Genomic DNA, 115,343 nt, shown 5'->3' on the forward strand with positions numbered 1-115,343 from the left:
TAGGACGCGGTCAATAATTGACTCGTTTCGTCAAAGTAACTTTTTCTCTTATTGGTACTTCTAAGCGACAAAACTTTTTTCAAGATAAACACATCCTATAAATCTAAAATAACAACCTTAAAGGGCTTGTTTGGTGCCTTAAAATGGCTAAATTGGGGTGTTTTAAGTTTCTGTTTTTATTGGTTTTTAATTTAGTGTTTTCTTGAGATCGCAATGATAGTCTTAGCTTAATTTCTTTAGGGGGCTAAATGGACACCAATAACAGCACTTATCATCACCACAGTTTTGCTCAGCAAGACTTATCAGAGCTTACATTTACAGCCTGCACGTTTATCCGTTGTGATTTCAGACGTTCGAACTTACGTGATGCAACGTTTATTAACTGTAAGTTTATCGAGCAAGGCGATATTGAGGGATGCCACTTTGATATTGCCGACTTACGAGATGCAAGCTTCCAGAATTGCCAGTTGGCGATGGCGAATTTTAGTAACGCGAATTGCTATGGTATTGAGCTACGTGAATGTGACTTGAAAGGGGCGAACTTTACTCGTGCTAACTTTGCCAATCAGGTAAGCAATAGAATGTATTTTTGCTCTGCGTATATTACGGGCTGTAACCTGTCTTACGCCAACTTGGAGCAAGCTTGTTTAGAGAAGTGCGATCTGTTTGAGAACCGTTGGATAGGTACTTACCTTGGCGGCGCGTCACTGAAAGAGTCTGATCTTAGCCGAGGTGTGTTCTCGGAGGAAGTATGGGGGCAATTCAGTATGCAAGGTGCTAATTTATGTCATGCTGAATTAGAAGGGTTGGACCCAAGAAAAGTGGATACAACAGGAATCAAAATTGTTGCGTGGCAGCAAGAGCAACTGCTTGAAACCATGGGTATTGTCGTGATGCCGGAGTAACTTGTTCGTTTTCTGATTGATTAAATAACGTCAATAACCAAAACGAAGCCCAAAGCCAACAACTTTGGGCTTTTGTATATCGGGCCTATGAAGCTGAACTGAGTTATCGGGGTCAGGTTTTGCTAGCGAAAAACTGACCCGAGTGATTACAATTATTCAGTTAAAGCCTGTAGCGCTTGTGCATCAGCGTAAGAGAAGATGTTGTTTGTATATGACCCGGTATGGCTTTCCTTCGGCGCCAACTTTGCTGCATCAGGAAGGTAAGCTCTGTTTAATACCATAACACCTGACAGCTCGTCCTTCTGGTGTGACAGACCTATGGCGTGGCCAACTTCATGAGCAATTATCTTATTAGTCTGTCCTTGAAATAGACCTGAGTTATAAGTGGAGCTTATATTAATAACGTGTTTGTTTAAACTTGTATCCCAAAGTGAATTAGCCCAACCGCGTGCTATGGCTTTCTTTTGAATAACAAGATTAGCATCATTGATATTATTAACTTCTACGGCAGTGGAATCATAGCCAAGAGCCTGCAATGAGTCGGAAACAGCTTTAATAGAGTTAATAACGGTAGTTCTTTCCGGCATTACTGGTACTGAGTTATTGATATCTGGGCTCACAAAATATGTGAAGTGTGCATTGGGACCCATTGATTGAGTAAAGAAACGAGCATTCAGCTCGGATAATGGAGATTTTATATACACTACAGGTTTAATCGTTCTCAGAGGTAAATTGTGATATGACATAACATTCTGACTTTCTAAGAAAATCAGCCGATATCCTTTGTCAAGTTGGTGTGTTCTGTCAGGGTTTGGAGTGAAAATATTCCCACCATATCCCCACTCGAGATCATAAGCCACATTATTTGTCTTATGGCTGTATGGGCATGTAAATCTGCTGGTAAGCACTTTGTCATCGCTTATTGAGAAGTCGTTTGCGGAGAGTTTTGTTTGTCCATCGTATACACCTTCAAGTTGACACTTGATGAAGTCATCAGAGTTCTTGTTCTCAAGTTTTGCTGTTCCGGCAACAAACGCTCTAGTGTATAGCTTTAGTTCCGGGGTGTACTGGTGGTAGAAGAAGTCGCTGTAATCATCAGGAGTGATATTAACGGTGCCCTGACCATAGCTATCAACACTATTCTTAAAAAGCCCAACGCCATGGAATATATTCTGGATCTCTATCTCAAAGTTATTATCCCCCTGCATTTTTGCTGTTACTTTCGGTGCGTCACCATAGTTATCTCCATAGCCATCAAAGACATTAATATTGATATGATTGTTCCCATTAGGATTGTTAGCACTCTTACTTGCATTCACCAGGTATGTATACATACTTGGTGTGACTTGAGCGTTAGCATAAGAGGGAATACTGGCAGATATAACGGTTATGAACAAAATTGTTTTTTTCATGTTACCTTTCCTTGTTGTTTTATATGAAATTACTATCATAACTTCAATCCAGTCAACCTTTATATTTGGAATGTATGATTGCACTAGTAAGTGGTCTCAAGCGCTCCTGTTTGATGACGATATGGTGTATGACTTCATCAGTAATCAGTCCAACCTTTCCAAGGGGGAAGACAGCTTTTATCTAGATTCAATTAACCAATTAAAACTCTCGCCATTCGATTCATTCACTCAAACACGTTACGAATCGCTGATTAAAACAGTGCTGAAACTCTGTTGCGAGAACTTGTTGGAAAGTATTGAGAAAGAGATATTAGGATAAGGTTGAACATGAAAGTTTCCTTAAATGTGAGTGGCTTTGAAACCGAAGCGGCATTCCCTGATAAAGATATTGAACAGATTCATAAACCACTGGTAGGAAAATTTACGCGACTTTTTGAGTAGAAAAAAGAACGTACGATTATCTTTTTTGTGCCCCTCCTGGCAGTGGTAAATCGACGTTAGCCGCGTTTTGGGAGCACTTGTCCCATCAACAAACCAACGTTGAGCCACTTCAGGTATTGCCATTTGACGGTTTTCATTACCCCAATGAGATATTGGACTCAAACTACATCGTTCGTGATGAAGAGAAAATTAAACTCCGTACCATTAAAGGCTCTCACGAAACGTTCAATCTAACCTCGTTGATCGATAAGTTGAAACAGCTGAAAGTAAAAAAAACTACGTGGCCGTATTACGATAGAAATCTTCATGATCCTGTAGGTGATGCAATCTCGGTAGACAAGGACATTGTCGTGATTGAGGGCAACTGGTTGTTACTGAACGAGCCAGTTTGGAATGGATTGCATGAGTTGGCTGATTTCACCATCTTCATAGACACCGACGCTAAGTTCCTCGAAGAGCGCTTAGTAAACCGCAAGGTGCGAGGAGGTACCACATTAGAAGAGGCGGTCGAGTTCTATCAAAATTCAGACTCAAAAAACGTCGATAAAGTGTTAGACCATTCTATTCCTGCTGACCTAACACTCTTCATGAGTCAAGACGGTTCGTTTCAAATCAATTAAACAATTTAGAAGGTCATAATGGAGATTGTTCTCGACAGCCATACTCATACATTGGCAAGTGGCCATGCCTATAGCACCATTATCGAAAATGCACTGGCATCGAAAAATAAGGGGCTAAAACTCCTTTTTACAACGGATCATGCTCCTGAAATGCCGGGATCCCCCCCCACTACTGGTTTTTCAATAACCAAAGGATTTTGCCCCGCTTTCTGCACGATGTAGGTATCTTGCGTGGTGTGGAAGCCAACACACTGAACACTGCTGGAGAGTTGGATCTTCCTCCCTCTTCTTACCAACACTTAGACTGGGTGATTGCGAGCTTACATGAGCCAGTTTCAAGCCATCGACAGAACAAGAACATACACAGGCGTTAATCAACGTCATTAGGAGTGGCAAAGTTGATGTACTAGGGCACTTAGGGAACCCAAACTACAAGTTCGATATGGAAGCGGTTCTGCTGCGCGCAAAGGAGCACAATGTTGTAATTGAAGTGAACAATACGTCACTGACAGGCAAGAGCCGAAAAGGAAGCGATGTGCGATGCTCAAAAATTGTCGAGATCGGCAAGCGAGTTGGCGTTTACTTTTCTACAGGTTCTGATGCGCATTTCTGTGAAGAGATTGCTCATTTGGGTCTTGTAAAAGCATTACTTGAAAAGCACGGTGTGGAAGAAGATAAAATAATCACGACTTCAGCATCCCGCTTTTTGAACTTTTTATTATTGCGCGGTAAGAGTCGAATCGAAGAATTTGCACACTTATATTAAGTGTGTTGCTGAGTTAATGATTACTGGTATCAAAAAGCCCAAAGCTAATAACGTTGGGCTTTTCCGTATTTGGTCGCATGCATTTTATAATGAAGTTTAGAAAAGAGAATGCTGGCGAATATAGAGCTGATTAATGCATACCTGAACGCATTTTATCGGCAAGCGCAAAGAAGACAAACAGCACAAAACATACTAGAGCAACACCTAGTGATACTAAGATCGTTGTTGCGTCTTTTGAAACCAGTGGTACGACGATAGAAGCTAACGCTACCAAGATAATAAAGATATGAACGATCCGACCGGGGATTGGATTTTTATGACAGAATGAAGCCCATAGGTAACGCATTTTTAACACCAGTATAATATTAGTGGGTTTATTCTATTTCCCTAGTGAGTGTTTTGTAAATATATTTTTCACTACAGGTGACTGTAAATATGATCTAGGCCTTTGTGTTATAAAACTGATTAAATAACATAAAGTTATCGCTTGTTGATAGAATAGTTACCATCTATATGATAATTCATAATATTCCGTATTCTTTATGATGATAAGTCAAAAATTGTTCGATTTTTGGTTTCTTGACTGAAGGTCTCATTTATTGAGTGTTCTATTAAGGGACCGTTTGCTTATCATTATTTGTCTCGTCAATGTCTACATAATTAGAATCATTTTTAGTCTATGATGGGGTTTATGTTATTTATCAAAGAGATTTTTTGATTTGAGATCGCGGCAATCTCGTTCGCAATTCTGTTTGATATACTCATCATTCGTTCGAAAAAAATGACGGAGATGATATGTCGAAAACCGCGAAGATCATTAATGAAGATAAGCTGGTAAAAAAAGCAGTTGAGGTCGGTTTTAAGATGGCAAAACTACAAGGTTTTGATTTGCCACATTCATCTCAACCGATAAAGGTTAAAGCGGTGTATTTGTTCCTTGTAGAGGTAAATCAGATCACACCGTTACCTGATGATAAGCTTGATGGTGCCAATATTAAAAAACGTTTGGCGCTATGGATTCACAAAGCACTGCCTGATAATGACCCATTGAAGTAAGGGCGCCTTCGCCTTTATCGTCTTCAATGAGAATTCCTATGTGTTTCTAATTGAAAAAGCCTAGCGATCCCTCGCTAGGCTTTGTTGTTTTTGTATCCTTTTTTTATCAATGATAAATTGCTGTTTCTTCTCGTTTACACAGCTTGTACCGGTTCTGTTGGTTTGTGGTTTTCGCCTTTATTTGAGCCATCGTTTGTAATGTGATCGTATTTTTCGGTTAAGTGATCTTGAATCTGTTGGTGATACGCACCGTTCAGTTTATAGAAGCGGAAGTAGATGATTAACGCAATGGCAAAGAAGAAAGCAGGTAGGCCGACCATGATGCATTGCATGCCAAATACGGTTTCAGGGCTTTGCACTACGTTAGGCACATAGTCGACGGCAGTGAGCGAGATGCCGATGAAGAAAGCGGCAAATGCAGAGCCTGCTTTTACGACCAAAGTTTGCACAGAGTAGGCGATGCTTTCACAACGAGCACCTAGCTTAAACTCACCGTAATCGACTGTGTCTGCCACCATGATTACGTTGAGTACCCAAAACAGGGCAGTACCGATTTGTAGGAATACACCCGCCGTTGAAATCAACAGAATGCTTTGTTTGTCGTACATGCCCACATAGATAAGAACAGCACTACCTAAAATAGGGAAAGTGGACGCACAAGCCCATAGAGTACGGCGTGAGAACATTTTTGCGAGTTTAGGAAACAATACCAGTGTGATGAGGTTCGCGATGCCTGCATAAGCCATGTAGTAAGGGAATAACTCTTCGTTGCCTACAACATAGGTGAAATAGTAAACCGCGAAGGCTGTGATGATGTTGGTCGCCAAGTTGTAAGACAGTGCCATGCAGAGAACGCTGGTCAATTGGTCATTTTTGTAGATAAGTGACAGTAGCTTTTTCAGTGATACTTTTTCTTCAGGCTGTGTGGTGTCGAGGTTCGCGGTTGAATAGCGTTCTTTGACATTACGCAGTGTGATAAACGTCGAGACTAAGAAACAGGCAATCAACAGTAGCGTAAATATTTGAAACCCAAACCCTTTGTCGTCACCACCTACATAGTTGACGAAGGGCATTGCAATGGCAGCGGTTACTATCCACGCGAGGCTGGCAAAGAAGCGAGGATATGGGACTAACTCTTCGCGTTCGCGTTTATCCAAGGTGAGTGTTGGGACTAACGACCAAAAAGGAATATCCATTAGTGTGTAAGTCATGCCCCACAAAATATAGGTGACAGCGGCGTAGGCGATGAGCCAAGGACCTTCGATGTAATGCGCACTAAACACCATGAGTAGAACGATAGAGTTGGCGAGCGTGCCAATTAAAATCCAAGGTTTGAATTTGCCCCAACGGGTGCGCGTATTGTTGACCAACCAGCCCATAATTGGGTCGTTGACCGCATCCCAAATACGGGCGACGAGGAAGATGGTGCCGACGGTAGCGGCAGAAATACCGACTACATCCGTGTAGTAAAACATTAGGTACATATAGACGATGGTGATTGCGAAGTCTTTACCAAACGCCCCAAAGCCATAACTTAGCTTGGTATTCATAGAGATACTCATTGCCACTCCTTACGCCTCCTCTGTGAGAAGGCGCTAATATTCACGTTATTGTATTTTTTTATTAGTATGAAATTACTTGTTAACCCACTCTGGTAACCAACCCTCATGAGCCGCAATCAAGTCGTCAACCAGCGCGTATATCTCTTCTATTCCAAGTACAGCGGCTGTATGTGGGTCCAGCATTGCAGCATGATAAATACGGTCGCGGTTTTCAGTGAGGATGGCTTCCGTTAATAGAGTTTGAACATTGATGTTGGTCTGCATTAATGCGGCCAAGTGGTTAGGTAGGCGACCAGCTTTGATCGGTTGCACACCATTCGCATCAACTAAACAAGCGACCTCAACACAGCAGCCTTGCGGTAAGTTGTCGATCAAGGCTTCATTTTTCACATTGCCGTAAATGACGCTCGGAGTGCCTGTCCAGATAGAATTCATGATGGTGCTGGCGTATTCATGAGACTCATCAACGGTGATCTTGTCAGCTGTTTTGAATTCTTGAAGGTCACGTTTCCAATCGGCAATTTGCTCGACACAGCGCTTCGGGTACTCATCAAGTGGCACTTTATAACGTTCAATTAAATCTGGGCGATTCGGCTTGATAAAGTAGGGGGTGTATTCCGAAAAATGTTCAGAAGACTCAGTCACAAAGTAGCCCAATTTTTTGAACATCTCGTAGCGAACCAAATTTGTGCAGCGACCATTGTGATAAATACCCGGTTTAGGCGCTTGGCCACTCTCAAAAGCTTCAAGTAGATCCGGATAAATATCGATGTACTCACCACTTTCTGTTTTCTTCTCAAGAGTGAGGTAGTAAGCCATGTGGTTGATGCCAGCGCAGGTATAGCGAAGGTCTGAATAGTCTAAGTCCAGGTCGCGCGCTAATTCTTCTGCTGTGCCTTGTACTGAGTGGCATAAACCGACTTGTTTGATGTGCGGGTATTTCTCGTACATTGCCCACGTGTTCATCGCCATAGGGTTGACGTAGTTGAGCATAGTGGCGTTCGGACAAACTTCGGTCATATCTTCACACACGCTCCAAAGGTGCGGGACCGTGCGTAGCGAGCGCATAATACCGCCTGGGCCTAGTGTGTCTGCGATGGTTTGTTCCAGGCCATGGCGTTTACACACCTCGAAATCCGTGACTGTACAAGGTTCATAACCGCCGATTTGGAAAGCGATGACAACGAAGTCTGCATCTTGTAGTGCCTCTTTTTGATTTAAGTGACATGAAATAGAGCCAGTAGCATCTGATGACTCCATCAACTTACTGACGACAAGGTGAGACTCTTCTAAACGGGTCTCATCAATATCCATCAAGGCGACATGAGCGTTTTGTAGTGCAGAACGATGGAAAACGTCACCAAGAATGTTCTTAACAAAAATGGTTGATCCTGCACCGATGAATGTGATTTTAGGGCTTTGCATAGTGGAATCCTTTATCTCTCTGAGTTCTTTGTTGATACAGACAAATTACACCTAGAACCCACATCGATTCGTCTCAGATAATCAAATAGCTCTCCCGTTTTCTAATATTTTTAAATCATTGAATGGAAATCTTAGGAAATGGGATAACTTGCTGGCTTTTAAGGAGAAGGGTTGTGCAATGAAACGAGTTTTGCACTTAAGATGCTGACTCTAATCACATTGTGCTGATCTTATGAAATGGGGTATTTCGGCACCATGATCGCCTTCAGAGTTTTATTATCGAGGAACTGCTAAAAGTCATTTATACGATTTCCTAAGGAACGAGATATGCCGCAATCAACCCCTGATACGCTGAGAATTATCACTTTAGATAAGTACTCATCCGAGACCGTGTCGGTAAGCCCGCTTTCTCTCTATTCTTCCTATGAGAAAATCGATATCGAACTCAGAGCTCCTCACTCCATGCCCGGCTATCATTGGCATGGTCAAATTGAGGTGAATATTCCTTTTGGGGATGATGTGGAATACATCATTAACGGCAGCCCAATCGTGGTTAAGAGCGGATCGATTGGCTTGTTTTGGGCATCGGTACCTCATCGACTCACCAATCCCGGCCAAAGCCATAATATGGGGATCATCAACATACCGATTCATCATTTTATGTCGTGGACTCTCAGTCGAGATTTAGTCAATCAGATAACTCACGGTAGTGTGTTGCAATCGAATTCTTGTTCGTTAGTGAGTGAATTTGAAATTGCCCGTTGGGTACAAGAGATAAAGCATTCGTCAGAAAGCCGCCAGCAGTTGGCCATCGATGAAATTGGATTGATGCTTAAGCGAATCTGCCTTGATGGTTGGCAACAACTGCTCGTAAATCGACAGGACAAATCGACCTCAAAAGGGGTGTCGAAACACTCTCAATTCTATGTAAGCCAAATGTTGGAATACATCGCCACGCATCACAACCAGCCATTAACCGTGAAAGATATCGCAGAACATATTGGATTACATGCCAACTATGCAATGAACGTATTTCAACGAACGATGCAGATGACCATCAAGCAGTACATTACTGCGATGCGCATCAATCATGCTCGCGCTTTACTGAGTGATACTGACAGAACCATTCTCGATATCTCACTCACGGTGGGCTTCAATTCGAGTAGCCGATTCTATGAAACCTTCCAAACGTACATTGGCGTCACGCCGACGCAATATCGAAAAATAGCGAGGGAAGATCATCGGTGGAGCAGTCATGGAGCCAGCCCCGTCTACGACCTTGAGAAAGGCGCGTGTGATGGAAAAAGGCCGCTAACGGTCACCGATAATTTATAGGAAAAGTGGTAAGTGTTTATTCCGTTGTGTAAAGATGGCTAATACCCTGAACTTGGGGCTAAGGGGCTAATAAAGCAGAAATAGCCCTTGATATCCCCCAAGCTTAACTTCTTTCACATACTCACCAACCTTGCCATTCATATCTATGGGCCTCATTGGCTTGTTTAATGGAATATTGAGTTTAGGCGCTGAATAAAAGTCTGGATTTTTACCGTAGAAATCGGTGCGGAAGAGTACGCGACCATGCTCAAACTCTCTTGCGAGCACCATCTCTTGTGGGCCTCCCTCTACGATGTTTGTTTCCGAACGATAAAGAAAATAGGTATAGGTTGGTAACAGCTGAACCTTACCGTTTGGAAGATCAGCATGCACAACTTGATGCTTGGTTGAATCGCCGACAATGGTGTAGTCACTGGGTGTTGAGTGTGTGGTCGAAAGCATTAACGGAATGGGTTCTAATTTATTCGGAATCCGGTTGGCTGGAAAGCCTAGGTCGACCTTGAGCAGTTGTGTCGGTCGGTAAGCCATGTTTTTCGGCACACCACTCTTCCAAAAATTCTCTTCGGTAGTATTGCCGCTGCCATACACATAACTGCTATTCCACTGGTTAAAATAACTATGTTGTGGCTGGTAACTGAGGTAATAAATAGCGAGGGTTGAATACTTATCTTGTTGCCAGTTATCTTGGCTATTACCTAGGTATTGAACGCGCCCATAGCGAGTAGTGGCTTGGAATATAACGTTTGAATCAGTGTTAGCTAACGCTGAGTTATCCCAAAACTTAGACAATCCGGCATAACCACTAAAGCCTGTAGAGGGGAATAAGTAGTGCTCCCTAAAGTACAGGTTTCCTGAGTCAGTTAAGTGTGACTGCCCGTTTCGGCCATAAAGGTTGGCCGTTCCAATATTAAGGCCAATTGAAAGAGTATCGTCGTTAGCTGATAACTGTTTGAGAAAGGCTGCGAAGTGCGTCTTGTATTGCTTGTCCGCTTCATTAGACCCTACGACAAGACCAAGCTCTTGAATGGTTCCTCCTGAATGAACCTCAAATTGATTGCTGCCAAGGAGTTTGTTGGTATCGTCGTTGTAGGCGCCATTGAGCCCTTGTTGCCCCCAATGTTTGTAATAGTAGTTTCGCATCAACATCAGTAGATCTGGGTTAGCAAGGTTGGTCAATGACCATGATGAGTTTTGGTTCCACATTCGGCCGAAAGGAATGACGCGAGACTCCCAACGAAATCGAGCCGTAGCCAATTTGTTGTTCCTATTTTCATATTCAGAAGGTGATAAATAGTTGTCTTGGTCGAGATCGGCTGATTGGTCAAAACCACGGATCTTGCGCCAATGCTTGGTTTCGTTTGGTGGTTGTGAATCTGTCTTTGAAGTCTGCAGATCTTTGAGTACGATTCTCGGGAAATGGTCATTCAATTGAACTTGATTTAAGCGAGGGCGGATATCATTTTGGTTCCCTTGCCAGCGTACCCTAACAACGTATAAACGCCCGCCATCTTGAATAAACGTAGAACCAAAATACTGACCCCCACCATAACTCTGACCACTTCCATCGTGAGTGCTTGCTCTTACCCAGTTAGATGGGACTCGCCAGTTTACGGCTTGGTTTCGGGTCATGTTGTTCGTGTTATCTTCCGTTATAACGACGTTAGACCATACCGTGACTTTGCCCTCAATGTTTATCGATGATGGATACTCAATCTGAAACTCTCCGCCCTGTGCAAAGTGTGAAAATTCAAATGCTAAGTGATTGAATTTCTCAGAGTGATAAACGTAGAGAGCGCCACCTTTGTCGAAATGTTCAAACACATCGGCATCCCAAGGTGGTGGTTGATAAAGAGCAAAGCCCGCGTGCTTTTCATCAGCGGTATAGCCGATAATCATAGGTTTGCGATTTAAAGTGGTATTGGAACCGTGACTCGTATCAGGCTCTGCCAGAATCGTGTCTTCTGAAAAATGTAGGAAAAAATCTTCGTAATCAATGCTATTTCGCTCTGCGGCATTTCTAATTTCGTTTTCTAATTTTCCTGAATTCAGATCCAATTTTTGGTTGTACATATAACCCATCGCGCTGACGCTTTCGTTATCATTTTTATCGGCGTAAGCCCCAAACACTAAGTCACTATTGTTGACCTCCCAATCGATCACCTCTCTGGCTGATAAGGGGGAGCCATGTAAGTTGAACCCATTCTCATGTTGGCTTGGTAGCACAATGGTATAGCTTGCCAAGCTGGTGTTTGAAGACACAAGGCATGTGAAGGGAAGGGCCAATAGTAGTCGAGTACGGTGTTTTTTCATCAAGCTTCCTAGTCACAATGGGAGCGATTAAATATCAGCCAAATTAAGCATCTCACGCTATGTCAGTGTAGCAAAGTACGGTATTGGGGTTCGGTGTACATCGGGAGGTTAGCTCGAATAGATATCAGCATATAGCTTCTAACTTGACAGTTTGGAGGTTACTAACAACTATTAAGTTGATGATTTTAAATCCGTAATCCATTGGTTCACCTAAGGTGAATGACTAAGGAAGTAGGTGCGGGTGTTTTATGATGTTCAATATGACTGAACTCGATAAATAAGGAGGGGATGCCCCTTATGATGTCTTTACTGTTTTTGTTATTACTTGTAGCGATGATATGTGCTTTTTTTGGTACAAAGACCGCTGCGTATGGCTTTTTCGCTAGCTCAGTGATCCTTGGTTTGTATTGGTTCAATCATCATGCGACTGATCCACTCTCAATCTTATTGTAAGGAGCTAGCATGAATCGAAATCAGTTAACTCTCTTGAATACGCTTGGCCTGCTAGGTATGACAGCCGTTTTGTTGATCGGCTTTATTCTTCAGTTTGTCCTCAATGAACTTCCTTGCCCATTGTGTTTACTGCAACGAATTGGCTTTGTGATGGTCGCGTTCGGCTTCATGCTGAATGTGGTTTATGGGCCTCAACAGCGTCACTATGGGGTTGTGTTAATTGGCGCTTTGTATGGTGTCGCCACATCGTTAAGACAAGTTTCCCTACACGTGATTCCGGGCACTCCTAGTTACGGTAGCCCTATTTTTGGGATGCATTATTACACTTGGGCCTTCGTGTTGTTCGCTGCAACCATATTGGGTGTTGCCGTGATCTTGATACTAACCAATAAGGCCGAGTCCCATGAACCCTACAAAATGAGCAATTTTGGACGGATTGTGTGTTTACTAGCAATCGTGGTGGTGGCATTGAATGCTATTGCTACATTTGTCGAATGTGGTCCTTATCAGTGCCCTGATAACCCGGTGAGCTATTGGTTACTTAATTAAGGGGCTAGTGGCTCGCTAAGAGAAGATGGGTAAAGTATTAGATCTGATACCCCAAAAGAAAAGCCACAGCATATGCTGTGGCTTTGTGATTAGAGTTGTGGAGTCTTTTTCGTTAGCTAGAGTGGTGTAAGCCGTTCCAAACAATGTCGCGGTATCGCGGTTGGTTGGTGTCACCTTCAGTGCTAAATAGCATGATGGTTGCGTCTTGGTTTAAACCTAGCTCATCACGTACTGCTTGGTCTGCGCCTTCACGACATAACGTGTAAAGTAAACCAAGTGTGATAGCACCAGATTCGCCACTGATCACTTGCTCATCACCACTAAGTGGGTTGCCAAGGATACGCATACCCGTTGCTGAAACATTGTCGTCAACCGAAACAAAGTGATTGCTGCAATCGCGCAGTACAGGCCACGTTACTGGGTTTGGTTCACCGCAAGCAAGGCCTGCCATGATGGAGTTCATCTCGCCCGTTACATTAACCATTTCGCCTTTCTTGCCAGAGCGGAAAATGCAATCTGCCGCCGCTGGTTCAGCAATGATGGTTTCAAAGGTGTCAGCTCCCAGTTTATCTGCAAGGTAACCCAACACACCACCTGCCATTGCGCCTACACCGGCTTGCAGAAGAACGTGAGTTGGAGCGCCGAACTCCAATGCTTGAGCTTGCTCAATCGCTTCATCTGCCATTGTCATGTAGCCTTGAGAAATCCACGTTGGGATCTCTTCATAACCATCCCATGCCGTGTCTTGAACTAGCATCCAACCGTTGTCTTGAGCGGTTTGGTTCGCCATGCGTACCGTGTCGTCGTAGTTTACTTCTGTCACGATACATTCAGCGCCTAGGCCTTGAATACGGTTAACGCTTGCTTGAGATGAACCTTTTGGCATGTAAACCACGGCTTTTTGGCCCATTTCACGAGCTGCCCAAGCGACACCTGTACCATGGTTGCCTGCGGTTGCTGTAGTAAAAACAAGTGGTTTTTCTAGTTTTGAAGCGACCGTTTTAAGGTTGATCTCAGAGATATCAATGCCAAGGTGTTTTGCCAATTGGCGACCCAGAGCGTAAGAACCGCCGAGTACCTTGAATGCATTCAAACCGAAGCGTTTTGATTCGTCTTTAACGAGGATCGCCTTAACACCAAGCTGTTTAGCTAGATGTGGAAGAGACACGAGTGGAGTGGGTTGGTAGCCTTCGATCTGGCGGTGAAACTCACGCGCTTGTTGCGCTTGAGAAGCGGTAAACAGTTCGCAGACTTGACCAGTGTAGAATGAATTTTTTGATAGTTTTAACATAGGGCACACTTAGATACAGGCAGAGGAATTAAAGGCCATCAACGATGCTTAATGACCTTGTTTTTTCGTTATAGCTTCACGTTATTGGATTAAGCTATACGTCTTCAATTAAAGCGGTTCGTGATTACTTGATGTAAGCGATCGCTTCTACTTCAACTAATGCGTCTTTTGGTAGACGAGCCGCTTCAACACAAGAGCGTGCAGGTGCGTTCTCTGTACCAAATACTTCCGTGTACACCTCGTTAAATGCAACGAAGTTTTCCATATCAGATAAGAAACATGTGGTTTTAATAACGGTATCCAGTGAACCACCACTTTGTTCCAAAACTGCTTTTAGATTTTCTAGTGACATACGAGCTTGCTCTTTGATGCCACCTTCAACAAACGCCATTGTTTTTGCATCAAGCGGTAATTGACCTGAAGTGAAGATTAGGTCTTTGAATGCCATACCTTGAGAGTAAGGGCCGATTGCTGCTGGTGCTAGATCTGTATGGATTTTTGTTTTCATTTCGTTTCTCTTTATAGGATTTCTATGCTCTAAACTCGCGGATGTATTTGTAAATAGCGTGGCGAGTAATACCAAGACGCTCAGATACGAATGCTGTCGCCTCTTTTAATTCGAAAATACCGTTCTCAAGCAATAGCTTGGTAATGGCTTTGTTTCGACCTTTTAAGTTGACTGACTCATCGTTGTCGACTTCAAAAATAGCGTGCTCAAGCGCTTGCTCAATCACTTCTGTTGTTGAAGCTCCAAAGTTCTCATGCACACCCACAGGGGCATGAGCCATGTCTGGCATTAAAGTTTTTATGATCTCAGGAAACGGGTGAGACAAGTTCATATTGATACAGAACAGCCCAATCGGTTTGCCATTTTCCCCAGCTAGCACACAGGTCGTAGATTTAAGCAGTGACCCATCTTTGCTGGTGGTGAAGTAACTCTTTGGCGTGACCTCACCAGTGCTCTCAAACACACTCAGCATTTTCAGCCCTAGATCGGTGATAGGTGACCCTACTTCTCGACCCGTGTGGTGGCCGTTCACTATCTTCACTACCGACTTTTCAAAGCTCTCAAATGAATGAATCACAACCTCACAGTGCGGACCAATAAAGTCGGCAATGGTTTCGGCTAAGCGAAAGTTCAGTGCGAGATGCTCTCTATCATTGTCGGTGAATTCAACGTTAAACGATTTATATGATGATGCGTTCATTTTAGACCACTGTTGTTAACTTTAATTGCCTTTCATTATCTTTGGTTAATCGATGTATTTCAAGTTGCCAATTAACTTTATGTAACTATAAGACTATGTATCCGCTTCCTACACAAGTCTAAAGTTACAAATAAGTACCTAAAATTGATCGTAATCAACAATATTTCCAGTTTTAGATGCTTTCTGGTCACTATAGTTAACCCTAAGATCTTGGTCACATTATTTAACTTAAATGTCAGTAAGATGCTCACCGTAACGTAAACAAAATTGAACTATAGGGTTGGTTACTGGTTGTGAAGAGCAGCAGAAGTGCCTACCTAAATACAATAATTAGAGGTTCCAATGACTAACTACCTAAACCGCGGCTTCGAACAAGCTGAGTTTGAACACAGAACATCACGCGCTCAAAAAGTCATGCATGAGATGAATCTGGATGCGATGATTTTCACAACCGAACCAAACGTTCGCTACTTCACTGGCTTCCACACTCAGTTTTGGCACAGCCCAACTCGTCCATGGTTTGTCATCGTTCCTGCAGAAGGAAAGCCGATTGCGATTGTTCCTGAAATAGGAGCAAGTGGTATGGCGGGAACATGGGTCGATAACATTATTACTTGGCCTTCTCCTCGTCCTGAAGATGATGGCATTAGCTTAGTAGCTAGCGCATTGAACTCTCTGCCTTGTCGTCATGGCCGAGTAGGCGCAACGCTGGGCATTGAATCTCACCTACGTATGCCTGTGAACAATTACTTGAAATTAACCACCATGGTTAAGAAAGACTTTGTTGATGTGTCTTTAGCAATGCATGAACTTCGTCAGATCAAGTCACAAGCTGAAATCGAGAAAACACGTGAAATCTGCCGCATTACCAATGTTGGGTTTAGCAAGATCCCTCAATACGCAAAAGCCGGCATGACCGAGCGTGAAATCTGTAAACAGTTCCGTATCGATATGTTGTTAGAAGGTGCGGACGAATGCCCTTACATCATCGCAGGCTCAGGGCCAGATGGTTATGACAGCATCATCATGGGCCCAACTGATCGCATCATTGAGCCAGGAGATGTGTTGATCATCGATACCGGTGCTGTACGTGATGGTTATTTCTCTGATTTCGACCGTAACTGGGCATTTGGTCATGCAAGTGAGCAAACCAAAGCGGCATACCGCGCTACTTACGAAGCGACCACGAAAGGCTTTGAGGCTGCGAAACCGGGCGCAACCACGACTGACATCTACAACGCGATGTGGGGAGTATTAGAAGCCAATGGTGCATTGGGCAACGACGTTGGTCGTCTTGGTCATGGTTTAGGTATGGAGCTGACAGAGCGCCCGTCTAATACGGCTACCGACAACACAGTACTTAAGCCGGGTATGGTGATGACATTAGAACCGGGCATGGTTTACGCACCGGGTAAGTCAATGGTTCACGAAGAGAATATAGTGATTACTGAAGACGGCGCTGAATGGTTAAGCAAACGCGCAGAGCCAGAACTGATCATTATTTAGCTCAAAACTTAACACCTTACAAATTTAACACCCTACAAAAGCTGGCTCTGGACTCCAGAGTCAGCACATAAAAATTATAAAAAAACTGGGCGGTGATGCATCGCTCTTATTCAATAAGAAACAAGATTACGGAAGATAAAAATGAACACAACAAACAGAGACACATTTTTAGGATGGACTGCCGCCATTGCCGTTGCCTGTATCTGGGGCGTAACAGGGGTGGTCTCTAAGCCGCTTTCTATGGCTGTTGATCCGATGACATTGGTATTTTTCCGCTACGTTACCGCGGTAATTGGCCTATCAATCATTTTCTTTTTTACATCACGTAGCAAAAACTTAAGTGCAGACTTAGGGTCTTCATTAAAGATCGATACCAAAGATATTGGACGTATTGCGCTTTGTGGCATCGTGGGACAAGGGGTTTTCTCACTTTTTAATTTCCTTTCTCTTTCTCATATTGGTGCGACTGAAAACGGTGTTATCCAAGGTATGCAGCCGTTCGCGACAGTCTTCTTCGGTATGATGTTTATGAACTTCCGTATGAACAAGGTTCAGTGGGGCGCTTTCATCGCATCTGCAGTTTGTATTTACGCAATGAGTGTCGGGCCAACAAACACCATTGAAGGCGGTACTCCGCTGCTGGGTTATGTTTACGTGACATGCTCGATGCTGGCTTTAGCGTGGACGGCACATTTACGTGCTAGCTTAGCGGACAAATACGGCTCAGTGGTTTCCATGCTGTACCAATACATTTCGGTTGCTGTGATGGGCATTATCGTTGTGTTGACCATGGGCTTGGACTTGTCTCAGATTTACATTATTTTCTCTAGCCCGCTGTTGATTGCACTGCTTATTTTCTTAGGTACAGGCATTTCTGGTGGTAGCTACTTGATTCAATTGTATTCTTTCAAGCGTATCGGTGTAGAAAAGGCAACGATGGCATTAAACCTCATGCCTTTGGTTGGGTACTTAGTGGCAGTTGTGACACTTGGTGAACAGATGGCCATGGGGAAAACTATCGTTGTTTCATTGATTGTGGTAGCACTTTACGTGTTCACTAAGTTTGAAACGAAGCAAGAAGCGACAGTTGAAGAAAAAGAATTAGAAGAACAAAAAGCATAAAATTAACTAGAACAATGAAGGTGAGCGAGATCTCACCTTCCGCTTTGGAGAAATCTATGACACTTGAACAAACCGTCACAGAATGGCGTCGCCATCTACATCAGTACCCTGAGTTTGGTACTGAAGAGTTCAAAACCTCTGAATTTGTTGCGAATAAACTCGAAGAGTTCGGCATTGAAGTTCACCGTGGTATTGGTGGAACCGGTGTTCTGGGAATTTTAAAAAATGGTACAAGCGATCGCTCGATTGGGTTGCGTGCTGACATGGATGCCCTGCGTATTCATGAAGAGAATACGTTTTGTCATGCTTCTAAACATGATGGCACGATGCATGCTTGTGGTCATGACGGGCATACAGCTATGTTGTTGGGTGCCGCGCAAGAGCTAGCAAACAGCAAGCAATTTGATGGCACCGTTTACTTCATTTTCCAACCCGATGAAGAGCGTGGTACAGGCGCCAAAGCGATGATCGAAGACGGCCTGTTTACTCGTTGGAATATGGATGCGATTTACGCAATGCATAACCTACCGGGTATTCCTGAAGGTAAGTTTGTGACTCGCCCCAATTCATTAATGGCGAGTGAAAGTAGCTTTGAAATTGTTATCAAGGCTACGGGGGGTCATGCCGCTATGCCACACATGGGAACCGACCCGATTGTAGTTGGAGCTCAGGTTGTGACCGCCTTACAAACCATCGTTTCGCGTAATTTGAGCGCCATTGATGAGACGGCGGTTATCTCGGTGACTAATTTTGTTACCAATGGCACCGTGAATGTGATTCCTTCGCAAGTGACTATTTCTGGTGACACTCGCAGCTTTACCGATCAAGCATTGCATAAAATTGAGAAAGCGATTGAGCGTGTTGTCGCTGGCCAGTGTATGTCGGCAGGTGTTGATTATCAATACCACTTCAACAACAGCTTCTTATCAACGATTAACACGCCTGAAGAGACGGCTCATGCAGTGAAAGCAGCACAAGCAGTTGTTGGTGAAGATAATGTAAATGGAGCATGTGAACGCTTCACCATCAGTGAGGATTTCTCGTTCATGTTACGCGAAGTAAAAGGGTGTTATGTGCTAGTTGGGAATGGTGTTGGTGAATGTGGAGGCACTGCGCTTCATAATCCACACTACGATTTCAACGATAACATTTTGGAGCATGGTGTTGGGTTCTGGAAGACTTTGGTAGAACAACAATTGTCACAGTAAGTTGATGAAAAAAAGAGCGAGAGGCAAGCTTCTCGCTCTTTTTGTATGCGTTGTATTCTCAAATCCCGCTAACGCTTTGGGCTAGCGACTGATCTGCTTAATGATTTACTTGCTCAACAATCTCTCGCGTTAGGCGGGCAATCTCATCCCACTCTCCGTTTTCAACGAGCTTTTTGTCCACCATCCACGTACCACCGCAGGCTAATACTTGAGGCACGGCTAAGTAGCTATCGATGTTTGATGGCGTGATACCGCCTGTAGGCATGAGTCTAATGTCGCCATAGGGTCCGACTAACGACTTCACCATACTGATACCGCCAGAAGCTTCTGCTGGGAAGAACTTCAAGGTTGTTAAGCCCATCTCTAATGCCGCTTCAACTCTGCTTGGATTGTTCACACCCGGAATTATATCGATACCGATCTCTTGGCATGCTTTAACTGTGTTTGGATTGAACCCCGGTGATACCACAAACGTTGCGCCCGCTTCTTTTGCTGCAAGTGCTTGCTCACGGTTCAAGATGGTGCCCGCGCCGATCAGCATTTGTGGCTGTGCTTGGCGAAGCAGTCGGATAGCTTCAACAGCGGCGTCTGAACGGAACGTAATCTCAGCAGCTGGAAGCCCATTCTCAGCCAATACTTTTCCTAGAGGAATAATATCCTCTGCGTTATCAATGGCGATAACAGGGATAACTTTAAGTGCTTTTAGCTGTTCGTTAATTGTAGACATGTGTACTTCTTAATATCAGTTTGAAAGAGTGTCGGTGATGGATTTTGGGATGATTGCGCCATGATGTTGAATCACCAATCTGGCTAATGCATTACCTTGGTGGCAGGCTATCTTCAATAGAACCTCCAGCGAGATAGCAAGATAAGAAACCACCGTTAAAAGAGTCGCCAGCTGAGGTGCTATCAACCACAGTCTCAACAGGTGTCGTTGTGATTTTTACTGGCACATCTTCGAGGTTTTCACTGATCAAGCAGCCTTCAGCACCAAGCTTTACAACAACGGTTTTGACACCGAGTGCATGCAGTCTTTTTATGGTGTCTTGCGGCGTTTGATCGCTCCACAACAGTTGTTCATCATCGAACGTGACTAGGGCTATATCGGTCGTTTTATAGCCCAATAGATAGCACTCTTTTTACTGTGGCTTTTGAACCTGACTTGAAGAGGTTTAAGCGGTTGCAGATGCTAGGGGGGTCATCTGCAACGCCTAATATTTGGGATGTGTGGCTGCTATTTACCCACGAAACCGTTGTACAACATGTAAAGGTGCGCTGCACTCCAAGAGAAGTTATTCGCGCCCTGAACCTCACCCGTTTCTGGGTTGTAGTTTTCCTGAATCGGGGTAGCTTCTGTTAAGCCTTGCGCATTTTTGAATAGCTTGTCGACCATTTGACGCGCTTCCACACCGTATCCATAGTTGTCCATACCGCGTACACCAAAGTAGAACTGATCCAGCCACACGCGACCACGCCAGTAAATGTCAGGGCCGTAAGCGGGGTTGTCCATTGATGCCGTACCTAGCGGAATCTTAGGTGAGTTAAACTTGCTGGTATTTAGCATGTTCTCTACGACTTTATCCGCATGTTCTTGCGTCGCTGCGTTGTTGAATAGTGGTGACCAACCTTCAGGCCCCATACCGCGCTTCACCAGTACAGGACCTGCACATTGGTTAGGGAGTCCATTTGGTACCACTTCGATATCGTAGTAGAAGCCTGTTGACTTATCGTACATACAACGGTTGATGTACTCTTTGGTGTCGGATGCTTTTTCTGCAAACTCAGCGGCTTTGTCGGCTTTACCCAATACGTCGGCAATTTGTGATAGGTATAGGTTGTCTGAGTACCAGTAAGAGGCTTGGTCTACCGACTCTTGCATCAATGAATAACCTGATAAGTTGTTTGAATCGTCCGTGTTCTCGTTGAACTTCACTTCCCAATCTTTCTTCGCCTGAGCCAGTTTGTTCATGTTCCCAACCGAGTCATCAAGGTAAGTCACCACTGAACCGTCTGTACCCATAGCCATGTCATACGTATTGTCGAAACCATTAGTGTCATGAGCGTAGCGACCCATTTGGTCTATCACTTCTGCTTCTTTTTGCGTTGGTTGCTCTGCCATGCTTTGTAGGTTGTCGATGGTGTCGATAAAACCGAACACGCCTGCGTTATCACGCCCCGACTCCCAACCCGCTGCGACTTTCGCTGGGATACTCATCGCTGTGTAATCACCAGAAGTCAGCAATTCATTGTACTTCTCTATGCTAGTTTCTTTGATCCACTGGTCGCCATTAACTTCGTCTTTGTATTGGAACTTCATATCGTCAACAGACGCATCTGATCCCCAAGAACCGTCATTCACGTCACCTGCGAAAACCGTGTGGATTGGGTCTTTTGCCGCGCCATATTCTGGTATTCCGTTCTTGTTGGTATCACGAGCACGTAACCACCAATCGTGGAACGCCACTAGCTTCGGATACATTTCTTCCAGCCATCTTTGCGCTTCTTCTGGACGATTATGTTCGTCTTTCAGAGCGGTATACACTTCCCATACCGCCCATGCTGCCAGTGATGGTTTGGTATTTCGTTCATTCCAGTTCAGGCCATCGGTCGCTTGAGGGAATACTTTTTTGTATTCCGCTGACATGCCTTCCCAGCGTTCTGCTGGTAGGTTGTATGTCACAACATCAAGCAGGTAACCTTCATCCCAAGGGCGTACTGGATCATCAGATTGCACTTGGTATTGGAATACAGTACGAATGTTTTCCATCGCTACATCTGGGTTGAAGTGTGACATTGCGTAAGCTTGCTTCCACGTATCCCACGGCCATGTCATGTTGCCCGAGAAGTAAGGGGCCGTAACGGAAGGTGTAACGGTGTCGTGATCAATTGCACCCGCAGCACCACGCCAGTTCGCGTTTAATGTTTCCATTGCTTTTACTGCAACAAACTCATGTTCTTTTGAAGCCGCATCGTTGGTGAGACCGTTTTCTAGGTATTCTTCCCAACGCATGGCTGAATCGTGCATGTAACCTTTTGGATCGGCCATCACCTTATTCAGTTTTCCAAACTCAGACGCTTGCTCTTTGGTGTTTTGAACGTGAGTGTAAGCCGTGTATAACGTGATCTCTTCGCCATCGCCTAGAGAGGCCGTTTGCACGAAACCTTTCTTGTCATCATTGATGGTAGAAGTTTCTGGTTTGATAGAACGTGTCACTTCGAACTTTGAATCGCCAGATGTCAACAATGACCATGAATCACGAACTGCGCCAAAAGAGACTTCTACACCACTGTCTGTCGCTGTAATTTCACGGGAGTAAGTGGGGTAAGCTTCTTCAACACTACGAACTGTGCTGTCTTCATTCTTGTATGCCGTGCCATCATCAGCACGATAGTTTTGCATCAACTCACCATCCCATTCACCTTGAATATCAAGCGTATTTGGGTTTTTGATGGTGGTTCTTACAAGAGAAGTACGATTAGTCACAAAACGCATTTCTAGCTCGGCTTCAATACCGTTCTCGCCAGTATACTTTTGGATCAACGCGCCAGGTTGTGAGTATGCGTCTGTCAGTTTAAGTGGCATAAGCTTACCATCGACAGTCAGAGCCAAACGGTCAAAACGTGCAGCCATGAATGACACGTATTCTTCGGTCAGCAGTGCTGTACCACCAAGAGTGATTTCACCGCCTTTGGTGTCTAATGTGTGGCCGTGCCATGAACCGTTATCGAACATTGGAATGTAGCGCAGGTGACCGCCGTGTAAATCACGTAATGCCACTGGTACCCCAGCACGATCGATGGTGTTGTGGAATTCGGCCGCTTTAAGTGGAGCATCTATATTCGAGCTATTATCACTACTGTTGCATCCGCTTAGCGTTAGAGCAACTCCGACAGCAATCGCACATAGAGACGTTTTAAACTGCATGTTATATCCTTAATTTATTGATTTTTGAACCTGATCAGGCGAAAAAAGGTCGAGACATGCCCTGCCGAGTTTCGTGATGAAGATTTAGCCTTATTTATTTCACTTATTGGTATCAGAAAAGATCGCTTATTTACGTCTGTTCTTTATTTATTCAACTTGTTTAAATAACAAGTAATTAATTATTTTTCGTTTGCCATCGATATGGATTTTAATAATTCACCATCAATATTTGGAATCGTATCAGAAAGAAATATCTGATTGCCTGGTGTGTAGGTCATCAATACATTTCTGAGTCGTTCGCTACCTTCACCATTCTTGTTTTGTACATCAAACTCAATCAGTTTGTTGTATACTTCGTTCGCCAGTTTCTCTTCTTGTTCTTCAGTAATAGCAATGCTTCCCATACAGATAGGGGGGCGCACATCATGGCTGAAAACTTCATTTCGAAAACGTTTAGCGAATAAAGTATCAAGCTTAGAACCTTCTTCAAAAATAAAACGACCTTGATCTTTGAATCGGTATTGGTCATTACCTTTTAATTCAACATAATCCATCATTTCTAATGCGCGAAAATATATGGCGACTGACGTATGGCTCAGTCGGTATTTACTGGCAATATCTTGTGGTGACCATTCTTTTCGTCGTAATAGATACAAAAAGTCAAACAAATATGGGTACTGGTTAAATATTTCACTGTTGATATCGGTGATGAATTGTTCGTTATCTTGCTGTAACTGTTTGCCTCGCATAGATAATTCTACCAAGTCAGTATCTAAATGAGTGGCATACGAAAGTATTTTGTCTAGCCCCAAAGACGTATTGTGCAGTTGCCTTTTAATAGTTGATAGAGGAATTGCCATCCCAGCAGAGAGGTCGGAATAACAAATCCCTTTCTCTTTGATTTTTTCTCGTAAAGCAGCAAGTAAATACGTTGCGGAATTATTCATCTAACAATGCCTGTTTTATTTTTGTCAGCATCCCTGATAATAAATTCAAGAGAATCCTACTCTTGTGATTCTGGTTCCAAACATTTCCAACATTTACTATGAGTTAAATAACTACCAAGCTTGAGATTTTTACTTGTTGCTATCTGTACAAGTTTTACTCAATATTATTAGTTTTTATCTCTTTGTCAGTATGCGATGAGTATAATTGTTTTGATGCATAAAATTAAGTTAACGATGGTTTTTAGTAAAAGTTTTCTTTAGAGAGGTTAATTTATTAGGTGGGAAGTATCAAAAAGCTGTACTTAGGAATTTAGTCTAGCTTGATATCACAAAATATTCGCGAGTGACTGGTATTTCATTGAGTTGGTGACCAGTGAAAACCTTGTTATAAGGAGTGAGGAGGTTAGTTAAATAGAGAGTGGAATTATTGAAGCGTAATCATATTATATAATTATGTTCTAAATTTTTATGTATTTATTCTGTTTATTGTTAGACCTGAAAACTATTTGATGCCTCACCATTCTCTTTCTTTCTTTCTTTCTTTCTTTCTTTCTTTCTTTCTTAGTTAGGTAGGGGGAAGGGCGATATTACATACAATTAGCTAATAAAAAAGCACGCCCAATAGGACGTGCTTCGAGTGTTTGAACTTTGTTAGTAGCGAGCTACATAGCTAAGTTTTCATTTCTTAATTTGGTGAGCACTTTTAGACGCTTTGTATACTCTTTTTGGAACTCGTCTGGGTCAGCACCTTCAGATACTTGAGCGTACACTCGCATCTTGTTGCCGCCGTAGATCTTAGCAAGATCATCGTTGCTGTAACCGCGTTTCCACAGTTCATCAGTAATCGCCGCTAGGATCTTCGACAGTTCACCATTACCGGTAGCGCCTTTGTTGAATGCCTCAATCATGTAGCCGCCATCGTCGTACATTTTCGCGTTCTTGGTTGCGAAATCCACAACCATCGCGGTAGAGAACATATCATCAGTTGCGATACCTACGTGGTCAACGCCTACCAATTTCACGTAGTAATCGATCATATCAGCAGCTTGCACTGGAGAAATATCTTCAGGCCAAACGCCATCCATCATCCATTCAGTGAAGGTTGGGGCAACGTAACCACCAGATTTAGCCGCGCGTATCGCTTCATCGTCAGGAATAGCACGGTAGCAACCTTTTGGCGTTGCATCTGGCTCACTCTTATAAAGTCCAGCAGGCACAGAGTGCGTGTAGACAAATGGGGTCCCAGGATACTTCTCTTCCATGTAATCCATCGCGTCATTTGCTGTCTTTGAGCCCGTGTGGCTGAGATCGAGAATGACCTGATACTCGACCATCGAATCAATAACAGACTCTCCCCAAGGTGTTAAGCCTATATCTCTACCGTTAAATGCTGCTAATTGCCCTGAACCTGTTCTGAAAATGTCGTTGTACGCCAAGATCATGCTTTTTAAGCCCATATCTTTTAGAATCGCCATTTTTGTCACATCTTCTTCCAAAATAGTGGCGGTTTGGCTGTTCCAAAGTACGGCGGTTTTGCCTTCGGTGTGCGCTTTTTCAATGTCATTATTGGAATGCGCGATGATGAAATTATCAGGTTGTTTTGCCATCGCAGAGCGGTGTTTATGATGGTGAAACAAGAAGTCATCAAAGTTGTGATCAGCAGCGGTAATGGTGTATTCATGCCCTGTAATACCTGCATCACGAGCATCTTGGAAGTAATCCAACAGTTGTTGCTCGTCCTGCCAACCTGCACCATAAGGGCTCGCGAGCATACCAATGACAATGGTGTCTTGAACAAATGTTTTAGCCTTGTCTGATGCAGGCCAGATCTTACTCTCAACACTTGCCTGTGCAACACCAACACTCATTGCAATGCTTGCTGCTACTAACGTTATCTTTTTAAACATGAAAACCTCTCAATTACGGGCTTAAGTCCATTTATATTTATGCCTAGATTTAATAGTAGACCCTGACGGTATCGTCGAGTTATTTAAATTGATAACCCTGTCATACTTTGTAATCAAAGCGTTACGTCCTGAATTGTGATTTCGCCTTAATGCTAAAAACTTAAAGCGCCTCTTGTTAACTTGAGGTAATAGTAGCTAAGCTAGAAAAGTAAAATGTGCATTTTGCGCCACTGAACTTAGACTGGTATTGATGAAAAAATTGATGCTGATATTGGGTTGAATTGTGGATTTGACCTGTTTTGAACAAGACAAAGGAATTGTGAACTGATGCTTGAGTTACCATTGATTGCGAAGAGTGTTGTGAGTCATTTTCAGCAGTGCGTGCGAGAAGATCAGTCATTAGTTCCATATCATGCCGCGATAGAAGCGCTCGCAGTTCAAGTGAGCATGCCATTCTCAATGGATACTTCAGCTGCTCAATATGTCTCGTTTAATGTGTTTACGCAGTTCTTAGAGGGGGTGAGGAATATATTACCATCTGAGGTGTTTGTTTCTTCGTTATTAGGCAGTGCTCAACGTGCCGCTCTCGAACTCGATTTTTCTAACCTTTTAGCTCAAGATTTTCTGTCTCTTTTTCCGTTTGAACAATGGTCAGTCGAATCGTCTTCACAGTCATTAAATCTTTCATTTTTAGTATCTAATAGCTCGCTCAATGGTATTGAAGCCGAGCTGTTTTTGATCGTTTATAGCCACACTTATTTCAAAACTCAGCAGACTGATATTGATAAGCCAATTCGCTACGACTTAGTTTCAGTGTCGGCTAGTGCGTTAAGTGAGCTGAGAATACAAACGGAAACACCACAGTACTTAGGTCAAACTGAGGCGTGCATTTCGTATAACCCCATTGGTCGAGATTGCTCAATCAAAGCGGTATCAACGGCTACTACTTCTACCATCAAGGTGACACAAGCATTACTTCCTTATATCGGTCGAGTAGATGTAGATTTGGTCTCGTTTGGTCAGATAAATCGAATGGGTAAGCGTACAATCCAAAGAGCGCTTAGTGAAGAGGGGACGACCTTTCGAACCATTAAAGAGGCTCTGTCTTTTGAATTCGCCAAGCGCGTGATGACTGAGCAAGATTATTCGATCTCAGATATTGCGCTTCACTTGGGATACGCAGATGCCTCACAATTTATAAGAGCGTTTAAGCGAGCAAATGGGATTACACCTTATCAATGGAAGAAAGGCCATGTTGAGTGATAAACATGGCCTTTCTTAGATTGCTTCTGAACTAGTCGCTTTGTTGCTCAGTATTCAAATGCCGAATCAACTTGGCTGGCGTGCCACCGTATAAGCAGTCTGGTGGTACATCACTGTTAACCACTGAGTTCGCCGCGATAACAGAGCGAGCACCAATCTTTACGCCTTGGTTGATGACCGAGTTTCCACCAATCCACACATCGTCTTCGACTGTGATAGGTAGGCAGAAAGTTTCCCACTTACGGCGGCTGAGATAATCCAGTGAGTGAGAGGCCGTGTAAAATTGGGCACTTGGCCCCACCAATACATTGTTACCGATCTTGATGTTCGCACCATCTAGCATTACTACGTTCATGTTGATAAAGGTGTTGTCACCAATTTCGATGGTTTTGCCAAACTCACAATGAAAAGGGGGACGGACAACGCTGCTTCCTACTTTACCAAACAGATTAGCCTGAAGATTTGGTAGCTGAGTATCGTCTGAACATTGATTCAAGTCTGATAGCGCCTTGCTGGCGTGAGTGCGCATGTGGTCTATCTCATGGTCTGCGCCATCAAAAATCTCGCCGGACAGCATTTTCTCGAGTTCTGTTTTCGTTTTCATCGCTTGCACCTCACTAGTCAACATGGGTACTAGAATACGGATAATTGGACATAAAAAAAGAGAAAAGCCTAAGCCTTTCTCTTCCTGTTTTTATTCAAGCTAGCCATTAATTTCGCGTTGTCCACGAATGCATAGATGAACAATAGTAATAATTATTGTGTGATGACTAGCTAAATGGGCAACTCACTTATTTGTCTACTCATTAGATCGACTCGAAACTCTTTACCCATGAGCTCGTACACATTGAATTGAACCATATTCCAATGTTCTTCAAAGTTGTATTCAAAAATACTGTCGCCTGTTTCTAGGCTTTGGGTGAGTGTCCACTCGTGATGACTTAGAATGAGTAACTTTGATTGCGATCTATTGAAGAGGTCGTTAATGCCGATAATTCGTCATGAAACGTTTTTAACCTATCTCTACAAGCTGTCCAGTCTGCAAATTCGACGACAGACCAATCTTCTTGAGGCTCACCACATACGTCGTTGTATGAAGCGCAGCCCGAGGTAATCAGTAATAAGATGACACTTGAAAGTTTTGGTACTAGATTCACGTTCTTGTCCGGTTGTTTGGTTTGCAACCAGAGTAAGTCACTTCGCCGTCAGGTTATAATCACATCTGTAGGGTTAGATCCTCATATTGTCGGGCATGAATGCACAGCGATTCTATTAGTTTGCTTCGAATAGGCCCACTTTGCGATTGGTTCATGGACCAAATAGCTAATGGAAATCTAAGCTTTGTATTCAGTTCTTCAACGTTGAGTTCAATGAGTTTTTCGAGTTCTAATTCGTTTTCGACAATGTGTGCGGGTACAACAGCCCAACCTTCACCTAACGTCAATAGTGCGATGAAAATACTAATATTTTCTATTTTTTGGATATTGGGAGAAACGATGATTTTCCTAGATATATCGTTGTAGTCTTCAAGCAGTATCTGACGATGTACACCTAGATCTCGTGCGTTTAGCTTTTGTTTTGAATTAGGGAAAAAAGATGGGCTTGCGACCACCTTGAATGGCATGCTCATTAGATGTACATAGTCTGTGGAGCTTGCGCCTTGGGTATTGTTATCTAGCAGAACAATGCCCAAATCAGTCTCTCCCGTTTGTAGATAATCCCTTGTTTGATCAGTACTTCGATGAAGCCAGTGCACATTTACATAAGGATATTCTTTTCTTATATCCATCATTACGGATGCAATCATTTCTGATGGAACCAATCCGCTATGGTAAATCGTAATGTTACTCTCAACGCCTGACTCAATAGTCATGCATAGATTTTCGAATGCTATCGAGCTGTCATTAAGGCTTTTGGCGTGCCGAAACAGTGCATGACCATGCTCAGTTAACACTGGGAATTTTCCATTGCGGTCGAACAAAGTCATGTTCGTTTCGATTTCTAGATTACTAATGACCTGACCAAGCGTTGTTCTGTGCTTGTTTAAGTGCCTAGCAGCTGCACTAAACGAACCTGTCTCGACAACGGCAACAAATGTCCGTACCTGCTCGTAACTAATATTCATGTGATGATCAAACCCTGCAGAAATGATTTCTATGTGACACTAGTCTTTGACACCTTGCTCGTCATTATTTTTAAGTGAAAAGAGTGATAGATGATGTGAAAAGGGTCGGTATCAATTGGGTGCCAATGCTTATATTCTCGACTTTTTTATTCCATTTAATAGAACAAAAAAAAGCTCTCAAAAAATTGAGAGCCTTAAATGCATTATCTGCCTAAATACATTATCTGCCTAAATACAAGGTTAGGCAGCTTAAGTTATGTTTCGTAAATTAGATTTGCTCAACGAAACCCATTAGGTGCTGTTTCACTTCGTCTGAAGCAAAAGCGCTGTCTACAGAGTATTTGTAGATCTCTGCGTAGTCTTCTTGTGTTAGACCGAACGTTTCACACACACGCTTCACTTCGTTGGTCATGGTTGTGTTCGACACAGTACGGTTGTCTGTGTTGATAGTCACAACGATGCCGTCTTTCTTGAATTCAGCAATTGGGTGGTCGCTGAATTTGTGAATACACTTAGTTTGCACGTTACTTGTTGGGCAAGTCTCAAGCGCAACTTGTTTCTCTTTAACGATGTTGTACGCGTCTTCGTTACCTTGGATGTGAACACCGTGGCCGATACGCTCAGCGTCAAGCAGTGTCACTGCATCGTAAACGTTCTGACCGTGCCATTGTTCACCAGCATGAACTGTAATGCGGTAGCCTTTTTCAAGTGCGTATTGCGTGTACTCAGGGAATTCAGCGCAGAAGCCCGGCTTTTCACCACCCGCAATATCAAACGCAACCACGCCTTTACCTAGGTAAGGTTGGCCTGCGTCGATCACGTCTTTGATAGAATCTTTCGGGAACATACGAAGTACAGACATAATGTAGTTGCCCTTGATGTCGTATTTCTCTTCTGCGCGCTTCATGCCTTTTACTGCACTTGCAATGATCGTATCAAGAGACAAGCCCTTGTTTACGTGCAGGATTGGTGCGAAACGAACTTCTAGGTACTTAACGTTTTCTAGTGCAGCGTCTTCGTAAAGCTCGAAAGAGATACGCTCAATCGCTTCTTCAGTCTGCATTACTTGTAGTGGCAGGCTGAAACAAGCCAGATACTCATCTAGGTTTTTACAATCTTCTGGCACCGTTAGAGATTGAACAACCGCGTCGCGATCTTCAGGTAGTTCGATATTGTACTGTTTTGCTAGGTCAATAATCGTATCTGGGCGAACACTTCCGTCTAGGTGGCAGTGTAAATCAATCTTTGGTAATGCTAGAAAATCCATGAGTATTCCTTAATTCTATTATTATTTGAGCGTGTTAACTCACATGCGCTAAATCTACCAAGACCATGATATGATTTAAAGTGACAATTAATCATCATTAACCTGAATTTAGGGAATATCATGGTAGATGTTAAAAGCTTACTTAAATGCGACATGAATTTGCTACTTTGCCTACATGTTCTTATTGAAGAACGAAGTGTGAGTAAAACAGCAGAGCGACTCTTTTTGAGCCAGTCAGCGGTAAGTAAACAGCTCACTAAGCTGAGAGCTTTGTTTGATGATCCGCTATTTGAGCGTGAATCCAAAGGGCTATTTCCCACACCCAAAGCACTCGCGTTAGCGCCTAAGATCCATCAAATCCTACTGCAAATCGAAAAGCTGACCGTTCCCGAAGTTTTCGACCCTAAAGACAGTGGGCGTACCTTCACTATAGACCTTGTCGAAACCGCCTACACGGCGATTTATCCGCACTTTATGCCGACTGCGCTCGCGGATGCGCCTCACATTACCGTTAACAGTTCAACGTGGAGCAGCGACAGCTTCAAGCGATTATTAAAGCGTGAAGTGGATTTTGGTATCGGTATTTTTGAGCTAGATGAGCGCGCTTCTACCCACGTGCAGTGTATTCCTGATGCACTTGACTACGTCGAGCTGTGCTTGGATTACTCGGTGTGTTTGATGCGTAATGACCATCCTGCGTTGCAAGAGGAGTGGAATCTCGACACCTTTTTGAAATATCGACATATACAGTTGGTGACAGGAGGTGCGGGTGACTGGCTATTGATGGAGGTGCTCAATTCTAAGCAACTGGAGATCAACAAGGCGGCTAACGTTTCAGATATCACCAGTGCCATCAAGCTGTGCAAGCAGAGCGACTTGTTAATGTGTTATCCATACAACTCGGTACGCGATTACATTGATAGCGGAGAGTTGGTGATGAAGCCTGTTCCGGTCGATTTGGTACCGGGAGGTTTGTTCCTATTGTGGCATAAATACTTCGATTCAGAACCGAGCCACAAATGGTTGCGCGATCTGATCGTCAATAAGACCCAAGACACTCAGATGTGAATTATTAACTGAAGTATTCAAAGAAGTGAAAGATTTTTCGCTTTTTTTTCGTCTTTTTAGAATGGGCATCGTCTTAGTAGAGCACTTAATTCCAGTTAATAGTGAGAGACTAAAATGAATCCAATGCTCACGTCATTGATTCCGCAACAAATTATTGAAGATACGTGTGAGTGGGCACTCATGCACGGCGTCGCGTTTCGACAAGCTGACAATACCGCGAGACATTGCCCGTTCAGTTTGGCTCCAATGACCATGGAGCGTAAGGTTTATGAACACTTGTTGAAGGTAACCCCGCTGATTACCAAGTTAATCAGCAACGTTTCGGAAGACCACGGTTTTCTGCAATCATCTTTGAGTGATGTAGCTAAGGCTGATCCGTTTTTTGGTCGCTTGATGGAGTTGCATCAACAAGCCCATGGCGAGGTGTCTCATCGACTTTATCCTGCTCGCCAACCGTTGTTATTAATGCGTACTGACTTCATGGACGATCGCCAACACGGTGCGAAAGTGATCGAGTTTAATGGCATTGCTGCAGGTATGGCACCTTTTGGTCAGCGCGCAACAGAATTCCACTCATTCATGCAAAACCAATGGCCAAACGTTTATAACGATTGGTTAGAAGACCCATCTGCAACGCCGGCTGAAAACCAAGGTTTAACCCAGTTGGCTTATGGTATCGCTAATGCTGCAAGGCAAGTGAAAACCGACTTTAAAGAGCAAGATAAACCGGTTTTCTTGATGGTGGTGCAGAAGAACGAAGACAACGTATATGACCAACATTTGCTTGAAGTTGATCTGCAAAAACAGGGCATTCGCACGGTTCGTCGTACCTTTGAACAATTGAGCTGTCAGCTTTCATCGGGTGATAATCAACGCTTGATATTGAAAGATGTCGGCGCGGTTGATGTGGTGTACCTAAGAGCGGGCTATCAGTATTCAGATTACTGGGCTCCCGAGCTAGATGAGTCGGTTTGTTGCCACACGCTAAGTCAGACTCGCTTGTTTATGGAGCAACACCATGTCGCAATGAACGCGACGATAAGCCAGCAATTAGCGACCAGTAAAACCATGCAAATGTTATTGACCGTGATGCCTGCAGCAGAATACGCACGTTGGGGTTTAACGCTAGAAGAAGCCGAACTGGTCAAGAGTGTTCTGGCTGATATGAAGCCTATCACCAGTGAATCGATTGAATGGTTTAACACACAAGCTGATAAGCAAGAGTGGGTGTTAAAAAACCAAGGTGAGGGCGGTGGCCATTGTGTTTTTGGTGATGATATCAGCGAACAACTGAGCCTGCTTAAACCAGAAGAGTACGACGCGTGGGCATTGATGCAGCGCTTGTACCCGCATGAGCGTGACGTGCCGACCATTGCTGTGCGTGACACTCAACAAACGCTAGTGACAGATTTAGTCAGCGAAGCTGGCCTATTCACCGCTTACTATCAAGGCAAACCAGTTACCGAATTGGACGGTTACGCGGGCTACTTGATCCGCAGTAAACCCGCCAGCGAAAATGAAGGCGGGATCCACAGCGGTAAAGGGATTTTGGATTCTTTAACACTGATTGAATCCTAATTTCACTAAGCATTAATCTAGTGGTTTTGATAATTTAAATCCCGCATCTAATAATTGGATCCGGGATTTTTTGTTTATAGGACGACAAAAAGATCTCATTGACACGGGTAGAGTGATCGTTCTACTCTGTGGGTAGAGCAATCATTCTACCTGTTGTTATACCTATAACTGTTACTTACTACGATTGGTATTCAGTATTAAGAGAGCACTATGTTGAGAGAACAGATTGCAGCAAGCCTTGAAGTGGCGTTTAGCCAGCAAGGTTTTGCGGAGCCGAGCGTTGCACAGCTGAAAACCGCGTGCAACGTGAGCCTGAGAACCTTGTATAAACATTTTCCTTCAAAAGAAGCGATGATTGTCGGGGCGTTAGAACATCGTCATCAGCGCTACTTGAGTCTGCTGTTGGAAGATTCCCCTCGCTCGGGCTATCAAGCGATTACTCATATCTTCAACAAGCTTCAACAGTGGATGGAAGAGTACGCGCCGCACGGTTGTTTATCTATGAACGCACTGGCTGCTTTTCCTGACAACGAACTAATTAACCAAGCCGTAATCGAGCATAAGAAAGAAGTTCAGGCGTTAATGGCTAAGCAAAGCCAAAGAGAAGACCTCGCTTCAGAGCTCTTTTTACTTCATGAAGGCGTATCAAGCGCGTGGCCAGTATTGGGCGAAGAAGCAGTGACATCGGCACAGAATATGGTGACAAAATTACTCAAGGAAACAGTATGAATTTTGAAGTGCCAAAAACAATGAAAGGCGCAGAGATGTTAGGGCACGGCGGGGCAGAAATGCTTGGTTACCGTGAAGATATCGCTGTTCCTCAAATTGAACCTAATGAAGTGTTAATCAAGGTGATGGCCGCAGGCGTGAACAACACCGACATCAACACGCGAATCGGTTGGTATGCAAAAAGTGATGACTCAGACGATGCTAGTTGGTCTGGCGAAGCGTTGAAATTCCCTCGCATCCAAGGTGCCGATGTGTGCGGTTTCATCGTAGCCGTTGGTAACGAAGTCTCGGCTGATCGTATTGGCGAGCGTGTTCTGATTGAGCCTTGTTTGACCGAGGTTTATGGACAAGATTTACCACAGCCATGGTATTTTGGATCTGAGTGCGATGGCGGTTTTTCTGAATACACCAAAGTAGCAGCAAAGCACGCTTACGCGGTGAACAGCACCATGTCGGATGTTGAGCTAGCGTCTTTCCCATGCTCTTACTCGACGGCAGAGAATATGCTGACTCGCGCCAACGTGGCTGAAGGTGATCGCGTGCTTATCTCTGGCGCATCAGGCGGTGTGGGCTCTGCGGCTATTCAGCTAGCAAAAGCTCGCGGCGCGTATGTTATTGCCATCACTAGCCCAAGCAAGAACCAACAGTTACTTGAACTTGGCGCTGATGAAGTGATTGCTCGTGATGCGGATTTGGTTAAAGCGCTAGGCGAAAGTAGCGTCAATGTGGTTATCGATTTGGTGGCAGGTGACAAGTGGCCTGAGTTCCTTGAAGTGCTGAAACCACATGGTCGCTATGCTGTATCTGGCGCAATTGGTGGTGCGATGGTTGAGCTTGATGTCCGAACTTTGTATCTCAAAGATCTCAGCTTTTTTGGTTGCACGGTTTTAGAGCCACAGGTATTCCAAAATCTAGTCGACCGTATTGAGAAGCAGCAGATTGGCGCCATCGTCGCAGAGTCTTACCCGCTGGCCGATATTCATAAAGCGCAAGATGAATTCTTAAAGAAAAAACACGTTGGTAAGATCGTGTTGGAAGTCGCTCAGAGCTAACTTTAGACAGTGTCTCGCATCTAATCTATGTAAGAGCGAGCCAGTATCATGTGCTCGCTTTTTTGTTTCTGGCGAATACAGGAGGCCTAGTCTCGCAGGCTGTTGAGTAACAGATCCTATACAGCTGAAAAGTTAATGATTCATTTGTCACTGTGTGGTTTATTAATTAACTGTGCGATAATCACCGCCGTTATATATCCCTATCTATGTTGTATTCATCTAGGAGCCGTATTGATGTTTAAAAGGGTATTGCAGGCACTATTCTCGCCTTTTGTTGATTCAAAAAACAAACCCTCTGCAGAGCCTGTCCAAAAAGAGCAACAACAAACCGTTGCTACTGATTCTGTTCGGTCTTCAATCTTTGTTCCGCCTTCTTCAGCTCAACCATCATCATTAATCGTCGATAATACGCTTAGCCTTCACGATGGTGAGTTCCTTGATTATTTGTTTGGAGAGTCTCGTCTTCGAACGGAGTCAGACCCATTTAGTGATTTTGTCGCTTGTCAGATCGAACGTTTGATTCGCTCTCCAAAAGCTTTGCTTAATGAACTGCCAGTGATGCCAGCCTCGGTGACCACGTTAATGGCAGAATTACAGAGTGATGAGTTTGATGTCGATGCTTTGTTAAGAGTGATTGAGCGCGAGCCGAGTATGGCAGCCGATGTGATTAAACTGGCTAACAGTGCTTTCTATAAGCGTGGTGAAAAACAGGTTACTGACCTAAAAACAGCATTCCTAAATATGGGTTCTCAAGGGCTTGTTGAAGGAGTAGTGAATAGCTACATGAAGAACTTCACGCCGGGGAACAATATTTACTGGCGTCACTTCGGTGAGAAAATTTGGAATCACAGTGTTCAGACGGCGTCGTTTTCTAAGGAGTTGATGAAAGACTCTTCATCTCAAGAAGATCAAGCAGCGGCGTACTTTGTTGGGTTGATTCGAAATTTAGGCAAGATGATCATTTTCCAGGTGATGGTAGAAGCCTTCAAGCATGTAGATCCTTCTGTTCCGCCTAACTCGTTGGCATTGAAGCGCCTGATGAACAGCTACTCTATTCGCCTGACTTACACTATTGCTAAGTACTGGGAGCTGCCAGAATCTGTGTTGACCGCAATTGGCTACCAAGAGTCGAGCCGATACGAATGCACACCACTTGGTCAAGCTGTGTTTGAAGCTAACTACTTGAGTGAGTTGTACTATTTACTGGAACAACAAACGATTGAAGTCGAGCAATTTAAGCGCAGATGCAAAGATATACTGATGTCTCCGGCTGCATACAAAGTGGCTAACCGGATTTATAAAGAGTCTGAATTGGCGCTAGTAGGATAATAACGGCTGGCGTTGGCTAGGTTGATTCTGAAGTCGTCATAAAGCTGTATTTTCTAAATGGTCTTACTAAGCAGTAAGACCATTTTGTTTCAATTATCGATTAAGGGATCTTAGCCAGTTCTTGCTTTAATTTATCGATTTTACGCAGTTCTTTTTCGACCTTACCCTCATACTTTCGGATTTTATCCGCTCTTTCATCTCTTTTTGCTTCTTTTAAGTCGGCTTGGTATTCAGCCAAATCTTGTTCATTGGATTCAATCTTCTCACGGAGATCATCCTTCAAGCCTTCATTGGTGCAGTTTTCTTTCGCGGCTTTTAACGCCGTGGTTAATCGCTCCACTTTGTACTGATTATCGTACTGCTCCGCTTTCTTTATTTGATATTCGATCTCACAGAATTTCTTTTCACAACCAGTTAGTGCGTCGCATTGGGTGCCCGCCATGCTGTTAAAAGAGAATGCGCAAAGAAACAGTAATGAGCCTGTTAGGTGTCGAGTCATGGTTTACCTTCTTATTGGATCTATTTAGTCTGTACTTATATTTGTTGAGTCTCACTTCGAGAGTACATTAGCACCCCATTTCTTTGCTATTGGCAGGGGAGTGTTAAAGATAAGTCGCTGTGCTTAATGACTTATTTTGAACACGACTAGATTTACAAATGGCTAATCCACAACTTATCGAGCTCACACCAACCGAAACCATTCACTTGCGCGCCGTGTATCTTTTCAGAAACCTCTAAGTTGAACGCTTCTTGCTTGAGCTCAACCACAACCCCAGAGTCATGCAACCAATGCCGAAGCGCCAACAGTTCATTCATCGCTAACTCAACGTTGGGCTGGTTTGTTACTGAGGCTAAGCCGTGTTCGATTTTCTCTAGCATCTCAGCAGGCAAAGTTAATTCCTCAAACGGGAAGCGAGTGAAAAAGCTTAACCACGAAGTGAAGGTGTCGTTCTCATCAATAATGCTGCACAACGCGACGTCTTTGGTAGTTAGGTAGTTAGCTAGGTAGGTCCCATATTCCACGCTGGTTTTGTGGTCGCCAGACATTGACAACTGATCGAAAAGGGCTTGGCATTCAGAGGTGTCTTCAACGGTGAACTCACGAACGGTTGAAGACAACATCGGGTTTTGAATCTTAAAGAAGGTTGAGCCGAAATCCGGTTGGAAAGAATGGTCATCGCCACGCACGGTGGTCGTCTTTTCGGGCAGTTTCACGCACACCTGATTTTGAGCGCAGGCTTTGCTTTGTGCCCATTCAGGATAAACCCACAATTCGACCCGATTGAGAATGGGCGTGCTGTGTGAATAGGCGTTATTACGGCTCAATCTCAACATATTGCTTGAGAAGATGTTTAATGAGAACGCGCCAGATCCAATCAGCCTATCAGTTGGTGATGAGGGATCAAATACGGAGGCTTCAGCTCTGGCAAGTAGGCGTGGTAAGTGCCAATCAGGTTGATTCAGTTTCACGACAACCACATTACCTGCCGCGATAGAGACCTCATCAATATGCTGATAACAGCGACGCCATATTTTGCTTTGGCAGAGAGAGTTAAGGTTGCGTGCTATGTCTTGAGGTTCAAGCGTTCGACCGTTATGAAAGCGAACATCATTGCGAATCTGAAAGTGCCACTGTGTAGCACCTAGATTAGGCTGCCAATGATAAGCCAAATCTCCGCTGAGTTTACCGTGCTTAACGGAGGTTAGGCGTTGGCAAATATGCATCACTAAGAAACGTTCGGTTCGTCTAAGTACTCGTTGAGGGTGAAGAGCCTCGAGCTCTCGGTGAAACGGGATATACGCGATATTTTGCGCCGACGGATTGGTGCTGCTTAGAAAGGCTTGCAACTCAGCGCCAGCATTACGGCCGTTGAAGTTTAAGGTGCTAAATACCTGTTCTATGTTGCCTGCGTCAGCTTGGGTTTGTGCGTATTGGTAACACGCCTCAATGGGCTCAACCAGACACGTCAGCAGTGCTTTCTTACTTCGGCCTGAACTGGCTTGCCACTCAATCCAGCCTTGCGCTGTCATCGCTTTGAGTAAGGTCTGAACATGACGTTCACTCACGTGCAGCAGTGTGGCCAGTTGGTTGACCTGACAATGTGATACTCCAGGCCCAAAAGCCTGAAATATCTTTTCATACAGTTCAAGCTTACGCTTAAGGTTGCCCAATTTGCTTTTCCTAACGACGAGGTTGAGTTAAATGTGGATAGCCAGAGTCAATGAGTGCGTTTTCCATCGTGTCGAGAACTCGAGAGGTTATCTCTGAGCTTAGGATATTCGATTCAGTTTTGCCTTGAAGCACTAAACCTGAAAAATGGTCGATTTCAAATTCGAACCCATTGCCCGTCACTCGTTTGTTGATGGTCGACTTCTGCCCTTGATGTTCAATCTCAATAAAGGCCGGATTCCACCATTTTTCGTGAATGGTGATCTTGGTATCTGGCCCACTCAAATGTGCTGACCGGGGAAGATTTTGCACGGTTGATGCCGATATCTTACCGTTCATATCACCAGAGAAGGTAAAGCACGCGTCGGTATCAACATTCGCCCCCTCATAAAGACACGACATCTCTACCTGAGGTTTTGAAGGGGTCACACCCAGTGTTCGACACAGATCGTAGAAGAACCAAAGCCCATAGACCCCAACATCGAGTGTTGCTCCGCCTGACAAATCCGGATTGAAGATAAACAAATCGGACTCATAGTCGTGATGGTTACCAAAGCTGGCTTCGATTGAATCTATCTGAATGTTGTTATAGACCAAGAATGATTGGAGCTCACGATACGCGGGAAACACCACGGTTTTCATCGCTTCTAACAGCATCACGCCATTTTGCTTGGCGAGGGCTTTCATCTCAAGCCAGTCAGCAAGGTTGGTGAAAGCCGGCTTCTCAACCAATACATGCTTTTTATTCTTTAGAAACAGTTCGGCGAGTGGCTGGTGGTATGGGTGAACCGTAGCGATGTAAACCGCTTCAACATTTGGGTCATTCGCCATTTCTTCATAAGAACCATAAGCCTTGTCGCACCCAAACTTGTTGGCGAATGTGGCTGCGCGTGAGTGATCTCTTGCGGCAACGGCATACAGTTCACCATGCAGACAGTGCTCTGTGACTGCAGTCGCGAATCGATTGGCGATATTGCCTAGCCCTGCGATACCCCATTTAATTTTGCGTTGCGTGTCGCTCATCAGTTGCTCCAAATCGTTGTTTTGTCTCAGTGTACTCAGAGACGTCACATACAAATAGAGAACAGATTTCTCAACCTGTTCTCTATTTATTTTATTCTAGTTGAAGCTCAGGATTAGCTCTGTATGGAGCGTTTCCAATCGGCTAGGGCTTGAATGTGTTTTGGTCCGATGCCACAACAGCCACCGACGATATTCGCGCCTAATGCGTGCCAACGTTTAGCGTAAGTTAAGTAACCTTGACCATCCAGCTCACGCATCTCCTGAAACATATCATTCGCTTCATGTTCGTTGCTGATAGGCGCAAAATTGTTGGCGTAGACACCAATTTCTAAATCACGGCCTAGCTCATCGATCACTTTCTTAGCATCGATAATGGCTTGATCCATCACTTCAGGCACTGAGCAGTTAAACATAATGCCTGTTGCGTTTGATTGGCAGGCAAGTTTGATGGCGTCTGTTACGCTCTCGCCAGAACGAATGTTGGCAAAATCGCCCTTGTTGTCTTCCAAGCTAAAGGCGTAATAACACGGTTTGCTTGATTGCTTGAGTACCGCATGAATGGATTCGAATTCTTGCAGGCTACAGATGGTTTCTGCTATCCAAAGGTCGATGTTTGGATCTTGTGCATCGTAAAGCGTTTGGATGATCGGCGCTGCTTCTTCGACCTTAAACAAGTCTGGTCGGTAGCTGCCAAATGGCGGTGGAATCGCGCCCGCGACTTTCACTGTGTGGGTAGCATTGTCAGCAACTGCTTTAGCTAGTTCGCCAGACAGTGCGGCCAGTTCAAAACCTTGTTGTTCAAAGAGCTCTTCACCCAAATGAAAAGGCACACAGGCGTAGCTATTGGTGATCAAGATTTCAGCACCTGCATCGACAAAGTTTTGATGCGCTTGGCTAACAAATTCGGGTGCTTCAATCAGCGCTTGAGCACTCCAAAGCGGTTGAGAAAATGGCGCGCCAATTTCTTTGAGTTCTCGGCCCATGCCGCCATCAAGTATGGTTAGTGTTTTCATATTCAATACTATCTAAACAATTGCTGAAGTTCTGCCGTCACCATATCAGACAACCTTGTTAGACAGAAGCCATCAAGCCAGGTTCAACTATCGATGAGGGAGTTTCGTTATAGGTGGTCTAGCGGGCTAGTCGTGCCGCTAAAGTGTTGCCCAATAACGTGAGTGTATATCTGAGTTGTCTTAACATCACTGTGCCCCAGTAACTCTTGAACCGTTCTGATATCGGAGCCTGACTTTAGAAGTTGCGTAGCAAAACTGTGCCTGAAAGTATGACAACTAATTCGCTTGTGGCGCAATTTGTTAGAGTTAGTCGCCTTCTTCAGCGTTTTTCGGAGTGCCGAATCATGTAGGTGGTGTCGGCATACTATCCCCGACTCTGGGTGTTGAGTGACGGATTTTGATGGGAATAGGTACATCCAAGCAAGTTGTCGATAGGCACTCGGGTATTTTTTGCCTAATCGTTGAGGCAAAGATGGCCCAAACCCATTCAAGTTATCTTTAGCAAGCAGAACTGCAACTTGTGCAATTTTGTCTTGTATAGCTTCAGTGAGTGAAAAACTTAAAATTGTCACTCGGTCTTTATTTCCTTTCCCATCGTGAACAGTGAGAGACCCTTGTTTTAGGTCTATATCTTGTACTCGAAGCCTCAGGCATTCCGATACTCTCAAACCTGAACCATACAACAAGCGAAAAAACAGTTGATATTTAGGATCTATTTCATTGATCACCGAGATAGCTTCCGAATGATTGAGTACGCTAGGAATTTTTCGAGACCGAGTCGCATAGCTAAACCCTAAGTCTCCTAGAGGTTGCTTAATAAATTGATTGTATAAATAGGCTAGAGCATTGAGCGCTACCTTCTGAGTATTGATGGCGACTTTTTGATGATTAGCTAAATGAGAAAGAAAGGAGACAACTTCAGCGGCATGCATCTGTTCAGGGTGTTTCATTTTATGAAAATGAATGTAGTACTTAATCCAATAACAGTAGGCTTTGATTGTCCTGCGACTATAGCCCCGCATCGTCATATGTTCGCAAATTGCCTGCATGAATTGACTCGCCATATATCCCCCTCACAAAATCTGTACATACAGACAGTTTATTGCTTGTTGAATAATTAATGACTTAAAAAAGAGTGGTTTTTAACTCTGATTGAGCACGAATTTAACGAGAGTTTGATTTTAAGTTATTGATTAATATATAGATTGGTGAGTGGTTAAGAATGAAAACGAGCGTTATATAGGCGGCAATGTGTGCTTGCACGTTTTCACACTTAATGTTTAAACCCACTTTTATATTAAATGCATAGCATTCAGTTGGTTATGAGCGACCTTTTTGATATGTTAAGCGGATGGATTCGTGATTGCACGATATTAAAATGTTAGGTGATAGAGCAACCCGAAAACACTCTCTAAATGGAGTCTCAAATGTATAAAGGATCTTGTCTTTGTGGTGCTGTAAAATTTGAAGTTTCAGGTGCTCTTGAAACAACGGATGCTTGCCATTGTAATCAGTGTCGAAAATGGACAGGACACTTTTTGGCTAGTGCTGAGGTGCCGCGTGATTCATTATCAATTTATGGTTCTGAAAACCTATCTTGGCACCACTCATCTGAAAAAGTTAGACGAGGATTTTGTTCGAAGTGTGGTTCATCTTTGTTCTTTGATCCCCTTGATACAGACAAACACCATTGGACAGGCATATCTCTGGGGGCATTTGATACGCCAACAGGGACAAGTCTTGGGCAACATATCTTTGTTGCTGAGAAGGGGGATTACTATGAAATCACCGATGGTCTTCCTCAAAATGAGCACTGAAAAAGTCACCTAACAAAGGCATCAAGGTGACACGTTACACTCGGCGGTTTTGGTATGGAGTTCAGTGCGCCTGGTAAGTTCTGTGTTGGTGCACCTTATGCCCGGCGTTAGGGTAAGCTCAGACATTTCAGAAATGGAGGCAGTAATTTGGTAGCTGGAACTAAAGGGTATGAAGAAGTCATAGAGTTGTTTGCAGAACTGAGCTTTACGTTACGCTTTGACGAAGTAAACAAAGACTTCCTGTTTTATCTACCCCCAACTCCGTCAAGAGTTTTGGACGCTGGATGTGGTGTTGGACAAAATGCAGCAGCACTCTCCAAGTTGGGTTATGACGTGGTCGGGGTTGAGCCGATGCGTCAGTTTCTTGATAAAGCTATTTCGAATTATAAGCACCTAGATGTTAGTTGGGTTCATGATAGTTTGCCAAATTTAACAAGTATCAATGAAGACGATGGCTTGTTCAGCTTTATTCTAGTCGCTGGTGTTTGGCATCATTTAAATCGTGAGGAACGCCGAGAGTGCATAAGAAGGTTCTCATCATTAATGTTAAAAGGTGGAATTTGCGCAATCTCGTTAAGAAATGGCCCCGCAGGCGCAGGGAAGTGCGTTTTCCCAACGAGTTGTTCTGAGTTAATTAACTATGCTGACGAGCTAGGTTTTAAAGTAGTGTTTCAGTCCGAAAATCAAGCTAGTGTGTTACCACATAAAGAAAGTGTTACTTGGGCTAGAGTGGCACTGCAGAAAATAGCTTAACCTAACAAGTTAATTAAGTGGACTTATCAACGCTCGGCACTCGCGGCTTGGAGTCTGATAGGCTCGGTAAAGTCAGTGGTTACAGCCACTTATTAAGGCGTTATAGGGCTAATAGCTAATTCACAATAATATTGGAGGATTGATGAGTTTACTTGTAGTTAATACTTTCTCGTCAGCTTACGAGTCATGGACAACGAGACATGCAACTCAGCAAGAGAGTATCGAGCATTACAAACGTGAAGGCAGTTTTCTGTCATTCGTTAACGATAAGCTTATAGCGGTAATACGTGAACATTTTTCTGCTGCTGAGTATATGGCACAAAGAGGAGCGGACAATGGGCTCGAAAACCACATTGATCGGTTTTTAGATCAAGATACAAATTATAAGTCGTGGAGATCGCATATGCCCTCTAAGACTCCTCTCTCAATTACAAAGTTTCAACAAAACTATCCTCAATATAACCAATCAGATGTCGACGCAGACATAAATAGTATTGGTAGAACTTTAAGTGATGGGCAATTTTTGTTTCATGGTGGTCTTTGGTTTAGTAGTAGCGAGAATGAAGTTACATTGAGAAAACCATTCTCGACTAGCTTTTGTCCACAAGTAGCTCTGAGAAATGCTGAGTGGGGAGGCAAAGCTTATGATCAAGGTCAAATAGATTTGTTAGTTCTTCGAGTCTCAAATCCGAAGACAAATGTATTTGCATATAAGCGGAAAGGGACAAGGATGGGTAATGAAAAAGAAGTCCTATTTGCTAGTGGGGCGACAGTCAAGTTACGAAACAGAACCTTAGTCCGGGATGATTATGTAGTGGGAAAATATAACCACCCTAATAAGAATGTACCTATTTACGTGATTGAGGTTGATATATCATAGTCAAAAGCCCTATAACAAGATGCTCAAGCAGACAGCTAACGTGTGGCATTTTTGGTTTGGTCTAGTTTAGTGTTTACGGTGGCTTTGCTTGAGTGTCGTGGTGTTAGCTGCTACTTAGCAGAGCGTTATAAAGCACGCATAGAAAGGATTTTACGTGAACATTAGAACCGGAAAATTTTCGGATGTAGCGGGTATCACTGATATTTTTAATTTCTATATTGAACATACAAATGCACGTTTTGAAGAATCCCCATTTTCGTTAGAAAATCGACAACAATGGTTTTCACAGTTCTCACGAGATAGTAAGTATCAACTCTATGTGGCTACTGAAAATGAAGTTCTACTTGGTTTTGCGTGTTCCCAGCAGTACAGAGCGATGACCGCATTTGAAGAAACAGCGGAAGTAACTGTCTATTTGGCGCAAGCAGCCAAGGGTAAAGGTTTAGGTTCAAAGCTGTATTCTCAACTGTTTTCATCTATTCACACGTACGGTATCCATCGAGTATTGTCAGGTATTGCGTTACCAAATGACGCCTCAATCGCTCTACATAAACGTTTCGGGTTTAGAGAGGTTGGTGTTTTTAATGAGTACGCAAAGAAAAATGGTCAGTACATTAGCTCCATGTGGCTAGAAAAGTCGTTAAACGCAGAGTCCGCTTTATAGCAAGCAATTTAAGCAGACTGTCAACGCTTGGCATTTTCAACTCGTTTTAGCTTCAGTGATTACGGTGTTAAGTTTGAGTATATCGGTAGCGTTGTCAGCTACTTAATTGGGCGTTATATTTGAGGTATAAAAATGTACGTACGATTTGTCGTTGATCAGTTCGATGAGGATTCAAATCAGAGAACAGGCATATTTCAGGCAATCAGTTGTATGAAGAAACAAGAAGTATTCTACGACTATGAACTTGAACATATCGCCGAGGTGATGGGGTGGTTCGATGAAAACCTTGAATCTCCTCTAGACTACTTAAACAAACAGAAGTCTAAGAAATCTGATGTGTATATCAGTTGGTTTCTTGAGTCTTCCTCTGAACACATATCTAAAGTACGTGAGTTTGTTTTCTTAGTTGAAAGTAAGGGGGTCGTAGTTGATCAACTAAGAACAGAAACCCCTGGTAAAATAGTTTACGCCGATAAATATCAGGTGTTTGCTAAGCCATTCAGGCGCTTCTAAGCAAACATAACAATAAATTTAGAGTGATTCACAACGCTTGGCGCTCTCACTTCAAGTAAGTTTAGTGTTTATGACACAATGTTTTAGGTAAGGTAGTAGCGTTGTTCACACCTTAACTTGGCGTCATATGTACGGAGTGTTTTATGAATATATGGATATTTAGCTCGGGGTTATTAGCCCTGTTTACTACGTTAGTACATGTATTTGCCGGTCAAATAGACCCGGTTAGACCTTTTCTTAAATCGAAGCTCGATGATATACCGAAAGCGACACTTCTAGCTTGTTGGCATCTTGTCTCGGTCACTTTGTTTGTTAGCTCATTAATGCTTTTATACGTCGGTTGGTATGGTATTGATTCACTTTATTTCCTAATCCAGTTGCTAGGTTTTTTGTATATTCTGTATGCATCGGTGTTTGTGGCTGTTGGGCTGTATTTTTTTGGAGCGAAGGTTTTTGTAAAGCTTCCTCAATGGATATTGCTCCTTCCAATCGGCTTTCTAGCAAACTATGGCGCAATGTATGTATAACAAATACTATGGCGCCAATAACTAACTTTTGGCGCTGTTTCCATCCCATATAGTCTTATCTATCATCAACCATCCCAGAACGCTAAATACTAAGTCACCACAACCTGTAGAGGAAAGTGCATTGAAGTTAACGAATAAACTCGTACGTTACCCGCACGTTGATGTTGATCGTGCGTTTGAAAAAGAAGCTGAGTTATTACAGCAGATACAGGCGGGTGAGATTGGACAAGCCTTAATGCTGTGGCAAGCAAAAACGCCGACACTCGTTTTGCCCGCAGGTAAAAAGTGGCCTGTGACGTTAGAGTCTAGAAAGCAACTTGCGGCACAAGGCTGGCAGCTCACCTCGCGTAAAACAGGTGGCGCTCCCGTTCCCCAACTACCGGGGATCATTAACTTATCGCACATTTACCATTGGCCTCGCGATGAAGCCTACAATATCCAAAAAGCGTATCGACATCTGTGCAATGTATTAACCCTGTTTTTCAAAGAATTGGGCATCGATGTGGATGTACACGCCACCCCTGGCTCTTATTGTGATGGTGACTACAACCTCAATATCAATAAACAAAAAATAGTGGGTACTGCGCAACGTGTATTGCTTAAACAAGGGGGCGGCCAAATCGTACTTTCGCAAGCTTGTATCTTGTTAGATGTCGACTTAGAAAACATCGTTGCGCCAGTGAATTTTTATAATCAAGTTTGCGGGAATCCAACCGTGGTCGATGCGCAGGTTCATACTCCCTTGTCCGCGCATTTGACGAGCCTTCCCAACGTAGATTCACTCTTTCAGAGGTTAAGCCAAGCTTTCATCAAGTATGCGTAATGTCTTCCTTTCGCTAACGCACAGCTCGCTTTTGGTTTAGGAAGGCCAACTTCTCGCTTATCCTTTCTCTCTATAGATCGCTGGCTTGATATCCAACAGTGGTGTGTTGTTCAAGCAGTCCAAGCCTCTCACGCTTACGGTGCCATTCTTGATTTTTTCAATCGGTAGCACGGCTGCACCGATTGGGTTTGGTCTGTGCGGTGAACGCAGTGCAAAGGTGCCTTTGGTCGGCGTCTCTTCATCCCAGCTTTGTATCAACTCGTCTCGTTTTGCGCCTTCTAACCAATACAATATCAAGACGTGGTCGCCACTGTTTAGGCCTAGAAAACCTTGCTGATAAACGTCATCTAAGATGATTTCACAGAGCGGGCCGTTGTCCGGTTGGATGTTATTCGGACACTCCGACACTGAGTGATACGGCGTAGCAATTCGGCCAATAAATTTCAGTTCTGCAGCCATATTCAGCTCCTATTAGTCTCTTTATTAATCTATTTATTTGTCACCGCTTTTCATGGTCACTAAGGTGTAGCTGAAGATCGTAATCAAGATCACCACACCGCCGACAATACTGGTCATTGGTGGGATCTCAGTGAAGAAGATAAACGCCCAAACAGGCGCCAACACAGTTTCCAACATCAGAGTCATTGATACTTCTGGCGCGGTAATGTGGCGCGTTGCGACCATAGATAACACTCTGCCAACAGGTGCCGTAAACAAGCCCATCATGCCCATGATTAACCACGTTTCAACGCTGTAGCTTGATGGTGTTGCAAAGAAAAACATCACAACCGCTAGCAACAAGCCACCTAGGCCCACACTCGCCAATCGGCTGACGTCTTGATATTTACGCAGCAAGGTAAACATCATAGATAAACAGATCACTGCGAATACCGCCAACGCATCGCCCATCCAATTACCTGAAGAAAACGAACCCGAAACGACAATCGTAATACCAATCATCACTGCCACAATCGCAATTAAGGTCGATTGGCTAGTGGTTTCTTTCAAGATCAACCAACTGAAAATAGCGGCCACAGCAGGGGCAGCACTGAGGATCACAAAGGTATTGGCAATCGAGGTCATCTTAATGCTGAACACCAAGCCCGAGGCACTGCCGAGCATAAGAATACCCGCCGCCAATAATGGCCAACCGCTTTGTACGACTGCTTTTCGGATTCCACGTTTGTCGTTGAACTTAAGCAAAATCGGCATCGAGATTGCGCTGAATAAGCCGAACAGAAAGGCAGTATCGAATCCACTGACACCGGCATAACGAATGAAGATTGGGTCAATACTCATTAACACGGCACCTGCGATCGCGAGGGCAAAGCCGAGGGTTCGTGTGCTTCTTGCTTCAGTTTTAGGGAGGTTCATTGTCGTCATTTCTCTATCCAATTATCTGTTACCAATAAATCATACTGGTGAGTATGATTTTAAAAATTGGTTGAGTCAACACAAATCATACTTTAAAGTATGATCTCTGTTTTGGGGTGGATGAAGTAATGAGCAAGATTGAGCAGAACAAAGAGAAGAAACGACTCGCGATTTTAAAAGCGGCGAAGGAGATATTCCTCGCGGAAGGCTACGTGCAAACCAGCATGGACAGAGTCGCTAGTGAAGCGAAAATGACGAAGCAAACGCTTTATCGATACTTCTCTTCTAAAGATGTGTTGTTTGAAGCGACGTTAAGACAAATGGGTAGCCAGACAGACGATAAGTTGGTGATGCATTTGCAACACGCCGATACTCGACAAGCGCTATTGGGCTTCGCGAAAGACTTCGTTTTGTTTCACCTTTCGAGCGAGCATATTGCGACCTTTAAGCTGTTGATAGCAGAAGGCAGTAAGTCTCCAGAATTAGTTAGCCGTTTTATGGACGTTGGCCCAGATGATACAGATCGCGTGCTTGCTCAGTTTTTCAATGAGCGATTTGATATTGAAGAACCACAAACCAAAATTAAGCTTTGGCTTGGTATGGTGATGAGTGTCAGAGAGGGTGTGTTGATGGGAATGCCTGCACCCACAGAACAAGAGATTGCAGCTCACGTTGAAGCGAGTACTGACTTGTTGTTAGCGGCTTTGGCTTAGGTAGGGCTGTGAATCTGAAAAAGTAAGATATACGTTAGGCGCTGCTGGACTTTGATTATTCCATAATATGGAGCTGCAACGCCTGTCGTTTGGTCTGTTTACGTTTACTGTTTACGAATTAAATCGAGCGCTTACCAAGCAAAGGTCTTAATGACATTTTGCTTGGTGATTGGGTTGTGAGCTATGTCTTGATTGATCTTATCAAGAAACGGCTTACGAGCCTGAGGCAACATGCCACGCATTGGTGAAATGTTATTGCCGTGGTCGCCCCAGTAGTAGCAATCGAAATCTTCTAGGTTTTCGAGCAAGTATTTTTCTTCTTCCAGAATCTGCAATGGCGTTGGTAAAACAAACTCGCCACGGTTTACTTCTTTTTCTAACACCGATCCCGGTTGAACGGCTAAAGCCATCGGTGCAATCGCATCTGGCTGCATGATGTTCAGCAAGCTGGTGGTATTAATCGCATGCTCTACAGAACGTTCTTTGCCGCCAAGGCCAAAGATAAATGAAGCTAGCACTTTGATGTCTGCTTCACGGGCTAGGTTCATGCCCTCAATTGCGTGCTCACGCGTCATGCGCTTTTGGATGCGTTCAAGCACAATTGGGTCACCTGACTCCAAGCCTGAATAGGCCATGCTTAAACCTGCCGACTTAATCTCTTTTAATTCAGACAAGCTCTTACGACGGAAGTCATTGAATCCTGAATACAGAGAAATGTTCTTGATCTCTGGGAAGGTGATCTTGATGTAATCCAGAATCGAAATCAGCATATCGGTTCTAATCGCCATCACATTACCATCGACCAAAAAGATAGATTCAACATGCGGGTAGATTTTTCTCGCTGCATCAATATCTTCAAAGATGTCTTTGATGTCTCTTACTTTGAAACGCTTATCATCAAACATCGTGCAGAAGGTACATTGGTTATTACTGCACCCCAATGTTGTCTGGATGAGTACGCTCTCTGCTTCCATCCAAGGACGATAAACTTTACCTTCAAAACGCATAAGTGCTCCTCGGCCGTAGCCTGTGTTGTTTCGACGAGGGCAAGTTTAGCAATCTGCATCTTGGGTGATAATTGGGCAAAGCGGGGAATCAGTATTAAAGAAATTTTAATAATCGAAAGAGCGCGCAGTTCTTTGTCTAGATGGATAGAACTGCGGCTTGGATTGTGTGTGGGGGGAGTGTTAGTGGTCGTTTTTTACTAATGAATGATCAGTGCGCAACGCACAGCTTTTCTTCGAGTAATTGATCAAGCACGGTCACCAGCTTGTGGTTCTTGGTGTTGTCTAAAGCGTCGGCGTGCGGGTCTTTGAACAACCCAGAATCATTATCAAAATATCGACCGGAAGCGTTGGCAAACTCATCACTGAGCGCAGCACGACAAAGAATATCGGCTCCAATCGCAAGGTCGTTACCATCAACGCCATAAGCATCTTTCACCAATTTACTGCCAAGGAAAGAGGCGGGGTTTACAGGGATAATTGCAGTGCCTTTGTCTAAAATAGTATTGGCTAATTCGATGGACCACATCGTTAGCGCCAGCTTACTTTGCGCGTAAACCGGACCATCAAGTTCTCCCGCATTCGGGCTAATCAATGCATCTAAATCTACGGGGGCTTGGGCTGCTGAAGATAGGTTGACGATACGACCTGTCGCATCAAAAAGAGGAAGCAGCTTTTGTGTCAGTAGATACGGCGCAATGGTGTTTACGACAAAACGCACATCAAGATTGTCTGGAGTGGTGATGTCCGACACCTTATACACACCTGCGTTGTTAATGAGTATATCGAGTCGTTTGTGATCGCTTTTGATTTGGGTTGCGAGCGCCTCAACTTCAGAGAGCGTCGATAGGTCTGCGATGTAGCTTTCGATGATTGCATTCTTAGACAGGCGAGACAGAGCGGTCACGACTTTATTGACCTTAGCTGGGTTGCGGCCATGAATCAGAACATGGTGCCCTTGCTGCGTCAGTGCTTTTGCGGTCTCTAAACCGATGCCATCCGTGGCCCCTGTGATCAGAATTATTTTTTGCATGTTCCGTCCTTCAAAAAATAGTTTGAACAACTTTATAACAAAGATTAATGACACATAGTTGCATTTGGCTCACAAGCTGAAGACTCAAATGTGAGTCTATGGGGTAAATAATGACCATTTTAACACTTGGTGGGTAACCGTTGGCGTTTAACCATTAAGTAAGACTATGGGTCAGTTTGTGGCTGACCCAATTTAAGAGAAGTGACCGAGTTATTTGATGTCTTGAACGTTCATAACCAGAGTTTCCCAGTTACGTTGGTTTTCCATATCGTGCTCTAGCCCTTGCTCGTCGGCAATTTGGAAGCGCTTAACCGCTGGGGTTTTGCTCGTAGCTTGATACAACCAGTAGGCCTCTGCTTTGAGTGCTTCGTCGATCGGTTTATCGATAGATTCGTACACCGCTTGCTTACATGCATTGATCGATTCGGCAGGGAATTGAGCTATTCGTTTGGCAAGAGTATCAACATATTCACCAATTTCATCCGGCTCTAGTGCCTTGTTGATGGTGCCGTATGCTTCGGCTTCGTCAGCATCAAAGTCTCGTGCACTTAGGACGATCTCGAGTGCGCGACCTAAGCCGACTTGGCGTGCCATACGTGATGCGCCGCCACCACAAGGAAGGATGCCCATACCCACTTCCATTTGCATGAATTTGTATTTACCACGAGCCGCGAATCGCATGTCACACGCCAGTGCAAATTCGTGGCCTCCACCTCTAGCGAAGCCTTCAAGCTTGGCAATGGTGGCCTGTGGCAGTTTGCTGATTCTTTCGAGCACCACTTGTAGGTCGAGCAACTTCGCTTCTTCACGAGAAACGGCTTCTGTCGACATGTCTTTTAATAGATTGGTGTCGTAGTGACAGACCCAAACTTCAGGGTTTGCTGACTGAAATACCACGACTTTGATGTCACGATCGCGCTCTAGTCTCATTGCTAAACCATTGAGGTCGGCAAGCATCTCTTGCCCTTGAACATTCACAGTACCGAAGTCAAAAGTGACGGTAAGAATCCCATCCTCGGCTTGAGCTTTAAACGTTGTATAACCTTGATATGCCATTTCCATATTCCTTCTGAGAGATTTCATTTCAGCCTATTCAGTGTGAATGCGACCTAAATTCAGGCTAGCGAGGAATGTTCGAACCAACAATTAACCATTAAACGAAACACTATTAACGAATTATTAAGAGTGTTGGCGGGTTTTATAATTTCAATCTATTCAGTGTCTTATATGGATATTTTAACGTTGAAGGTGTCTTGCTAATTCGATTGTCAACGAAATCTAAAAACTCATTCCTTGTCTGGCGCTCTTATCCTTTTCATTTAGCTTCGTATACTGCTCAACTAGGTAATTAGCCCCAAGGCACAGACAAGAGTGAACCGACTTATGCAGATGAGATCCGCGACTTTGAGAACCATTATTGAGAAAACGCTGCCACTGACGCTGGGTGTGTTTGCGATCATGATGGTGCAATTGGTCGATTCGATCTTTATTGGTCAGCTAGGGGTTAATGAGTTGGCGGTTCACGGTATCACCTTGCCATTCCAAGCGGCGTTTACCGGGGTTCAAGTGGGCATCGGTGTGGCGGCAACGTCCATTATTTCTCAAGCGGTAGGGGCAAAGGAGCAACGTAAATCTACTTCAATTGCCACGTTGTCGGTCGGGTTTGGTGTCTTGGTGATTGCTCTGATCTGCTTAGGCCTGATTGTTTTTAGCGATTCTGTTTTCGCGTCGTTTGTGAATGATGTCTCTGACGTCCAATACCAATCCATGCTGTCGATTTTTAATGTGTACTGGCCGTTGTGGCTGTTCAGTGCATTGATGGTTGCAGTGCTTTATCTGGCCACCTGCGTTTATCGAGCCAATGGCGATACCAAAACAACCGGCAGCATGTTCTTGGCTGCCAGCGTGATTAACCTAATTCTCGACCCTATTCTGATCTTTGGATTGGATATGGGCATCGCAGGGGCGGCGATCGCATCGAGCATTGGCTACGCTTTCGGCGCAATCTACATGTTAATTAAGTCTCGCGGCAAAGGTTGGTTTGGCTTCAATGGCGCGTGCCGTAACCAAATCAAAGGCTACAGTTTTGAGTTATTCAAGACGGTAATGCCAACCACTGCGAATCAGATCTTACCTGCGGTCAGCGCATTCTTCTCAATGCTTTTGATTGCGAGAATCGGAACCGATGAGATGGCTTTTTGGAGCTTACTCGCCCGTGTTGAAAGTTTTATGTTGGTGTTTTCTCTTGCTCTGACCATGTCTATTCCACCTATGATTGGGCGTTACCTAGGGGCGCAGCAGCGATGCAAAATCCCTGAGCTATTGAATACAACAGCGAAGTTCTTATTGGTTTTCCACACTGCGATGGCAGCATTGCTGGTACTGTTTAGTGGCTGGATTATTCCTGTTATCTCGGAAGAACAAAGCATACGCAGCTGGTTTGAAGTGACCTTGTTATTTATACCGTTCAGCTATGGGCCGCTTGGGCTTTGCATGTTGGTTGCGTCGGTCTTTAATGCCTTGGGTGTGCCTCGTAAAGCTTTGAATGTCTCTTTCCTACGCTTGTTTGTTTTCTACATTCCAGCGTTATGGCTCGGCTCTATAACCGGAGAGATGATCAACGCGGTTATTGCGGCGACAGTCGCCAATGTTTTAGCGGGCGCTTTTGCATGGTTTAAGCTTAATGCCTATATTAAAACTCACATTATTCCCCGTGCCGCTGCGGCCAATAAGCAGCGTGTACTCAGCGCAGGCTAGCCATTATTGATGAACATTGAACATCTAAAATTGTTTGTGCGACTCGCGTCTACGCACAATATAAGTCAAGCAGGACAAGAGCTTGGGTTGTCACCTCCGGTAGCCAGTATTCATATCGGAAAGCTCGAAGAGAGCCTAGGTGCCCGTCTTGTGCATCGCACCACGAGAAAGGTTTCCCTGACCGAAGAAGGCATGGCATTTCTTCCTCACGCCAAGCAAATCCTTTTGAGTGTCGAAGCGGGTGTGGCCTCTGTCGGAACCGGTAATGAATTACCAAAAGGGGTGTTGCGAATATCTGCACCTTCTTCGTTTGGTCGCATGCATGTTATGCCTGCTTTGAAAGGGTTTTTGGCTAAGTATCCAGATCTGTCGGTGGACATTTCACTCAGTGACTCAATCGTCGATCTGGTCGATGGCGGATTTGATGTGGCGATTCGTAATGCGGAGCTACAAAACTCAAGCCTGATCGCTCGTAAGCTCTCGACTGATAAGCGTATTCTGTGTGCATCACCAGAATATCTGGCAGCTCATGGCTATCCGAAAACACCAGAAGACCTCAAGCAACATCAATGTATCAATCAAACCGGCTTAGAAGGTTGGACGTTCGATACGCCAGAAGGCGATGTCACCATCAAGAAAAAAGGTGCGATCCGTGTCGATCACGGTGAAGCGGTAAGGGATGTATGTGTCGATGGCTTGGGCATTGCCATGTGTGCGACTTGGATTGCTTATAAGCAGCTCGCGGAAGGCTCGCTGGTTGAGGTGTTGCCAGATTACCCTTTAAAGGATGAGGCGGCTATCTGGGCGGTATACCCGAGTGCCCAGTTGCTTGCGCCTAAGGTTCGCGTATTTATCGACTACTTTGTTCAATATTATGGTTCACCTTCTTATTGGGATTGCGAAGTAAACGGTCAAACTCAGTAAGTGATCAGTTTTAGTAAGCTATCGGTTTCATTAAGCTATCAGCTTCAGTAAGAGAGCAAACGCAGTAGCGTTCAAGAAGCACTTATTGAGAACAAATAAGAAAGCCCCGACCAAAAGGTAGGGGCTTGTTTTATGTTCTTTATCGAACGTTTTTTCTAGCTTACTGCTGTTGTTTTATCTATCTGGCGTTTCGGGCGTTTAATGCGCGTGTACCGCTGAATCTTGGTATAGCTCGGCATCAACTTCTTCGCCTTTGTTTGGACGTGGCACAATCTCAAAAGAGGTGTCAGCTTCTGTCAGTGAAGACAGCAGTTTGTTAAGCGATGTCTTGTCGCCTTTCACACCTGCTTGTCCGTCTTCTAACAGTTTCCCTAGGCTTGTTTTCTTAAGCACGATATCAGACACGTCAGACTTATTGATGATCAGTGTTGTATCCGCATCTTGCAGCTCGTTCACTTGAATGTTGTTCAGGTTACCGTTAGACATCTCAACGTAGTAGAACTCTTGCACGTCTGGTAGCTGAATATTCAACGTAAATGGTGTTTCTTGTGCTTTTAGCGAATCCACTTTAACTGCTAAGTAATCCAACAAGTTCTCAATGGTCATGTTCGCTAACACATCCGGAGATGCAGTCTTTGGTGCGCCCGGTTGTGTGCCAATACGAAGCTCTTGAGCGCCGGTTAGGTAGATGTTTCTCCAACCTGCACCTTCTGATTGATAACCCAACTGCTCGTAAGTATCAGCCAATAAGCCGCGTGCAACTTTGTTCTCTGGCTCAGCTTGAATCACCTTATTCAGTGCTGTTGCAACGAATCGGTATTCACCTTCTTGGAAGTCTTGCTGCGCTTTCTCAATCACAGCATCGCTGCCGCCCATGTACTCAACAAACTTCACCGATTCTGGCTCGATTGGTAATGGGTTTAGGTTAGCCGGGTTCATGTCGAAGTAACCAAGGTACATGTTGTACACAGCGCGAGCGTTGTGAGAGTAGGTACCGTGGTAACCATTGGTGTGCCAAGACTGTTGAATGCTATCTGGCATTACCTTGTAAATCTCGTCACCGATGTCTTGTAGAACCACACCGTTATTGGCTAAACGAAGCGTTTGGTTATGAGTAAAACCGTAAGCATCACGCTGCATTTTTAGGTAATCAGAAATCTCTTGTTCACCCCAGATTGGGGCTGAGTGAGACGCAAACAACACCTCTGTTTCTTCGCCCCAAGTGACTAACATTTCGTTGATCTTCTTAGACCATTTCAAACCATCACGTACTTTTGCGCCACGCAGCGTGTACAGGTTGTGCATACCTTGGTAGGTCAGTTCGCCAGTCCAGAGTGCTTTCATGCTGGGAATGTACGTCACCATTTCTGATGCCGCTTCGGTACCTGAAGCATCCATGAATTGCATTTCTAGGCCGTCGATAACCAGAGTTTCAATCTCTTCGTTATGGTTCAGCTCGTAGTCCGGCAGGACGTAAGTAATACTACCGGTTGATAGACCTTTAGACAGTGCCGCATCCACAATACCGTGTTCGTGTCGGTTCAGGGTAGCGCCATATTGATAGGCGGTACGACGAGACATTGCATTACCCGCCAATACGTTTTCGTCGACGATTTCTTTAGTGATGTTTTTCGAACCGTACACTTTTACATCTGGATACGCGTCTTTGATTGCTCTTGCGCCACCAAAGTGATCAGCGTGCGAGTGAGAGTAAATCATGGCAACGACTGGCAGTTCACCGCCGTCAGGCACATTGTTCTTGAAGAATTCGAGTGATTTGGCGGCTGATTCTTTGGTAAGAAGAACGTCGTAGGCGATCCAACCGTTGTCACTGCGAATGAAAGAGATAGACGCTAAATCCGCGCCTCGAACTTGGTAAACTTTACCCGGAACAACTTCATATAAACCTTCCGCCGCTTGGTTCAATACCGCTTGGCGCCACAGTGAAGGGTTTACTGAATCTGGTGCTTGGTCTGCATTCGTCACACTTGGGTCGATGAAGTTAAAGCTATTGCGAATGATGTCGCCCGTCTCTTGATCAAAGCTAGCAACAAGACCTTTATTGTTATTGTCGAAAGCGCGAGTGTCGGCAAAGTTCAGTGTTTTTGCGAACTCTTGGTTTGCTTTGGTGGTCATCTCGGTTGCGCTTTTGCCACCTTGATCGCCAATTTCGCTGAAGTGTGCGTGATCATGGTTAGCTGCAATCGCAGGGAATGCCAGCGAGATAGCTAGGAACAGTGATGCATTTTTGAACGTGCGAGAAGTTGTCATAAGAGCCTCTTCATTTCAGAATTTTGTTTCGTTGAGGCGATTATAGGAATAAGACATATAGCAAAAAATAAAGTAAGCTTTATTTAATACATCACGATTGGCTATGTATTGAATCATGCAATGGTTGGGCGACGAAGACGAATCCTGACCTATGATTGATTAAGACCACATTGACAGGGAGAGTAACGGTGAGCGACGTGGAAAAGTTGGATTTAAATCTATTGAGCGTGTTCTTAGAAGTGTATCGATTAAAGTCGATCACGCTTGCATCAGAATCGCTTGGTATGACTCAGCCCGGGGTTAGTGGAGCCTTGAAGCGACTCCAATCTCAGCTTGATACTGACCTGTTTATTCGTGAAGGGCGAGGGATCATTCCAACCAATGCTGCGGTGCAACTAGCAAGCCGAGTGGAACCTGCACTCGAGGGAATCACCAGCGCTGTCAGTACCTTGAAGCAATTCGATAATCAGCAGCATCATGTATTCCGACTTCTGGTTAATGAGATAGGTTTAACCAAGCTTCAGCCCCTTGTCGAGCAAGATGAAACGCTGGGAAATATCTCAATCGAATTCAATATGGTGCCGAATAACGAAGAAGAACTTCTGCAGAGTTTGAGCATGCAGCAAGCGGATCTCGCCATCGATATTCACTACCCGCAGGTCAATGGTTATATGAACCAGCAAGTGCTTGAGGATAAGTTGGTATTGATTGCTCGTAAAGGGCACCCAAGAATTGATGGCGTCGTGACCGAAGAGCAGTATTACGATGAAAAGCACATCACTTTTAGAATGCGTCGTTCTCGTCTTTATACGGCTGATTATTTCGCCAAGAAGGCCATCAAACAAAGAAAAGTGAGCTCAGAGTGTGACTCATTGATGATGATGTGTGTGTTGGTGTCAGGTTCTGATTGTGTCGGCAGTACTTCTCGTAGTTTTGCTAATCAATTTGCCGAGCGATTCCAGCTTCAAGTTCTTGATCAGCCGTTTGAGGTGTTGCCTGTGCAGCAATACATGATTTGGCATAAGAGAACGGAACCGACCCCTGCTCATCAGTGGTTGAGAAACAAGATCCAGCAATACATGGCCGTTTAATGGTTTCTATTGGTTAACCGCCAGCTGACTAGCTCTCCAACGTTATTCAAACATGTATTGCTGAGATTCTAAGTGCTCATTGGCATCTGATTAGCGAGCTACTCTTGCCGCTCGTTTCTGTTTTGCGCTCTCTATCATCCTAGAAGGTGTCATACCGGTCACTAACATGGTGCCGGTAATAACAAGAACCGAACCGAAAATGGTGTTAAGGCCAATCGCTTCGTCTAAGAACAGGTTGCCCCACAAGATGCCAAAAACAGGAATCAAGAAGGTGACAGACAGAGCCGAAGGCGCCCCCAATTCTGAAACGAGATTGAAGTAAAGCAGGTAAGCAAGGCCAGTACAAACGGCGCCTAATAAGAGAACTGATGTGGTGATGGTGAGATCTGGAGCCTCTCTCATTGGGATAAAGAAGACAAACGGCAACACGATTAATACCGCAGCCCACATGCTGCCATGAGCGTTATTGAATGCCTCAACTTTAGGTGCTTGTTTGGTATAGTTTGACGCTATTCCGTAGCTAAAGGCCGCCATCACCGCTGCAAAAATAGGAAGTATGGCTTCGCGGCCAATGTTCATCGCGTCCCAACCAACTAACACACCAACTCCCGTCACCCCAATACCTAGCCCTAATAGAACTCTTGCATCGAGTGTTGTTTTTGTCCATATCGCACCAATGATTGCCGCCCATATTGGCGCGGTAGAGTTCAAGATAGCGAGTGTCGAGGCGTTCAGTGTCTGCGCGGCATAAGCGAAAAACAAAAAGGGAAGTGCGGTATTAAACAAGCCAAGAATGAAAAAGTGTTTCGCATGGGCATTAAAAGAAAGCTTCCTTTTCAGATAAAAAGAAACCAAGAGTAGAGTGACGGCAGCGCACAGAACTCGCGCTTCAATCAGCACCGCAGGGCCCAGCGGATTAGCGGCAATTCTCATGAACAGAAACGAACCGCCCCATATCGCAGCGAGAGTTATTAGTTTTATAAAGTTCACGGCTTATATCTCAGAATGTGTAAAACACCGACTATGTAGGAAAGATAACTATTACACAAACATAGATACCAATACTGTGCGGTTATGGACATAAGATTGCGTCCATTAAATAGGAACAGTTTCAATGAATTTCGTTCTGTTTATTGTTCCTTATTTGATGAGTAATCTAGCGTTAGACATCAAACTTAGGTGAACAAAATGAAGATTGAACACATCGCTATTTGGACGAAACAACTCGACGTGTTGAAGCAGTTTTATGAAAACTATTTCGGTGCGACATCCAACGTAAAATATCACAACCCAACCAAAGGGTTTTCTTCATACTTCCTCTCTTTCGAAACAGGGAGCCGTTTAGAGATCATGGAAATGGACTCGGTGCCTGAATCGAAAGATGACATCTATGATCAATTTACGGGCTTCATTCATATGGCGATTTCATTAGGCTCGGAACAAGCGGTCGATGCACTCACTCAACGCTTGGTCGAAGACGGCTATGAGCGCTTAGATGGCCCAAGAAGAACAGGCGATGGCTATTATGAGAGCTGTGTACTCGATCCAGATGGTAATCGTTTGGAACTTACCGTTTAATGTAGAGACTTAATTGAGTTACTCATCTACTAACGGAACTGAGGTATGACAATGATGAAGCTTGCTGTGACTTTCCTTTTTAGTCTTGGGCTGATGGGATGTGCTACCTCAGAACCGGTGTATGAGCAGGAGGCGGACTCGAAGCCTGAACCATCCCAACCCATAGGTTACCTTGGCTTCAAAGCCCATCAAGAGTGGGCCATTCAATTTAACGATTGCACGGTCTACGATTTAACAGGCGCACAACCCTACCAGTGGTTTGATCGCATTTCAGCCGCTGTCAGCTGTTACACGTTTAAGCCAAACGATGCTATCGAACCTTTATCAGTCTATACCGACGCAGATTTTGCCAGCAATAAGCTAACGCCGATTAACCGCTTTCAAGAGCTGCAGGTATCAGAGTCAGGCTGGGGCAATTTTCCTGCCGTCTATGAGACCAACGGCACCAATTGGCTGAAAGTGAAAGAGGGTTGGATTCACCTCACACTTGCCGATCAGACACTCGTCCAGTTCTACCCAGGAACTCAAGACCAATCTGGCAAATCACAACACGACCAGTATTTTGAGCAGCATTGATGTTGGGGTGCCATTCGTTCTTATTATGATAAGAGGTTTGTACAGCTTTATTTGGAAGCTGAGGCGTTGAGTGTTGTGACTATTTTTAGAATTGATTCGAATTCACCTTCAGCGAAACATTGGCGTCTATCTTGGCTATAGGTGAAGTTGTATAAGTAGTTGAATATGGCACGCCAATGCTGCGACATCTGGTAAGAGATGCTCTTTTGATATTGGGTTGGAAGCCATTGAGTTAGCTGGTTCAAGTAGTCTTGGTGCCATTCAGTGCCGTTGAATTTAAGGTCAGGTTCTTTGCTTTCAGTTAGAGCGCATAGAGTGACATCCCAATAGCCACTTGGATATTGCTTAGTTTGAGTCGACCAGTTTTCTCCCCACCAACCAATACTCTTTTGTTCAATATCAGTCTCGGAATTGTTTTCCGAGGGTGTTGTGTATAGGTAATAAAGATTGTAATGACCAGTCATTATACCTTGGGTAAGGTTGGTGATAGCGCCACCGCGAATGAAACTCTCGTGTTCTAGAAAGAAGTCGAATCGGTGATGCTGAGGCAATATCTTAGACAAACTTATCCAATGGGCGTGGGCTGCATAAACGGGGCGAAGCACGCTTCCTTCATTGGACTGACACTCCATTTGATAGGTGTAACCTAATTCATCAAATTTACTTCTAGAGAAAATCTTATCGTAAGTCGCTTGAACGGTTGCTAAAGGTGAAGTTGACGACTCATCCGTTGTTTCGACGGAGTCTAAGTAATAAAGCCCTGCGGGGCTGTTCTGTGTGTCATGTCGATAAAAGTTGTCAGTGTCTAAGACATGGAAACCATACTGACTTTCGGTAGTCGAAAGGTTCCAGCATTTCAGGATATTTCCTTTTCCTGAGCGTGATAAAAATACGAAGCTTGAGGTGTGCAGCGACATGCTGCTTTCGGTCTTGCTAAGATACTTTTGAATCAGCAGTTGATTGAACTGTTGAAGTAATTGAGCCAGCTGTTTTATGCGCACGTAGAACAATTTGCTATTGAGTTGAGATAACCGTTGAAGATCTTTAGGTAATACGCCAGAAGTGAGCAGGGTTAACAAAGGCTGCAGTTTGCTACTGGTCTTGTGCGGATTGAGTAGGCTGAACACCGTTGAGCATTGTTTGCATTTAACACGCGGTGTGCCGATCTTTGTGCTCCCATAGGCGCTGGTTTCTGTGTGTTTTAAGCAAGCAGGGCATTCAATCTCAGGCAAGCGGAGTTGATTAGTTTCGATTTGCTTCTCTAAAGCGAGGGTCGGCTCGTTTTCCAGTATCGGAGTAAATGCCCCACACAAGGGGCATTTATAAGACGCGAAGCCTAATTGAGAGCTGCGCTGATAAAGGCTTAGATCAGGATTAGCTAGGTTAAAACAGTTATATGTTTTACAGCAATTGAACTGAGTTCTCATGAGTGTTGTACCTGCTAATCCCTTATACGTATCTTATGACGTAGGTTGTTGGATATCTCTGTTACTGACGACTTACATCGACTTGACGACCAAGTTCAGGAACTGTGATGTTTTTACGTTCTTGGAAACCTTCAATCATTACTTGCATGACCGGATCTCCGTTCGATAGTGTTTCGCCTTTATTAAATACGGTGTAACCATCGCCACCACTGGCCGCGTATGAATACGTCGCCACTTTGTACTTCTGATTCTCGGATACGGGCTTGCCGTTGATACTCAAGCTAATCAAACGCTCACCTTCCGGTTGTGTACTGTCGTAAGTGGCTTTGATCCCTGAGAATTGCGCCAGACCGTAAGGCAATGTGTAGCTGTATTCAAGCAGCTCTTGAACGTTGTCACCCGTTAATTCAACCACAGTTAGTGTGTCAGTAAACGGGAATAGGTTCATTACATTCTCACGAGTGACGGCACCTGGATTTAGGTCAACACGCAGGCTGCCTGAGCTGATCATCGCTATGTCAGCTTGGCCCGCATCTTTCATCAAATCAGCCACAAGGTTACCAACATTTGACTCTCGATAGTAACGACGTGATGCGGCTTTATCTAGGGTAGAAAGCTGATCTGCTAATGTTGGGTGAGCATCGCGAATTTTCTGAATCAATGCATAAGTCGCTTCGTCACGCTCTAATTTGGCAGATTCAACGGGAATCAATTTTCCACCTAAGAATTTCACATCATGCTTTTCGGTATCGACAGTAAATTTGGTGTAGCCAAGGTGCATGCCTTGACCAAAGGTTAAACCAATAACCGTGCCTGTTTTTGGATGAACGACTGGTTCAACTAAACCATTGTCAGAGTGGCCCCCGAAGATCACATCAACGCCTTTGAGCTTTCCGGCCATTTCGTAGTCTTCATCGAATCCGCGTTGAACTTCTGCATCGGCTTCTTTGTCGGTTTGCATTGGAGCCGTCTTGTTTTGGTGCGTTAGTACTACGATCATGTCGACATCATCGCGGATCTTATCAGCCCATTTTTGAGCTATTTCCGTAGGATCTTTGACGGTTAGCCCTTTACGGTTTCCTTTCCACATTGTGTTGTAGAACGCATCAATTCCCATGACACCAATTACGCCGATTTTAACGCCATCACGCTCAAGGATTGTGTAAGGTTGAGCAAACATCGAATCAGAAGCTTCATGGAAGATATTCGCGTTGAGCACAGGGAAACGAGCACGTGGCATAGTTTCTACCAGTGATTCCCAACCGTATTCGAATTCATGATTACCCAGTGTGATTACGTCATAACCCATTGAGTTATATAGGTCGAAAGGCAGCTTACCTTTCGACTTTTTAGAGAGTGCGCCCGTGTAAATATCACCAGCGTCTAATAGGAAACTGGTTCCTTCCTCAGCTTGAACGTTTTTGATCAACGTCGCCAAGTAAGGAATACCGCCAATCAGCTCAATGTCATCATTCCAGAACGCATCGACTGGTTCGTAAACACTTTCAATATCGTTGGTATGAAGCAGAGTGATCTCTTTTATTTCGGCTAAGGTTGGCATTGAAGCCACTGTCGTTAATACGGAGACAGCAAAGCATAAAGGTTTCATTTTAAGGTTTTTCATAGCGTGCTCATGTCAGTGAAGGAAACGTTTGCCATTTTAGAGAGCGCGAGTGGGATGAGTGTGCGCCAAAGCACAGTCCTTAGCCTAGGTTGAACCTAGAAACTAAGGAATTACCTTTTGAGTTGGTTTTAATGAAAAGAGTCGATTGGCAGGGATGAGCTCAAATCAATCCTAAGTTTGATCAAAAAATCATTGATGAAACCGGTTTCAATCTGTATCTTGGCTTTTGTTGAAATCGGTTTCAGAGCTGCAATGAGCTCTCTAATCCTGATCTTTTTTGCGAATAACTTGTAGCGAGTAATGGTATGAACAACGAATTTCCGAACGATTTTTTGTGGGGTGGTGCGGTTGCAGCGCATCAGCTAGAAGGCGGCTGGGATGCGAATGGCAAGGGTGTAAGTGTTGTTGATGTATTAACAGCGGGCGCTCATGGTGTACAACGTCGAATCACCGATGGTGTGATTGATGGAGAAAACTATCCAAACCAAGTCGCAGTGGATTTCTACCATCGTTACAAAGAAGACATAAAGTTATTCGCTGAGATGGGTTTTAAGTGTTTCCGTACCAGTATCGCTTGGACGCGTATCTTCCCAAATGGTGACGAAGCTGAACCGTGTGAAGCGGGTTTAGCGTTTTACGATGATCTGTTTGATGAGCTGTTGAAATACGATATTCAACCTGTGGTCACACTGAGCCACTTTGAAATGCCTTACCACCTAGCTAACGAATATGGCGGCTGGATGAACCGTAAAGTGATCGACTTTTTCGTTAAGTACTCAACTACGGTGATGGAGCGTTACCAGCACAAAGTGAAATACTGGATGACGTTTAACGAGATCAACAACCAGATGAACACTTCAGCCGACATCTTTGGTTGGTTATGTTCTGGCGTGAAGTTTCCACAATGTGAAAAGCCGCAAGAGGCGATGTATCAAGCGGTTCACCATCAGTTTGTTGCCAGTGCTTTGGTGGTTAAGAAAGGTCACGAGATCAATCCAGATCTTCAAATCGGCGCAATGTGTGCGATGGTGCCTTTCTATCCTCATTCTTCAAAGCCAGAAGATATTATGGTGGCACAGCAAGCGATGCGTGATCGTTATTTCTTCTCGGACGTGATGGTGCGTGGCCACTACCCAAATTACGCTAAGCGTGACTGGGCAATCAAAGGCTTCAATATTGAGATGCAGCCCGAAGATGAGCAAATCTTGAAAGAAGGTAAAGCGGATTACCTTGGCTTTAGCTACTACATGTCTAATACCTTGGATTCTTCTTCTCATCAATCGACTGAAGAAGCGATGGACGGCGGTCATGAGAACTCGGTCGATAACCCGTTCATCCAGTCTAGCGATTGGGGCTGGCCAATTGATCCAACGGGTTTGCGTTTCTGTTTAGCATCTCTTTATGAGCGCTATGAAGTGCCATTGTTCATCGTCGAGAATGGCTTCGGTGCTGTCGACACCATAGAAGAAGATGGCAGCATTAATGACGACTACCGCATCGCTTACCTTGGCGACCACATCAAAGAGATGAAAAAATCCGTTGCGATTGATGGTGTTGACTTGATGGGTTATACCCCTTGGGGCTGTATCGACTTAGTGTCGTTCACCACCGGTGAGATGAAAAAACGCTACGGATTCATTTACGTAGATAAGCACAACGATCAATCTGGCTCACTAGAACGCAAACGCAAGAAGTCGTTCGAGTGGTATAAAGGCGTGATTGCATCTAACGGTGCCACTATTTAGAATGCATTTCCCAGCGCAGTTATGTGAACTGTGAGCTGTCATTTTGCAATGAATTAGTCGGCCTATGTCGGCTAATTTTTTATAAAGGAAAAGAAGCGAATGGTAACCATGCTTGACGTCGCAAACCGCGCAGGTGTATCTAAATCGACTGTTTCTCGTGTCTTAAATGGCAAAAACATCGTGCGCCCAGATGTGGTGAAAAAGGTATTCGATGCGATTCAAGAAACAGGTTATCGACCGAACTTGTTGGCCCAGCAATTGGCGACCAAGAAGACCAATTTCATCGGCTTTGTAATCACTAATGAGTTGTTCAATGGCCCTTACTTTTCTTCCTTGATGTATCACGCGGCTTCTTATAGCGAAAAGTCGAATCACCAATTGGTGATCACCGATGGCAAACACAGTGCTGAAGACGAAGTAAAGGCGATCAACTTCCTGCTGGATATGAAGTGCGCGGGCATCATCATCTATCCGCAATGCTTAACCGAAAGCGAGATTGCAAAGATCATCGACAGCACTGACACACCTATTCTGGTACTCAACCGAGAAATGCCGTCGAAGCCCAATCATGCTATCACCACCGACCACTATCAGAGCGCTTGTTTGATGGTTGAACACATCATCGAGCAAGGCCATACAGACATTGCAGTGATTCGTGGTAAAGCCGGTTCTTCGACTGATGAGTTGCGTTACCAAGCTTATCAAGATGTCTTAACTAAACAGGGTATTACATTGGATGAGTCCAAGGTTGTTCGAGGTGATTGGACGATGGAGAGCGGTTATCACACGGCTCAGGCTCTGGTAAAAAGCAAAACCACGTTCACTGCTATCTTGTCTGAAAACGATGATATGGCGATTGGTGCGATTAAGGCGTTAACTGAACTTGGGTATTCGTTGCCTCAAGATGTTTCGATCGTCGGCTTTGATAACAGCAAAGTGGGGGCGTTTTTAACGCCAAGCTTAACGTCTGTCAGTGTGCCATTAGAGCAAATGACGCAAAAGGCGATCCTGCAAATTGTCGGTGAAACAGAGCAAGCGACCACCATCAATGCCACTGGTAGTTTGGTGTTACGTGATTCGATAGCGAAGCTAAATTAGCACTGATCGAATTTCATATTTCACCTACAAAAAGTGACGAGCTGCGCATCTCTTCAACCAAGCTCAAACACTCCTTATTCACTGTTATTTAGATGTGCGATATTGCGTTTTTGGTCGATGAATTGACCAGCATTAGTTAAGTAATGTGAAAACAGTTAAGTAATGTGAAACTAGCTAAGTAATATGAAAATAACTAAGTAATATGAAAATAGCTAAGTGATGTGAGAACAGGTAAGTAACGTGAAAACAGAAAAACAAAAAATGCTAGCAGGCGAACCTTATCAGGCTTGGGATAAAGAGCTTTATGCCGCTCGTATCGAATGTCGTAAGGTGCTTCAAAAACTCAATAACAGTATTCCTGACACACCTGAATGGGAAGCAGCAACGCAAGAGCTTTTTCCGGGTTGTGAGAACGCGCACCTAGAGCCCCCATTTCGTTGTGATTACGGCTCGAACATCAAGCTGGGCAAGAACTTCTACGCTAACTTTAACTGCGTGATTTTGGATGTGGCTGAAGTGACCATTGGCGACAATGTGCTGCTTGGTCCAAACGTTCAAATCCTGACCGCAGGCCATCCACTTGATGTGAAAGGCCGAGTTGAAGAGGGTGTTGAGTTTGGCACTCCGATTAATGTTGGCGACAATGTTTGGCTTGGCGGCGGTGTGATCATTTGCCCAGGTGTCACTATTGGCGAAAACAGCGTGATTGGCGCAGGCAGTGTGGTAACTAAAGACATCCCAGCCAATGTGGTTGCAGTCGGTAACCCATGTAAAGTGCTGAAATCGATCGATAACGGACAATAATCAGATTTAAATGACAAAGCCCGAACCTAGGTTCGGGCTTTGTTTTTTCTATCCTTGCTAGATGCTAGATGCTAGATGGAACAGCTTGTTGTGCTTGCTTCTTATCTAACGCACCACTGAATCGAGTCAGAACAAGAGCGATCAAAACAATCACAGCACCTACCCAAGGGGTGTTCATTAATCCAGATTTCGCGACAATCAAACCACCACCCCACGAGCCCAATGCAATACCGACGTTGAAGGCTGCAATGTTCAACCCAGAAGCGACATCGACTGCGTCTGGTGTGTATTTCTCAGCCAGTTTCACAACATACACTTGTAGCCCCGGAACGTTACCGAATGCGAATGCACCCCAAACCAAAATGGTAGCAACAGCTGCGTAAGGGTTTACTGCGGTAAAGTTGAATACCACCAGTACCGCGGCTAAACCTGAGAAGATAACGGTCAGTGCTTTAATTGGGCCCATCTTGTCAGCCATCTTACCACCCCAGATGTTACCTACCGCGACTGAAACACCGTAAACCAACATGATTAAGCTGATTGAGCTCGAATCAAATCCTGATACATTTTCCAGTATTGGAGCGAGGAACGTAAACGCTGTGAATGTACCGCCATAACCTAGTGCTGTGATAGCGTAAACCAACAGTAAGCGTGGTTGAGTTAGAACCTTTAGTTGTGCCGAAATCTTCGCCGCTGGTGGTTGCTTAAGGTTGCTTGGAACCAAGATAGCGCTGCCGATAAGAGCAATAAGACCAAGCAGAGCAACGATCAAGAAGGTCGCTTGCCATCCAAAGGTTTGGCCGATATAAGTGCCCAGTGGTACTCCAGTTACCAATGCAACCGTTAAACCCGTAAACATGATCGCAATGGCACTGGCTGCTTTATCTCTTGAAACCAAACCTGTCGCGATGGTCGATCCAATCGAGAAGAACACGCCATGGGCAAGGCCGGTCAAAATTCGTGCGGCGATCAGCGTGTTATAACCCGGAGCTTGCCACGCCAATAAGTTACCAATGACAAACAATGCCATCACGGTTAGCAGCACCGCTTTACGATTCCATTTGCCGGTTAATGCCGTTAATACTGGTGCGCCAATAGCAACGCCAAGCGCGTATAAACTGACTAATAGGCCTGCCGATGGCAGAGATACATTCAAGTCGCTCGCCATGGTAGGAATCAAGCCTACGATGACAAATTCTGTGGTTCCGATGGCAAAGGCGCTGAGCGTCAATGCAAGTAATGCTAATGGCATAATCATCTCTCTTACTGTTCTTTGTTAAATACCGAGCGCGATAAAATGGGGCAGCTTGTGACTGCAATAGGAGCGCTTCGTTTGATAGCGAGGATTATCTAGTAATATATATTTGTGATAAATGACGTTATTAACAAATAACCTTTGTTAAATTTGTAATAATTGAAAAGTTAACCGATCATTGGATTAAGCTGATGAGATCGAAAAGACATAGATGATTTGAGCTGTGATGAGCACAAGCGAAATGACATTAAACAAAATGAAGATAGCGAAGGAGCCTTATGTTAACCCGTTCAGATGATTTAGAAATGGTACTCACCGTTGTCGATGCTGGTGGTTTTTCTGCGGCGGCAGAGGCGCTGGATGTGCAGGTCGCCAAGGTGTCTCGTTCGGTGAGTAAGGTTGAGTCGCAACTCGGCGTCTCAATATTCAACCGAACAACGAGACGCGTGGAATTGACGGAGGAAGGGCGGCAGTTTGTCGATTCAGTCAGGGTGGGATTACAGATGATCCAGAGCGCGGAAGAAGAAATCGTGTCGCGCGGTGAGTTGCCAAAAGGTCGTTTAAGAGTCGATGCCGCCAGTCCATTCGTATTCCATCAGCTAGTGCCGTTGGTGCAGTCATTCAAAGAGGCTTACCCAGACATTGAGTTGGAACTCACTTCCAACGAAGGCTTTGTTGATCTTCTAGAAAAGAGAACCGATGTTGCGATTCGAATCGGTAAGTTGTCCGATTCAACACTGCACGCTCGCCCTTTAGGAAAAAGCTTACTCCATATTGTGGCGTCACCTGATTATCTCGCTAAGCGTGGGCTACCCACCAAACCTGAAGATTTGAGTTCGCATCAAATTGTGGGATTTGCGGGTAACAAAGTGCTTAACCATTGGCCTTTACCAAACCAAAGTGACGTCGCGCCTACTGTGACAGCCAGTAATGGTGAAACCGTGCGTCAACTAGTCTTAGCTGGAAATGGGATTGCTTGTCTGTCGGGGTTTATGGTGCAGGAAGATATGGCAGCAGGGCGTTTAATCCCTATTCTGGAACAAGACAAACTTGCCAACACAGACCGAGAGCGAGTGAATGCGGTTTATTACAAGTCGTCCTCTGTCTCTAAACGTATCTCGGCGTTTATTGACTTTATTCAGCCCCGTTTGAGCTTGTAGGAAAGAATGAAACACTCTTTAGCAGCACACAGCCAAACCGTTATTTGCATCGTTTGAGAACGGGTATTCGTATCAATGTTTAGAGAGCACATATTGTTGTATTGAGATTCGATAGGTGGATGTGATCTCAATAGCGTTTACTGACTTTCACTGATTAAAACCACCGCTTTTCGGACATTTGTCCTATTGACGAAGCTTATCAATTTTTAGCATGCTCATATCGAAATTGAGTAGGTAATCGAAGATGGGTATAGATACTTTTTCACCTCAAGGCTGTCATGTTATGGCAAAGCCTTCGGGTTCTAAATGCAACATTGATTGCAGCTACTGTTTCTATCTTGAAAAAGAAAAACTCTATCCTGAATCTGCCAGTTCACCGACCTCTTGGAAGATGGATGATGCCACGTTGGAGCGTTATGTTATCCAACATATTGAAGCGCAATCTTCCAATGAGGTGACTTTTGCTTGGCAAGGTGGCGAACCGACGTTGTTGGGGTTGGCTTTCTTCGAAAAAGCGATGGCTCTGCAAGCTAAATACGGCTTCGGTAAAACCATCACCAATACTCTGCAAACCAACGGCTTATTGCTTGATGAGTCGTGGTGTCAGTTCTTCAAAGATCATCAGTTCTTAATTGGCATTTCGGTTGATGGTCCACAACATCTGCATGATGCCTATCGTAAAACACGCTCAGGGAAACCTACCCACCACAAAGTTGAAGCGGCGATTAATCTGCTCAAATCCTTTGGTGTTGAGTTTAATACACTAACCGTTATCAGCGATGTGAATGCCAAATCTCCGTTAGAGGTGTATCACTACCTTAAGGCGATCGGAAGTGCGCACATGCAGTTCATTCCGTTGGTGGAACGTGAAGCCCAACAGCAAACGGAAGTTGGATTAACCCTGTTACATCCTGGGCGGTCGGAAGCGGTAGCTCTTTGTGATTGGAGTGTGGGTTCAGAACATTACGGCTTGTTTATGGCTGCGATTTTTAGAGAGTGGGTACGGCAAGATGTCGGAAAGGTGTGGGTGCAACTTTTTGAGAATACCTTCGCAATGACATGTGGCCAACCAGCGCAGTTGTGTGTGTTTTCAGAGACGTGCGGCAGCGCTTTTGCGATGGAAAACAACGGCGACATTTACGCTTGTGACCACTATGTATTTCCAGAATTTAAGCTTGGAAACATTCATACCACTACCATCAAAGAGATAAACGAAAGCCAGGCGAATCAACAGTTTGGTGAGAAGAAAAAACACTCACTTTCTCAAGATTGTTTACGCTGTGAATTTCGCTCTGTATGCCATGGCGGTTGTCCAAAACATCGCTTTGCTTTCTCGTCTTCTGGTAAGCCCGATCAGAACTACCTTTGCCTTGGTTATAAAACATTTTTCTCTTACTCAGCCCCTTACATTGATTTAATGAAGAAGCTCTATCAAGCCGGGCATCCTGCTGCTGCCATTATGCAAATCATCAAAAACAAAGAATCCCAATAACCCACCCCTTGAATATTCATGGAGTCGAACATGAAAAAATTCCCGCTTAGTGCGGTTTCAAAAGCGTTTGCTCTCGCGGCAGTGACCTGCTCGGGCAGCGTTATCGCTGAAGACGTCAAACAACCTCAACAGCCGAATATTGTGGTCATCATGGCCGACGATCTTGGTGATTGGGCGACAAGCCACCATAACAAATACGTTGAAACACCCAACCTAGAATATCTTTCCGAAACCGGTGTTCGTTTCGAGAATGGTATGACGCCAGCGCCTGTGAGCTCTGCTGCACGAGCTTCATTCCATACTGGTAAAATGCCCTCTCAGCATGGTGTGTATGATTTCTTAGCGGAAGACCCTAAGTTTGATGCCGGTTGGTTAGATGGTGAGAAATTGCTGTCGGAACGTTTACAAGACGAAGGCTATCGTACCGCTTTAATTGGTAAGTGGCATGCCACGACGGACAGCAAAGAGCCGATTCGTGGCTTTGACCGTTGGTTAAGTTACGACGCGTTAGAAGCGGGTTGGAAAAACCAATACCTACATTCAGGAACGGTGTTGTTCTCGCGAGATGGCGAGAATGAAGAACACACCGGTATTCAAGCGCAGTTCTTAACCAAAGAGACCATTAAGTTCATTGATGAGCCAAGTGATAAGCCTTTCTTTGTTAGCCTTAACTATGTTGAGCCGCATTTCCCCTTTGAAGGTTTACCAGAACGATTGGTAGAGAAATACCGCGATATTGCCCATAAAGTGGTGTCTTATGGTGGGAACTCTGTGCTTGAACACATGAGTGCTTATACCTTGGTGCCGTCTGATCATGAAGAGAAACTGGCGCAATATCTGGCTGCAGTGACTTTACTGGATGAACAAGTCGGCCAGTTGATCGATGGTTTAGAGGGACGTGGTTTGATGGATAATACCGTGATCGCTTTTGTTTCTGATCATGGCTTGTTGATGGGGCAATATGGCTTATACGGTAAGATCAACGCCAGCTTCCCATACAATTTCTATGAAGAGACGATTCGCGTGCCTTTCATCATCAAAGGCCCTGAAGGCATGGTGCGTCAGAAACAAGTGCGTGGCGAGTTTGTCGATATCTTAGATCTTCATACTACGATCATGGATCTGGCGAGTAAGGGGGAAGGTTACGATACCAGTTATGGTCCGGGTAAATCCTTGTTACCAATGATGAAGGGGGAGCGCGTTCGAGATTGGCGTCAGTTCCAATTCTCAGAGCGAGGCAATGCGCGAATGATCACTAACGGTCATTGGAAGTTAGTGCGTTACTACAATAAGAAAAATGAGCCTATCGATCATTGGTATGACTTGAGTAACCCGATGGGTGAGGCGTATATCGCAGAGCCACCACGTCAAGCGGTTCAAGATACGATGACAAAAGCGTTGGATGAATTTTTTGCTCAGTACTCCAGTGATGAATACTCAGGTTTGAACATGTGGAAGATGGCTTACCCTAATTTCACTACTGAGAAAATCATTGAACATGAGCTGTGGAACTAACTCATCGTTTCTTCAAGCTTAGTCTTAATGATTGTCGATGATCAAAATAAACGGTGGCCTATGGGTCACCGTTTTACGTTTGTAGGAGCGTTGGAATAAGTGAATAAATTAATAAGTATTAGAGCGAAGTTATTGCTTTTCGGACTCTTTTAAACGAGTCGCTTCGAGTTTGTCTAGATTGATGATTCGAATACTTTTGCGTGTGACTGAAATCGCCCCGCTATCATTCAGCTGTTTCAATATTCGATTGTAAACACGCAGGCTCGTGCCTAATCGTTCACACTCTAAGCTTTTGTTTACGATGTAATCTTTTTCTGGATTCAGGCTGTGAAACTGCAACAAATCATCAATCACACAGTAGGTAATAGAGTGCAGGATATTGCGCGACATTCTCTCGACCGATAAATACCATTTGGAGGTTAGGTGTTTAAAAGTATGTGCCGCCAAGATAGGGGTTTGACAGATGAGCTCTGCAAATATTGCCCCATTCATGATGAACCCTTCACAATCAGATTCAGCTTTTACCGAGTAGAAGCAGGGCTTCCCTGAAAACAGTTCCATAAGCCCTAAAAAGCCATTGTGATTGAAAGTGCCTACCTGATATCGACGACCGTAACGTGAGCTGCGAGCGACAGAAATAGCGCCATCGGTGATGAATATAATGTCGGTTATCTCTTGCCCTTGCTGAAAGATAGGCTCGCCTTTCTTTATCGCATGTTTACGAAAAGAGAGTGCTTTGTCGTTCTCGGAGAGAAAGTCGAGGATCTGCGATGTGAAGTAGATATCATCTTCGGTGATCAGCATAAGGTGATTAGCTCTGAACGTATTTCCTGTAGTTAGTACACCATTGTATAAGAAAAGCGCTAGAACAAAAGCGGACAAAAAGCCCCACAGTGAAAACGATGGGGCTAAGTCATTTATGTTTCAGGCTAACGGAGTAGGTAATAGCGATTAAAACCCACCAGCCCAAGCATCGAAGTCATCAATATTGTCGAGTTCTTGCTGGCTTCTTGGCGCAGGGTAATAAGGCAAGGCTAACCTTTGAACGGAAGGTTGCAGTTCCCAATCAGGTGTAACCTTGAGTCGGGTTAACTCATCGTTGAGGCACACAAACATATAGTAGCCATCGGCATGGGTATTGGCGTAACTCGCGATAGTTGCGATATCACCGGAAGGTAATTTTACATCTCGGCCGAGCGGGTAAAGTTGGTGCAAAGCGAAGCTGACTTTAGAGTCTTTCAGCTTGCCTTGTTTAAAGCGTTCTAGGCCAATCGCGGTTGAGGTCGTGCGCGGCTTCCACCCTGTGAGGAACAATCCACTCAAGTTATCTTGGAACGGCTTACCCTTTCGGTTGCCTTCATTGGTAATGAATTGAACCGTCAGCGTGTCTCCCGATTCTTGCAGAATTTCTAAAAACTGTTCACCAGTACGATCGACCAAAAGCTTCATAATATCCAGCTACCATCAAGAATGAGAGACGATAAAGGGTACTACTATAGGGGAGGCTTGTGTAGGGACGATAAACGTTATGTAGTGTGAACAATGTTTTCGGTGTTGATCCTTACATGTCCCTTAGATCAACAACAGCTTTAGCGCTTACGTAAGTAATGAGTTTGCACAATCTCATATAAGTAAGTTGACACGCCTGTTAGTGTGAAATCAAGCGGTGAAACTAGATCTCCAAACAATGGTGAAGCATCACCCAGACCGAACAGACTCACCATCGAAATGGTAGAAAACCCGCTAAGTTTATATTGCCTGACACTCACTCAACTTAGGTGATTTGTAGGTCAATTTACTGATCTTCAAATTTATACTGGATAATTACCTATAAATTTCAGGATTTAGCAGTAATAATCAATGAATAGATCGGAATAGCTTGTTCATTGAAAAGCTGTACGGAAAGTTTCTAAAGACGCATCGTGAAAAGGAAGTCAGATACATGCCTGTGCTCCAACGCATCAGTTTAACGTTAATCTTAATCGCCGTTTTAGGTGGGTGTTCTTCACTTCCTGAAGGCATCGATCATCCAACAGAACCGCCAACCTCTCCTGCACCTAGTTCTTTATCGGTTCTAACCAATGAATTTCAGCCTGAAGCTTTAGAGCAAGGCACCACCGCGGTTCGTCTGCAAGAGTCTGGTTGGGATGCTTTGGCACAGCGATTAGCACTGGTCGAAAGTGCCGAGCACACCATCGACATTCAATACTACATCTGGAACTCTGACGAATCGGGCAGCTATCTCGCTAGCCGTTTGTTAGCCGCGGCTGAGCGTGGTGTGAAGGTGCGCGTAATGTTGGATGATATCAACCTCAATGAACGTGAAGGTTTGCTGTCGGCACTGGATGCGCACCCTAACGTCGAGATTCGTATCTTCAATCCAACGCCAACACGCCGTGGCTTCAGTAAATGGCTGAGCTTTGTCGGTGACTTTTCTCGCTTAAATCGCCGTATGCACAATAAGTCGTTTACCGTAGATGGTACTTTGTCTGTGGTGGGTGGCCGTAATATCGGTGATGAATACTTTGACCTTTCTGATGAAATCAATTTCCGAGACCGCGATGTATTAGTCATGGGCTCGGTAGTTAACACCATCCAAACCAGTTTTGTTGAATACTGGAACAGTCGTTGGTCTTACCCTGTCGATATGCTGGGTGATGACGAACAACCTGATCTCTCGAAGATAGATAATATTGTCGTTCCGCATTATCAAAATTATCCTGAATTACCATTAGAGCGTAAGGCTGCTGATAGTTTACTGAAAGAGGTGGTTGGTGAGATGACTTGGGTGAATGCGCGTTTTGTTTATGATCAACCCGTCCCTGATGACTCCGATAATACTGATGAACCGAAAGCGACTGCGATTCTTCTAGGGAAGTTAGCGAGTGAATCGAAACAAGAGATCTTGTTGGAATCGGCTTACCTTGTATTCGATGATGGTCAGCTTGAAGAGTGGCAGGTATTGAACAACAAGGGCGTTGAGATAAAAGCGCTAACGAACTCTATGGCCTCTAATGATTTGGTGACTAATCACTCTGCTTATGCGGGCAGACGTTACGATATGTTAGAGCATGGCATTGACTTGTTTGAGCTAAAACCAGAGTCTAAGCTTTGCGAAGTATCGACTCAAGATGTGTCGAAATGTGCGCCTGAGACGGCCTATGGCTTGCACGCAAAATCAGTTGTATTCGACCGCAGCATCGCGAGCATCGGCTCATTTAACTTCAACTTGCGTTCTACCTACCTCAATACTGAATCGGTTTTGATCATCGAGAATAAAGAGATTGCTGAAACGTTGGCTGACACCATTGAGCAAGCGATGAGTGATGATAATAGTTGGCGCTTGGAACTGGAAGACGGTGATGTGTATTGGTATTCAGGCGATCAACGTTGGGACAGTGAACCAGAAACGGGTAAGTGGGAACGAATGCAATCAGGTTTCCTACAGCTGTTACCGATTGAGAAATATCTGTAAGCTAGCCGCCTCGGGTAAATAAAAATGTCAGCGTATTTTACGCTGACATTTTTGTTTGTACTGCTGTTTGCTGTGGTTTGTTGCAAGCTATTAATGGCTTAACGGCTTAACGGCTTAACGCTTGGTCAGCTGCTTGCTGTTCAAGTAAGGCAGAATGTGCGGGCGAGATTCGCCAGACAACTTCTGTGTGATCTGTTGTGACCAACTGCTTTGCTTCTGATTGCTTGAGCGGTTCGCGTAGTAGCTTTGCATTGAATCGTCGTAGCTGGCAATTTCATCTAAGCTCAACGGTTGGTATTGATTTTCGTGCATGACCACGTGAGCAGGAAGGCGAGGTTTGACTTCAGGCTGCTGCGCAGGGTGACCTAAACACATCCCAAATAGCACGGCCGTGTGTTGTGGAAGTTCCAGTAGTTCATCGACTTGTTGCGCGCTGTTACGCAAGCCACCGATGTACACGCCACCTAAACCAAGAGACTCCGCAGCCAGCATACAGTTTTGCGCCATGATGCCAGAATCGACTGCGCCAATCAGGGTCAGTTCAGTAAAGTCGGTTTTCACTTCAGGGTTGATTTGAGCGTGGCGTTGATAGTCGATACAGAACACCAAAAACTCAGCCGCGTTCTCAACGTAAGCTTGGTTGCCTGCGTATTCGGCTAACAGTTTGCGCTTCTCTTTGTCTGTCACTCTCACGATAGAAACAGCCTGCAGTAAACTGGATGATGAAGCCGCGAGACCTGCCTGAATAATCACATCAAGTTGTGCTTTTTCAATCGGTTGATTTGTATATTGACGAATGGAGCGGTGCCCCAGAATAGTTTCAATCGTGCTGTTCATAACTCTCAGACAGTCCTTGTGATGATGACGTAGAGAATCACAATAACGACAATTACCATGAGCGTAAAGGGTGTTTGAGCCTTTCTGGTTGACATATTTCAGCAGCGTCAGCCCAGTTTTTGAGATTCTATTTATAATCGATTAATGCCAGCTGCTACGCCGCTGGCATTTTATTATTGAGTGAAAATTGCTTTGAAATAGGCACTAAATGCTCAGAACTGTCGGATAAAATAGGGCATACTGGGCGCAATATATAGACCAAAGAAAGTAACCACGCGCATGAATCCAATCTGCCTCAACGACCCTTTTTCTCTTCCTAATGGCCAAGTGATCAAAAATCGCTTGTTCAAATCGGCAATGAGTGAACAGCTAGGTGATAAACATCATAACCCTAAGCAAGGTTTAGTCACGCTTTACCAGCGTTGGGCTCAAGGAGGAATTGGCCTATCCATGACGGGCAACGTGATGGTCGATAGAGGTGCGCTTGGTGAACCTAAAAACGTGGTGTTGGATGAGCAAAGTGACTTAAGCGTATTTCGTGAGTGGGCGAAGGTTGGAACACAAAATGGTTCGCAGATATGGATGCAATTGAACCACCCAGGAAAGCAAATCCCTAAATTCTTATGTGATAGCCCGGTTGCTCCTTCGGCTATCTCTTTAGAGCGTGGATTAGAAAAAGGCTTCAATACGCCACGAGCTCTGACTGAGACGGAAATAATCGCAATCATTGATAAGTTCGCGCTGAGCGCAAAGCTTGCAAAACAAGCGGGTTTTACTGGCGTGCAGATTCACGGTGCTCATGGTTATCTGGTAAGTCAGTTTTTGTCTTCTAGACACAATCAACGCCAAGACAAATGGGGTGGCTCACTCGAAAACAGACTTCGTTTCGTGCTTGAGGTTTATCGCGCGATTCGAAAAGAGGTCGGTGAAGATTTCCCTGTCGGAATTAAGCTTAACAGCGCCGACTTCATGAAAGGTGGCTTCACTGAAGAAGAGTCGATGCAGGTTGTACAAACATTGAGTGATAACGGTATCGACCTGATAGAGATCTCCGGCGGCACCTATGAAAGTCCATCAATGATGGGTTCAAAGAATAAGGCTGAATCAATCAAGGCCAGCACGGTAAAGCGTGAAGCGTATTTTATGGATTACATGGTGAAGGCGAGAAAACTCGTCAGCACACCGCTGGTGGTCACGGGTGGTTTCCGAACCGCGCAAGCAATGAATGAAGCATTAAACACCTCGGCGACCGATTTTATTGGTATTGCGCGCACAATGGCGGTTGATCCTGACTTCCCTAACAAGTTAATGAAGACCCTAGCCACGGCATGCCACTAACGGTGCCAACCACAGGAAAACCCGCATTAGATAAGGTAGCAATGGTCGGGCTAGTTTGGTATGAACATCAGATGTGGCGCATCGCCTCTGGCAAGAATTCCGACCCTAAACTAAGCGCATTAGGTGTGGTGTTAAAAACAATTCTCAGCGCTGGCTGGCACGCCTTCAAAAAGCGCAGAGCGTAAGCAGTCATGGATTGTTGAAGCAGAACTTTGAGGAATTGAAGTTCTGCTTTTTTGTTTGGTCAGCGAGTTTAGTCAGGTCATCAAGCGAAAATAGAAAGGCAAGACGTTATCGGGATTACAGCTTCACTTAATGCGTATGCAGCATGTTGGGTTCTGTTCTTTGACAGATATGAGGAATATACAGCTGAAGGTAAGATTCAGTCAGTCGGATAGCTTCATTGGCAAGTTTTGGTGTGATGCAACCATGTTGGCGATAAGATAACGAGTATATTTTATCTGCGACTTGCAGTGAGATAGCGAAGACATTGATGGATTGTGGTAACTGAGGAACATCAAAAAACTGTCGATAAATCGTTTCTACTTCTTTACCAAGGATTAAGTCATTCTCGGTGTCTGCATGACCTAACTCCGTGAACGTATGACGACCTAATATAAGCTTTTTGGCAATAGGGTGATCGTTGTAATAATTAACATACGCTGTTTCAATCATGCGGTTGATGTCAGTCCAATGATTAACATGCTCGGCATCGATACATTTACCTAACAGAGAGTCGAAATCAATAAAAACGTCATCTAATAGATTATGGAATAAGTTCTCTATATTTGGGTAGTGATGATAAACCGTGGATGTTGCCATTCCACACTCTTTAGCAACATCATACATTGAAATATCAGTAGCTTCGCGGCGTTCCATTAGTTGCACAACAGCATCATGAATTCGAATTAACTTTTCTTCGGTGGTTACTTTGCGCATCTAATGATCCTCACTGTTATTTGGAACACAAAAAACATAAAGGGTTTTCAAGCAAAGTTCCAATTGAAATATCAAAACTTAGACTTTATTACCCTTTATTTATATAAAACATTATAACCCAATGTTAGGCGTTAATATGTGTCCCCGTTTTACCTTCTATGATCTCTAACGCGCTAGATAGATCACCAATGTGTCCGTGTTGTTTTGTCTTTTCAACAAAAAGACAGCATGCGTCTACCTTCGGCCCCATAGAACCTGCGGGGAAAGTGTACTTTTTCATTTGTTCAACTGACACGTTCTCAAGCTTCTCTTCCTTTGGGGTTCCCCAATCTAAACAAACATGAGACCCGTCAGTGAGGATCAGTAAATGTTCTGCGCCGATTTCTTCTGCGATAAGAGCCGCTGTCATGTCTTTGTCGATTACTGCTTCGAAACCCACATAAGCGCCATCTTTTTCGACGACCGGAGCCCCGCCACCACCGCCACAAATAATTAGGTGCTCTTTCTCTAGCAAGTCTTTGATGGCTTTTATCTCTAGCACTTCTTTTGGCGAAGGTGATGGAACCACACGACGCCAGTGTGCGCCGTCAGGTTTCACAATCCATTGGTTGGCTTCTGCGAGTTGTTTGGCTTGTTCTTCTGTATAGACAGGGCCAATAAACTTGGTTGGGTCGGCGATCGCAGGGTCGTTCTCGTCAATCACAATGCGAGTAAGAATCGTCGTAGTAAAGCGATCTTGAATCGCAGCGTTCAACCCTTGCTGAATAAGGTAGCCAATCATTCCCTGAGTCTCAGCTCCAAGGACATCAAATGGGTAAGGAGGACAATCTTTGTAAGCATTGTTCTGTAATGACAGTAGCCCTACTTGAGGGCCATTTCCGTGCACAACCACTAAACGGTAGTCTTTACTGAGTTCAGCCAAAGACCTGGCGGTTTGCGCGATGCTCTTTTTTTGGTTTTCACAACTCATTACTTCACCACGTTGCAGTAAAGCGTTCCCACCGACAGCAACAACAATAATAGGCTTCGACATGTTTAATTCTCCAAATAATATTTTGCTCTTGGCAAATAAGTTGGTTTGAATTGTATTTAAATATTGTCGGAGTCGTGGGGATAAAAATCACAATTCGATTTGTGCTTAATATTTGATGTTTTTAGTCGCCTATATGTCACAGAAAGCCTTAATTATCTCTAGATTAACTAGATATGTGATCTTGGTTTTGAAATAGAAAATGTATTTATTAATCGAATGGTTATTGACCAAAATCAAGTATTCCGACTTTTAGCATTATAAATCTAATATTTGTTGGGTTTATTTTGTTTTTGTTCCGAACTCGTTTGTGTAAAACCGATATTCAATTTTCATCCCAGTTCACTTCATCGCTTTGCCGTTTAATTAATCCCGAATTAGAGATTAAGGAGCTAAGAGATGAGTAACGAAACGCAAGGAAAAATGGGGGTTACGGGAATTGCACTCTTTACACTGTGTGCAGTTTTGGTGGTCGACACATTAACCGCGTCAGCCAGTATTGGTGTCAGTGCCATTGGTTGGTGGGTGTTAATGCTGGTCTTCTTTGTCATTCCATATGGCTTAATTACTTCCGAACTGAGTACCACCTACCCTGGTGAAGGTGGGATTTACGATTGGGTAAAACAAGCCTTCAATTTCAAATGGGCAGTGAGAACAACGTGGTTTTACTGGATTAACGTGGGTTTATGGATGCCTGCGGTATACATCATGTTTGCAGGGATGTTTGCCGAACTCTTCATGCCAGATCTGTCTTTATGGGGACAAATTGCCATTTGTATATTACTGACGTGGCTAACGGTTTTGATTTGTAATGTGTCTGCCGACATCGGGGTGTGGGTCACCAATATTGGCGCAATATTAAAAATTGTCGTGATCAGTACATTGGGTGTGGGCGGCTTTATCTATGCAATGAAAAACGGTGTTGCCAACGAATTTACGTTGCCAGCTATGATGCCTTCATTGGATTCTGCGGTCTCTTTCTTACCTGCGATTGTGTTCAACCTAATGGGTTTTGAACTGGTTGCGACCATGACTAAAGAAATGAAAGACGTTCGTGATATGCCTAAGGCTGTCTTCCTCTCTATCGGTATCACCGCTTTCTTATACATCTTCGGTACGGTAGGCATTTTGATGGCGCTACCTGTCGAAAGCATTGGCTTGGTGTCTGGCCTTATCGACACATTTAGAACACTTTTTGGCACTGGTGTGGTTGGTACAGCGATGGTGTACATCTTCGGTACTTTCGCTTTGTTAACGCTTATCGGCAACATGGTGAGTTGGACAATGGGCGCTAGCCGAGCTGCTGCTGAAGCCGCTCAAGAAGGTGAACTTCCAGCCCCAGTCGCGAAAGTGTCTGAGAAAGGCTCTCCAGTTGGTGCAAACAACATCACAGGCACAGTATCAACGGTCGTTATCCTGTCTTACGCGCTATTTGCTCAGGGTAATGATGATCTGTTCTGGTCGATATTTGCCTTCTCTAGCTGCATTTTCTTACTTCCTTACCTGTTCATGTTCCCTGCATACCTAAAGCTTCGAGTGGTTGATGGTCAACGTGAACGCCCATTCAAAGTTCCGGGTGGCATGGCGGCTCAATGGGTCATGTCGATTGTTTGTTTCTTGGTCGTCCTTCAAGCCGTGATCTTATTCATTTTCCCTGAGGCCCTTGATCTAACTGTTGCTGATTGGGGATACACAGGACCTGTTTTGATTGGCGTGATTGCCACCATCCTTGCTGGTGAATGGATTCTTCTAGGTGCTCTAAAACGCAAGAAGCAGCAAGGTTCAGGCGATGACGACACGACCGAGACACAAGATAAAAAAGAAGCTCAAGCATAATTTAGGGGACATAACGATGAAAAAACTGATTGAGACTACTCCAAAACATGATGGCTTCAGAATGCCAGGGGAACACGAGCCACACAGCGAAATTTGGATGGCTTGGCCAGAACGTACTGACAACTGGCGCAATGGGGCAAAACCAGCGCAAGCGGTGTTTGCAGACGTTGCTACCAAGATCAGCCATACAACACCAGTCACCATGCTTGCGAGTTCAGACCAATACGATAACGCAGTATCTCGTTTACCAGAGGACATTCGAGTATTGGAAATCTCGACTGATGACTCTTGGATGCGCGACATCGGTGCGACTTATGTTGTTGATGACAGCGGTGAACGCCGAGGAGTGGATTGGGAATTCAATGCATGGGGCGGATTTGTCGATGGTTTGTATTCACCGTGGAATCGCGACAACCAAGTTGCTCAAAAGATGTGTGAAACCATTCGTGACTCTCGATACCGCGCTCCAATCGTACTAGAAGGCGGCTCAATTCATGTCGATGGCGAAGGCACGCTCTACACAACAGAAGAGTGCTTATTACACGAAAGCCGCAACCCAGATATGAGCAAAGAAGAGCTGACAGAAGTGCTGTGCGAACACCTCAATGTTGAGAAGGTAATTTGGCTGCCTCGTGGTTTATACAACGATGAAACCAATGGTCACGTCGACAATATTCTCCACGTCGTGAAGCCGGGTGAAGTGGTTCTCACATGGTGCGATGACAAGAATGATCCTCAATATGAGATTAGCAACGAAGCCTATGACTACCTCACCAGTCAGACCGATGCAAAAGGGCGTCAGATAAAGGTACACAAGCTGCCAATGCCTGGCCCTCTTTTCATGACCGAGGAAGAAGCGGCAGGTATCGATATCGCAGACGGAATGGAGCGAGAAGCGGGTGAGCGTTTAGCGGCGTCGTATGCCAATTACCTGATTACCAATAACCAAATTGTGTTGCCGTTGCTCGATCAACGCTACGACAACGATGTTATCGGGATCCTAGAAGGCATCTATCCGGGCTACGAAGTGAATGGCGTCCCGGCTCGAGAAATTTTGTTAGGTGGCGGCAACATCCACTGCATCACCCAACAAGTACCAAGAGTTTAGTTACAACAGAAAAACCAATTTAATCCAAAACGTAGCGGTTCTTGAAAGTGATGGCAGGTATTCAAAATCAAATTACCATGAAAGTGAACTTAAAAGAACCGCACACAAAATTATGAAAAATAGGAACTTATTATGAAATTACCTTCTTCTAGCGCAACTGAACTAAACAAAGCAAACCTAGAGCACATGGTTTCCATGAAAGATTTCTCTGTCGAAGAGATGGACAACATGATGGAGCTGATGACTCACCTGAAGCAGGCGCGTAAAGACAACGCTATTCCACCACTGTTCAAAGGCAAGTCAGTTGGGATGATCTTCGAAGCGGGCTCCACTCGTACACGTGTTTCTTTCGAGGTGGCAGCAACATTACTGGGGGGGCATGCGCTATTCCTATCACCAAAAGACATTCACTTAGGTGGTAAAGAGTCGATTGATGATACTTCTCGAGTGTTATCACGTATGTGCGACATCATCATGGCTCGTACCAATAGTCCTGAAACACTAGATGGCCTACTTGAAATGTCGACAGTGCCTGTGATCAACGGCCTTGATACGCGTTTCCACCCAACTCAAATGCTTGCGGATCTCTACACGATCAGAGAGCACATTACAGATGGACGTAAGCTATCAGACCTAACCTTGGCATTCATGGGTGACGCGACCGATGTGTGCCGTTCTTTGATGCTGACGTGTGCTAAGTACGGCATGGGCTTTAAGCAAATTGGTCCTAAGAAATACCACATGGAGCAAGAGTGGATCGACATGGCGCTGAACTTCTGTGAAGAGTCTGGTGGCACGATTGAAATTACTGATGATGTAGAACGTATCAGTGATTGTGACGTGGTGTATGGCGACAGCTTCTACTGGGTAACGCAAATGGATGAGAAGGAAGAGCGCCTTGCGGCATTCATGCCTAACTATGTGATCACAGAAGAGCTAATGGCTAAGGCTCGTCCGGGCGCAATGTTGCTGCACTGCCTACCTGCGAATGACAAAGAAGAAGTGACTCGCGGCGCACTAGAAAGTGAATACTCAGTGGCGTTCGATGAAGCTGAAAACCGACTCACAGCTCAGATGGCGATTTTGGTGTACTTTACACATAAAGATGCGGTTATCCCAACACAAGAAACCGTTAAGCATCATGAAGAAAAAATCAGCAGCTTCCTAAGTACTCTGTAGAGGTTTATTTGTGGGGGCATAAGAACCTCCACTGTGTTGCTCGAATTAAGCTGAACCAGTATTCATCACGATTTATTGGTTCGGCTATTTTTGTTCCTTTTATTTTGAAATGTCGGTAAACACGCAGCTAATTGGCTATATCTGACATCAATACTCGAATAGGAGATGTATCGACATGAGTGCCGATATTATTAAAGTTTCAAGAAACACTGAAGATGCACCGCTGAGCCCTTTCTCAACACAATCGGTGGCATTCTCACACTACAATAACCTTTCTGCTCAACTACCGATTGACCCTAAAACAGGCAGCTTGATCTCAGGCTCTTTGGAAGATCAAACCAAGCAGTGCTTACTAAACATTCAAGCGATTGTGGAGAGCATTGGACACCGCATGCACGACGTTGTGAGGGTAAATATATACTTGAAGAACATTGCGGATATCGATGCGGTTAACGAAATCTATGCGTCGTTTTTCCAACACTATGTTCCCACATGCACGACGCTAGCGGTAGCTGATTTACCGCTCGAAGGCGCTCACTTACAAATGGATGTAGTGATCTCGAATGGTGAAGGTACTTATCCTCAAGCGGCTTGTGAGTTAGTTAAAATTGCAAGAAACACCCAACACGCACCAGTCAGTTCTTTATCGACTCAGACGGTGGCTTTCTCTCACTATAATCACATTTCAGCCCAGTTACCGATTGATCCGAAATCGGGTAGCATCGTCGCTGGTGGAGCAAAAGAGCACGCGCTTCAATGCCTCAAAAACATTAAATCGATACTGGAAAATGTTGATGTTCCTCTTGATGACATTGTGAAGGTGAATATTCATGTGAGAAGCCTTGATGACCTTGCAGCAGTCAATGAAGTGTATACCACCTTCTTCCCGGATTCCGCGATTGCAAGAGCTGTCGGTTACATGCCAGCACGCTCGGTGACGGTGGTTGAAGGCCTTGCAATGGGAGCGTTAGTGCAGATGGATGCAACTGTGTCACACGGCGATGGCACTCCGCCACAAGCGGTTGAAGACCGGCATGGGATTGTAATTAATGCGACCAATACCAAAGCTGCGCCAATCAGCCCGCTTTCAACGCAAACTGTGGCCTTTTCACACTACAACAATATCTCCGCTCAATTACCGCTGGATCCAAGAATTGGAGCGATTGTTGCGAATGGCGCAAAAGAGCAGGCGATGCAGTGCCTGAATAACATTAAAGAAGTGATTGAGAACGTTGGTCATGTCATGGATGACATCGTGAAGCTGAATATCCAATTAAGAGACATGGCAGATCTAGATGTGCTCAATGACGTGTGCGCGCATTACTTTGAAGGTCCATTACCTGCGCGCACGGTTATCGGTGTGTCTGATATTCCTATGGGTGCTTTAGTGCAAATTGATGCGATTGCTTCCAATGGTGAAGGTACTCCACCTAGCCTTTAAGCTTTCTATTTAGCTTTTTAAACAACGAGGGTTGGCCGTGAGGTTAGCCCTCGTTTTACGTTTGTTCCAATACCAACATGAGTATTGGTTATAGTGTCCATAAGTGGAAAATCAGAGTAGACCAACTAGGATGAATTGAATTAAACCCTACAATTAATTCAACAACATGGTAGTTGCTATGAAGAAAATAACCCTTTTATCTGTTGCGATCTTATCCAGTCTTTCTTTCTCATCTTTTGCTAAAGATTGTGATCCCAATTTGTTGCCATCTTGGAAGGACAGCGAGAGCAAATCCGCTATTGTAGATTTTGTTGGGCAAGCCACCAAAGCAGAGTCTGATACGTTCGTTGCGGTCCAAGATCGTATTGCTGTATTTGATAACGACGGTACGCTTTGGTCAGAAAAACCTTACTACTTCCAACTAGCCTTTGCACTAGACCGTGTAAAAGAGATGGCGCCTGAACACCCTGAATGGAAAACAGAAGCACCGTTTAAGTTTGTACTTGAAGATGATATTGAAAGTGTTCTGGGTAGTGGCGAAGAAGGGTTATTGAAAATCATCATGGCGACACATTCTGGTATGACAGTAGAGCAATACCAGCAAGACGTTGAGCAATGGTTGGCGGTAGCAAAAGATAAACGCTTCAATAAAGCCTACACAGACCTTACTTATCAGCCAATGAAAGAGATGCTGACTTACCTGCAAGAGCATGACTTTAAAACTTACATTGTGTCGGGCGGAGGCGTTGATTTCATGAGAGTGTGGGCTCCGCAAGCTTACAACATTCCTACAGAACAGATCATCGGCAGCGCGCTCAAATACAATTACAGCTACAACGATGGTAAGCCGACGGTTACCAAGGGTTCGTCCATTTTGACCATTGATGACAAAGCCGGAAAGGTCACTAACATTCAGCATATTATCGGCAAGAAACCTATTCTAGCGGTCGGTAACTCAGACGGTGATCAAGCCATGATGCAATGGGCAACGAGCCAACCCAATTCAATGGCAATGATTGTTCACCATACCGATGCCGAGCGCGAGTGGCAGTACGATCGTAAGTCCCATGTTGGCAAGCTTGATAAAGCACTAGATGAGGCGAATTCCAGAGAGGATTGGACACTGATCGACATGAAATCCGATTGGTGTGAGGTGTATTAACGTCTAGTTTACACTCGGTAAAAACAACAAAGGCTCGGATTGTTGATTCGAGCCTTTTTTACAACAAGTATTTTCGAAGGAGCAGAGGGTAAGCGGGTTTGTATGAGTCACATACTTAGAAAAGAGTTAAAGATCGTTAAGCGAATCAATCGTCAAATGAGCCATAATGAGAGAGATATTCGCTAAGTTAGCTTTTATCGCCAGACGGCTAAATATCTCCCTGACCAAACTTTAATGACAGGTAACTATGAAACAATTGGATCTCAATTTAATCCGCGTTTTTCTGGTTTTGCTAGAAACCCAAAATACTCGCATTGCTGGCAATAAATTGGCGCTGAGTCAGCCCGCAGTGAGTAAAGCACTAGGGCGATTGAGAGAATACTTTGATGACGAATTGTTTACTCGTGTCCATTCCGGTTTGAAGCCAACTCCACGTGCGTTAGAGCTTGGTGAACGGCTGCCAATGATCATGGAAAGCTTAGACGACGTGATTCTTGAAACTCCAAGCTTTGACCCTGCCGAGTATCAAGGCAACATCACGATTGCGATTAACGGTTTTATCTCGAACTGGCTTGGTGCGCGTTTATGCCTTGGTCTCATTCAAGAAGCGCCCAATGCTCAAGTCAATATTGTTAATTGGGGCTCTCAAACGCTGAAAAAATTGTTGGATGGCGAGATACAAGCAGCTATCAACTTTTCTCCAATCGACACGAATAAGCAGTTTACCCATCAGATTATCGGTGAGGATGACTTTGTCGGGTTGGTTAAAACTGGCCATCCATTAGCTGGCAAAGTGATTTCACAGCAAGAGATAGATGAAGCGGAATACGCGAGTTTGGTGATACCGGGGTGGAATGATATTCAGCCTTATATCGCCAAGCATTTGTCGACAGAGCAGCTTAAAGTGAAAGCAAGAAGCTCGTATTTGCACACGCTATTAGAGGTCATTAAACAAAGTGACATGATTCTACCGTGTTCCAAGCAGCTTGCTCTTTATCTTCATGAAGAGTTCGATTATCTCTCTTTTCCTGATTATGCACCGGAAGAGCTCAAAAAGATCGTGTTGGTGGAATCTCATAACAAGAGAATGCACCCGATGAATCAATGGCTTAAGCGCAAAATTATCACTACCTCCCAAGCCATCATAAAAGAAAAGCAATAAGCCTCTCAAATGAGAGGCTAGGTTATTGTTAGTAGCTGTGATTGTTAGTAGCTGTTATTGCCAGTTAATTAACACTAATCACTCGCAACTCAGTCGTTATTCCCCGCTACTTAGCCGTGACCTGTGGGAAGTTGTGCATCTCACCTGATGCTACCGCTTCATCGCTAGGACGGTATGCACGAACCGCAAAGTTCCAGCCATCATCGTTTACTTCAATTACGTTATTTGCAGCGTCACAGGTTTGCCCTTTTGGCGCAAAGTGGATCGTGTAAGAACCGTCTTTATTGGGTGTTGATGTCGTTGAATCAGCACCGTTGTTGTTCGTCATCAACCAGCCTTGGCTTGAATAGGCCGTAATTGACCAATAACCGCCTTCGTCATAACGTAATGAGGGTGCTTCAAATGTGATGTTTGCACATTCTGTTTTACCTGTGCCCGCTCGTGATGTATACACAGCATGCTCTGCCGGCATACCAGCCCAACCTACCGCAGTACCAATCATAAACTGCTTGTTATCTGATGTTGCTGTGATGTTTGGTGTGAAGGCTTCTTCTGTCTTGATGTCATTAACTAGCTTCTCCCATTTTGCTCGGACGTTATCTCGAGAAGCATCATCCCAATCTGAAGCAGGTTCAAAAGGCTTAGCTGATTTCGCATTAATGACCGCCGCATCTTGCAGTCGATGCGCTTCATCTGCTCCAGCACTTGTTGCAGTTCGCATCAGTATGTAGATGTAGTCTGAACCTGCGATTTCTGAGTCGATGTAAATTTCTTCGCCACCATAAATGGCCATGTGGTTATCATGATTGTTATTGAAGATATGCATGATCTGGTACGCATCGCCTTTCGCCAGTTTGAATGTTGCGCCTTCTGAGACATCGACAACCGCGGTTGAATAGAGCAGGTCGGTGTTAGAGCGGATAATCATTTGGTTCTCTACCGTTACGTTCTCACGATTATGCTCAAAAACATTAACCGGTTGATGCTCTAACTGTTGAGTGAAGTAAAGGTCGCTTTCTGCACGAGCGAAGTTTTCGTCGGTTACTTCAACTGCTGCCATTGTTTGCATTGATGTGATGGTAATCAGTGTTGCTAAAATGGTCTTTTTCATATCGTTTACCTTGAGGTCGTCATTAGGAGATGACACTAATGTATCGGTTTGGCGGTGATTCTAAAAATGAATTGATGTTATTTAGATAATAACTAAAAGGAATTGAAAGGCCGGTTTTTGTGAAGCTTAGAGAGAGTTGTGACTGTTTTTTTGTTCGTTTGGTGAAGGTTTTTTGCACGAAGACAGGTCGTTAGTTAATGAAGCGATGCTTTGTTCATTAACTAAGGCTTTATCGGCAGGTAAGGCTTTAGTTAATGACTGAGGTATCCGCGCTTTTAAGCACTATGCTTTAGTCATGATTAAAAGAGGATTAATTATGAAATGGCTTATCTTATCTGTAACGCTATTGTTCGTGGCAGGATGCCAATCGACAGGCTCTGACACGTCTTCACATGATCAAATGAATCGAGTTCATTCTGGTGGTTGTAGCAGCTAATCCTTTTTTGAAAATACTTTTTAGCTGCTGTTATTATCATTTCTGTCACTGTTCTTATAAAGAACTCACTTCTACAAAGCCTTGCGATTACGTGAGGCTTTCTTCTATGTAAAACAACGCATCCCTGCCGATTTATGTTGTAAATTTGTGAATCTGAACTGTCTATATTCTAGGCTGTGTACTGGATCTCATTTGTTATTTGAGTCCCTTGCTAAGGTAAATAATGAATGTGTACTACCAATCACTTTACTCAACTTAAGAGGTTTCTATGCTAGGTGAAAATCACTCTCTTGTTCACGAATTTCCTGAAATGAAAGACAAAATTGCTGAGCTTGCTAAAACTGACGATGGCTTTGCAGAAGATATGAAGACATACGACAACCTTGATAAAGAGATTCGTAAACTAGAGCTGAAAGATTCACCCATTGATGACGGCTCGATGCACCAATTGAAACATGATCGTTCTGAGCTTAAAGATTCACTGCATGCTCGTTTAACGGGCTAGTGAGTTGGCAATTTTTCTGACTAGCTAAATGGCGAATTACAGACTTAGACAAAAACTCCTTCGGGAGTTTTTTTCGTTTTGGTTCAATCACTTCTTCACAATTCAACTGAGTTAATACGTTGTATTGTTATGTGAATGACGCATAATGAGGGTTATTGGTACACGATTTTTAAGATTTTATTGGTAATCTCATGAATATTGAACACCTCAAATTGTTTGTTCGTTTAGCTTCCACACATAACATCAGCATGGCTGGGCAAGAGCTTGGTTTGTCTCCTGCTGTTGCAAGCTCGCACATCAGTAAACTGGAAGACAATTTAGGCGTTCGCTTGGTCCACAGAACCACTCGTAAGGTCTCTTTAACCGAAGAGGGGGAAGCATTTTTACCTCATGCTGAAGAAGTGTTATCGAGTGTCGATGCTGCCAAGTCGGCGGTCGGTGTAGGCTGTGATTCTCCAACCGGAACGCTGCGAGTTACCGCATCTGCGTCTTTTGGACGTTTGCATCTTGTTCCTGCTTTACCTGGATTCTTAGAGCGCTACCCTGGGTTAAAAGTCGATCTCAGGCTATCAGACTCGATGGTGGATGTTGTTGAGGGTGGCTTTGATATCGCGATTCGTATCTCAGAGCTGAAAGACTCGACACTGATTGCCCGAAAACTTGCGACAGACAAGCGTATTGTGTGTGCATCGCCTGATTACTTAATCAAATATGGTAAGCCAGCCACACCTCGAGATCTTAATGATCATCAGTGTATTAGCTTAATTGGTTTAGAAAACTGGACCTTTAATACTGAAAGCGGGCCTAAGACGATTAAGGCATCTGGGTCGTTCAGGGCAGATAACGGAGAAGCACTGCGTGACGCAGCCTCAGGTGGTATGGGTATCACGGTGACATCGAATTGGTGTGCCTATGAACAACTGAAAAGCGGTCAGCTGGTTCAAATATTAGAAGATTACCCATTAACCTCAGAGCCTGCAATTTGGGCTGTGTACCCAAGCACAAGATTACTTGCACCAAAGGTGAGAGCCTTCATCGACTACTTCTCTGAATATTATGGTAATCCACCGTATTGGGAACAAAAGTAGAGTCAGATAGATTTAAGGAAAAAGCCCTACGTGACTAAGTTATGCGTTAGTCACGTAGGGCTTTTTTCTTGGAATCAGAAAATCACTTGAGCATAGCTGTCATTAAGAAAGCGTTGCTTTGATGATCTCTTCAATTTTAGCGACAACTTGTTGTGACTTATCACCGTAAATCGCATCTGGGTGCGGGTTTGCAAACGTGTTGTTGTCGTTATCAAAGTATTGACCGCCTGCTTGTGCGAACTCATCAGACAATGATGCACGAACTAGAATATCAGAACCAATGCTTAGGTCGCCGCCTGCAATGCCGTAAGCGTCTTTCACCATCTTGCTGCCTAGTAACGAAGCAGGGTTGACCGCAACCACCATTGGCCCTGTAGCGCCTAACTCTTTTGCCATCTCGCGAGTCCACATGGTGATCGCAAGCTTGCTTTGTGCGTAAGCGTCGCCATCAGAAAGCGGTTTCTTGCCTTCTAGCGCTTCGATGTTCACTGCTGCTTGCGCCGCTGAAGATAGGTTCACCACTCGGCTAGATGCACCGAGTACAGGTAGCAGACGTTTAGTCAGATGGTATGGTGAAATGGTATTCACAACAAAACGAACATCTAACCCGTCTTTAGTGATCGGGTTCGGAGTGTTGAACACACCTGCGTTGTTTATCAGTACATCAATCTTATCGTGCTCAGCAATTATTTCGTCAGCCAACGCGTCCACATCAGCCAGAATAGATAAGTCTGCCACGTAACTTTGAATTTTCGCTTCCGCAGAGATAGCCACAAGTTGCTGCTCTACGTCTTTGAGTTTGCTTGGGTTACGTCCATGCAATAAAACGTGGTGACCTTGTTGAACAAGTACTTTTGCCGTTTCGAAGCCGATACCATCGGTAGAGCCTGTGATCAGAATAACTTTTTGCATGGAATAGATTCCTTATTAAAGCGCTGACATGGTGAGCGTTTTTAAATGTGTTGTTTCGTTGAGATAAAGAATAGCAACCTTTTGTGAAGTTGATAATCAACCGGATTAATAAAACACTATTTAGTTTTTGTTGAAAATAGAGGTGTGAACAAAGTCTCAGGCTGAGCGGAATAGCAGACAATAAAAAAAGCTTAGCGCGGGGGACGCTAAGCTTGGTTGTTTAGTATGTTCTTGAACCATGTTTAGGCTGGTGGAATTAGCCGACTTGAGAAAAGCTCACTACTTTGCTTTGTAGCTTCTCTTTCAGGTAATCCGTTACTGCTTGCTGCTCGGATTCACTCATGTACAGGCCAAGCTTGGTTCTACGCCACAAGATGTCTTCGTCAGTCATCGCCATCTCTTCATTGATCAAGTAATCGATTTCAACTTGATAAACGCCATGCGCTTCGCCTGAGAATTGGTTGCCAAGGTCAGCTTCGCAATTTGCTCCTTCCAGTAGCTTCCACGTGTAAGTACCGAATTGAGTCACGTAACGAAGTAATAGCGCTTCAGATGCCCAAGGGTATTTAGTGTGGATCATCTTCGCAAGCTGCTCTCTGCTACAACTGAAGTTACCACCTGGAAGTGTGTTGTTGGCTGTCCAAGGCGCACCCATGTTGGTTAGGTGTGGTTCTAACTTCTTAAGTGCTGCTTCGCCTAGCTTACGATAAGTGGTCAACTTGCCACCGAAGATCGAAAGCAGTGGTGCTTGATCAAGCTCTGCGTCTAATTCGAGCGTGTAGTCACGAGTGATCGCTTGCGGTGAATCAGATTCGTCATCACAAAGCGGTCTTACGCCACTGTATGTCCAAACCACATCTTCACGGCCAAGTTGTTTAACAAAGTGTTGGTTAACAATATCAATCAAGTAATCCACTTCGACATCATCAATTGCGACGTTACGCGGATCGCCTTTGTATTCAAGGTCGGTAGTACCGATGATCGAGAACTTATCTAGGTAAGGGATCATGAACACAATGCGATTGTCTTTGTTTTGCAGAATGTACGCTTGTGGTTCGTCATGAATGCGTGGCACAACAATGTGTGAGCCTTTGATAAGACGAATATTACGAGGCGAAGCCTGCTCTAGTCCATCATCAAAGAACTGTTTAACCCAAGGACCAGCAGCGTTAACAAGCGCTTTTGCTTTGCGTTCAAAGCGTTGGTTGGTCATGACATCAAGGATCGTCACATGCCAAATACCACCTTCACGGTGCGCTTTTTCAACACGGCAGTAGTTACGTACTTCTGCGTTGTTTTCTTTCGCCGCTAACACGTTCAGCAATACCATACGCGCATCATCTACCCAGCAATCTGAGTATTCGAAACCTGTTTTCATCTCTGGCTTCAATAAACCTGATTTCGCCAAGTTCACTGTTTTACTACCAGGAAGCGTGGTGCGTTTACCCAAGTTATCGTAAAGGAATAGGCCACAGCGGATCATCCAAGCTGGACGTAAAAATGGTCGATGAGGTAAACGGAAACGCATTGGTTGAGCAACATGAGGTGCTTTTCTTAACAATACTTCGCGTTCTGCAAGCGCTTCCGAAACCAAACGAAACTCGTAATGTTCAAGGTAACGTAAGCCACCGTGGATCAGTTTTGAACTTGCAGATGAAGTAGCAGAAGCAAAATCATTTGCTTCGTATAAGCCAACGTTTAGACCACGACCTGCTGCATCTGCCGCGATACCTGCACCATTGATGCCGCCGCCAATCACGATCAAGTCTAAAGTGGAAGATGTACTGTTGTTTGAATTATTTTGTTGAGCACTCATGATTTTGACCTCTTGCTGAGCGAACGAGCATTTTAGAACATAAGTGAATCCTATCTTAACTTTCGTTTGCGGTCATTTATTATTTTCGTTTATGCGCGTTTTATGTGATTTGGACATAAAAAAACCTCTGCTTATGAAAGCAGAGGTTCAAATAAATCTAATTCGAGCATAGAAGCGACACTGGTAGTGAGGAAGTTTTACTTTTTTAACTTTTCTATAAAGAATCGTGATTCGTTTAAGAAAATGTCTTCACTGAGCACTTATGTTGAGTTATTCGCTCACAGGACGAGCGGTATCAATCACTTCTAATGGTATTGCTGAATCTTTAAGGATATTGAGAATCTCTTCCGGTGGCTGCTTATTAGTAAACACCATGTGCGCTTGAGAGATGTTGCCGAGCTTAACCATCGCGTTACGACCAAACTTAGTGTGGTCGACGGCTAAGAAGATACTGCGGCTGTTCTCGATGATGGCTTGTTTCACTCGAACTTCGTGATAGTCAAAATCGAGCAGTGAGCCGTCAAAGTCGATGCCACTGATGCCCAAGATACCGAAATCGAGGCGGAACTGCTTCACGAAATCGAGTGTTGCTTCACCGACAATACCACCATCGCGGTTACGTACTTCACCGCCCGCCAAGATAACCTTTATCTCAGGGTTCGGTAGAAGGATGCTCGCAACATTGATGTTGTTGGTCACGACTCTTAATTGTTTGTGATTTTTGTTGAGTGCGCGGGCGACCGATTCTGGCGTGGTGCCTATATCAACAAACAGGGTTGCGCCATCTGGGATGTGCTTAACTAGTTCGTCGGCGATCACGTCTTTTTCGTTGAAGTTAAGCGCTTTACGCGTGTTATACGAGGTATTTTCCGAGCTTAAAGGAATGGTTGCACCACCATGATAGCGACGAATTTTGTTGCTATCGGCAAGTTCATTGAGGTCTCGTCTGATGGTTTGTGGGCTGACATCGAACTTTTCAACGAGCTCTTCGGTACTCACATATCCTTGTGTTTTTACCAGATCTACAATCTGCTGGTGTCTTGGTATCTGCTTCACTTAACTTACCACTCCCTGCGCGCAAAGGGCTCTAGCGCGTCAAAATCGAAAATATAAACTCACGCTATTGTGCTCGAATTGATGAAAAGAGAGAAGTAATGATGGTAAGGAATCATGTCTAAACCGCAAAAACGCTGCGCAAAACGCGGAATTTGAGCCTGAAACGCAAAAAAGAGCACAAAATAGTGCTCTTTTTAGTTTCGTTTGCTGAGGTTCGAACAATCTAGTTGATTAGATTACTCGAGTTCCTAGAGCAGCGGCTAATGATTAATGATTAATGATTAACGATTAGCTGAGTACTTCAGTATCACTCGTTGTCATCGTCATCGTGTAGCTCAGACCAAACCTGTGCACACTTGATAGCACGTTTCCAACCTTTGTAACGGCGGTTACGCTTCTCTTCGTCGTGGTGCGGCATGAAGGTGCGGTCAAGAACGGCTTTGTCTTGAAGCTCATCAATACTGTCCCAGAAACCAACCGCTAGGCCAGCAAGGTAAGCGGCACCCAGAGCGGTTACTTCCGTTACTTCAGGGCGGTGAACTTCAGTATCCAGCACGTCTGATTGGAATTGCATTAGGAAGTTATTCGCTACTGCGCCGCCATCAACACGTAGTTTCGCTAGCTTGATGCCTGAGTCAGCTTGCATCGCGTCTAGTACGTCACGCGTTTGGTAAGCAATACCTTCCAACGTTGCACGGATGATGTGGTTAGAGTTAACACCACGAGTCAGGCCAACAATCGTACCGCGAGCGTAAGCATCCCAGTATGGTGCGCCTAAACCAGTAAACGCAGGGACTACGTAAACGCCGTTTGAAGAATCCACTTTCGTTGCGAAGTACTCAGAGTCTTCTGCGCCAGCCAATAGCTTCATTTCATCACGTAGCCATTGGATTGATGCGCCACCCATGAATACTGCACCTTCAAGTGCGTATGCAGGCTCACCTTTAGGACCACATGCTAGCGTTGTTAGTAGGCCGTTCTTTGATGTTACTTTCTCTTGGCCTGTGTTCATTAGAAGGAAACAACCTGTGCCGTAAGTGTTCTTAGCTTGGCCTGCTTCTACACACATTTGACCGTAAAGTGCCGCTTGTTGGTCACCTGCAATACCCGCGATTGGGATACGAGTACCGCCTTTACCACCAAGGTTCGTTTGACCGTAAACCTCAGAAGAGCGCTTCACTTCAGGCATCATGATTGCTGGAATGCCCATTTCATCAAGTAGCTTCTGATCCCAGCATAGGTCGTTGATGTTGAACAACATAGTACGTGACGCGTTGGTGTAATCCGTAACGTGTACACGTCCTTGAGTCATTTTCCAAACCAACCAAGTATCAACGGTACCGAACAATAGTTTGCCAGCTTCAGCGTCTTCGCGAGCGCCTTCAACGTTGTCTAGAATCCATTTTACTTTTGTACCTGAGAAATACGGGTCAAGGACTAAGCCTGTATTGTCACGTACGTAGTCTTCTAGGCCACGCGCTTTTAGGTCTTCACAGATGTCTGCAGTACGGCGACACTGCCATACGATTGCGTTATAAACAGGCTTGCCTGTCTCTTTGTTCCAAACAATGGTGGTTTCACGTTGGTTCGTGATACCAATGCCCGCTAGCTCATCGCTGCGGATGCCTGCTTTAGCAAGAGCTTCAACCAATGTAGAGCTTTGAGTCGCCCAGATTTCCATTGGATCATGCTCAACCCAACCCGCTTTCGGGTAAATCTGAGTGAATTCTCGTTGAGAAGAACTAACGATGTTTGCATCGTGATCGAGGATTACAGCGCGAGAACTTGTGGTGCCTTGGTCTAGGGCAACAATGTATTTTTGCTCGGTCATGGTAAGAATCCTTTTTCTTTCGTTATTTATATTTTAGTAAATGTAAGGTCGCTTAGGGATTAAGCTTGAGCTTGTTCAGCTTCTTCTTCTGTTTCACATTGGTTTGGAATTGTGCAGCCTTGGCCTTCTACAGGTAGGTAAGCACCGATAACACGTGGGTACAACCAACCACCAAAACACGCACCAGCAATTGGAGCAAGAATTGGAACGATGAAGTAAGGAATATCACGAGCACCGCTTAGTGCGAAATCCCAACCTGCAAAGTAAGCGAACAGTTTTGGTCCGAAGTCACGAGCAGGGTTCATTGCAAAGCCCGTCAGTGGACCTAAAGAACCACCGATAACCGCGATAAGAATACCGATCAGTAGAGGGTTCATTGCACCGCGAGATGCGCCGTTGTTCTCATCACCTAACGCTAAAATGGCAAACATCAACACTGCAGTAATCACGAATTCCACAGCAAAAGCGCCGAAGAAAGAAAGTGAAGCATGTGGGTAAGTCGAGAAGATACCAGCAGTTGATAGTGCGTCTTGGCTGCTACGAACGAAGTTATGTGCGATTTCGTAGTCAGTAAATAGGTTGCTGTACAGGCTGTAAACCAATGCTGCAGAGCAGAAAGCGCCAAGCAGTTGCGAAATGATGTAAGGCACCACTTTTGCTTTATCAAAGCCATGGAACATGGCCAGTGCAATCGTTACGGCTGGGTTGATGTGTGCGCCTGAAACGCCGGCAGTACAGTAAATTGCAATCGCAACACCGAAGCCCCAGATGATGCTGATTTCCCATTGTCCGAATGTCGCACCAGTTAATACCAGAGCGGCCACACAGCCAACGCCAAAGAATATGAGTAATCCTGTGCCGATAAATTCAGCCAAGCATTGCCCAAATAAAGAAGGGTGTTTGTTTGTTGTCATGTTCGAGTCCTTTTTAGTTTTGCTTATCTAGCACGTGTATTGTGCATATATTTGCGAACTCGAAAATAAACGAACATCAAAAGTGAGCGTTTGAGCATAAAATTGTTAATTAAAGTCACTTGAAATGTTAATCCGAACACTTTTGCTCGAAAAAGATGCTCGCATGAACGTCATTGCTCGAATTGATAGGTTGCGAAGCCGCTCAAACTACCTATATGTAAATGAATGCGCAACTGGTACGAGGAGTTTATGTTTGGATTTGTGATGCTACTTCGTGAGTGGCGGATTATTAGACTTAATTAGGGAGGGCTGTGTGATGTTTTTGCTATGTAACAAGGGCGTTAACAAATGAGCTTATATGCATAAATGAATAAACTGCCAACTATGTTGTAGTTTGGCAGTTTTAATAGTTAGTCAGCTCATGGCTTTTAACTTGCCGTAGTTGATTAACAACAAGTTATAAAGAATTGTCTACGATCGGTGTTTGAGACTCTAGTTATTGAACGATGTTTGATATTGAATTAATCAAATACAGATATTCAGGTACAGCCTAAGTTCGAGCTTCTCTCGCAATAGATACGATAATTTTATTACCCTATCTGTTGTTTCCAGAGTTTGGCATAAAGCCCTTCTTTCTCAACCAGCTCATCGTGAGTTCCGTTTTCACACACTTGGCCTTTATCAAGAACTAGAATGTTATCCGCATGACGAAGAGTGTTGAGGCGGTGTGCGATGCTAATTACGGTTCTACCTCGACAGATCTCGTCCATGTTGCTCATGATGGCAGCTTCAGAGTTATAATCGAGAGCAGAAGTCGCTTCATCAAGCAGCAAAATTCGAGGATTTACGAGTAAGGCTCTTGCCAATGCGACACGTTGACGCTGACCACCAGATAGAGAAGAGCCTTTCTCACCAACCGGTTGATCGAATCCGTGGGGAAGCTCTTCAATAAATTCTAGAGCGCCAGCAAGTTGCGCTGCGTGGCGCATCTCTTCATCTGAAGCTTGTGGCTTACTTAGGCGAATGTTATCTGCAACACTTCCTGAGAAAAGAATGCTGTCTTGCAACACAACACTCATATTGCGGCGTAACGATATAGGGTCCGCGATAGCTAGGTCCATACCGTCGACCAACACTTGACCATGCTGGGGAACATACAAGCGTTGTAGTAGCCGGGTTATGGTGCTTTTCCCTGAGCCCGATGGGCCTGTAATACCGATAAATTGCCCTGGTTTTATTTCTAATGAGAGGTTAGCTAGTACCTCTGGAGCGTCTTCGTGGTAACGGAATCTAATGTTGTGAAACTCTATGCCACCATTGAGTTCAGGGACAGAAGCTAGCCCCTGTTTACTGTTTTCTTTTGGTTCATCAAGAATGTCACCCACTCGCTTCAATGCAATGAGAGTATGTTGAAAGTCTTGCCAAATTTGAGCAAGTCTAAGTACCGGTTGGGTAACATGACCAGCTAACATATTGAATGCGACCAATTCACCGGGCGTTAGCTCACCATTTAGTACAGCGCTGACTCCCCACCATAGCAATAATGCGGCGGTAAGCTTTTGGATAAGTGCGATGCTTTGCCCTGCGATTAACCCAGACTTTTGAGCATCGAAACTACGCTTTAGTTGCTGGCTGAGTATGCGTTGCCATTGATGTAAGAATCGATGTTCGGTAGCAGTTGTTTTAATGGTTTCAATGCCTGTTACTGCTTCAGTTAAAAAGGTTGTGGCGTCGGCGTCTGATTCGTATTCTGATTCCACTTTTTTTCTTATTAAGGGGCCAGCGATAAGCCAAAGTAAGAAGTAGATGATCAATGAACCGATGACTAACCAAGTCAGAGTACTAGCATAGTGGAACATGACGGCGATAAAGACAGCCACAAAAATTAAGTCGAGTACTAACATTAACGTCGAACCCGTTAAAAACTGACGGATTTGTGCCATTTCACGAACTCGCGCAATGATTTGCCCGGTTTGTCTCTGCTTAAAATAAGTGAGTGGAAGGCCAACTAAGTGACGATAAAGGCGCCCTGATAGCTCTGCATTAACCTGACTCGCCAAATGACCAAAGACGGTATTGCGTAAGTAGCTGTATGCTGGTTCAGCAATAGCTAATGCGAGCATGGCCATTGCGAGCACATGAAGACTTGATAAACTGCGACCTACTAGTACTTTGTCGATGACATTTTGAAATAGCAACGGGCTTACTAGTGCGAATATCTGAAGTGCAATAGCATAGAAAAACACGTCACGCATCTGGCTTTTTTGACGCCAAATAGAGGGGGCAAACCAACTAAGGCCAAATTTCACTTCTTTGTTACTTAGTCTTTCATCCGCGACTAGTATTACCTTGTACATCGATAATTGACTACTCAGACTAAGCTCACTCTGTTGGTCTAATTGAGTGGTTGGGTCATATAAAAGAGAGGAACTATCAGCTGACTTTGTGAGCACTTTCCAACTATTGTCGATTTCAATTAAAACGGGTAGTGGAAGGGTATCTAACTCGTTTGATTTTACTTTCGTTACTTGACTTTTCAGGCCGATATAATCCGCTGCTTCCCTTATTTGCATGTCGCTCAAATTGGAATGATTGACACCCAATGCATGTTTTAGCTGTGTTTTAGTCGATTTCTTGTGAAAATGATTTCCGGCATAAACGACGGCGTCTATTCCGCCATTATCTTTTGTGGCAGATATATCTTGATTGCTAGAGGTATCTTGAGTGCAATATGTATCTTGGGCGATAGGCACATCTTGTGTTGTTGATAAGGTCATATCCATTCTCATCTCTCTCGTAGCGACTCAGCTTGGTATTCACGTATTGGGCTAAGTATATAGTCGATAACTCGGCGCTTATCCGTTTTGATTTCCGCAACAACAGACATACCAGGCGTTAGCTCGACGCTTTCTCCGTTAATTAAGATATTGTTATTGATGAGTTTAACTTGGGCTGGGAAAACAAGCCCTAGACGTTCATCCGTGGTCGAATCGCGAGAAATACTTAACAACTCCGCTTCGATAGTGCCGTAGCGAGTATATGGAAACGCATCTACTTTTACGGTCACTGACTGTCCGGGATAAACAAAACCTACATCTTTGTTGAGAATCTGTATCTCTGCTTGCTGAACGGAATTTCCAGGGACAATAATCATCAAGTTTTGTGCAGGTTGAAGTACCGCGCCTAGCGTGTAAATGCTGAGTTGCTGCACCGTGCCATCGACAGGGGAGCGGATTATTTCTAATTGTTCACGCTCACGAACTTTAGATAACTCCTGAGCTAACCCAACCAACTGCAACTTTGCTTGCTTTCGTTTCTCAAGCCACTCTCTTTGCTTTTGTGCTTTGAAACCGGTTAACCTCTCTTCAAGGCTGTAATATTGGGATTTCAAAACCTCTAATTCAGCTCGCTGCTGAGACACTTGACGCTGAACCTCCAGTAGCTCTTTTTCTTGCTCTAGATACTCTACGTGTCCAATGACTTTTATTTGATTCAACGTTTTTCGTGCCGCGAGTCTTTGGCTAATATTTTCGGTCAACTGAATTAAAGCGTTGATATCGCTTTGACGGGCTGCCTGTGATGCATTGTTGACGTGCATTTCTGCCTTGATACTTGCAAGAGTCGACTCGTACTCGCGTTTCTCGCTAAGGTGGTTTTCATTGATTAATGTCTGCTGTGCAGATGGTAAGGTCGAAAATAGAAGGTCTTTAGAGAGTGGAAGGCCACTGTTCAGAGATCGATAGCGAACTAACTCATTTGTCTGATATTCGGATTGAGTGATGAGACGTGTAATATCTTGATTAATGCCTAGGGTGTCGAGAGTAAGAAGTGGCGCGCCTTTATCAACTCGCTGCCCGTCCTTAACGTGAATGGAGAGGACTCTACTTTGTTCATAAGATTGAATTACTTGTGAACGTCCAGAGACAACGAAACGCCCGGTTGCTGTCGCTTGTACGTCCAGTTTTCCCCAATACGCCCAAAGCAATACCGCCATTACCCCTAGGCTAAGAGTGATTGCCGTTAAACGAGCAAATGGTGAAGGAGGGCGCTGTGACAAAGCGAGGTGTGCAGGCAAAAACTCGTAGTGGTTCTCTGCGGCTTGGTTGAACTTGAATCTAGCCAAGAATTGCTTGATTACGCTTTTCATGCGTTTGAATCCTCTTGTTTGAGCTCTTGTTGAAGTTGCCACAACTGTTTGTACTGTTTACCCAACGTTAATAATTGTTGGTGGCTGCCTTGCTCGACGATACTCCCTTGGTGAAGAACAATAATTCGATCACAATCTCGTACGGTGGATAATCGGTGAGCGATAGTAATGACCGTTCGGCCCTTTGCGATGTTCGCCATATTGGATTGAATCAACGCCTGTGATTCATCGTCAAGTGCACTAGTAGCTTCATCTAAAATAATGATTTTGGGGTTAGAAAGCAGAGTTCGTGCAATCGCGAGCCGTTGCTTCTGCCCGCCAGAAAGAGATTGCCCGCCTTCGGCTAATATCGTGTCGTAGCCAATTGGGAGCTTCATAATAAACTCGTGAGCTCCAGAGAGCTTCGCCGCTTCGATAACCTCTTCTAAGCTTGCCTCAGGTTTTGATTGGGCAATATTCTCGCAAACGCTTTTGTTAAATAGGTAGTTTTCTTGCAGCACTATGCCGATTTGTTGGCGCAGTTGCTGAATACTAATTTGATTCAGTGGAGTGTCATCAACCGTGATTAACCCTTGCTCTGGGTTGTATAGTCGCAGTAATAATCGAGCTAAGGTGCTTTTCCCAGAACCAGATGTGCCGACAACGCCTAAGGTTTCTCCTGCTTGTATATCCAAAGATAAATTATGGAGAGTAGGAGGGGTATCAAGTTGGTAACGAAACAGAACGTTTTTGAAAGAAATAGCCCCTTGCATTGTCACCATGTCGTTACCTGTATGTTGTTCTACCGGCAAATTGAGCATGTCTCCTAATTTCTCTAACGCTACGCGGGTTTGAATAAACTGCCCCCATAGTTCGACCATACGAGATAAGGGTTGAGCGATGTGATTCGTCATCATGTTGAAGGCAATGAGTTGGCCAATAGTCATCTCCAATGATAATACTTCAGTTGCTCCTAGCCATAAAATACCGACACTGGTTACCTTCTGTATAAGTTGAACAGCATGATTAGAGCGATTGTTGAGTTGCTGAACCACGTATCCAGTAGAGACCATTTTTTCCGTTTGATCGTCCCAACGGCGAACAAAACGAGGCTCTACGGCTAAGCTTTTTAGAGTTTCACTGCCAGCTACTGTCTCTGTGAGAAAAGAGGTATTTGCAGCGGCGTGCGTAAATTGCTCTTCTACCGCCGCTTGCATTCGAGGTGTAAGCCACCAAGCGAGAAATACATAAAGAGGGATGGTTGCAATAAATAGCCACGTGAGAGGAGGTGAAAGCAAACTCATGACGTAGAGAAAGACAAACATGAACAAGAACTCGACCGTTAAAGTAAACATTGAGCCTGTTAAAAATTCTCGCACTGTATCAAGCTCACGCACTCGAGTTACGATGGCTCCTACTTGGCGTGTTTTGAAAAACATCAAAGGAAGGCCAAACAAGTGCTTTACTAACTTAAGCCCTAATTGAATATCAATTCTATTGGCTGTGTGTGCATATTGATACTCACGTAAGCCGCGAAGTATAACCTCGACAATTCCCGTTATCACAAGTCCTATAACAAGCACATCAAGAGTTGACCAAGCCTGATGTATGAGCACTTTATCCATAACAACCTGGAAGAATAGTGGTGAGATTAAGGCGAGTATTTGCAGCACAAAAGAGAATAAGAAAATCTCTCCCAGTATTTTCTTGTGCTTTAGAAACTCAGGAATGAACCATGTGATATCAAAACGTGATTGAGCTTGTTTTATCTCTATCCATTTGTGGTTCCAAATTGAATTGAGTTCGTTATAAGAAATTACTTCAGGAGCCTCTTTATTAGGCCTTTGTATTAAACATTTATCTTTATTAGATTTAGCTAAAATAAACGGTGAATCTTGACTGTCAAATAGAATGGCAGGAGTTTTTATTTTTTTTATTTCCTTAAATCTAGAATGCTTTGTGGAAATTTTAACTCCATTTTTATGTTGTATTATTTTTATATTATCTATTAATGAATTTTCTTTATCTAATTTATTAGCTTTATCTAATTTAGTATTGTCTGGATTGTTATTTTCGTTGTTACCAACAATATTTAAATAAAACTGTATGCATACCAGCGTAAGGTTTTCTTTTTCAGTCATAGGTTTTTCTTAGCTGATGTTTTTACAGCATTTTTAAAAGTTCGGCATGCTATCACCACTTTTTATAACGTTCAATCAAGAATTAAAAAATAGATCTGGTTAGAAAATAGTTCGGCTGTGTTTATAATTTGAGCTGAATAGTTAATATAAAGTTAAATCTAGTTAATAATGATAGTTTGAGTGACTTCATGCTTGCCATAATATCATTGATATGAAGTATCTGATTTTAGAATGAATACTCTACTATTCATTAGTATTGTTGTTGATAGTTCATATTATAAGATGTAGCATATTTTACGAAAAATAATAAATACAATTATATCTTTGGGTTTGAGCCTAATATCAAACCTTTTTTGCTTGTTGTCGGGGTGCTTTCTTTTGTTAGAAAACACCCCGCTAATTTTTATACAAAATAATTCGGGGAATTTATGACAGAGAAATTTGTTCAAACAGTATCTAGTGTTAATTACAATAAGGGTGTTTTTTCTCTTTATTTCGTAGGTCAAGATCAAAACAATATGGCTAGCGGTGTAATGGCTGAAAATGATGATGACCTTGAACTTAAACAAGTGGTTCATATGCCAGCTTCTGGTTTCATGTATATGGTTTCAATGGTTAAAAACATGCTCGAAGATCCTCGTATGTCAGCTGAATTTGACAAGCTGGTTGCTGCAGGTTTTTTACCTTCAGGTGAGCCTAGTGTTGACCAGGTTGAAGAAGTACAAACAGAAGAAAAACCTGCGCCAAAGAAGAGAGCTTCTAAAGCTAAATAATAGCTGTATTCGGTGATATAGAGCATATGTCTATTACACATCAATCAGCAGATCTTACCTTAGCTCAAATTAAAAATTTAATTGGCGGGGTGATGTTGCTAAGTCAGCATTCTCCTCTCCACAGCCGATACGTTGTTGCTGAATGGCAGCAACGTATTATGCCTGCGCTTGAGCTAAACCAGTTTTGCTATTACGAAGATGAACAAGGACGCCCAATTGCATTTTGTAATTGGGCGTTTTTGTCTGAGCCGAGCCGAGATGAGTTGCTATCAGGGACTCGCGAAATCTCTCTATCTGACTGGCGATCCGGTCAACATATTTATATTCCAGAGATGATAGCGCCATTCGGACATGGTCGAGAGGTCGTTAATGATCTGCGACGTCGAGTATTCCTTCCGTGGAAGGGGCAGAAAGTTTGTACCGTCCGTGGCAAGGTCGACGCTCAAAATGACCGCTGTATCAGAAAGGTACAGTGGTTTTCTATTTAACCTTAAATTAGAGTTTTTTTATGGGAAAACCATTTTGGAGAAGTGTTGAATACTTCTTTACAGGGAACTATTCCGGCGATGAAGGTAACAACAACATTGTTGCTATCGGTTTTGGTGGCGAAATACATGCTCGTGGAGGTGATGATCACGTCACTGTCGGTTCAATTGGGGCGACGGTTTACACGGGTAGCGGCAATGATACGGTCGTAGGTGGTGCTGCATATCTAAGAGTAGAAGATTCTGTTGGCAACCTAAATGTAACAGGTGCTGCTGGGTATGCGGACATTGACAAAAGTGGCGATGGAAACGTTTCATTCGCCGGTGCTGCTGGCGGAGTATCTATTGATCATCTAGGTAATCGCGGTGACGTAAATTATGGCGGTGTTGCTGCGTATAATGGGATAACCCGTAAAGGTCTAAGTGGTAATGTGACGTTTGGTGGTGCTGGTGGCTATAACAGCCTTTGGCATGAAACAAACCAAGGTAACTTATCTTTTACTGGAGCTGGGGCCGGTAACAAACTTGATCGAACTTGGTTCAATCAATACCAAGGCTCTCGCGGTAATGTGACGTTTGATGGTGTTGGCGCTGCTAACAGTATTAGCTCACGAGTAGAAACGGGTAATATCACTTTCCGTGGTGCTGGTGCCGATAACCATCTCGTTCGCAAAGGTAAAGTCGGTGATATAACATTGCAGGGAGCGGGTGCATCAAACCGCATTGAACGAACACGACAATCGGATGATGTCTATGTGGAAACACGTGGCAACATTCGCTTTGAAGGTGTTGGCGGATACAACAGTATCTATTCTGATGTGGCACACGGTGATATCCATTTCTCTGGAGGCGGGGCTTACAACAAGATTACCCGTAAAGGGTCTGGTAACGATTTCAAAGACGAAGGGTTAGCCAATGCCAATGCCGATGAGATCGTTCTGACTGCTGCACAAATGCATGGGTTATCGATTGGTAACGGGAATAAGTTCCATTCTGTTAAGGCAATAAAATCAGAACGGGAGGCAAATACTTACTTGTTTGCTATCGCTGATGGTACTTACACCAAAATTAATAAAATTCGTCTCTATAATGACTCGGAAACTGGAAATCTTAAGTACTACTCAGAAGCTTGGTATAAGCGTGGAAATCATTTAACTAGCCTTGCTCGATCCGATGTTTCTGGTTCAGGTGGATTTGAGTCAAACCCAATCAATGGCGGCTACACCCTTTCTAATATCGAACTCGAACATCAACAGTCAGTAACCGTTCATGCTGTTGAGAAAGACCTGACTGAATATGAATGGGTTACATACGCAAACGGTGCTTTAATCGATGCTGAAGATGTTGTTTTGGCCGATGCAAAAATGGGTGGCGATGCTATTTATAAAAATGGCACAACAGTTGATGTTAAAGGTGTTAAGTCAAATCGTAAATCAAACACGTATGTATATGCGAAAGTGCTTGGCCCTTATACAAAAGTTGTGGTGGTTGAATTAGCAAATGATTCAGAAACTGGCGAGTTAAAGTACCAGGCCCGCTCTTGGTACAAAAAAGGTAATTACACCGGAAATTTGGCCAATGAGGATATTTCGTCAGCAAATGGTTATCACTCAATGGGTCGAGGTGGATATTCGCTGAGTGATCTTCAGTACAGTGTAAATGCGGTAAGAAGTACTAGCGAAACGGTCGCAGATATTGACGAGTACAATGAACAAGCATTGATCAAACCTGCTACAGATACCGGTGAAAGCTCAGGAGATGTGCGTTTTAATGGTGTTGGTGGTGGGAACGTCATCAAGTCCAATGTTACCCGCGGTGATGTTCATTTTAATGGTGGAGGGATTGCCAACGTTATCCTTCACAGCTCTAAGTTTGGTGATACTGAATTTATTGGTGGTGGCGCGGCAAACGTTATTGTTAAAAGTGGCGATGAAGGCGATCTCACTTTCCGTGGTGCTGGCTTGGCTAACGTATTAGTCCATCAGAGCAAGCAAGGCAAAATGGATGTCTATGCAGGCGGTGCGGTCAATGTATTGGTTCGTGTTGGTGATGGCGAATATTTAGCTCACTTACTTGCTTATGGCAATATTTCAGTTCACAAAGGTAACGGTAATAGTCGTTTGACTATGCTAGGCGGCTACAACACGCACACCCAAATTGGTTCTGGCAATGGGTTGTGGTTAGCGGTCGGTGGCTTTAATGTCATGACACAGGTTGGTAAGGGTGACATCGCTTCTGTACTTGTCGGTGGCGCGAATGTCATGACTAAAGTGGGTGACGGTGACCTCACGGCGGGTATGCTTGGTGGTGCTAATATCATTACTCATATTAGCGGTGATGAGACAGCCTCAAATACGACCGCAGTCGCACTTGGTGGTGCAAACATCCTAACCAAAAAAGGTAATGGCAACGCGCTTGCCGTTATGGGAGGAGGCGCTAACGTACTTACACATGTTGGTGATGGCTCGACAACTGGCGTTATGGTTGGTGGGGCGAATATTCTGACCAAGGTAGGCGATGGTGATACCACTGGCATTATGTTGGGTATTGGTAACGTACTGACTCATGTCGGCGATGGCCAAACAATTGGCGTAATGGGTGCTGCGGGTAATATCTTCACCAAAGTAGGCGACGGCACTTCAATAGCAGCTATGATCGGCGTAGGCAATATCTTTACTCACGTTGGTGAAGAGAGCGCGTGGGCGCTAATGGGTGGCCTAGGCAATGTGTTTACCAAGGTTGGTCATGATGATGCATTAGCGCTTATGGTCGCGGAAGCCAATGTCTTTACGCATATTGGTGACGGTACAACAGTCGCATTAATGGTGGCGAAAGGTAATATCGCTACCAAAGTGGGCAATGGTACTTCGATAGCCGCGATGGTAGGTAACGCAAATATATTCACTCAGGTGGGTAATGGCAGCACGTTTGCTGCAATGCTTGGCCAAGCCAATATCATGACTAAAGTGGGTAATGACCTAACTGCTGCATTAATGATCGGTAAAGCGAATATCTATACTCACGTTGGTGATGGCACAAGCTTAGGTTTATTTGCTGGCGAACTAAACGTGATGACGAAAGTGGGTAATGGCACAACCTTAGCTGCGATGTTTGGTAAAGCAAACATTGTGACTCACATAGGAGATGGTCTTACTGGCGTACTAGCCCTTGGTGAAGCGAATATCATAACGAAAGTCGGTGATGACTTCATGGGTGTTGTCGCAGCTGCGAAAGCAAACGTAGTGACCCATGTTGGTGATGCAACAACCGCAGCTGTGTTGGCGGGTAAAGGTAATATCTTAACCAAAGTTGGCGAAGGAACCACCGTTGGTTTACTGATATCGCAAGTGGGTAATGTCATGACCCATATTGGTGACGGTGCGACTGTCGGTTTAGTTAGAGGTAAAGCAAACATCGTCACTAAAGTGGGCGATGGACTGGGAGTCAATGCGGCTTGGGGACATGCGAATATCCTCACTCATGTTGGTGACGGTGACCGATACAACTTCGCCAAAGGTGACGCGAACATCATTACAAAGGTGGGTGATGGTCAAGAAATTTCTGTGGTTCAAGGTAAGGCGAACGTAATCACACACGTCGGTAATGGCGATGATTATACCGGTTCTTGGGCTAAAGCGAATATCATTACGAAAGTGGGTGATGGCCGTAATGTCGTTTTGGCGAAAGGCGAAGCGAATATTGTTACTCAAGTGGGTGACGGTGATAGCTTCAACGCGCTTTGGAGCAAAGGTAATATTGTCACTAAAGTCGGCGATGGTCTTCAGGTCACTGCAGCGAAAGGTAAAGCCAATATTACGACAACCGTGGGTAATGGTTTAAGTGTGACGGCGACCTATGCTGATGCGAATATCAACACAAAAATTGGTGATGGTACTTCAGTTAACGTTTCATGGGGCAAATATAACGTCAACACTAAAGTGGGCGATGGCCTCAATGTTTCGGTAATGAAAGGCAAAGCAAACGTGAATGTTCACGTAGGTGACGGTTTAGGAATCAATGCTTCTTATGCTAGAAATAACGTTGCTATTAAAGTGGGTAACGGTGATTTTTATAGCCTAGCTGTCGCGTCTAGCAACACCAGCAGCAACAAGCTATCGACATTGTTTGACAATATTAAACAAACTCTTCTTGGAGTCGGTGGTAGCCAAGCGATTAATTACCTAGTTCAAGGTGATGAAGCTTCGTCATCAAGCGTTCAAAAAGGTCTAGGGAAGATTGCAAAATCTGAAATCACAAAACTTGATGGTTTTGAGCTGGATGAGATCGAAGAAGTAGGCTCCGACTTAAAAGACAGTTTAAGTGGAAGCGTGACGAACGTTGAAGCACCTGACCTCAGTAACATGAAAGAAAATATCAACATCGAAGATTCTTTAAGTAAAACGAAAGAACTTACTACTAAAAATGAAACTAACATCGAAGATTCTTCAAAGAATGAAGAAGCCCCTAACTTAATCGTCAATGGCGACTTTGAACAAAATGGTCACGGTTGGGAGTCAACACATGGCATTGAAGCTGTGCACTCAGCGAAAGCTTATGGTGTAAGCAATGGTGGCCATGGTTCTCGTGTCACTGAGTTAGATGTAGATAAAAATACTAGTATTTTTCAAAGTTTATCTGCCTTAACTGAAGGAGAAGTCATTGCTGTTAGCTTTGATTTCGCAAGACGTGCGGGTATTTCAAGCAACGAAGGCATAGAGGTTCTCTGGAACGGTGATGTTGTATTCTCAACCTCTGGTGATAAGACAGCTTGGCAACACAAAATACTGAAATTGACTGCAAACTCCGGCAGTAACAAAATAGAATTTAAAGGTACTGGCCATAACGATGGGCGAGGTTATGTTTTAGATAATGTTGTGGCGAAATCTGAAGCGATCATCGAAACCGTTGGTACTCCACTGCAGGTATCCGAACTATCTTATCAACCTGATGAGATGTCTGACGAAGCTAGCACTATTGCCGATAGTGCAGAGCAAAATCAAGCTGTAAAAAATGCAATGTCTGACAAAGAACGAGTGGAAGCTGATCGCCAGCGCTTAGAACAAGAAAAACAGAAACAACTTGAAGCTGTATCGGGTTCTCAGGCTCAATTAGAATCAACCGATCAAAAAGCATTAGAGAACAACGGTCGAGCACAGCGCGATGCTGTAAACGAAGAGTCTGAAGCGGTAACTAAAGACCTGACGGCAATGGCTCAAGGCCTTAAAGTACTCGATGACAAAGCTAAATATATGGGCGAATCTGGTGACCATTGGCGTGAGCGTTTTGCCGGAGGTCTTTTAGATGATGTTCAAACTCAATTAGATAAAGCCAAAGAAGTTTCTGGTAAGCAGATCACTGCTGCGAAAAAGAGCTATGAAGAGAGTCAAAAGAACGTCAAAGATTCGGTGGCAAAATCAGAAGCAGGTGTTGCCAAAGGTGAACAGAATCGCGCTGGGGCAGAGCAAGATATAGCGAACGCTAAAGCCGATGCTGATGCACGTAAAGCAGAAGCGACCACGAAAACCAATGAAGCTAAACAAGCTGAATCGAATGCCAATAATTCAGCTAGAGACGCTGAAGATCGTGGTAATCGTGATGCAAGAAATGCTGAAAATAGAGCAAATCAAGCACAAGCGGACGCGAAAGGTTCTAAGCAAAACGAAAATGACCGCCCTGATCGTCAAGGTGCCTCAGGCAGTGGTTTATCCAATGAAAGTCACTTTACTCAAAGTGAAGAGACAACCAGTAGCGATGTCGACACGGTAAATCCACAGAGTGCCGACGGTCGATTTAGCGAAGGATTAACCGATCAAGAGCAAGAAGCGCTAGACGGTGCGGTTCAAGCCGTAAATCGACTACAAATCAATGCGGGTGTTCGTTCTAAAAATACCGGAAGCTCAATCACTTCTCTGTTCACTGAGAGCAATGCAGATAGCATTGTGCTGCCAGCTACGCACTCTCAGGATGTGGCTCGAAAAGAGATCCGTATTTCAGGGGTGAACTTAGAAGGGTTAAGTGGTGGACAAGGAAATCAAGCAACGGGTCAACATAGTTCAAAAAGTGTTCCTGGGTTTCAAAGCCATTTTGCCTCGACATCAATTGGTATAGAAAACGAGCTATCTGGTTTAGTTGTTGTTTTACCTAAGAATTCAGCCCAGACGTTTGGGTATGTGCATGATTCACAAGGTAATCCATTGTTCATGTTAACCAAGGATATGAATCAAGGTGGTTATAGCAATCCAGCTCGTATTACGGATATCAATGGGGTGAACAACTTGCAGACGCACACAATTGAATTGGTTACGTATCCTAGTGAAGCCGGTGATACGACGGCGATTGAAAGTCGTAAAGAAGCAATGCTTTGGTTAGCGAAAGAGTTTACAGGCCATATCAACCAGTCAAACCACCAAAGCTTACCTCAATTGGTGAGTGATGATGGACATTTTACGCTGGTTATCTCGAATTCGAAGCATCTCATCGCGGCTGGTAACGGCACTGCAATTGAAGCTCAAGGGCAGACAATAGGGATGACCCCTAGTGGACAACAAGCCACGATGGGCATTAGTGCGAAAGAATTTGGCTCAAGCTCGTCATTGGAAGTCAGACTTCTAGAATCGGCATCTTGGTACCAGTCGGGACTTAGAGATGAGTTTTTAGTCAACTCTAATGAGCACAAATTAGATGATCCGACGGCTGCGCAAAACGTGTATGCCTATCTCACATCGGTCTATTCAAAAACTGCAGATCTGGCCAAAGAGTACGGTATCTACATCAATGATTGGGATCCTGCATCGGAGGGTTTCTCTCCAAACGCTCAAGGGTTAACTGATCCGAAAGTAAAAAATGCTTGGGAGATTTTGCCAAGAACTAAGCCTATCAAAATGCTGGAACTTCTTAGTGCAGATGATTCACGATACGTGAGACAACAAATCATTGGCAAGCTGAAAGGTTCATATTCAGAAAGCCTTGCTAAGAGTGTATTTGAATACTTCCAGTATGGCGGCGAAGTGGCAGGACATGGCATCAACAACGCTACGACAGGAAGTGTGCAGCAGCCAGAACCCGCTATCTTGTTTGAGTTCCGAAGCGTGCCGAACGTGTTAAGTGAATTTGTGCCTAAAACAGAATCCACGGCAAAAGTTGATGTGAAGGCACTCGATCATTTTGATTCTGCAAGCCGTAAAGTCATTATTGCTGAAGTGAACGCTTTGGTTAATGGTAGTGATGATTTCGATACTTGGTATCAGGAGTACCGCGCAAGCAAAGGCCAGCCGCCAGTTAAAAAACCTAAATCCAGTGCTTCTGCGAATCATAAAGCCGAATGGCTGATGACGCAGTATGCTGATAAATGGGAAAAAATCACCGCGCCTTATATCGAAAGCAATGAGACGAGCACGTCAACACAAGCGAAGATAGATACGGGCGAAGTGCTTAAAGGACTACAGGAAGACTTTAAACGTTATGGCGATGCGCTGAAACCGGATACTAGCGTACCAGGAAAATCGAAAGACATTCGTACTACTAAAGATTTCCTAAATGGTTACAAAAACGACCATGCCAAGAATATCGTTGACGGCTTCCACTCAGACATGAGCATCAAGCAACTGGTGGATCTGTTTGTTAAGGGGAGCTGGAGTGCAGTGCAAAAAGGAGCGCTTGCTTGGGAAATCGAAAGTCGTGCATTGAAAGTGACGTTCCAGAACAAATCTGAGAAGTACAACCGACTGTTCCGTGAGATTGCCTCTACTGGAGTGGTGGATGCGAAAGCGACCGAGCAACTTGCGCCACAGTTAATGCTGTTGAACCTATCGAACGACGGTTTTGGTGGACGCTGTGATCCACTTTCTAAACTTGTTCTGGTCGCTAAACAGCTAGAAAACGATGGTCAAGTCGGCGTTGCAAGACAACTGCTGGAGAAGATGTACTCTGCGGCGGCGGTGCTGAGCAATCCAACGCTTTACTCAGACAGTGAAAAAGTCAATGCAAGCAAGTTGCTCAGCAGCTTGGCGGCTATTCATGTGAAGAATCCAATGCATGATACGTCGATGAAAGTGTGGCAGGAAAAGCTGGAAGGGAAACAAGCGCTGACCGTAAGCGGTGTGGTTGAGAAGATCACCGATGTACCAGCTAACGGTAAACCTGTGTTGTTGGAACTTGATGCTCCGGATCACGCGATGGCGGCTTGGGCAAAAGGCTCAGGTGACGATCGTGTTTACGGCTTCTATGATCCAAATGCTGGCATCGTTGAGTTCTCGTCAGCAGAGAAATTTGGCGCTTACCTAACGCGTTTCTTCGGCAAGTCCGATCTGAACATGGCTCAAAGCTACAAGCTGGGTAAAAACGACGCAGGTGAAGCGATCTTCAACCGCGTGGTGGTGATGGATGGCAACACACTAGCGAGTTATAAGCCGACAGTTGGTGATAGTACCACCATGCAGGGGATTCTTGACTTGCCTGTGTTTGATGCGACGCCAATCAGCAAGCCGGAAGTCAATGATGCCCTATCAGGCAACGATAAGTACAAAGAAAACGTGGCGATTGAAAATGATGGCACGCCGCCACGAGACAAAGAGTCTCTCAGCCCGTTAAATCGATTCCTAAATAATGAGTTGTTCGGAACTAAAGATGCTCGTCGTAAGATTGGTGATACCACAGAAACATTGCTAGGGCTTGCTGTTGAAAAAAGTGAATCTCAAAAAGTGACTCTGAAAGGTGAAGCTGGTCGTTTGTCTGGATACTTCCATCAGGGGGCTAAAACATCCGAAGGTGAAGAAAGTACAGGAAATGGCAAAGTCGTACTGTTCCTACACGGCTCTGGGTCATCTTCAGAAGAACAAGCGAGCGCGATTCGCAATCATTATTACAAGCAAAATATTGATATGTTGGCTGTGAATATGCGCGGTTATGGCGAAAGCGATGGTGGACCAAGCGAAAAAGGTCTCTATCAAGATGCCCGTACTATGTTTAAGTATCTTGTGAATGATAAGGGTATCGACCCAAGTAATATTATTATTCACGGTTACTCAATGGGTGGTCCAATTGCTGCAGATTTAGCGCGTTATGCTGCACAAAATGGCCAAGCGGTTTCGGGCTTATTGCTTGACCGTCCTATGCCAAGCATGACTAAAGCCATCACTGCTCATAAAGTGGCGAATCCTGCTGGAATTGTTGGAGCTTTGTCTAAGGCAGTTAATGGCCAGTTTTCCGTAGAGAAAAACTTGAAAAGTTTACCGAAAGATACGCCGATCATGCTGTTAACTGATAATGAAGGTTTAGGCGGCGAAGGTGAGAAGCTTCGTGCCAAGCTAGCGGTATCTGGCTTTAATGTGACCGGTGAGCAAACCTTCTATGGCCACGAGGCGAGTAATCGCTTGATGAGCCAATACGCTGAGCAAATCGTATCTGGTTTGTTTGACGCAGACCGCGTATCAGCGGATGCCAGCGACGTACTAAAAGGCATCAAAAACGACCTTTCTCGCTACGGTGAAGCACTAAAACCAGACACAACGGTGCCAGGTAAATCAAAAGACATTCGCACTACCAAAGATTTCTTGAATGGTTACAAAATTGACCATGCGAAAGATATTGTGGAAGGTTTTAGACCTGATATGAATATCAAGCAGTTAGTGGACCTATTGGTCGAAGGTAACTGGAGTGCAGAACAGAAAGGTGCGCTTGCTTGGGAAGTCGAAAGCCGAGGTTTGAAGGCAACGTTCCAAGCTAAATCGGAGAAGCATAATCGCTTATTCCGTGACGTGGCGTCTTCAGGAGTCACTGACGCTAAAGCCAGTGAACAACTTGCTCCTCAATTGTTGTTATTGAATTTATCAAACGATGGGTTTGGTGGCCGTTGTGATCCGCTATCTAAGCTGATACTTGTTGCTAAACAGCTAGAAAGCGATGGTCAGGTTGGCGTGGCGAGAAAGCTGTTAGAAAAGATGTATTCAACAGCTGCAGTCTTAAGTAACCCTACGCTCTATTCGGAAACGGAGAGGGCAAACGCCAGTAAGCTAATGGATAGCCTTGCAGCGATCCATACTAAAAACCCAATGCATGATACTTCTATGAAAGTATGGCAAGAGAAGCTTGAGGGTAAGAAAGCTCTAACGGTTACGGGTGTAATTGAAAAGATCACAGACGTTTCAGTTGACAACAAGCCTGTCTTATTAGAGTTAGATGCTCCTGGTCATGCAATGGCTGCTTGGGCAAAAGGTGATGGAGAAAATCGTGTTTACGGTTTCTATGATCCGAATGCAGGTGTTGTAGAGTTTTCATCAAAAGACAAGTTTAGCACTTATTTAACTCGCTTCTTTGGTAAGTCTGATTTGGATATGGCTCAACGTTACAGACTACCAAAAAATGATGTTGGAGAAGCTATTTTCAACCGTGTTGTGGTGATGGACGGCAATACGTTAGCTACTTACAAGCCTACATTAGGTGATAAGACGACATTGCAGGGAATTCTTGATTTACCTGTCTTTGACGCAACACCAATTAAGAAGTCAACAGAATTAAAAGTAACGGACCTTGAATCGTTAGGAAACAAGACAAAATTAGTCGTTGATTTGTCTACCATTATGACGAAGCAAGAGTTGAAAGATGGCGGTAAAGTCTTTGCTAAACCGATTGGTGCTTCTTATCAAGCCATCTTGGATCAAG

The 115,343-nt window shown here is 44.3% G+C and carries 88 protein-coding genes and 6 pseudogenes (1 of these 94 running past the window's edge); 49 read left to right on the forward strand and 45 right to left on the reverse strand.

Features of this window, described 5'->3' with window-relative positions:
* Nucleotides 1–248: 248 nt before the first annotated feature.
* Nucleotides 249–905 (forward strand): Qnr family pentapeptide repeat protein, encoded by a 657-nt coding sequence (locus tag AACR09_RS12720; RefSeq protein ID WP_193835100.1) that lies wholly within the window; start codon nucleotides 249–251, stop codon nucleotides 903–905.
* Between the two features lie 152 nt (nucleotides 906–1,057).
* On the opposite strand, the gene AACR09_RS12725 is transcribed toward AACR09_RS12720, so the two are convergent.
* Entirely contained in the window at nucleotides 1,058–2,317 is a 1,260-nt protein-coding gene (locus tag AACR09_RS12725) for a hypothetical protein (RefSeq protein WP_193835101.1), read from the reverse strand.
* A gap of 70 nt (nucleotides 2,318–2,387) precedes the next feature.
* Here AACR09_RS12725 and AACR09_RS12730 point away from each other — a divergent pair.
* From AACR09_RS12730 to AACR09_RS12740, 3 pseudogenes are all read left to right on the forward strand, one after another.
* Nucleotides 2,388–2,636 (forward strand): annotated as a pseudogene (locus AACR09_RS12730) (MltR family transcriptional regulator); the annotation flags it as partial.
* A gap of 8 nt (nucleotides 2,637–2,644) precedes the next feature.
* A pseudogene (locus AACR09_RS12735) lies at nucleotides 2,645–3,378 on the forward strand (nucleoside/nucleotide kinase family protein).
* Between the two features lie 18 nt (nucleotides 3,379–3,396).
* Nucleotides 3,397–4,144 (forward strand): annotated as a pseudogene (locus tag AACR09_RS12740) (phosphatase).
* 130 nt (nucleotides 4,145–4,274) lie between these two features.
* Here the strand turns inward: AACR09_RS12740 and AACR09_RS12745 are convergent.
* Nucleotides 4,275–4,490: a hypothetical protein gene (locus AACR09_RS12745; RefSeq protein WP_065607368.1), complete on the reverse strand. Its 216-nt coding sequence runs from the start codon at nucleotides 4,488–4,490 to the stop codon at nucleotides 4,275–4,277.
* 449 nt (nucleotides 4,491–4,939) lie between these two features.
* On the opposite strand from AACR09_RS12745, the gene AACR09_RS12750 reads away from it, so the two are divergent.
* Entirely contained in the window at nucleotides 4,940–5,200 is a 261-nt protein-coding gene (locus AACR09_RS12750) for a DUF5062 family protein (RefSeq protein WP_004732406.1), read from the forward strand.
* Nucleotides 5,201–5,334: 134 nt separating this feature from the next.
* Here the strand turns inward: AACR09_RS12750 and melB are convergent, their stop codons facing one another.
* Together melB and AACR09_RS12760 are read right to left on the reverse strand one after the other, a co-directional pair.
* Nucleotides 5,335–6,762: a melibiose:sodium transporter MelB gene (gene melB, locus AACR09_RS12755; RefSeq protein ID WP_193835102.1), complete on the reverse strand. Its 1,428-nt coding sequence runs from the start codon at nucleotides 6,760–6,762 to the stop codon at nucleotides 5,335–5,337.
* 72 nt (nucleotides 6,763–6,834) lie between these two features.
* Nucleotides 6,835–8,187 carry an alpha-glucosidase/alpha-galactosidase gene (locus tag AACR09_RS12760; protein WP_193835103.1) on the reverse strand — a complete coding sequence of 451 codons (1,353 nt, stop codon included), beginning with the start codon at nucleotides 8,185–8,187 and terminating at the stop codon, nucleotides 6,835–6,837.
* 327 nt (nucleotides 8,188–8,514) lie between these two features.
* On the opposite strand from AACR09_RS12760, the gene melR reads away from it, so the two are divergent.
* The gene (gene melR, locus AACR09_RS12765; protein WP_193835104.1) at nucleotides 8,515–9,522 is read left to right on the forward strand and encodes a transcriptional regulator MelR; all 1,008 of its coding nucleotides are present in this window, start codon (nucleotides 8,515–8,517) and stop codon (nucleotides 9,520–9,522) included.
* A 66-nt stretch (nucleotides 9,523–9,588) separates the two neighbouring features.
* Here the strand turns inward: melR and AACR09_RS12770 are convergent, their stop codons facing one another.
* Nucleotides 9,589–11,832: a hypothetical protein gene (locus AACR09_RS12770; protein ID WP_193835105.1), complete on the reverse strand. Its 2,244-nt coding sequence runs from the start codon at nucleotides 11,830–11,832 to the stop codon at nucleotides 9,589–9,591.
* 297 nt (nucleotides 11,833–12,129) lie between these two features.
* Between AACR09_RS12770 and AACR09_RS12775 the strand changes: the two genes are divergently transcribed.
* Nucleotides 12,130–12,285 (forward strand): DUF5993 family protein, encoded by a 156-nt coding sequence (locus AACR09_RS12775; protein WP_004732395.1) that lies wholly within the window; start codon nucleotides 12,130–12,132, stop codon nucleotides 12,283–12,285.
* Between the two features lie 9 nt (nucleotides 12,286–12,294).
* Entirely contained in the window at nucleotides 12,295–12,834 is a 540-nt protein-coding gene (locus AACR09_RS12780) for a disulfide bond formation protein B (RefSeq protein WP_193835106.1), read from the forward strand.
* Nucleotides 12,835–12,946: 112 nt separating this feature from the next.
* Here AACR09_RS12780 and dpaL read toward each other — a convergent pair whose 3' ends face one another.
* From dpaL to AACR09_RS12795, 3 genes are all read right to left on the reverse strand, one after another.
* Nucleotides 12,947–14,125, reverse strand: coding sequence for a diaminopropionate ammonia-lyase (gene dpaL / locus AACR09_RS12785; protein ID WP_193835107.1), 1,179 nt, complete (start codon nucleotides 14,123–14,125; stop codon nucleotides 12,947–12,949).
* Nucleotides 14,126–14,249: 124 nt separating this feature from the next.
* Complete coding sequence (locus AACR09_RS12790; RefSeq protein WP_004732389.1) at nucleotides 14,250–14,633, reverse strand: RidA family protein; 384 nt, start codon at nucleotides 14,631–14,633, stop codon at nucleotides 14,250–14,252.
* Between the two features lie 22 nt (nucleotides 14,634–14,655).
* The gene (locus tag AACR09_RS12795) at nucleotides 14,656–15,333 is read right to left on the reverse strand and encodes a helix-turn-helix transcriptional regulator (protein WP_193835108.1); all 678 of its coding nucleotides are present in this window, start codon (nucleotides 15,331–15,333) and stop codon (nucleotides 14,656–14,658) included.
* A 342-nt stretch (nucleotides 15,334–15,675) separates the two neighbouring features.
* Between AACR09_RS12795 and AACR09_RS12800 the strand changes: the two genes are divergently transcribed.
* The 3 genes from AACR09_RS12800 (at nucleotide 15,676) to AACR09_RS12810 (ending at nucleotide 19,169) form a co-directional block, all read left to right on the forward strand.
* Nucleotides 15,676–16,839 (forward strand): M24 family metallopeptidase, encoded by a 1,164-nt coding sequence (locus AACR09_RS12800; protein WP_004732383.1) that lies wholly within the window; start codon nucleotides 15,676–15,678, stop codon nucleotides 16,837–16,839.
* Between the two features lie 141 nt (nucleotides 16,840–16,980).
* Entirely contained in the window at nucleotides 16,981–17,961 is a 981-nt protein-coding gene (locus tag AACR09_RS12805; RefSeq protein WP_054542897.1) for a DMT family transporter, read from the forward strand.
* A gap of 56 nt (nucleotides 17,962–18,017) precedes the next feature.
* A complete protein-coding gene (locus AACR09_RS12810; RefSeq protein WP_193835109.1) occupies nucleotides 18,018–19,169 on the forward strand; it encodes a M20 aminoacylase family protein in 1,152 nt (383 codons plus the stop codon).
* Nucleotides 19,170–19,266: 97 nt separating this feature from the next.
* Here the strand turns inward: AACR09_RS12810 and AACR09_RS12815 are convergent, their stop codons facing one another.
* The 5 genes and pseudogenes from AACR09_RS12815 to AACR09_RS12835 all read right to left on the reverse strand — a co-directional run bounded on the left by AACR09_RS12815 (nucleotide 19,267) and on the right by AACR09_RS12835 (nucleotide 25,948).
* Entirely contained in the window at nucleotides 19,267–19,896 is a 630-nt protein-coding gene (locus AACR09_RS12815; protein ID WP_193835110.1) for a bifunctional 4-hydroxy-2-oxoglutarate aldolase/2-dehydro-3-deoxy-phosphogluconate aldolase, read from the reverse strand.
* Nucleotides 19,897–19,911: 15 nt separating this feature from the next.
* Nucleotides 19,912–20,308: pseudogene (locus tag AACR09_RS12820) on the reverse strand (PfkB family carbohydrate kinase); the annotation flags it as partial.
* 95 nt (nucleotides 20,309–20,403) lie between these two features.
* A complete protein-coding gene (gene ygjK, locus AACR09_RS12825) occupies nucleotides 20,404–23,094 on the reverse strand; it encodes an alpha-glucosidase (RefSeq protein WP_193835111.1) in 2,691 nt (896 codons plus the stop codon).
* Nucleotides 23,095–23,273: 179 nt separating this feature from the next.
* On the reverse strand, nucleotides 23,274–24,041 hold the full coding sequence (locus tag AACR09_RS12830; protein WP_029224446.1) for a hypothetical protein: 768 nt from the start codon (nucleotides 24,039–24,041) through the stop codon (nucleotides 23,274–23,276).
* Nucleotides 24,042–24,703: 662 nt separating this feature from the next.
* Nucleotides 24,704–25,948, reverse strand: a complete 1,245-nt coding sequence (locus AACR09_RS12835; protein WP_193835112.1) for a membrane dipeptidase — start codon at nucleotides 25,946–25,948, stop codon at nucleotides 24,704–24,706.
* 327 nt (nucleotides 25,949–26,275) lie between these two features.
* On the opposite strand from AACR09_RS12835, the gene AACR09_RS12840 reads away from it, so the two are divergent.
* Complete coding sequence (locus AACR09_RS12840) at nucleotides 26,276–27,211, forward strand: helix-turn-helix domain-containing protein (protein WP_193835113.1); 936 nt, start codon at nucleotides 26,276–26,278, stop codon at nucleotides 27,209–27,211.
* A gap of 31 nt (nucleotides 27,212–27,242) precedes the next feature.
* On the opposite strand, the gene AACR09_RS12845 is transcribed toward AACR09_RS12840, so the two are convergent.
* From AACR09_RS12845 to add, 3 genes are all read right to left on the reverse strand, one after another.
* Nucleotides 27,243–27,815 carry a sugar O-acetyltransferase gene (locus AACR09_RS12845; RefSeq protein ID WP_193835114.1) on the reverse strand — a complete coding sequence of 191 codons (573 nt, stop codon included), beginning with the start codon at nucleotides 27,813–27,815 and terminating at the stop codon, nucleotides 27,243–27,245.
* A 612-nt stretch (nucleotides 27,816–28,427) separates the two neighbouring features.
* Nucleotides 28,428–29,336 carry a LysR family transcriptional regulator gene (locus AACR09_RS12850; RefSeq protein WP_193835115.1) on the reverse strand — a complete coding sequence of 303 codons (909 nt, stop codon included), beginning with the start codon at nucleotides 29,334–29,336 and terminating at the stop codon, nucleotides 28,428–28,430.
* 268 nt (nucleotides 29,337–29,604) lie between these two features.
* Nucleotides 29,605–30,603, reverse strand: coding sequence for an adenosine deaminase (add, locus tag AACR09_RS12855; RefSeq protein WP_017095778.1), 999 nt, complete (start codon nucleotides 30,601–30,603; stop codon nucleotides 29,605–29,607).
* A gap of 120 nt (nucleotides 30,604–30,723) precedes the next feature.
* On the opposite strand from add, the gene AACR09_RS12860 reads away from it, so the two are divergent.
* The 5 genes from AACR09_RS12860 to AACR09_RS12880 all read left to right on the forward strand — a co-directional run bounded on the left by AACR09_RS12860 (nucleotide 30,724) and on the right by AACR09_RS12880 (nucleotide 36,359).
* Nucleotides 30,724–31,671, forward strand: coding sequence for a LysR substrate-binding domain-containing protein (locus tag AACR09_RS12860; RefSeq protein WP_193835116.1), 948 nt, complete (start codon nucleotides 30,724–30,726; stop codon nucleotides 31,669–31,671).
* A gap of 123 nt (nucleotides 31,672–31,794) precedes the next feature.
* Entirely contained in the window at nucleotides 31,795–33,249 is a 1,455-nt protein-coding gene (locus tag AACR09_RS12865) for a glutathione synthase (protein WP_193835366.1), read from the forward strand.
* Between the two features lie 210 nt (nucleotides 33,250–33,459).
* Nucleotides 33,460–33,978 (forward strand): TetR/AcrR family transcriptional regulator, encoded by a 519-nt coding sequence (locus AACR09_RS12870; RefSeq protein ID WP_193835117.1) that lies wholly within the window; start codon nucleotides 33,460–33,462, stop codon nucleotides 33,976–33,978.
* The gene (locus tag AACR09_RS12875) at nucleotides 33,975–35,030 is read left to right on the forward strand and encodes an alcohol dehydrogenase family protein (protein ID WP_193835118.1); all 1,056 of its coding nucleotides are present in this window, start codon (nucleotides 33,975–33,977) and stop codon (nucleotides 35,028–35,030) included. The genes AACR09_RS12870 and AACR09_RS12875 overlap by 4 nt, the downstream gene beginning before the upstream one ends.
* A 234-nt stretch (nucleotides 35,031–35,264) precedes the next feature.
* Nucleotides 35,265–36,359 carry an HDOD domain-containing protein gene (locus AACR09_RS12880; protein WP_193835119.1) on the forward strand — a complete coding sequence of 365 codons (1,095 nt, stop codon included), beginning with the start codon at nucleotides 35,265–35,267 and terminating at the stop codon, nucleotides 36,357–36,359.
* A gap of 100 nt (nucleotides 36,360–36,459) precedes the next feature.
* Here AACR09_RS12880 and AACR09_RS12885 read toward each other — a convergent pair whose 3' ends face one another.
* The 5 genes from AACR09_RS12885 to AACR09_RS12905 all read right to left on the reverse strand — a co-directional run bounded on the left by AACR09_RS12885 (nucleotide 36,460) and on the right by AACR09_RS12905 (nucleotide 41,629).
* Nucleotides 36,460–36,858, reverse strand: a complete 399-nt coding sequence (locus tag AACR09_RS12885) for a DUF1090 domain-containing protein (RefSeq protein ID WP_193835120.1) — start codon at nucleotides 36,856–36,858, stop codon at nucleotides 36,460–36,462.
* Nucleotides 36,859–37,010: 152 nt separating this feature from the next.
* A complete protein-coding gene (locus AACR09_RS12890; protein ID WP_193835121.1) occupies nucleotides 37,011–38,531 on the reverse strand; it encodes an SgrR family transcriptional regulator in 1,521 nt (506 codons plus the stop codon).
* Nucleotides 38,532–38,541: 10 nt separating this feature from the next.
* Nucleotides 38,542–39,552: a Gfo/Idh/MocA family protein gene (locus AACR09_RS12895; RefSeq protein ID WP_193835122.1), complete on the reverse strand. Its 1,011-nt coding sequence runs from the start codon at nucleotides 39,550–39,552 to the stop codon at nucleotides 38,542–38,544.
* Nucleotides 39,553–39,665: 113 nt separating this feature from the next.
* Entirely contained in the window at nucleotides 39,666–40,565 is a 900-nt protein-coding gene (locus AACR09_RS12900; protein ID WP_193835123.1) for a homocysteine S-methyltransferase family protein, read from the reverse strand.
* Between the two features lie 107 nt (nucleotides 40,566–40,672).
* A complete protein-coding gene (locus AACR09_RS12905) occupies nucleotides 40,673–41,629 on the reverse strand; it encodes an integron integrase (protein ID WP_193835124.1) in 957 nt (318 codons plus the stop codon).
* A gap of 363 nt (nucleotides 41,630–41,992) precedes the next feature.
* Between AACR09_RS12905 and AACR09_RS12910 the strand changes: the two genes are divergently transcribed.
* From AACR09_RS12910 to AACR09_RS12940, 7 genes are all read left to right on the forward strand, one after another.
* Complete coding sequence (locus AACR09_RS12910) at nucleotides 41,993–42,382, forward strand: GFA family protein (protein ID WP_151408008.1); 390 nt, start codon at nucleotides 41,993–41,995, stop codon at nucleotides 42,380–42,382.
* A 147-nt stretch (nucleotides 42,383–42,529) separates the two neighbouring features.
* The gene (locus AACR09_RS12915) at nucleotides 42,530–43,135 is read left to right on the forward strand and encodes a class I SAM-dependent methyltransferase (RefSeq protein ID WP_193835125.1); all 606 of its coding nucleotides are present in this window, start codon (nucleotides 42,530–42,532) and stop codon (nucleotides 43,133–43,135) included.
* Between the two features lie 142 nt (nucleotides 43,136–43,277).
* On the forward strand, nucleotides 43,278–44,015 hold the full coding sequence (locus tag AACR09_RS12920; RefSeq protein WP_193835126.1) for a hypothetical protein: 738 nt from the start codon (nucleotides 43,278–43,280) through the stop codon (nucleotides 44,013–44,015).
* A gap of 154 nt (nucleotides 44,016–44,169) precedes the next feature.
* A complete protein-coding gene (locus AACR09_RS12925) occupies nucleotides 44,170–44,679 on the forward strand; it encodes a GNAT family N-acetyltransferase (RefSeq protein ID WP_102453913.1) in 510 nt (169 codons plus the stop codon).
* A 210-nt stretch (nucleotides 44,680–44,889) separates the two neighbouring features.
* Nucleotides 44,890–45,192, forward strand: coding sequence for a hypothetical protein (locus AACR09_RS12930; RefSeq protein ID WP_231904146.1), 303 nt, complete (start codon nucleotides 44,890–44,892; stop codon nucleotides 45,190–45,192).
* A 143-nt stretch (nucleotides 45,193–45,335) separates the two neighbouring features.
* Entirely contained in the window at nucleotides 45,336–45,719 is a 384-nt protein-coding gene (locus AACR09_RS12935) for a hypothetical protein (RefSeq protein ID WP_054542608.1), read from the forward strand.
* A 121-nt stretch (nucleotides 45,720–45,840) separates the two neighbouring features.
* Nucleotides 45,841–46,542, forward strand: coding sequence for a lipoate--protein ligase family protein (locus AACR09_RS12940; RefSeq protein WP_193835127.1), 702 nt, complete (start codon nucleotides 45,841–45,843; stop codon nucleotides 46,540–46,542).
* A gap of 57 nt (nucleotides 46,543–46,599) precedes the next feature.
* Here AACR09_RS12940 and AACR09_RS12945 read toward each other — a convergent pair whose 3' ends face one another.
* Both AACR09_RS12945 and AACR09_RS12950 read right to left on the reverse strand, forming a co-directional pair.
* Nucleotides 46,600–47,001: an SAM-dependent methyltransferase gene (locus tag AACR09_RS12945; protein WP_193835128.1), complete on the reverse strand. Its 402-nt coding sequence runs from the start codon at nucleotides 46,999–47,001 to the stop codon at nucleotides 46,600–46,602.
* Between the two features lie 33 nt (nucleotides 47,002–47,034).
* Complete coding sequence (locus AACR09_RS12950; protein WP_193835129.1) at nucleotides 47,035–47,925, reverse strand: DMT family transporter; 891 nt, start codon at nucleotides 47,923–47,925, stop codon at nucleotides 47,035–47,037.
* Between the two features lie 119 nt (nucleotides 47,926–48,044).
* On the opposite strand from AACR09_RS12950, the gene AACR09_RS12955 reads away from it, so the two are divergent.
* Nucleotides 48,045–48,629: a TetR/AcrR family transcriptional regulator gene (locus tag AACR09_RS12955; protein WP_121602200.1), complete on the forward strand. Its 585-nt coding sequence runs from the start codon at nucleotides 48,045–48,047 to the stop codon at nucleotides 48,627–48,629.
* A gap of 131 nt (nucleotides 48,630–48,760) precedes the next feature.
* Here the strand turns inward: AACR09_RS12955 and AACR09_RS12960 are convergent, their stop codons facing one another.
* From AACR09_RS12960 to AACR09_RS12970, 3 genes are all read right to left on the reverse strand, one after another.
* The gene (locus tag AACR09_RS12960; RefSeq protein ID WP_193835130.1) at nucleotides 48,761–49,636 is read right to left on the reverse strand and encodes a radical SAM protein; all 876 of its coding nucleotides are present in this window, start codon (nucleotides 49,634–49,636) and stop codon (nucleotides 48,761–48,763) included.
* A 208-nt stretch (nucleotides 49,637–49,844) separates the two neighbouring features.
* Nucleotides 49,845–50,666 carry an SDR family NAD(P)-dependent oxidoreductase gene (locus AACR09_RS12965; RefSeq protein ID WP_193835131.1) on the reverse strand — a complete coding sequence of 274 codons (822 nt, stop codon included), beginning with the start codon at nucleotides 50,664–50,666 and terminating at the stop codon, nucleotides 49,845–49,847.
* A gap of 210 nt (nucleotides 50,667–50,876) precedes the next feature.
* Complete coding sequence (locus AACR09_RS12970; protein ID WP_048609935.1) at nucleotides 50,877–51,722, reverse strand: enoyl-CoA hydratase/isomerase family protein; 846 nt, start codon at nucleotides 51,720–51,722, stop codon at nucleotides 50,877–50,879.
* 327 nt (nucleotides 51,723–52,049) lie between these two features.
* On the opposite strand from AACR09_RS12970, the gene AACR09_RS12975 reads away from it, so the two are divergent.
* Entirely contained in the window at nucleotides 52,050–53,423 is a 1,374-nt protein-coding gene (locus AACR09_RS12975) for an MATE family efflux transporter (RefSeq protein WP_193835132.1), read from the forward strand.
* A gap of 9 nt (nucleotides 53,424–53,432) precedes the next feature.
* The gene (locus AACR09_RS12980) at nucleotides 53,433–54,347 is read left to right on the forward strand and encodes a LysR family transcriptional regulator (RefSeq protein WP_017094849.1); all 915 of its coding nucleotides are present in this window, start codon (nucleotides 53,433–53,435) and stop codon (nucleotides 54,345–54,347) included.
* A 198-nt stretch (nucleotides 54,348–54,545) separates the two neighbouring features.
* Here the strand turns inward: AACR09_RS12980 and AACR09_RS12985 are convergent, their stop codons facing one another.
* Nucleotides 54,546–56,618 carry an alkyl/aryl-sulfatase gene (locus AACR09_RS12985; protein WP_108111058.1) on the reverse strand — a complete coding sequence of 691 codons (2,073 nt, stop codon included), beginning with the start codon at nucleotides 56,616–56,618 and terminating at the stop codon, nucleotides 54,546–54,548.
* Nucleotides 56,619–56,806: 188 nt separating this feature from the next.
* Between AACR09_RS12985 and AACR09_RS12990 the strand changes: the two genes are divergently transcribed.
* Nucleotides 56,807–57,709: a LysR family transcriptional regulator gene (locus AACR09_RS12990; RefSeq protein WP_193835133.1), complete on the forward strand. Its 903-nt coding sequence runs from the start codon at nucleotides 56,807–56,809 to the stop codon at nucleotides 57,707–57,709.
* Between the two features lie 90 nt (nucleotides 57,710–57,799).
* On the opposite strand, the gene AACR09_RS12995 is transcribed toward AACR09_RS12990, so the two are convergent.
* Complete coding sequence (locus AACR09_RS12995; RefSeq protein WP_108109566.1) at nucleotides 57,800–58,699, reverse strand: DMT family transporter; 900 nt, start codon at nucleotides 58,697–58,699, stop codon at nucleotides 57,800–57,802.
* A gap of 198 nt (nucleotides 58,700–58,897) precedes the next feature.
* Here AACR09_RS12995 and AACR09_RS13000 point away from each other — a divergent pair, with 198 nt between their 5' ends.
* Both AACR09_RS13000 and AACR09_RS13005 read left to right on the forward strand, forming a co-directional pair.
* Entirely contained in the window at nucleotides 58,898–59,287 is a 390-nt protein-coding gene (locus tag AACR09_RS13000) for a VOC family protein (protein WP_193835134.1), read from the forward strand.
* Between the two features lie 51 nt (nucleotides 59,288–59,338).
* Complete coding sequence (locus tag AACR09_RS13005; RefSeq protein ID WP_193835367.1) at nucleotides 59,339–59,863, forward strand: hypothetical protein; 525 nt, start codon at nucleotides 59,339–59,341, stop codon at nucleotides 59,861–59,863.
* Nucleotides 59,864–59,910: 47 nt separating this feature from the next.
* Here the strand turns inward: AACR09_RS13005 and AACR09_RS13010 are convergent, their stop codons facing one another.
* Nucleotides 59,911–61,290 carry a hypothetical protein gene (locus AACR09_RS13010; protein ID WP_193835135.1) on the reverse strand — a complete coding sequence of 460 codons (1,380 nt, stop codon included), beginning with the start codon at nucleotides 61,288–61,290 and terminating at the stop codon, nucleotides 59,911–59,913.
* A gap of 61 nt (nucleotides 61,291–61,351) precedes the next feature.
* Complete coding sequence (locus AACR09_RS13015; RefSeq protein ID WP_193835136.1) at nucleotides 61,352–62,914, reverse strand: bifunctional metallophosphatase/5'-nucleotidase; 1,563 nt, start codon at nucleotides 62,912–62,914, stop codon at nucleotides 61,352–61,354.
* A gap of 305 nt (nucleotides 62,915–63,219) precedes the next feature.
* On the opposite strand from AACR09_RS13015, the gene AACR09_RS13020 reads away from it, so the two are divergent.
* The 3 genes from AACR09_RS13020 to AACR09_RS13030 all read left to right on the forward strand — a co-directional run bounded on the left by AACR09_RS13020 (nucleotide 63,220) and on the right by AACR09_RS13030 (nucleotide 66,561).
* Entirely contained in the window at nucleotides 63,220–64,659 is a 1,440-nt protein-coding gene (locus tag AACR09_RS13020) for a 6-phospho-beta-glucosidase (protein ID WP_193835137.1), read from the forward strand.
* 99 nt (nucleotides 64,660–64,758) lie between these two features.
* A complete protein-coding gene (locus AACR09_RS13025; RefSeq protein ID WP_193835138.1) occupies nucleotides 64,759–65,757 on the forward strand; it encodes a LacI family DNA-binding transcriptional regulator in 999 nt (332 codons plus the stop codon).
* 240 nt (nucleotides 65,758–65,997) lie between these two features.
* Nucleotides 65,998–66,561, forward strand: coding sequence for a sugar O-acetyltransferase (locus tag AACR09_RS13030; RefSeq protein ID WP_193835139.1), 564 nt, complete (start codon nucleotides 65,998–66,000; stop codon nucleotides 66,559–66,561).
* 64 nt (nucleotides 66,562–66,625) lie between these two features.
* Here the strand turns inward: AACR09_RS13030 and AACR09_RS13035 are convergent, their stop codons facing one another.
* A complete protein-coding gene (locus AACR09_RS13035; protein WP_004732274.1) occupies nucleotides 66,626–67,813 on the reverse strand; it encodes an MFS transporter in 1,188 nt (395 codons plus the stop codon).
* A 281-nt stretch (nucleotides 67,814–68,094) separates the two neighbouring features.
* Between AACR09_RS13035 and AACR09_RS13040 the strand changes: the two genes are divergently transcribed.
* From AACR09_RS13040 to AACR09_RS13050, 3 genes are all read left to right on the forward strand, one after another.
* Nucleotides 68,095–68,976, forward strand: a complete 882-nt coding sequence (locus tag AACR09_RS13040; RefSeq protein WP_017064026.1) for a LysR family transcriptional regulator — start codon at nucleotides 68,095–68,097, stop codon at nucleotides 68,974–68,976.
* A gap of 283 nt (nucleotides 68,977–69,259) precedes the next feature.
* Nucleotides 69,260–70,468, forward strand: a complete 1,209-nt coding sequence (locus tag AACR09_RS13045) for an anaerobic sulfatase maturase (protein ID WP_228010566.1) — start codon at nucleotides 69,260–69,262, stop codon at nucleotides 70,466–70,468.
* 30 nt (nucleotides 70,469–70,498) lie between these two features.
* On the forward strand, nucleotides 70,499–71,983 hold the full coding sequence (locus tag AACR09_RS13050; protein ID WP_193835141.1) for a sulfatase family protein: 1,485 nt from the start codon (nucleotides 70,499–70,501) through the stop codon (nucleotides 71,981–71,983).
* 129 nt (nucleotides 71,984–72,112) lie between these two features.
* Here AACR09_RS13050 and AACR09_RS13055 read toward each other — a convergent pair whose 3' ends face one another.
* Together AACR09_RS13055 and AACR09_RS13060 are read right to left on the reverse strand one after the other, a co-directional pair.
* A complete protein-coding gene (locus AACR09_RS13055; protein WP_102491338.1) occupies nucleotides 72,113–72,787 on the reverse strand; it encodes a Crp/Fnr family transcriptional regulator in 675 nt (224 codons plus the stop codon).
* Between the two features lie 147 nt (nucleotides 72,788–72,934).
* A complete protein-coding gene (locus tag AACR09_RS13060) occupies nucleotides 72,935–73,432 on the reverse strand; it encodes a hypothetical protein (protein ID WP_193835142.1) in 498 nt (165 codons plus the stop codon).
* 493 nt (nucleotides 73,433–73,925) lie between these two features.
* Here AACR09_RS13060 and AACR09_RS13065 point away from each other — a divergent pair, with 493 nt between their 5' ends.
* Nucleotides 73,926–75,458: a phospholipase D family protein gene (locus AACR09_RS13065; protein WP_193835143.1), complete on the forward strand. Its 1,533-nt coding sequence runs from the start codon at nucleotides 73,926–73,928 to the stop codon at nucleotides 75,456–75,458.
* Between the two features lie 114 nt (nucleotides 75,459–75,572).
* Here AACR09_RS13065 and nfsA read toward each other — a convergent pair whose 3' ends face one another.
* The gene (nfsA, locus tag AACR09_RS13070) at nucleotides 75,573–76,295 is read right to left on the reverse strand and encodes an oxygen-insensitive NADPH nitroreductase (protein WP_004732266.1); all 723 of its coding nucleotides are present in this window, start codon (nucleotides 76,293–76,295) and stop codon (nucleotides 75,573–75,575) included.
* A gap of 279 nt (nucleotides 76,296–76,574) precedes the next feature.
* Here nfsA and AACR09_RS13075 point away from each other — a divergent pair.
* Nucleotides 76,575–77,818, forward strand: a pseudogene (locus tag AACR09_RS13075) (NADH:flavin oxidoreductase/NADH oxidase family protein).
* 127 nt (nucleotides 77,819–77,945) lie between these two features.
* Here the strand turns inward: AACR09_RS13075 and AACR09_RS13080 are convergent.
* Nucleotides 77,946–78,572, reverse strand: coding sequence for a TetR/AcrR family transcriptional regulator (locus tag AACR09_RS13080; protein ID WP_193835144.1), 627 nt, complete (start codon nucleotides 78,570–78,572; stop codon nucleotides 77,946–77,948).
* 124 nt (nucleotides 78,573–78,696) lie between these two features.
* The gene (arcC, locus tag AACR09_RS13085; RefSeq protein ID WP_193835145.1) at nucleotides 78,697–79,605 is read right to left on the reverse strand and encodes a carbamate kinase; all 909 of its coding nucleotides are present in this window, start codon (nucleotides 79,603–79,605) and stop codon (nucleotides 78,697–78,699) included.
* 396 nt (nucleotides 79,606–80,001) lie between these two features.
* Here arcC and AACR09_RS13090 point away from each other — a divergent pair, with 396 nt between their 5' ends.
* From AACR09_RS13090 to AACR09_RS13115, 6 genes are all read left to right on the forward strand, one after another.
* Nucleotides 80,002–81,438 (forward strand): APC family permease, encoded by a 1,437-nt coding sequence (locus AACR09_RS13090; protein ID WP_017078523.1) that lies wholly within the window; start codon nucleotides 80,002–80,004, stop codon nucleotides 81,436–81,438.
* A 16-nt stretch (nucleotides 81,439–81,454) separates the two neighbouring features.
* Nucleotides 81,455–82,546 (forward strand): agmatine deiminase, encoded by a 1,092-nt coding sequence (gene aguA / locus AACR09_RS13095; protein WP_193835146.1) that lies wholly within the window; start codon nucleotides 81,455–81,457, stop codon nucleotides 82,544–82,546.
* 132 nt (nucleotides 82,547–82,678) lie between these two features.
* Nucleotides 82,679–83,725, forward strand: coding sequence for an ornithine carbamoyltransferase (argF, locus tag AACR09_RS13100; RefSeq protein WP_004732254.1), 1,047 nt, complete (start codon nucleotides 82,679–82,681; stop codon nucleotides 83,723–83,725).
* A 175-nt stretch (nucleotides 83,726–83,900) separates the two neighbouring features.
* Nucleotides 83,901–85,166, forward strand: coding sequence for a RidA family protein (locus AACR09_RS13105; protein WP_193835147.1), 1,266 nt, complete (start codon nucleotides 83,901–83,903; stop codon nucleotides 85,164–85,166).
* A 178-nt stretch (nucleotides 85,167–85,344) separates the two neighbouring features.
* Nucleotides 85,345–86,328 carry an HAD family hydrolase gene (locus tag AACR09_RS13110; RefSeq protein ID WP_193835148.1) on the forward strand — a complete coding sequence of 328 codons (984 nt, stop codon included), beginning with the start codon at nucleotides 85,345–85,347 and terminating at the stop codon, nucleotides 86,326–86,328.
* A 247-nt stretch (nucleotides 86,329–86,575) separates the two neighbouring features.
* On the forward strand, nucleotides 86,576–87,490 hold the full coding sequence (locus AACR09_RS13115; protein ID WP_017082586.1) for a LysR family transcriptional regulator: 915 nt from the start codon (nucleotides 86,576–86,578) through the stop codon (nucleotides 87,488–87,490).
* A gap of 106 nt (nucleotides 87,491–87,596) precedes the next feature.
* Here the strand turns inward: AACR09_RS13115 and AACR09_RS13120 are convergent, their stop codons facing one another.
* Nucleotides 87,597–88,637: a DUF1214 domain-containing protein gene (locus AACR09_RS13120; RefSeq protein ID WP_193835149.1), complete on the reverse strand. Its 1,041-nt coding sequence runs from the start codon at nucleotides 88,635–88,637 to the stop codon at nucleotides 87,597–87,599.
* Nucleotides 88,638–89,305: 668 nt separating this feature from the next.
* Between AACR09_RS13120 and AACR09_RS13125 the strand changes: the two genes are divergently transcribed.
* The gene (locus AACR09_RS13125; protein ID WP_065606862.1) at nucleotides 89,306–89,542 is read left to right on the forward strand and encodes a YdcH family protein; all 237 of its coding nucleotides are present in this window, start codon (nucleotides 89,306–89,308) and stop codon (nucleotides 89,540–89,542) included.
* A 191-nt stretch (nucleotides 89,543–89,733) separates the two neighbouring features.
* Nucleotides 89,734–90,630, forward strand: a complete 897-nt coding sequence (locus tag AACR09_RS13130) for a LysR family transcriptional regulator (protein WP_004732242.1) — start codon at nucleotides 89,734–89,736, stop codon at nucleotides 90,628–90,630.
* Nucleotides 90,631–90,732: 102 nt separating this feature from the next.
* Here AACR09_RS13130 and AACR09_RS13135 read toward each other — a convergent pair whose 3' ends face one another.
* From AACR09_RS13135 to AACR09_RS13170, 8 genes and pseudogenes are all read right to left on the reverse strand, one after another.
* Complete coding sequence (locus AACR09_RS13135; RefSeq protein ID WP_193835150.1) at nucleotides 90,733–91,542, reverse strand: SDR family NAD(P)-dependent oxidoreductase; 810 nt, start codon at nucleotides 91,540–91,542, stop codon at nucleotides 90,733–90,735.
* A gap of 256 nt (nucleotides 91,543–91,798) precedes the next feature.
* Nucleotides 91,799–93,358: a glycerol-3-phosphate dehydrogenase gene (gene glpD / locus AACR09_RS13140; RefSeq protein WP_193835151.1), complete on the reverse strand. Its 1,560-nt coding sequence runs from the start codon at nucleotides 93,356–93,358 to the stop codon at nucleotides 91,799–91,801.
* A 270-nt stretch (nucleotides 93,359–93,628) separates the two neighbouring features.
* On the reverse strand, nucleotides 93,629–94,414 hold the full coding sequence (locus tag AACR09_RS13145; protein ID WP_004732237.1) for a DeoR/GlpR family transcriptional regulator: 786 nt from the start codon (nucleotides 94,412–94,414) through the stop codon (nucleotides 93,629–93,631).
* A 307-nt stretch (nucleotides 94,415–94,721) separates the two neighbouring features.
* The gene (gene glpK / locus AACR09_RS13150) at nucleotides 94,722–96,245 is read right to left on the reverse strand and encodes a glycerol kinase GlpK (RefSeq protein ID WP_004732235.1); all 1,524 of its coding nucleotides are present in this window, start codon (nucleotides 96,243–96,245) and stop codon (nucleotides 94,722–94,724) included.
* Nucleotides 96,246–96,304: 59 nt separating this feature from the next.
* Nucleotides 96,305–97,159 (reverse strand): MIP/aquaporin family protein, encoded by an 855-nt coding sequence (locus AACR09_RS13155; RefSeq protein WP_004732234.1) that lies wholly within the window; start codon nucleotides 97,157–97,159, stop codon nucleotides 96,305–96,307.
* 590 nt (nucleotides 97,160–97,749) lie between these two features.
* A pseudogene (locus AACR09_RS13160) lies at nucleotides 97,750–99,840 on the reverse strand (type I secretion system permease/ATPase); the annotation flags it as partial.
* A 104-nt stretch (nucleotides 99,841–99,944) separates the two neighbouring features.
* Nucleotides 99,945–101,306: an HlyD family type I secretion periplasmic adaptor subunit gene (locus tag AACR09_RS13165; protein WP_193835152.1), complete on the reverse strand. Its 1,362-nt coding sequence runs from the start codon at nucleotides 101,304–101,306 to the stop codon at nucleotides 99,945–99,947.
* The gene (locus AACR09_RS13170; RefSeq protein WP_193835153.1) at nucleotides 101,303–103,426 is read right to left on the reverse strand and encodes a type I secretion system permease/ATPase; all 2,124 of its coding nucleotides are present in this window, start codon (nucleotides 103,424–103,426) and stop codon (nucleotides 101,303–101,305) included. The genes AACR09_RS13165 and AACR09_RS13170 overlap by 4 nt, the downstream gene beginning before the upstream one ends.
* A gap of 428 nt (nucleotides 103,427–103,854) precedes the next feature.
* Between AACR09_RS13170 and rtxH the strand changes: the two genes are divergently transcribed.
* From rtxH to rtxA, 3 genes are all read left to right on the forward strand, one after another.
* Entirely contained in the window at nucleotides 103,855–104,199 is a 345-nt protein-coding gene (gene rtxH / locus AACR09_RS13175) for a protein RtxH (protein ID WP_076649220.1), read from the forward strand.
* Nucleotides 104,200–104,225: 26 nt separating this feature from the next.
* Nucleotides 104,226–104,687 carry an RTX toxin-activating lysine-acyltransferase RtxC gene (rtxC, locus tag AACR09_RS13180; RefSeq protein ID WP_193835154.1) on the forward strand — a complete coding sequence of 154 codons (462 nt, stop codon included), beginning with the start codon at nucleotides 104,226–104,228 and terminating at the stop codon, nucleotides 104,685–104,687.
* A 20-nt stretch (nucleotides 104,688–104,707) separates the two neighbouring features.
* On the forward strand, nucleotides 104,708–115,343 hold part of the coding region annotated (gene rtxA / locus AACR09_RS13185) for an MARTX multifunctional-autoprocessing repeats-in-toxin holotoxin RtxA (protein WP_228010571.1) (this coding region is incomplete at its 3' end). The annotated region continues 3,837 nt past the right edge of the window; 10,636 of 14,473 annotated nt are visible.

Origin of the sequence: Vibrio sp. OPT20 (assembly GCF_963889365.1) — a bacterium.
Lineage (GTDB): Bacteria > Pseudomonadota > Gammaproteobacteria > Enterobacterales > Vibrionaceae > Vibrio > Vibrio splendidus.

Excerpts from the sequence above, each read along its gene's own strand:
- AACR09_RS13000 (WP_193835134.1), top strand. The coding sequence starts at position 58,898 with ATGAAGATTGAACACATCGCTATTTGGACGAAACAACTCGACGTGTTG.
- AACR09_RS13110 (WP_193835148.1), top strand. The coding sequence starts at position 85,345 with ATGAAGAAAATAACCCTTTTATCTGTTGCGATCTTATCCAGTCTTTCT.
- AACR09_RS13005 (WP_193835367.1), top strand. The coding sequence starts at position 59,339 with ATGATGAAGCTTGCTGTGACTTTCCTTTTTAGTCTTGGGCTGATGGGA.
- aguA (WP_193835146.1), top strand. The coding sequence starts at position 81,455 with ATGAAAAAACTGATTGAGACTACTCCAAAACATGATGGCTTCAGAATG.
- AACR09_RS12975 (WP_193835132.1), top strand. The coding sequence starts at position 52,050 with ATGCAGATGAGATCCGCGACTTTGAGAACCATTATTGAGAAAACGCTG.
- AACR09_RS13010 (WP_193835135.1), bottom strand. The coding sequence starts at position 61,290 with ATGAGAACTCAGTTCAATTGCTGTAAAACATATAACTGTTTTAACCTA.
- AACR09_RS12720 (WP_193835100.1), top strand. The coding sequence starts at position 249 with ATGGACACCAATAACAGCACTTATCATCACCACAGTTTTGCTCAGCAA.
- AACR09_RS12875 (WP_193835118.1), top strand. The coding sequence starts at position 33,975 with ATGAATTTTGAAGTGCCAAAAACAATGAAAGGCGCAGAGATGTTAGGG.
- AACR09_RS12970 (WP_048609935.1), bottom strand. The coding sequence starts at position 51,722 with ATGGCATATCAAGGTTATACAACGTTTAAAGCTCAAGCCGAGGATGGG.
- AACR09_RS13060 (WP_193835142.1), bottom strand. The coding sequence starts at position 73,432 with ATGAAGCTTTTGGTCGATCGTACTGGTGAACAGTTTTTAGAAATTCTG.
- AACR09_RS13135 (WP_193835150.1), bottom strand. The coding sequence starts at position 91,542 with ATGCAAAAAGTTATTCTGATCACAGGCTCTACCGATGGTATCGGCTTC.
- AACR09_RS12920 (WP_193835126.1), top strand. The coding sequence starts at position 43,278 with ATGAGTTTACTTGTAGTTAATACTTTCTCGTCAGCTTACGAGTCATGG.
- AACR09_RS13025 (WP_193835138.1), top strand. The coding sequence starts at position 64,759 with ATGGTAACCATGCTTGACGTCGCAAACCGCGCAGGTGTATCTAAATCG.
- AACR09_RS12845 (WP_193835114.1), bottom strand. The coding sequence starts at position 27,815 with ATGAAAACGAAAACAGAACTCGAGAAAATGCTGTCCGGCGAGATTTTT.
- AACR09_RS13035 (WP_004732274.1), bottom strand. The coding sequence starts at position 67,813 with ATGCCATTAGCATTACTTGCATTGACGCTCAGCGCCTTTGCCATCGGA.
- AACR09_RS13170 (WP_193835153.1), bottom strand. The coding sequence starts at position 103,426 with ATGACTGAAAAAGAAAACCTTACGCTGGTATGCATACAGTTTTATTTA.
- AACR09_RS12930 (WP_231904146.1), top strand. The coding sequence starts at position 44,890 with ATGAAGAAACAAGAAGTATTCTACGACTATGAACTTGAACATATCGCC.
- AACR09_RS13115 (WP_017082586.1), top strand. The coding sequence starts at position 86,576 with ATGAAACAATTGGATCTCAATTTAATCCGCGTTTTTCTGGTTTTGCTA.
- AACR09_RS13090 (WP_017078523.1), top strand. The coding sequence starts at position 80,002 with ATGAGTAACGAAACGCAAGGAAAAATGGGGGTTACGGGAATTGCACTC.
- AACR09_RS12865 (WP_193835366.1), top strand. The coding sequence starts at position 31,795 with ATGCTCACGTCATTGATTCCGCAACAAATTATTGAAGATACGTGTGAG.
- AACR09_RS13055 (WP_102491338.1), bottom strand. The coding sequence starts at position 72,787 with ATGCTGATCACCGAAGATGATATCTACTTCACATCGCAGATCCTCGAC.
- arcC (WP_193835145.1), bottom strand. The coding sequence starts at position 79,605 with ATGTCGAAGCCTATTATTGTTGTTGCTGTCGGTGGGAACGCTTTACTG.
- AACR09_RS12775 (WP_004732395.1), top strand. The coding sequence starts at position 12,130 with ATGATGTCTTTACTGTTTTTGTTATTACTTGTAGCGATGATATGTGCT.
- rtxH (WP_076649220.1), top strand. The coding sequence starts at position 103,855 with ATGACAGAGAAATTTGTTCAAACAGTATCTAGTGTTAATTACAATAAG.
- AACR09_RS12955 (WP_121602200.1), top strand. The coding sequence starts at position 48,045 with ATGAGCAAGATTGAGCAGAACAAAGAGAAGAAACGACTCGCGATTTTA.
- AACR09_RS12870 (WP_193835117.1), top strand. The coding sequence starts at position 33,460 with ATGTTGAGAGAACAGATTGCAGCAAGCCTTGAAGTGGCGTTTAGCCAG.
- add (WP_017095778.1), bottom strand. The coding sequence starts at position 30,603 with ATGGATTTTCTAGCATTACCAAAGATTGATTTACACTGCCACCTAGAC.
- AACR09_RS12805 (WP_054542897.1), top strand. The coding sequence starts at position 16,981 with ATGAACACAACAAACAGAGACACATTTTTAGGATGGACTGCCGCCATT.
- AACR09_RS12790 (WP_004732389.1), bottom strand. The coding sequence starts at position 14,633 with ATGAAAACAAAAATCCATACAGATCTAGCACCAGCAGCAATCGGCCCT.
- AACR09_RS13045 (WP_228010566.1), top strand. The coding sequence starts at position 69,260 with ATGGCAAAGCCTTCGGGTTCTAAATGCAACATTGATTGCAGCTACTGT.
- melB (WP_193835102.1), bottom strand. The coding sequence starts at position 6,762 with ATGAGTATCTCTATGAATACCAAGCTAAGTTATGGCTTTGGGGCGTTT.
- AACR09_RS12760 (WP_193835103.1), bottom strand. The coding sequence starts at position 8,187 with ATGCAAAGCCCTAAAATCACATTCATCGGTGCAGGATCAACCATTTTT.
- AACR09_RS12840 (WP_193835113.1), top strand. The coding sequence starts at position 26,276 with ATGCTTGAGTTACCATTGATTGCGAAGAGTGTTGTGAGTCATTTTCAG.
- AACR09_RS12980 (WP_017094849.1), top strand. The coding sequence starts at position 53,433 with ATGAACATTGAACATCTAAAATTGTTTGTGCGACTCGCGTCTACGCAC.
- AACR09_RS12770 (WP_193835105.1), bottom strand. The coding sequence starts at position 11,832 with ATGAAAAAACACCGTACTCGACTACTATTGGCCCTTCCCTTCACATGC.
- glpK (WP_004732235.1), bottom strand. The coding sequence starts at position 96,245 with ATGACCGAGCAAAAATACATTGTTGCCCTAGACCAAGGCACCACAAGT.
- AACR09_RS13065 (WP_193835143.1), top strand. The coding sequence starts at position 73,926 with ATGCCTGTGCTCCAACGCATCAGTTTAACGTTAATCTTAATCGCCGTT.
- AACR09_RS12830 (WP_029224446.1), bottom strand. The coding sequence starts at position 24,041 with ATGAATAATTCCGCAACGTATTTACTTGCTGCTTTACGAGAAAAAATC.
- glpD (WP_193835151.1), bottom strand. The coding sequence starts at position 93,358 with ATGAGTGCTCAACAAAATAATTCAAACAACAGTACATCTTCCACTTTA.
- AACR09_RS12810 (WP_193835109.1), top strand. The coding sequence starts at position 18,018 with ATGACACTTGAACAAACCGTCACAGAATGGCGTCGCCATCTACATCAG.
- AACR09_RS12905 (WP_193835124.1), bottom strand. The coding sequence starts at position 41,629 with ATGGCGAGTCAATTCATGCAGGCAATTTGCGAACATATGACGATGCGG.
- AACR09_RS13125 (WP_065606862.1), top strand. The coding sequence starts at position 89,306 with ATGCTAGGTGAAAATCACTCTCTTGTTCACGAATTTCCTGAAATGAAA.
- AACR09_RS12800 (WP_004732383.1), top strand. The coding sequence starts at position 15,676 with ATGACTAACTACCTAAACCGCGGCTTCGAACAAGCTGAGTTTGAACAC.
- AACR09_RS13105 (WP_193835147.1), top strand. The coding sequence starts at position 83,901 with ATGAGTGCCGATATTATTAAAGTTTCAAGAAACACTGAAGATGCACCG.
- AACR09_RS13165 (WP_193835152.1), bottom strand. The coding sequence starts at position 101,306 with ATGAAAAGCGTAATCAAGCAATTCTTGGCTAGATTCAAGTTCAACCAA.
- AACR09_RS12885 (WP_193835120.1), bottom strand. The coding sequence starts at position 36,858 with ATGACTCGACACCTAACAGGCTCATTACTGTTTCTTTGCGCATTCTCT.
- AACR09_RS12795 (WP_193835108.1), bottom strand. The coding sequence starts at position 15,333 with ATGAACGCATCATCATATAAATCGTTTAACGTTGAATTCACCGACAAT.
- AACR09_RS12945 (WP_193835128.1), bottom strand. The coding sequence starts at position 47,001 with ATGGCTGCAGAACTGAAATTTATTGGCCGAATTGCTACGCCGTATCAC.
- AACR09_RS12935 (WP_054542608.1), top strand. The coding sequence starts at position 45,336 with ATGAATATATGGATATTTAGCTCGGGGTTATTAGCCCTGTTTACTACG.
- AACR09_RS12725 (WP_193835101.1), bottom strand. The coding sequence starts at position 2,317 with ATGAAAAAAACAATTTTGTTCATAACCGTTATATCTGCCAGTATTCCC.
- AACR09_RS12750 (WP_004732406.1), top strand. The coding sequence starts at position 4,940 with ATGTCGAAAACCGCGAAGATCATTAATGAAGATAAGCTGGTAAAAAAA.
- AACR09_RS12880 (WP_193835119.1), top strand. The coding sequence starts at position 35,265 with ATGTTTAAAAGGGTATTGCAGGCACTATTCTCGCCTTTTGTTGATTCA.
- AACR09_RS12745 (WP_065607368.1), bottom strand. The coding sequence starts at position 4,490 with ATGCGTTACCTATGGGCTTCATTCTGTCATAAAAATCCAATCCCCGGT.
- AACR09_RS12780 (WP_193835106.1), top strand. The coding sequence starts at position 12,295 with ATGAATCGAAATCAGTTAACTCTCTTGAATACGCTTGGCCTGCTAGGT.
- AACR09_RS12900 (WP_193835123.1), bottom strand. The coding sequence starts at position 40,565 with ATGAAAACACTAACCATACTTGATGGCGGCATGGGCCGAGAACTCAAA.
- argF (WP_004732254.1), top strand. The coding sequence starts at position 82,679 with ATGAAATTACCTTCTTCTAGCGCAACTGAACTAAACAAAGCAAACCTA.
- AACR09_RS12860 (WP_193835116.1), top strand. The coding sequence starts at position 30,724 with ATGGTAGATGTTAAAAGCTTACTTAAATGCGACATGAATTTGCTACTT.
- AACR09_RS12815 (WP_193835110.1), bottom strand. The coding sequence starts at position 19,896 with ATGTCTACAATTAACGAACAGCTAAAAGCACTTAAAGTTATCCCTGTT.
- nfsA (WP_004732266.1), bottom strand. The coding sequence starts at position 76,295 with ATGAACAGCACGATTGAAACTATTCTGGGGCACCGCTCCATTCGTCAA.
- AACR09_RS13020 (WP_193835137.1), top strand. The coding sequence starts at position 63,220 with ATGAACAACGAATTTCCGAACGATTTTTTGTGGGGTGGTGCGGTTGCA.
- AACR09_RS12910 (WP_151408008.1), top strand. The coding sequence starts at position 41,993 with ATGTATAAAGGATCTTGTCTTTGTGGTGCTGTAAAATTTGAAGTTTCA.
- AACR09_RS12965 (WP_193835131.1), bottom strand. The coding sequence starts at position 50,666 with ATGCAAAAAATAATTCTGATCACAGGGGCCACGGATGGCATCGGTTTA.
- AACR09_RS13130 (WP_004732242.1), top strand. The coding sequence starts at position 89,734 with ATGAATATTGAACACCTCAAATTGTTTGTTCGTTTAGCTTCCACACAT.
- AACR09_RS13080 (WP_193835144.1), bottom strand. The coding sequence starts at position 78,572 with ATGCGCAAAGTAACCACCGAAGAAAAGTTAATTCGAATTCATGATGCT.
- melR (WP_193835104.1), top strand. The coding sequence starts at position 8,515 with ATGCCGCAATCAACCCCTGATACGCTGAGAATTATCACTTTAGATAAG.
- rtxC (WP_193835154.1), top strand. The coding sequence starts at position 104,226 with ATGTCTATTACACATCAATCAGCAGATCTTACCTTAGCTCAAATTAAA.
- dpaL (WP_193835107.1), bottom strand. The coding sequence starts at position 14,125 with ATGTTAAAACTATCAAAAAATTCATTCTACACTGGTCAAGTCTGCGAA.
- AACR09_RS12960 (WP_193835130.1), bottom strand. The coding sequence starts at position 49,636 with ATGCGTTTTGAAGGTAAAGTTTATCGTCCTTGGATGGAAGCAGAGAGC.
- AACR09_RS13015 (WP_193835136.1), bottom strand. The coding sequence starts at position 62,914 with ATGAAAAACCTTAAAATGAAACCTTTATGCTTTGCTGTCTCCGTATTA.
- AACR09_RS13050 (WP_193835141.1), top strand. The coding sequence starts at position 70,499 with ATGAAAAAATTCCCGCTTAGTGCGGTTTCAAAAGCGTTTGCTCTCGCG.
- AACR09_RS12850 (WP_193835115.1), bottom strand. The coding sequence starts at position 29,336 with ATGAATATTAGTTACGAGCAGGTACGGACATTTGTTGCCGTTGTCGAG.
- AACR09_RS13155 (WP_004732234.1), bottom strand. The coding sequence starts at position 97,159 with ATGACAACAAACAAACACCCTTCTTTATTTGGGCAATGCTTGGCTGAA.
- AACR09_RS12835 (WP_193835112.1), bottom strand. The coding sequence starts at position 25,948 with ATGTTTAAAAAGATAACGTTAGTAGCAGCAAGCATTGCAATGAGTGTT.
- AACR09_RS12985 (WP_108111058.1), bottom strand. The coding sequence starts at position 56,618 with ATGACAACTTCTCGCACGTTCAAAAATGCATCACTGTTCCTAGCTATC.
- AACR09_RS12895 (WP_193835122.1), bottom strand. The coding sequence starts at position 39,552 with ATGAGCGACACGCAACGCAAAATTAAATGGGGTATCGCAGGGCTAGGC.
- AACR09_RS12950 (WP_193835129.1), bottom strand. The coding sequence starts at position 47,925 with ATGACGACAATGAACCTCCCTAAAACTGAAGCAAGAAGCACACGAACC.
- AACR09_RS13040 (WP_017064026.1), top strand. The coding sequence starts at position 68,095 with ATGTTAACCCGTTCAGATGATTTAGAAATGGTACTCACCGTTGTCGAT.
- ygjK (WP_193835111.1), bottom strand. The coding sequence starts at position 23,094 with ATGCAGTTTAAAACGTCTCTATGTGCGATTGCTGTCGGAGTTGCTCTA.